Below are 115,343 nucleotides of genomic sequence, written 5' to 3'. Positions count from 1 at the left end.
TACCCCCTGGGAATATCTTAAACCGCTGTACTCAACGGACAGCGCCAATGCTGACGGCAGCTTCAATTTAAGCGGTTATGCTGATGACGATTTCACAGCTATGCTGTCGAAGGCACTCACTGCTGCCACGGCAAGCTCTTCTTCCATCCTTTACCAGAGCGCAGAAGAAACCCTTCTCCAGCAGCTTCCGGGTATCCCCCTGATGTATAAAAATTCTTTCGGTGTGAGTTCGGCCACAACCAGCGGTTTTTCCCTTAACTCAAACGGCGTGCCCATGTATTATCAGATAAGAAGGGACAGCCGGTATCTGCTCTAGGCAAAAGTACCGGACGGTATACGGCAGGTATTGGAAAACAGGAAAGGACAGCATATGGCGATTACAGTTGCAACATCGAATGTTAACGGTATCCGTGCTGCGTATCGGAAAAATATGGAGGCATGGGTAAGCGAGCATAAGCCTGATGTGCTGTGCATGCAGGAAGTCCGCGCCCCGCAGAAAGATACAGATGCGATCCTTGCGAGCTTCGCCCGGCACTATACCGGCGGCAGGCTGCGCGCCGCAGGCAGTGTCGGATGCCTTAATGAGGTATGCAAGATCCCGGGGCGTGCCGGCGTGGCCCTTATCAGCGACCTTGTGATCACTGATAAACGGTATGGGCTTGCGGGGCTGAGTGAAGATGTCGATACAGGGCGATGGATAGAGGCTGATATCACAACGCCTTCAGGGTATGGGTTCACTGTTGTGGATGTCTATATGCATGCTGGCAACGTTGATGACCCCGCTAAGATGAAGCAGAAATTCCGGTTCCTGGACCATATGATGGAACGGGCGCAGGAGCTGGAAAAAGTTGCCGAAAATGGCGGCAGGCAGGCGGTTATGTGCGGCGATTTCAACATTGCGCATACGCCTGCGGATATCAAGAATGCCAAGGCAAATGAAAAGAATTCGGGGTTCCTTCCTGAGGAACGTGCCTATCTGGACAGGCTCCTTGGGGATACCGGTTTTACTGATGTGATGCGGAGCCTTGCCGGGGATATCCAGGGGCCGTACACATGGTGGAGCCAGCGCGGACGGGCCTTCGACAACAATACCGGCTGGCGTCTTGATTACCAGTTCGCTACTCCGGGGCTTGCCAGGAGAGCCCTCAGTTTTACGATCGACCGGGCAGACAGCTATGACACGCGGTGGTCCGACCATGCGCCTCTGACAGTTGCTTATGATATATGATCATGCCTGTAGAGCTATAGGGGTGGAACTATAGTTATGGAGTGTATACGCAGCAGTAGCAGATACTTATAGCGATAGGAATATAATGTTTGGTTTTGGAAAAAAATCGAAAAAAGGGCATGCTTCGCAGCCTGAAACTGAGTCAGAAGAAAGCGCGAAAGATCCTGAAACAGCCCCTGTTCCTGGGGATAGTGGCGAAAAAACAGCCGGGCCATGGGACATTAACGATGAGGATGCGCCTGATTTTGATGCAATGATCGATATCGGCGCTATGTATTTGCCTGCGCTTGACGGCGCCCAGTTACGGCTGAAAGCGCAGAATACAGGGGATACCCAGACCATTATCGGTGCAACCCTTACTGTTGGCGATTCGAGCCTTGAGCTTGAAGCCTTTGCTGCGCCTAAAACGATGGGCCTGTGGGATGATATCCGTTCTGAACTTATTGAATCGAATGCAAAAGCTGAGGAAGTTGACGGCACTTTCGGCGCTGAAGTACTCCTCCCGGTCAAAGTCAAAGACAAGGAATTTGTGTCCCGAATTGTAGGGATAGACGGGCCGCGCTGGATGCTCCGGGGTATTTTTACAGGCCCTGCCGCCCGGGAAGGTAGTGACGAAAAAACTGTCTTCGATGACTTTTTCTCTGAGATAGTTGTTGACCGGGGCAGTGAGCCGCTGGCCCCGCGCGACCTCATCCCTATGACTGTGCCTCATGCGCCGCAGCAGGATGATGACAGCGACGGCCCTCTGGAGGATAAGGCTAAACGCCCTGCACAGCCTGACGGCTATGATGTCCAGACAACTGTACAGACCTCCCTGACACGCGGTCCCCTGTTCTCTGAACTGCGGTAATGGCTGGTATCGTATAAACATGGATAATGGTACATCACGTCGGGGCTGGTATCCCCGAAAAGGCATAAGCTCGCTGGCATCAGATGATTTTTCTGTGATCGCTGCTATTGGGGGCATCCGTGGAATGGTCGAATCGGTCCTTCCCGGGCTTGTTTTTCTTGCCCTTTTTGTAACAACACACTCCTTGCTGTGGACTGTCCTGGTATCTGTTGCTATAGCGGTTGCGGAGCTCGCCGTACGTCTGCTGCAGCGGCAGCCCATAACAGGCGCTCTGTCAGGTATAGGTGCTGTTGCCATATGCCTTGTCTGGGCATGGCTGAGCAGGGATGCACGTAATTATTACCTTCCGGGTTTTATTGTCAATGCAGTACTTATTGTGCTCCTTGTCGTATCCCTTGCAGCCCGCATACCGGGGGTCGGCTGCGTAGTGGAGTTCACGAGGGACGCATCCGTTGATAGGCCTTCGCAGTGGCTGCACAGATGGAATGATGACCCCGGCCTGCACCGTGCATACACCTATATCACGTGGATATGGGTCGCAGTGCTTATATCAAGGCTTGCCGTCCAGGTACCCCTGTATTACACGAACCGGATAGACTTGCTCGGCACAGCACGCCTTCTTATGGGCCTGCCGCTGTATGCCCTTGTTATCTGGGTCTCGTGGCTTATTGCAGCTGACCATATACATCGCAATAAACTTGCCAGGCAGCAGGAAGCTTCTGATAGGCAGGAAGATACTTCTCCTGAAGTGCCCGCAGAAAAGTAGCCGGCTTCTTCATCAGCCTACGGAAATTTTATGGATAATATTGTGACTGCATCAGATACGGCAAGCGCCACCGGGAACGGCGCGGAGGCTTCGGGCAGCCGTATTGAGGCTGAAGCCGAGATAGAGCGTTACGCAGATCAGGGCAGGTGCGTGGCCCATATAGACGGAAGGGTCGTGTTTGTGCGTTTCGCCCTGCCGGGGGAGCGGGTGAGAATCCTTATTGATGAGCCGCATAACCGGAAAGACCGGTTCTGGACAGGCGAAGTCATAGAAGTCATAACAGCCACCCCCGACCGTGTGAAACCCGTATGGCCCTTAGCTGGGCCGCTTGCATGGGGCGGCGGCGTTGGCGGGGCCGACCTGGTCCATGTGTCCCGTCAGGGGCAGCTTGCATGGAAACAGGCGGTTATCAATGAGCAGATGAAGCGTCTGGGGCATATCGATGTCAGCGTTCCTGTGAGTCCGGCGCCTGGAGACGAGGAGGCAGGAGGGCTCCACTGGCGGACCCGTCTGGATCTTATCGCAGATGGGAACGGTCACCTTTCTATGCGCAGGCGCGAGTCGCATACCCGTGTAGCCTTAGACGGGATGCCTCTGGCATCGCAGCAGTTGTGCAGTATCGCGGAGTATCACGGGTTATGGTCCCATCCGTTTGACCCTGATGACCATATCCGCATCAGTGCGCCCGAACCCCGGCCCGGCGACCCCGGCCTCATAGAAAGCGGCAATTATGCTGTCCTTGTTAACGGGAAAGTGCTGTACGGCAGACGTGAGCTGACGGAGAGGGTTATCCTTGATAACAGGGCTGATTTTACTTACCATGTTGATGCAGAGGGCTTCTGGCAGATGCACCGCATGGCCCCTGAAGTACTGGCCGGTACTGCCCTGAAGGAAATAGCTGATGCCGGCGCAGGTGGTGCGCGCGTTATCTGGGACTTATATTCAGGCTCCGGCCTGTTCACCCTTCCGATAGCTGCCCTGTACCCTCATGCGGAAATACTCAGTGTTGAAGGCGCACCCGCCGCTGTCAGGAATGCCCGGAGAAATCTGAAAGAGGCAGGGGCAGATAATGTGACAGTACTTGAGGGCGATGTAGTGAAGGTTCTCCGTTCACTGGGGAACACGGTCCGCTCCCGGCTTACCCATCCCGATATTATCCTCCTTGACCCTCCGCGGTCCGGTGCCGGCCGAAGGGCCTGCGAACAGATCAGTGAGACAGGGGCCCGCAGCATTATTTATATTTCATGCAATCCTGCCAGCCTTGCCCGTGATACCGCGTATCTGCTGGACAGCGGGTATATCCTTAGCTCCATATATGCCCACGATATTTATCCAATGACACATCACGTTGAGACGGTAGCAGTGTTGTCCAAACTCGCTGCCGATAAGTATATAGATATTTGAAATTAAGCTTGATGAACTTGATTCGGCATCTGCTGAAAGCAAAGCGACTTATACGCAAATCAGAGAATAATATTAGAAAAATTTGATTTAAATGTTCTCACACCTATATTACACAGATTAAGAAGAAGTGTGGAGTTATACTAAGGGAGCATTACAGTAAATCAAAAATTGGATTTAGCGAGGATAAAAGTATGCTTCGATTGGAAAAAGTCAATGGAAAAAATGTATGGGACATTATAAGACTTGAAGTATCTGATGATCAGAAAAGCTTTGTTGCAGCCAATGATATAAGTATTATTGAAGCTTACACGGCGCTCACCGGAAATGGCTATGCTTTCCCTTTTGACATATACGAAGATGATGTGCCCGTTGGATTCCTGATGATAGGATTTGATGCCGATGATTACTGGGAAACGCACCTAAGATAGCCAGGGGGAATTATAACCTGTGGCGGCTTATGATAGATAGGAATTATCAGGGTAAGGGGCTTGGCAGGAAAGCAGTCAGCCTTGCCTTGGATTTTATAAATACTTTTCCTTGCGGAGCAGCAGAGTATTGTTGGCTATCGTATGAATCTGAAAATGATGTTGCCCGCCAGCTATACAGTTCGTTCGGCTTTGCTGAAACAGACGAAAAGGACGGGGAAGAACTCATTGCCGTTCTGAAGCTATAACGCAAATCCCAGTTTGTATAATTAATATACTCAATCCAGGCGATAGCAGCACCGTTTTTTTCTATACCCAAATTTAAGAGAGAGGAACAGCTGCCCCTATATCTGTAAGAAGCCTGGCACCGTTTTCTCCATATATTTTTGGCAGTATGCTTTCCCACTTTTTGCTGTGCTCAAGGTCCTGTTTTTTTATCTCAATAATTTTCGCCGGCGAGTGCGGGAAATCTGATCCGTATACAATATGATCATCGTTGGTTATCGAAAGGAGCATATCCAGCTGGTTGGGTTCAGGGTCCCCTGCAATATCGAAATAAAGGGAACGGATATTATCATCAACATTGGTTTCATCCATAAGCCCGTTCCTGGCGAGTATTTTTGAGACGCCTTTCATGCGCTGGTACATAAAGGGCAGGAACGATCCTGTGTGTGGGATAACAAAGCGGATATCGGGGAACCGTACCATAATATTGTGTGCGATCATATTGAGAAGGGCCCTGGTCGTATCCGCGGGATATTCGAAAAGCGCAGCAACCTTGCCTGTGATAACATCTTTCGGAGCCTGGCGCGCCCGGTTGGGGTGGATAATGACCAGCGCCTTGCGTCTGTTGAGCTCTTCCATAACAGGATCAAGCTTCGGATCCCCCGGGTATACGCCATTGGCATTGGTAGGGAATTTGACGCCTAATGCGCCCAGCGTATCCATAGAATACGCAATCTCATCCAAAGACCCTTCGGCATAGGGGAGCGGAAGGCAGGCTGTAAAGCCGAAATGTCCGGGATCATCATGGACTGCTGCTCCCAGTTCTTCGTTGATCTTCCGGGCAGCTGCCGCCGATTTGGCATCATTACCGTTATGGATATGCGGTGAGGGCAGGGAAAAAATAGAATAGTTGATTCCGGCCTCAATTTAAGCTGCCAGGCATACGCTTAGTTACACACGGCAGGATAGACTGTTGATATTGTAGTTAAAAAGCCGTGTAGGATACGGACCCTATGAAGGAGAAAAAATGAATATGGCGCTGCAGATTTTCTGCTGCCTGATAGCAGCCGAATTTGCATATATTTTCTATCTGGAAACTGTGATCCCGGATTCGGGGACAACAGCAAAAGTTTTCGGGATGGACGTCAAAGACTTGAAAATGCCTGCCATGAAAACTGCAATGAAGAATCAGGGGGTCTATAACCTCGGTATTGCCGTCCTCCTTATCCTTGCAGCATTTGTGCTCCACAGCAAGTATGCGGTTGCCGGGCTGCTCGCTTATATTGTCTGTGTTGCCCTTTATGGAAGCTTTACTGTCAGCAAAACTATTATCCTCAAGCAGGGCGGGCTTGCCATTATTGCGCTTATCCTGTGCTTTTTTTAGGGCAGTACTGCAGCTGATGCGCAACAATGCGAGTATATACGGGCATATAGCAGGATATATAGAAGATAAAAGGTAGAATACCTGTATGACCGGAAAGCCACTAGCATACAGGCAGCACAGCAGCACGGTATTTTTGCGTACAGTTGTTTTCTGCATATGTGTGTGCATTATGCTGTCTGCCTGTTCGAAGATTTCGGGAGGGCAATCTTCACGCGCTATCGGGCATTCATATTTTCCCGGTGATCCCGGCTATACACTGGCTGATGGCGTTGATGATACCGATATGCGTATTGGCCTTGTGGGGGCCTGCTGTACCCATGGGGCCGGAGACAATGTGATGCAGGCATTGAGCCGCGAGCTGTCCCAGACATATGCCGTTGCTTCGTACTCGCCTATTGCGTGCACTGAAAGCACATCATCATCGGACAGCGTCAGGGCGCAGGTGGCAGAGATCGATTCATATCTTGAGCGCCATGTCCATGTGATCGTTGTACATCCGCAGGCAGCCACAGATCCGCGGTGTTCCCGGGCCGATAAGGCTGCTTTTGCCCGGGCCCTCGAGAAGGTGCGCACACACAGGACTGCAGCCATACTGGTCAATACTTCTGAGCAGCAGGCAAAAAACATGGGTATAGGGTCTGAATATTATGCAGCATTATGGAATATTTCAGTTGAACAGACGACCCAGTCCGGTAGCTCTCAACCGGGCACAGAACAAAGGCCGGCGCCTGCAATGAGGCCATTGGATGTTATCAGGGCTGTTATTGATGATACCCCTCATGCTACCGTACTGAGAAGTGTGATCAATAAACATAAGACAGAGTAGGAACAGGAATATATGGCACAGGCTTCACAGGTAATTTCACAGGCAGATCAGCAGAAACCGGCTTCCGCCTTGCCTGAAGTCGCGGTGCTTGGGCTGGGCACTGCCGAAGTGCAGCAGAGGATAAGCGCCGGCCAGACTAACGCGCTTAAAGAAAAAACGTCACGCTCAATATGGCAGATCATCCGCGCCAATGTTTTCACCCTTTTCAATGCGATAATCTTTACCGCTATGATACTGGTACTTATCACAGGCCGCTGGCGTGACGCCCTGTTCGGATTCGTGCTCATCATCAATACAGGGATCGGCATTTTCAGCGAAGTCAGGTCAAAACGTACCCTTGACCGGCTGTCCATACTGGTAGAGGCATCATATGCAGTCCGGCGGAATGGGACTAACACGGAGATCACCCGCGATAAGATCGTACTTGACGATCTTCTGTGGATACGCGCAGGTGAACAGGTCCCTGCAGACGGGCAGGTCCTGGCGAGCTATGGCCTGGAGCTTGATGAGTCGATGCTTACCGGGGAATCCCGAACCGTGAAAAAAAGCGAAGGGGATTCCGTGCAGTCGGGGAGTACAGCTACAGCAGGCATGGCGCTTGTAAAGGTGACTGCTGTGGGCGCCAATAGTTACGCGGCAAAGCTTACCTCACAGGTCAAAAAATTTACAAAAACGCATTCCGACTTAAATGATGGCATCAATAAGATACTTAAAGTCATGACGATTATCGGCATCCCTATGGTCGTCCTCCTTGCATGGAGCCAGATACGTGTAGTTGGAGGTTTTGAGGCCGCATTTACTTCTGACCTGTGGAAGGATGCCGATATATCTGCTGTTTCCGGAGTTGTAGGCATGATACCGGAAGGCCTGGTGCTGCTGACATCGCTCAATTTTGCCATAGCAGCCATGCGGCTTGCACGTCAGAATACCCTTGTCCAGGAGCTGGATGCTGTAGAGACCCTGGCACGTGTGGATGCCCTGAACCTTGATAAAACAGGGACTATCACTGATGGCGGGATAGTCTTTGACAGCATTGAAAACCTTGGGGATAGCAATGATGCTGATACCGGCAGCCCCAGATATCCTGATGAGAAAACGGTCAGGCGTGCACTCGCTGATATTTGCAATGAAGAATCCCCGAATGCAACAGCCCGCGCAGTCCTGGAAGGGCTGAAAAGCAAGACAGGTACGCCATCTGACAGCAAACCGGGAAGCATACAGTCGCGCACCCCCTTCTCATCTGCCAGGAAATGGAGCTCTATTACGTATGCAGATGGTTCCCAGTGGTTCTTTGGCGCTCCGGAAGTACTCCTTTCCGGTTCCCAGGCTGCGATCGATGCTGATACCAATGATCCCGGAAGCCTGTACCCTGATGTTTTTAAACGCATAGAAGCCTTTGCCGAGAAGGGGTCCCGCGTCCTCCTCCTGGCATATGCGCCGAAAACAAATGTGCAGGGGAGTGATCCCGCTGAAACGGTAAATCCCGGGATCGTACCTGTATCGCTTATTATCTGTTCCGAGTCTATCCGCAGCGATGCCCGTGAAACTTTAGCGTGGTTCCGTGAACAGGGCGTGAGATGCCGCGTGATTTCCGGGGACAATCCGGGGACAGTGGCGGCGATAGCCGGGAAAGTCGGCCTGACAGGCGATAGCATGCCTCGGTATATGGATGCCCGCAATCTTCCCGATGACGTTGAAGAACTTGCAGAAGTCCTGGAGGATATAGATGTCCTCGGCCGTGTGCTCCCCGAGCAGAAAAAAGCAATAGTGCAGGCCCTGCACAGTAAAGGCCATACCGTAGCTATGACAGGTGATGGCGTTAATGATGCCCTGGCGCTCAAAGAGGCTGACCTTGGCATTGCGATGGGCAACGCGACGCCTGCCACAAAAGCTGTTGCCCAGATAGTGCTTGTGGACTCGAAATTCTCCCATCTGCCCAGTGTGGTCGCACGCGGCCGGCAGGTGATGGCTAACATGGAACGTGTGGCAAGCCTGTTCCTGGTAAAAACCGTATATTCCGTGCTTATCTCGCTTGGCGTAGTGCTGAGCTTCATGCCTTTCCCATATTTGCCAAGGCATATTACATATATCGGTTTCCTTACTATCGGTACTCCGGCATTCATCCTGGCGCTTGCGCCTAATACACGCCGGTATATACCGGGTTTCCTGAAACGGGTAGTTGCTTTTGCTTTCCCCGGAGGCGTGGCTGCAGGGCTGTCCGTCCTGCTGGCAGCATGGATAGTGCCGCCGCTGATGCACTGGAGCTATAGCGGTTCGGATCTTGCACAGCTGCGGACCGTGTGCAGTATTGTGCTTTTTATAGTTGGCATTGCAATCCTTGCAAGGGTTGCACGCCCTCTGAGATCGTGGCGCGGTATTTTAGTCCTGTTTTTCTTCGCAGCAGGGGTCATTGGCGCATTCATACCGTTTATCGCAAGGTTCTTTGAAATACACCTTCCTGTCGGGCAGAGTCTGGTTATCACAGCAGCAGCCGTATGTGCCGCCGTGGTGCTTTTCTTCGTCTGCTACGGTGTACAGGGCATTATTTCGCGGTATACGGACCATTCCGGACGTCGTCCGGTCCGGTCCCGGTAGCGGCCGACCCCTCCTGCCCCCGAGGCTCCTTAAACTCTTCTATTGCAGGGACGGTATCTCTGTTCCTGTGGAGGCGAATATTTTCAAAGGGTATCTGTGACAGGACCGTGCCGCAGAAAATCAGGATACTTCCGAAAATAGCAGGTCCCGTCATAGTCTCATGGAGGATGAAGACCCCGCCTACGGCTGAGAATAATGATTCAAGGGACATCAGGATAGAAGCCTGCGCGGGCTGTACGTACATCTGCCCAACTATCTGGAGCGTATAAGCAACACCAACGGCGACAATACCTGTATAGGCTATGGAGACCCATCCGTGTACGGCTGCCTGCATATTGATGGATCCGTCCCATGCAGCAGCAATCCAGCTGAGGACAGCAACAATAAGGCTTTGGACGAAAGAAAGCATCATAGTGTCAACATGGCGTATGTTGGCATCGATAATAATGATATGCGCACCGAAAAGTGTGGCAGAAGCAAGAAAAATGAGGTCTGAAAAGTCTATTCCGGACAGGCCGCTTTTACCGTAGATGCTGAGGAAATAGAAGCCGATGATTGCAATAATGATCCCTGTTATAGCCGTCACTGAGGTTTTCTTCTTCAGGAAAATGCGGGCAAGTATAGGCACAGCAATAATATAAAGCGCTGCGATGAACCCTGCATGCGCAGCCTGCTTTGAGATTTCGACCCCAAGCTGCTGGACGGTGCTTGCACTGAAGAGGAATACGCCGCAGACACAGTAGATAAGTATCCGGTAGAGGAAGGAACCCGGTTTTTTGATATCCGACAGGGCAATGACCGGTATTCTCAGGGATGCAGTATGCCTGTGCGCCTTTCCTGTTTTACTCAGCCCCCTGTTCCTCCGTACGCCTTTTCCTGATGGTTTTTCTTTTCCTGCAGGACCGTCAGCCTGGTCAAGGGACTGGAGGATCTTTTCTGCCCGCTCATGCCGCCTTGCTATAAGGTTATGGCGTCTGATGAAGCTCCATACCGCGAAAGGCAGAAGGCTCAGTGAAGCCAGCGTGAAACGCGTTGCATTGAAAAACCAGAACGACATAGTGTCTGAGCCTTCAACGGAAAAGACGAATGCAAAACCCCAGCATGCTGCAGCCATGACTAAAGCAAGGGAGCCTTCAATGGTATGGTGCTGCGAAACATTGCGCATGGTATCCCTCCCTGGTGCTGGCCGTGCCGCTGCAGCGGGCTGATAATTATTACATCATATAATTCTAAGGGTATACCACGGTTATAACCATGACACTCTTATGCGCCATATACATGGAGTGCCATATATGTGCCGGGCATGCAGAAAGGGGCCTGAAACCTGTTACGGTACCAGACCCCTGTTTGAATATACTCTTAGGATTACCGGGATGGCCAGGCCATCTGCCGGGTATCTATTACCTATTTGTCTGTTATCATCAGTTCCGGCTGCCGCCTCCGAGGAGGGTCAGCAGGTTGACGAAGAAGTTGATAAAGTCGAGATAAAGGTTCAGGGCGCATACGATTGATACCCGCTTGATCATTTCCGGCTGTCCCTGGTAATGGTTCAGGATAGCCCGTGTAGCCTGGGCATCATACATGGTGAACCCGGCGAAAAGCAGCAGGCTGATGCCGCTGATAATCATAGTGCCACTGGATACGCGGAAAATAAGCAGGAGGACTTCAACAACTATAAGGGTTATCAGCGCCGCAGTAAGGATGGTGCCGAACTTGAGGAGGTTCCGTTTAGTTGTCAGGCCGATCATGGAAAGGACAAAGAAGAAGAGGGATGACATCCCGAGGGCCAGGCCGATAGTCTCCAAGGTGTAGACATAAAAAACGGTAGACAGGGTAAAGCCCATGGACGCAGCATACAGATAAAATATGACACGTGCAACAGCAGGGGGCATTTTCATTACCTGGGAGCTGAGAACAACAACAATAATAAACTGCGCTATAAGCAGGCCCCAGAAACCAAGCCGGCCTGTAGCAGCTGTGTATGCTTCAAGCCATCCTTGGCTCGCTGCAAGCCCTGCAACAGCTGCAGTAACGAGGATCCCCAGGAACATCTCGAAATAGACACGTGTTACCGATGTATGCTGTGCCTGCTCATCCTGCGCATAGGCAGCGGTAGCATCCATATACGGCTGCTGTGTGAAAGCCCTCTGGGCGCCGGCAGCATTCTGGGTGTACTGCGGGTATGGCTGCTGGCCGTAAGGCGCCTGGGCCTGGTCCTGCTGGTAGCCGTTGCCGGCTCCATACTGTGGCTGATCGTTTGTCATGACCCCACTCCTTGATTGATATGATTAGCGCGGCAATCAGGCGGTATCCGGATTATCCGCATATGTGTCTTATTTCTATTCTACAGTATTATTCTAAAACACGTGATTGACCATATGGAGGTATCGGGCTTATGCCTGCACGTTAATGCTGCAGCGGGGAAACAGATACATTAATTATTGATTTTCGGTTAATCTTCGTCACGGATCACAGTGTAGCTGCGCGGTGTCAGATCAATGTCATCATCTTCAGAAACATGGGAATCAATAATGTCACGATGGATGAACTGCATGGTGCCCTCAACCTGGGCCAGGGTAGAAGCACACTCCTGGAGCGTCCCTGAATGGCGCGCAATCTGGTCATCACTGAGATTACCCTTGTAGCGCAGCTTATGTTCAAGGCTTGCCCAGTAGTCCATAGCGATAGTGCGGAACTGCACTTCAACAGGGGTGATGCGCGGGCCGGTAGTAAGGAAGACAGGGACCCGGTAGATCGTATGGAGGCTCCGGTAGCCGCTTTCCTTGGGATGGGATATATAATCCTTGACTTCCATGATCTCAATGTCTGACTGTCCGGAAAGCATGTTCGCCACGGCATAGACATCATCGATATAGTTGCATATCACACGGATACCCGCAATATCGTATATGTTATTCTGCATCGCTTCAATAGTCTGCGGGAGATGGCGCTTCTTAAGTTTGCCGAAAATAGACTTCGCGCTTTTGATGCGGCGCTCCATATGATGGATAGGGTTGTGCTCGTAGCGTACGTGGTATTCATCATCAAGGATTTCAAGCTTCGTGCTGACCTCGTGCATAGCGCCGCGGTAGACTTGCATGGAATCAACGAACTGAGAAACGTAATCACTGAAATCGTCAATGTCAAGGTCCGACAGGTCGATCGGGATATCCTGCTGCCCAAGCGCAAGGTTCTGGAGTTCATTGCGCAGCTCCGCAGTGTTCAGTGTCGGCTGTTCATCTAAAATCATGGTTCCCCCGCATAAAGAAGTCAGCATATATGATACAGGGAACACGCCACCAAGTAAAGGAGTAGTTGGAGTCATTGGGTAATATCACTTATATGAATGAAGATATGATGACGGCTGAAGAACGTTCGGGGGCAGGCAGTACTGCGGCAGACGGGGCCGCTGCGCAGACAGCCCTCCGGCAGGGCAGGGGGAAAGGCGTCTACTATGTCCATACGCTGGGGTGCCAGATGAATGTGCATGATTCTGAACGCATCGCAGGCGTCCTGGAAGCTGACGGGTATGTTAGGGCAGACCAGGAACAGATCGATAATAACGATGTCGACCTGATCGTTATGAATACCTGTGCAGTCAGGGAGAATGCTTCAAACCGCATGTACGGTACGCTGGGGCAATGGGCGGAGCTGAAACGCGAACATCCGCAGCTTCAGATAGCTGTAGGCGGGTGCATGGCCCAGAAAGACAGGCAGCGCATCACACAAAGGGCACCATGGGTCGATGCAGTATTCGGGACGAAAAATATAGGTTCGCTTACCGGGCTTCTGGATAAAGCCCGTATGTACAATACGTCCCAGGTAGAAGTAGCAGCAGACCTGGAATACTTCCCCAGCCAGCTTCCAGCGGCCCGGGCATCGCGGATATCGTCATGGGTCGCGATTTCCGTAGGCTGCAACAATACGTGCACCTTCTGTATAGTCCCGTCGGTACGCGGGCGTGAGCGTGACCGCAGGCCGGGGGATATCCTTGACGAGATACAGCGCTGTGTAGATTCAGGTGCTAAAGAGGTGACCCTGCTCGGGCAGAATGTCAATTCGTACGGATACTCCATGGGGGACCGTTATGCGTTTTCCAGGCTCCTGAGAGCCTGCGGCGATATCAAAGGGCTGGAAAGGGTCCGTTTCACTTCGCCCCATCCCGCAGCCTTCACAGATGATGTTATTGCTGCCATGGCAGAAACGCCTAATGTTATGCATCAGCTCCATATGCCCCTGCAGTCCGGTTCGGACAGGATATTGCGCGCGATGCGAAGGTCGTACCGGACATCAAAATTTATGGGGATAGTGGACCGCGTCCGCGAAGCGATGCCTGATGCCCAGATCACAACGGATATTATTGTAGGTTTCCCCGGCGAGACAGAGGAGGATTTCCAGCAGACACTGGATATCCTTGGGCGTGCACGGTTTGCGGGCGCTTATACTTTTGAATATTCCCCCCGCCCGGGGACCCCTGCCGCGCTTATGGAGCAGATCCCCGCGGATGTTATGCGCGAAAGGTATACGCGGCTTCATGATATGCAGGAATCAATAACCCTTGAAGAAATGGGAAAGTTTGTAGGACGCGATGTTGAAGTGCTCATTTCCGGGACTGGGCGGAAAGATTCTAGTACGCACCGTGTTACAGGCCGCGAACGCACCGGGACACTGGTGCACATTGGCGTCTCGGAGGGGGAGCAGATGCCGCAGGTAGGAGACTTTGTCACCTGTACGGTAACAGGGTCTGCCAGGCATTATATTATTTCTGATCCTGATGTCCGTTCCGGGCACACGTACAGTGTCCGCAGATAAAGCCTCGCAGGGATTGTTTGAGAAATGCAGGAAAATAACGGCAGCGCAGCAGATATGCCATATAAAGTGATTTCGGTCATAGGACCTACAGCTTCGGGGAAAACTGCCCTGGCAATTTCGCTGGTGCATGCCCTGGAAGAAGAAGGGCGTGCCGCCGAGATCATCAACGCTGATGCTTATCAGATGTACCGCGGTATGGATATTGGTACTGCAAAAGCTTCGGTGCGGGAACGGGCAGAAGTAAAACATCATCTTATTGATATCATCAGCCCGCAGGAAACGATGACTGCTGCACGGTTCCAGAAACTTGCAAGATGCTGTATCGCTGATATCCAGGCCCGGGGGGCAACGCCTGTGCTGGTCGGCGGTTCGGGGCTGTATGCAAGGGCAGCGATCGATGATATCTCTTTCCCCGGAACTGACCCTCAGATACGGTCCGATATTGAACAGCGTGGCAGGGATATTGGCGCAGAAGCGCTTTTTGCTGAGCTTGAGCGGAAAGACCCTGACGCTGCTTCCCGTATGGACTGGCACAATATCCGCAGGACCGTCCGTGCGCTGGAAGTCATTGCCCTTACGGGGAAGCCGTATTCGGCTGCGCTGCCCCATTACAGGTATGTTATACCCGCTGTCCAGATAGGCCTTGACCTTACCAGGGAAAACCTTGATGAGCGTATAAACCTGCGGACCCGCAGGATGAGGGAGGCCGGTTTCACCAATGAAGTGCGTCAGTTACGGGACCGTCTCGGTGCTACCGCCATAAAAGCTTTGGGATATCGGCAGATCATAGATTACTGCGACGGGCTGATAGATGAGGATGAAGCCTATGAGCGTATTGCACACGATACCAGGCGCCTGGCCCGTAAACAGATGGGATGGTTTGGCAGGGATCCGCGTATCCACTGGCTGGATGCGACGGCACCTGACCTGCCTGGACTGGCGATGGATATCGTGCACCATGCCGATTCCGGCGATTATGACCGTGATGACAGGGTTGCTGATACTTATGTCCAGCATCATTTAGGCGGACTTGGATAGCAGTCATCTGTGGGCAAAGTGATATCAGGGATTTAAGACTTGATATTTTTGTGGATTTTATGCGCTTGCCTCTCTCTGAACTGAGTTTTACGTTATCCTTAAAACCGTTATGGTACGAGGAAATTCATCATCACGCAGGCCCGGCGATTTACAGAATAACGGAAGCGGCAGGGCTTCGCCACGTTCACAGCAGGAACAGCATGGGCAGCGGGCGGCAGCAGGTGCAGATGCGGCCCGACGGCAGGAGCCATGGTGGAAAAAGGCCCTGCTTTTCTTCCCGCGCGCCCTGGGGAAACTGATACGTTCCGTCACGGGGGCTGGGGTTGATGATAATGAGGCTACGCGCGATGGCCTGTGTTTTGTACTGATTATTTTTGCCATCCTTTTTGTTGCGAGCGAATGGTTCCGTGTACATGGCTTTTTTGCTCAGGGGCTGCATATCCTGGCATCCAGCCTTTTTGGTGTTATGAGTGTGGCACTGCCGGTATTGCTGATAGTTATCGCTTTCAGGCTGCTGCGCAATGTAGGGGAGCGGTCGGATTACGATAATTCGCGTGTAGTGTCAGGATGGTTCCTGCTGATGTGGTCCGTCTGCTCCATTATTGATGCTGTGAGATCCGCTCCGCTGCATAAGTTCATGTGGGATTCTGTACAGTCCGCCGGCGGCCTTTTCGGCTTTGTCCTGGGATCCCCTTTGTCCTGGGGCTTATCGATCCCCTTTGCCATAGCGGTTTTTATTGTTATAGCCCTTTTCTCGCTTCTGCTGATCACGCGCACCCATCTGACTGATATACCGAAGATTTTTGCAGGGCTGGGGCGCAGAGGGAACGGCGACACCGGCTCGGAAGAGTTCCCTAATGAAGTCCGCATAGGTGACGGGACCATGCAGTTCGCTGATGGCGTATCAGCCCATGATGGCAGTGACGAGGTATCTGGCAAGCCTTCGTTCCTGAACAGGTTTATGGGCATGTTCCGGCGCCGGAAGGCCGATACCTCGTTGGATGAGTATGAAGGGGACACGGCATTCGACAAAGCCCATAACCGTGAAGAATTTGGCTCTGACAACCCCACCCGGGCGCTGTCGGTCGATCCGGGCAACCCCGGTGCAACTGTAAGCATGCCGACTGGTATATCTGATGTCCCCCAGCCTCCTGCCCCTTCTGCATATCCAGCTGTGCAGGGCGACAGTGCCACTGTGGCAGTCCCGCAGGGCCGGCAGGCCCAGGATGCTGCAGCTGCTGCAGATCCATCCGGTGACGCTGATGAATTCACGGTTGCTGATGACGGACGTACTGTGCCTGGTGATGAAATGCCGTACCAGCTTCCTGCATTGGATATGCTTGTCCGCGGCAAGCCCCACGCAACTAAAACACCGGAAAATGAACGTGTGATGATGTCGCTTCAGGCAACTTTCAAACAGTTCGGTGTCGATGCGCGGGTGATTGGTTTCCTTCGGGGGCCTTCAGTGACACAGTATGAGGTGGAGCTTGGCCCGGGGGTAAAAGTTGAGAAGGTTACCAATCTCCAGAAAAATATTGCTTATGCAGTGGCCAGTTCTGATGTCCGCATCCTTTCGCCTATCCCGGGAAAATCTGCCATAGGTATCGAGATACCGAATGTTGACCGTGAGATCGTGCATCTGGGGGATGTCCTGCGTTCAGAAGTGGCGCTTAAGGATGCTAATCCGATGGTTGCCGGCCTCGGCAAGGATGTGGAGGGGCATGTTATTACTGCAGACCTTACTAAAATGCCGCATCTGCTTGTTGCCGGCGCTACAGGTTCCGGTAAATCGAGTTTTATCAACTCAATGCTTATGTCAATAGTGATGCGTGCGACCCCTGAACAGGTGCGCCTGATCATGGTTGATCCCAAACGTGTAGAGCTTACTGCTTATGCAGGGATACCTCACCTCCTTACCCCTATTATTACTGATCCCAAACGTGCTGCCCAGGCGCTGGAGTGGGTCGTCAAGGAAATGGACTCCCGGTATGATGACCTGCAGTATTTCGGGTTCAAGCATGTCAAAGATTTCAATAAGGCTGTGCGTGAAGGCAAGGTGCATGCTCCCCAGGGGTCTGGCCGTAAAGTTGCGCCGTATCCCTATCTGCTTGTAGTCGTTGATGAGATGGCTGATATGATGATGGTTGCCAAGAATGACGTGGAAAGCTCTATCCAGCGTATTACACAGCTGGCCCGAGCAGCAGGGATCCACCTTATCCTCGCCACGCAGCGCCCGTCTGTTGATGTTGTCACAGGCCTTATTAAGGCGAATATCCCTTCACGCCTGGCGTTTGCGACGTCCTCGGCTACGGATTCGCGGGTGATCCTTGATTCGACGGGTGCAGAGACCCTTATCGGACAGGGCGATGCACTGTTCCTGCCGATGGGTCAGGCAAAGCCGATCCGTGTGCAGGGCGCGTGGGTCGGCGAGTCGGAGATACATCAGGCTGTCGAGTATGTGAAGACCCAGCGTAAGCCCAAATACCGCCAGGATATCGAACAGATGGCACAGCAGCAGGATGCCAGGAAAGCTGTGGATGAAGAGATCGGCGATGATATGGATGAGCTGCTTCAGGCCGCTGAGCTGGTGGTTACCGCACAGTTTGGTTCCACATCCATGCTCCAGCGCAAGCTCCGTATCGGTTTCGCCAAGGCAGGGCGCCTTATGGACCTGCTTGAATCCCGGGGGGTGGTCGGGCCTTCTGAAGGTTCCAAGGCAAGGGAAGTGCTTGTGCAGCCTGAACAGCTCCCTGAAGTCCTCGCCTTCATCAGAGGGGATGCGCCTGAGATTAGCCGTGAACCCGCTGATGCTGCGCGGCAGCAGCCTTCTTTGCCGGCAGATATGTCGTTGGCGGATGATGGTGCTCAGCCTTCTCAAACGCCTTCCTCGCCTTCGCCGGAGGCGCAGGAAGATGCGGGGAACGGCCCGCATCGGCAGCAGCCGCAATCCTCTGAAGGATATCCGGGATATACCCCTTCCGAAGATTCCGAGGCATACTATCCTTCAGCGGGGGCTATAGCGCATATGGAGCTTAACGATTTCAATGCCCCGCCGCACGTGGATAATAATACGGTCCAGTCGGATAATGACTACGGCAGATATTATTCATAAACCTGCACAGGCGGCAGTATAACAGCATATGCCTCTGGCACCTGTCCCCGTTTGACCCGCTGCCTGTACTGAGGGAATTGCCTTTGTGCGGTATAGGGGATACTCTTGTATGTAAAGAATACGGCTGACTGCACAGGCTGGCGGTATTATAACGGGTGGTAAATTATGGAAGACAGCAGCTCAACACGGAAAATGCCATTGCTCAAGGGCTGGAATGCTGTGCCGAACCTTATAACATATGTGCGCATTGTTATGGTCATAGTATTCATCACCCTTGCTGCCCAGGCAGGACCGCTCGGTGTGTCTGATTATGCCAAACGGTGGACGGCTGCTGTGCTGTTTATTGTTGCTGCCAGTACAGATAAGCTGGATGGCTATTTTGCCCGCAAGTATCATCAGGTCACTGAGCTTGGGAAGCTTATGGACCCGATTGCTGATAAGCTGCTTATCTGTTCTGCCCTCATTACCCTGTCTGCTTTCGGTGAACTGTGGTGGTGGGTAACGGCCCTTTTCCTTATCAGGGAGATCGGCATTACCGTAATGAGGTTTTTTATTATTGACAATGGCGGGAAAGTCATTGCCGCAAACAGGGCAGGCAAGTATAAGACTGTCGCTGAGTGTATTGGCATAGGGATGCTCCTTCTGCCGGTATGGCTTGTGCCGGGCATTCCGTCTGTGGCCGCGAAAGCATACCGCATTGCCGGCCTTGTGATTACGCTTATTGCCCTCGCCCTGTGCCTGTACTCAGGCGTTATGTATGTTATTGGTGTCTTCCGTCCGCGCAGCCGGCAATAGTATGTTTATGGCTGCCCGCGCATACAGGCAGATAGGAGCATAGGCTTTATAATTATGGACAGCGTCGCTCCAGGCAGTATTCTCCCTGTTTTAAGTACTGCACAGGTTACCCGGGATGATAAAGCAGCCCGGGCTCTGGAAATATGCCGCAGCAGAGGCTTTTTTATTGCCTGCGCGGAATCATTGACTGCCGGGCTGCTTGCAGATTCTTTTGTTCGTATCCCCGGTGCATCAGATGTATTCCTTGGGTCGGCAGTCACGTATACGAATGAGGAAAAGCATCATGTCCTGGGCGTCAGCAGCACGCTTCTGAGGACACAGGGGGCTGTTGCTTCCGAAACGGCATGCCAGATGGCTTCCGGTGTAAGGGATCTGTATGCTTCAGCGGACGAAGGCTATTTGCATAACGTTATCGGCCTTTCTACTACAGGGGTCGCCGGTCCCGGTCCGAGTGAGGGGAAACCGGAAGGGCTGGTATATGTTGCCTGCACCGTGCCGGGTAAACCAGTTTTCCCGGGGGTTCCTGTACGCGTGAGGCAGCTGCAGTGCAGCGGCAGCAGGGAAACTGTCAGACGGGAAAGTGTTGAAGGGGCTCTGGACCTGCTGCTGGCAGTATTGGGGGAAAAGCCCTGACATACAGCACCTGGGCGGTGCGGACGTCAAGATGTGTATATGATGTGTGCTGTATGGCGCACCGGGAATAAATCGTGTGCGGCGATGTTGACACTTTCAATAGATCATAACTTGGACACGCGGAAGGATGTGCTATGGCAGAAACGGCTATGCAGCTTACATCAAATCTTGAGACCCATCGGGCGAGGCCTGTGATAATGGAACATACTGAAGCCATGAATAAGAACCTTACTCCGGCACAGCGCAGGGCTGTTGAATTGGCGCGCCAGCAGATCATAAAGGCGAAGCAGGCCAGGGCTGCAATAGATGAAAAACAGAATTCCGGATACAGCCGCTGGGTGCATTCTGAAAGCCGTGAGGATAGCGGTACGAAGCAGGGGAACATCCAGGACCCTGTTGCAGAAGGCGAGATATCCCTGCGCAAAGTGCAGGGAGGCATACTGAGGTCTTTACGTACGCGCGACCATAAAACGCTTCGTGAGATCAGCGAAAAAGCGGGGGTATCCCTGGGCTATCTTTCAGAGGTCGAGCGCGGACAGAAGGAAGCCAGCTCTGAATTGCTTATGTCTATCACTGAAGCACTCGGGGTACGGCTTTCAGATATGCTCGTTATGGTAGCTGACCAGATACGTGTTGCCGAAAATAAGGCAGCAGCCCCCGGCATTACAGATATCCCCGATGAGGCTGCAGCTGTTTAATAACAGTACATATGTCAATGCGTGAACGTGAGTTTTGGGAACTGCTTGAAGAAGTATTTGGAAGGGTCTACGGCCGCAGTATCGCCAGAGACCAGAGGCTGGCGCGGCTGCAGTCGATGACAGTATATGAAGCGCTTGATGCGGGGATTGAACCACGTGTCGTATGGAATGTGCTCTGCGACCAGATGGATGTGCCCGATTCCTCCCGATGGGGGAAGGATCATAACGCGCCTCCTATGCCGGCAGCCTGATTCGCGGCAGTATGTTCGAACACATGTTCGACCATTATTGTAGAATGGGGTAAGCAAAAGTAAAGATGGATATGGGGCGTGTTATCCACATCTGACCACATAAGAGTAAAGATATATACACTTGTGTCCGTACAGGTATAGTGGATAGCACGAACTCATGAACAGGAGAACAGATGCCACGTACAAAAGATACTGCGAACGCCCAGGATGCACGCCGCCAGGCTGCATTGGATACTGCTCTCGCACAAGTTGAGAAGGCCTTCGGCAAAGGTTCCGCAATGCGCCTGGGGGATAAGCCCGTCAACCAGGTAGAAGTTATCCCTACAGGATCCATTGCCCTTGATCTTGCCTTGGGAATAGGCGGTTTGCCGCGTGGCAGGATCATCGAGATATTCGGCCCCGAATCGTCAGGTAAAACGACTATTGCCCTGCATGCAGTCGCCAATGCCCAGAAGAATGGCGGTGTTGCAGCATTCATAGATGCTGAGCATGCGCTTGACCCTGATTATGCGCGCAAGCTGGGCGTTGATACCGATTCCCTGATCATCTCCCAGCCTGATAATGGCGAGCAGGCGCTGGAAATAGCCGATATGCTTATCCGCTCGGGCGCGCTTGACATTATCGTTGTTGATTCGGTAGCAGCCCTGGTGCCGAAAGCGGAAATTGACGGCGAAATGGGAGACAGCCATGTTGGCCTCCAGGCACGCCTGATGAGCCAGGCACTGCGCAAAATGACAGGTGCTCTGTCCCAGTCTAACACCACAGCTATTTTTATTAACCAGCTGCGCGAAAAGATTGGTGTTATGTTCGGCAACCCTGAAACGACAACAGGCGGTAAGGCCCTTAAATTCTATTCTTCAGTCCGTCTTGATATCCGCCGTATACAGACGCTGAAGAATGGTGATGAAGCTGTAGGGAACCGGACACGTATAAAAGTCGTTAAAAATAAAATGGCACCCCCTTTCAAATCAGCAGAATTTGATATCCTTTACGGTGAAGGCGTATCAAGGGAAGGCTCGCTTATCGACATGGCGCTTAGCGCCGGGATCGTGAAGAAATCCGGTTCATGGTTTACATATGAAGGCGACCAGCTCGGACAGGGGCGCGAGAAAGTCCGCCAGTTCCTTAAAGATAATCCTGAACTTGCAGATGAGATTGAAGGCAAGGTAAAAGTTGCATATAATGTGATCCCTGACCCTGCTGCCGATGATGGCAATCCCTCTGCATCTTCTGAGGGCAAAACAGCGGACGGTAATGGCAAGCAGCCTGAAGGCGGCAAGTGACCGGCAGCTTGCCCGGCATCACTGCGGGGGACACGGATCTTAAGCCGGATAAGGATTCTGTATTATACAGATCAGATGAGGAAAATAAATGCCAGGAGGCGGCTCTGCGGCTGCTGGATGCTGCTCCAAGATCCTCCGGTGCCCTGCGGACACGTCTTATTGCAAAAGGCTATGAAGAGGAAACTGTCGGTAAAGTCATAAGGCGGCTTGTATCTTCGCGCCTTATTGATGATGGGCAGTATGCCCGCAGCATGGTGCAGTATTGCCTGTCTCGGTTCCTTGGGGAGTACGGGACAAGGCAGGAGCTGCGTAAAAAAGAGGTTGAAGGGCCTCTTATCACTGCTGTTGTTGAGGAAGCGCGAGAGGCCGGCAAATTTGAAAATTCCGCATACGAGCTTGCCCTCAAAGTATCGAAAAAAACCAGCGGGCTGGATACCAGAACCAGGCTGCGGCGTTTTTGGTCGGCATGTGCGAGGAAAGGGCATGACCCGGACACTATACGCAGGTATACTGATATCCTTTGTGAAGATTCCGAAGGGTTGGAAAACGAAGAATAAAAATACGGATGCTTAAGGGTTAAGTCACTGGGGAACCGGGCACTGGAGTGCTGAAAGTGAGACCTCTTATACCCCGGGTTCTGTCGTTATGCAAAGCATACGTGTGGTTATCCATCTCGACTTAACGTTGCCGCTAAGCTCCAGCAGCCTACCCGAAGACGTGAGCGAGCAGCCCATATGCCTTCTGCTTGGCCTTGCTCCCAATGAGGCTTGCCGTGCGGTCTGCGTTACCGCAGATCCGGTGGTCTCTTACACCGCCGTTTCACCCTTACTCCCATACCGGTGTATGGGGGCGGTCTGCTTTCTGTTGCGCTATCTCTCAGGTCGCCCTGGGCGGACGTTATCCGCCATTGTGCTCTGTGGAGCCCGGAAGTTCCTCAGTACTGTAAAACAGTACCGCAACCACAAAGAGGTCTCAGTCCGTCCAGACTAGCAAAAGCTGTGAACACGTTACAGGGAGCACATATCTTTTTGTGGCTGTGTTATGGTAATCACGACACGGTGCAGAAGATTTTAAGGAAATGCGATATTATAAAAATAACGACGAAGCCGTCGTTATGAACAGCGGTTCACCGCTCAAACCTAGGAGGTTCGCATGGAAATTGTAGTGACCGGACGTCGAATTCAGATAAAGCAGAGGTTCCGCGACGTTATAGACAGCAAAATGAATCGTGTAACTGCAATAGCCCCGGATGCGCAACGTGTGACGATCGTAGTTACGCATGAAGGCAATCCACGCCAGGCAGATACAGCAAAACGTGTGGAAATAACCGTGTACGCCGGACGGACGGTTATACGCGCGGAGGCATCCAGCAGCGATGAATACAGTGCGCTTGATCTGGCCCTTGATAAACTGACACTGAGGCTGCGCCGTTCCCGTGACCGGCGCAAGGACCATCGCCGCGGCTACAGCAGTGAAGTCCCTGTAGACCTTGGCATGGCTGAAGAACCGGCAGTTACCCCGCAGGAGCTGGAGGAGCCGGCATTGGAACCGACGAACAGCACTGATGAGGCAGTGGCGGGGGATCTGGGCCCCGGTGAATCTGTTGAAGTCCAGGTAGGGGATACACCTGTGACGATCCGCCGTAAGCTCCATATTGCCGAGCCAATGACGATCGACGAAGCAATAAACCAGATGGAGCTTATCGGTCATGATTTCTTCCTGTTCGTCAATATTGATACGAAGCGCCCATCTGTGGTATACCACCGTCACGGGTGGAGCTATGGGGTATTTGAAATAGATACTCCGGAAAACGCAGCACGGTAAGCGTGCAGCGCAATAATAAGCTCAAAAATAATATTTATACTGCAGCCACCGATACCCGGTGGCTGCTTTGTACTGCGGCGTAAATATCAGCACGATTGGGTACTATAGTAAAAGTTTGTCTGAACAGGCCTGCTGGTCCATATGGCGGGCTTTGCTTACTATGCACAAGGAGTATGGAGTGTCATTACTTGATAGAGCACTGCGAATGGGCGAGGAGCAGCAGCGTCGTAAGCTAAAAGGCGTTGCTGAGGCTGCGAACGCACTGGAAGATGAGATTTCTGAGCTGACCGACGACGAACTTAAAAGCCAGACAGCGAAATTCAAGGAAAAGCTTGATAACGGTGCAAAACTTGATGATCTCATGCCTGAAGCATTTGCGACAGTACGCGAAGTATCCAAGCGTACCCTTGGGCAGCGCCACTTTGATGTGCAGCTTATGGGCGGTGCGGCACTCCATTGGGGGAATATTGCCGAAATGAAGACCGGTGAAGGGAAAACACTGGTCGCAACTCTCCCAGCATATCTCAACGCCCTGGAGGGTAAAGGCGTCCATGTTGTTACGGTGAATGATTACCTTGCGAGCTACCAGTCTGAGCTTATGGGGCGCATCTACCGTTTCCTGGGGATGGAAACTGGGTGCATCATTACAGACCAGCAGCCGGCAGAGCGCCGCAAGCAGTACAATGCAGACATCACCTACGGTACAAATAATGAGTTCGGTTTTGATTACCTGCGCGATAATATGGCGTGGGAAAAAAATGAACTCGTCCAGCGCGGGCACCATTATGCAATAGTTGATGAAGTCGATTCTATCCTTATCGATGAAGCCCGTACACCGCTGATCATCTCAGGCCCGTCTGAGGGCGATGTTACCCGGTGGTACCGCCAGTTCGCGCGCCTTGCTCCGCGTCTGGAGCGCGAAACCGATTATGAGGTCGACGAAAAGAAAAAGACTGTAGGCATCCTCGACTCAGGGATCACTAAAGTTGAGGATTACCTGGGCATTGATAACCTTTATGAGCCGAGCAACACAGCCCTGATCGGCTATCTCAACAATGCCATCAAAGCCAAGGAACTTTTCCTGCGCGATAAGGATTATGTTGTGCAGGGCGGGGAAGTCCTCATCGTTGACGAGCATACCGGCCGTATGCTTCACGGGCGCCGTTACAACGAAGGCCTCCATCAGGCTATTGAAGCTAAAGAGGGTGTGGAAGTCCAGGCGGAAAACCAGACTTTTGCAACTATTACGCTTCAAAACTATTTCCGTATGTATGACAAGCTTTCGGGCATGACAGGTACTGCTGAGACTGAGGCAGCTGAGTTCATGAACACATACAAGCTTGGCGTTATCCCCATCCCTACGAATAAGGACATGATCCGTAAAGATAAGGATGACCTTATTTTCCGTACCCGCAAGGAAAAGCTTGTGGCTATCGTCAAGGATGTGGCCGACAGGTATGCCAAAGGCCAGCCTGTACTGCTGGGTACGGCATCCGTTGAGGCATCTGAAGTAGTCTCTTCCCTGCTTGATGTGGCAAAAATACCACATAAAGTGCTCAATGCGAAGCATCACGAAGCAGAGGCTGCAGTAGTTGCTGTCGCAGGGCGTAAAGGTGCTGTGACTGTTGCCACGAACATGGCAGGCCGCGGTACTGATATCATGCTGGGCGGGAATGTTGAGTTCCTTGCTGACCAGAAACTGAAATCCCAGGGCTATTCTGCCGAGGATACGCCGGAGGAATATGAACGCCTGTGGCCTTCTACACTTGAAGATATCAGGCAGCAGGTCAAGGATGAACATGAAGAAGTAGTCGAACTTGGCGGATTGTATGTGCTCGGCACAGAACGCCACGAATCCCGGCGGATCGACAATCAGCTGCGGGGCCGTTCCGGGCGTCAGGGCGATCCCGGCGAATCGCGCTTCTATCTGTCCCTGGAAGACAATCTGATGCGCCTGTTCAATACCCAGCTTGTAGCTGCCGTTATGCGCAATAATATGCCGGAAGGCGAGCCGCTGGAGCAGAAGAGCATATCGCGCGGTGTCCGCAATGCCCAGAAATCGGTTGAAGCCCGGAACTACGAAATGCGCAAGAACGTGCTGAAATACGATGATGTTATGAACAAACAGCGTACTGTCGTTTATAAAGAACGTATGGAAGTGCTGAAGGGTGCTGATATTGCTGCAGATGTGCAGGAATTTATCAAGTCCGTCATCAACTCATATATCCACGGCGCCACACGCGGTACCGACAGGGTGGACCGCTGGGATTATGAGGGCCTGTGGAAGGCTTTGAAGAGCATTATCCCGCTTGATTTCGATACTGACGAAATTGAATCTGAAGTTGCCCAGCTGAAAGGCGATAAGGCGCGCAGAAAGCTTGCAGAGCTGATCTACGATAAAGTCCATAGTGAATATGAGGCGCGGGAAGCCCTTATTGGTGCTGACACTATGCGTGATATTGAACGCCGCGTCGTCCTGGCGACGATGGACCGCAAATGGCGTGAACATCTGTATGAGATGGACTACCTTAAAGACGGCATCGGCCTGCGCGGTATGGGGCAGAGGGACCCTCTGGTCGAGTATCAGCGTGAAGGCTATCAGATGTATAATTCTATGGTCGATTCGATCAAGGAAGAGGGAATCCAGCTGCTTTTCAACCTTGATCTTGAGGCTGTTGCCCATGCGGATGAAGAGGACAGCCAGCTGGACGGGCATGATGATGGGGAGCTTGAGTATTCATCCCCTGCAGACCCTGATTCGGATACTGATGACGGGCCTGAAGCTTCCGGAGATGAACCGGATGACGTTAATACAGATGATACGGATGGGAATGGCGCTGGTTCCGCCAAGACAGAATCTGGCCGGCCATCTGACGGCGATGCGTCTTCCGATAAGGAAGGGCACAGCTATGAAGGGTCGGTGACAGGCATGGCGCCGATATCCCATGCTGAGCAGAAAGTCCCCCTGTCCCGGCGCCCTAAGAGCGAGGAGCTGAAAACCCCGTGGGCTGACGGCAGGACGTTCCCCGGTACACCTAAGAATTCCCCCTGCCCGTGCGGCTCAGGGCGCAAGTATAAAATGTGCCATGGGCAGAATGAGAAGGCGGATAAATAAAAGCTGGATCACATAAACAGTACTATAATTAATCTGGTATAGTAAGGTACAGGATTAACATACTGATATACGTCCGGTTACAGATAACGGAATCCGTAACCGGACGTTGTGCAAGGGGGACTGATATGCATACAATGGCTGTTGATATTGGCGGTACCAAGATCGCTGTAGGGATATGTGACGAGGATGATACAATCATCCGTTCATGGACAGTCCCGACACCGAAAGAGGCTGATGCCATAGATAAGCATATTGCCGAGATGTACCGTGAGACGAAAAAGCTGTATGACGATATTGCGGCAATAGGTATATCGGCAGCGGGAAATGTTAAGGAAGACAGGCATACTATAGCATTTTCGGCGAATATCCCGGTGTGGATCAATTATGACCTGTCTTCGCATATCGGGGATCTTATTGGCCATGAGGTGCCCGTAATCGTAGAGAATGATGCCAATTGTGCCGGATGGGGCGAATATGTCCATGGGGCTGGCCAGGGGCATACGAATATGGTTGCGCTGACTGTGGGTACCGGCCTTGGAGGTGCTGTCGTGCTCAACGGGCAGCTGTACCGCGGGTCATTCGGGATGGGGTCTGAATTAGGCCATATACCTATGGTTCCGGACGGTGATTTCTGCGGATGCGGTTTGCGCGGCTGCGCGGAACGCTATACTTCCGGCAATGCACTCGAGCACTTTGCCCGTTCTGCTGTGCGGCGACGGCCCCAAGAGGCTTCCCGCCTGCTTGAACTGTGCAATGGGGATATCGATGAGCTTGAGGGGAAAATGGTTTCCCAGGCTGCTGTCGAAGGCGATGCAATAGGTTTGTACGCCTTCAATAAGATTGGGGAGTGGCTTGGCCGCACAATGGCTTCTATTTCAGCTGTCCTTGATCCGGATATTTATGTGATCGGCGGAGGGGTCGTCGCCGTCGGCGATATCCTCCTGGATCCGGCCCGGAATGCGTATGTCCGTTTCCTCCAGGCAAGTGCGTACCGGCCCCATGCAGAGATAGCCCCGGCTACATCCGGCCAGGATGCAGGACTTATCGGCGCGGCTAATCTGGCGCTGCACTGACCTCCCCGATGCCTGTACCCGTCCGGATGTATAGGTACGCTCACGCCCGGCCGGGGAAAGGGCATAATCAGATCTGTGCCCCATCGGCAAAAGGCGGGTTGCCGCTGCCGGGGCTGTCAGTATGGCGGGTTTTCCGTGACGATCGTATAATACCGGCAAAAATACCCAAGGCAATAAGGAAAAGCACTGCAGCACAGATCGCCAGCAGCTGGGACAGCTGAGGGAAACGTACTGCGCATAATACGGCAATAATACCGAGAAGGATGCAGGCTACACCTGTAAAAATACCCCCTGCAGCCTGTACCGAGAAACTGTCCACTGTTTCCGGCGCTGTAAAACGGTTATCCAGGGAATCAGCATCCAGCCAGGACGTCCTGAAACTGCGCGGTCCCGGCTTCCCGCCTGATACAAAAGCTGAATTTTTGAAATCCGCGTACGAGAACTTCCCCTTCTCATCGTGCTTTTCTTTTGCCTTTCTGGCATGCCGTTCAAAACGCCTGGCATCTTTTGAGCCCGCGATGTCAGACAGCTCCTCTTTATGCTCCCGGGCAAAGGCTTCCCAGGATGCGTCAGACGGATCGGGATCCTGCAGACTGCCATCGTGTTTGTTTCTGGTCATACTTATACTGTAATAGGTGATAACGATAGTACAAGACGGGCAAACGATACAGAGGTCCTATAATGTTATACTGGTTTTTTGTTAAGGTTTTAGGGCCATGGGCCCGTCATCGTTTTTCCCCGAAGGCGTTCGGTGTAGATAACATCCCCCGCCAGGGCGGAGGGATCATTGCTGCGAACCACTTGTCTGTTATAGATGACGGCGTTATCCCGCTGACATCACCGCGGATGGTCCATTATATGGGGAAAAGCGATTATTTTACCGGTAAGGGGATCAAAGGGGCGTTCAAGAAATGGTGGTTTACCTCTGTCGGTGTTTTCCCTGTTGACAGGGCAGGAGGGGCTGCTGCTGAAGGTGCTATGAATACGGCGCGGGACATTATCGAACAGGGGCATTTGTTCGGTATCCATCCCGAGGGCACCCGAAGCCCGGATGGGAGATTATATAAGGCGCATACAGGTGCTGCACGCCTGGCGCTGGAAACCGGATGCCCCGTTATACCTACAGGGCTTTTCGGCACAGACAAAATTATGAAGATCGGACAGACTATCCCCTCTAAAGGCACGTGCACAGTTATCTACGGCGAGCCTGTATATCCTCCGCAGCATCAGGAAGGTACAGGGCTTACCCGTCGGGAAGTCCGCGATTTCGCTGATAAGATCTCGCGTGCAATACAGCAGATCACCGGCCAGGAATATGTCGATGAATATGCGCAGGTGGTGAAGAAGCAGATGGCTGCTGAAGCCGCCCAGAAGGCTGCAGACCAGGCAAAGAAGGATGCCAGTGCTGCTAAGGCTGAAGCATCAGCCGAACCGGAACTGTAGGATACGTGCAGAACTGATTGCGGGCCCGGCTGTCCCATAAGGATATTTCATAAGCCTGTTACCACGAGAAAAGTGATACTGTCAGCACTATTTCCCGGGGTTTCCCGCTGCCGTCCATTATTGTGACTTTGCTGCCGGCTTCTATCGACTGGCTGCTTACTGTTTTCCCAATCCCAAGGGTATTTTTCTGGACAACTGTAAACCCCATATCTTCCAGGACAGACCGGGCACGGGTGAAATCCATCCCGGTAACATCAGGGACAGTTACTCTTTCGGGGCCTTTGGAAACTACAACGGTAACAGTGTCGTTCCAGTGGATCTGGGCGCCTGCCTTCAGCGAGGCTGAGATAACATGGCCTTTGTCAACAGTAGAAGAATATTCCTCTTTCATTGTTATTTTCAGTTTTGCTTCATCAAGCATTGCTTTGGCTTTATTCCATTTCAGGCCTTCTATATCCGGCATGGCTACTGCTTTTTTGCCCAGGGAAAGGGCTATCTCTATCCTGGCATTATGCCTGAGGGTTTTACCGGGAGAGGGGGAGATACTGATGGCAGCACCCTTGGGGATAGTGAGCGAATAGCTGTCTTTTGACCCGTCATGGCTGATATTGGTGAATCCCAGCTTCTTTAAGGCTGCGAGAGGGTTTTTCCCGTTTGAAGTCTTTGGGTCAGTGATATCTGAGGGGATCGTGATCATTTTGACGCCGCGGGATACAACTATGGTGAGATGCCCGCCCCTTTTACTGATATGCGTCCCCGCGGTATCAGGGGAGCTGGAGATGATTTTCCCCTTGGGGACTGTATCGCTGTATGCATAACTGGCTGTATAGGGGATCCCGGAAGACTCAAGGGCTGATCTGTAAGCAGCGAAATCGCTGTTTTTGATAGTACAGGACTGGGTTGATGTGGTGGCGTTCGACGTGCATTGCCCGTCAGCAGCAACAGGGAGTATGTAATAGCTGCCGGGGCCCGCAAAAATCCACCACAAAACTGCGGCAATGGCCGCAGCTGCGAGAAACCCTGCTCCGATAAGTATCCGGCGGAGGCGGGAAGGCATCTTCCTGGACCTGGACAGTACGGTTTCCTGTGCTGCCGAAGTACCGGAGGGTCCGGACGATGGGCCTGCCCCGTCTGCTGCGGGCAGGCGTCCAGCCGAGCTGTTGCGTCTGTCATGCGCTGTGTATGGAGGTACGGGTGCCGGCCAGGTCGTTTCTTTCCGTGTATCCGCTGCATAGTGCGGATCCCCCGAATTACGGGATCCCCGGACTGTACGGGCTGTACTGCTGGATGCTGCTGAAGGGGTATCTGTATGCGAGGGGAGGGCAGTTTGCCTGATCTGATGTCCAAGATTGCCGGTCCCGGAGGGGACGTTCTCGTTCCCCGGGCCCGCTGAATACGGGATTCTAACCGCCAGCTGTGCGGGGGACAGAGAACGGGAGATTACCCGTATCCGGCGCAGTGCTTCAGCAGCATCTTCGGGCCTGTCCTCCGGCTGCCTCGCTGCAAGGGAAGCTATAAATCCACTGAAAGTATGGGGGACGGACGGATCAATACTCTCAAGGGCCGGGACATCATCATGGACATGCCTGAATACCACAGTTACGGGGTTGCCCGATATAAAAGGGACATGGCCGGTGACCATTTCCCATCCCATGATCCCTACGGAATACAGGTCAGTCTGTGTGCTGGAATAATTATTTTCTATAGTCTCCGGTGCGAGATATGACGCTGTCCCCAGAAGCATGCCTGTACTGGAAAGAGTTGCCTGGGAAGTGGCTTTTGCCAGGCCGAAATCTGTAATCTTAATAACACCCTGGGTCGCGATCATAATATTCTCAGGTTTGATATCGCGGTGGATCACATGGGACTGGTGAGCTGCCGCAAGGCCGTCCAGTACCTGCGTAAGGATGCGGATAGTATCATGGATGCTGAAATTTTTGCGGACATTCATTTCCTGGCGCAGGGTTACCCCATGGATAAGTTCCATGACCAGAAAGCTTCTGCCTTCATACATCCCTGTGTCATATACGGGGACAATATGCGGATTCGAGATAGATGCGGCTGACCGTGCCTCCCGATGGAACCGTTCTGTATATTCTTCCGAGTGCTCTGACTGCGCCAGCCCCGCATGCATGATCTTAAGGGCGACTGTCCGCCCTAAACGGTTATCTTCAGCCTCATATACCGAGGCCATGCCGCCATCAGCGATTTTACGGACAACAGTATAGCGGCCGGCGACTGTCCGCCCTGAAGCGCTATCTGTAGTTCCTGTCATATGTGCAATATTACGGTAATGTCGTGAGAATCATCGGGGCAGCAGTTATGCAGGGGCTATACGAACAGCCCCATAACATGTACTACTGCGCTGATGCGGCTGTCCGGGATATGCAGCTCTGAAAGCCCGTCTTCCAAGGCTGAGGAAGCTTCTGTAAAGAGCCGGGATATCCTTTCCCTGGACCGTTCAATAGCCCCGCTTGATTCGAATATCCGGCATACCGCAGGTATATCGTCCCGGCTGCGCCGGTTTTGTGAATAGATATTGATCAGCGTGCGGCGGTCAGATGTATCTGAAAGGCGTAAAGCATCCGACAGGAGAACAGTCCTTTTGCCTTCAAGGATATCCCCGCCGAGGGGTTTGCCCGAGGTGCGGGACGTAACATCAATAAGGTCATCGTTGAGCTGGAAGGCAAGCCCGAGAGGCTTCCCCACAGTATGCGCCATACGGGCTGAAATTTCAGCATCAAACGCGCAGGCCAGGAATGCCAGCTGGATTGGGGCGTAAACCGTATAGCTTGCTGTTTTCCACAGGTATGTTTCTAATGCTCCAGTTTCAATACTGTCCGGATCCGTAAGATCCAGCGATCCCATTGACAGATCCATGATCTGCCCTGTTTCCACGCGGTGGTGCATATCAAGGAACGCAGCAGTTATTTCCTGACTGTTGCTGAAAGCAAGGCCTGACCGGTGTGCTATGGCAATGCTGTCTGTAGCCAGGATGTCCCCCAGCATGATCGCCATGCCTGTCCCGGCTGATGCGCTGTTAATGCCCGGACGGCGGGATTCCAGGGCATAGCTCAGGGCCTTATGTGCTGAAGGGGATCCTCGCCTTGTATCCGAATCATCAATAATATCATCATGGATGAGTGCTGCAGTCTGGAAAACCTCAATTGCACAGGCAAGATCCAATGCCTGCTGCCTGCGGGTATCCGGCAGCCCCAGGCATCCGCACAGGGACAGCATCAGCAGGGCCCGCAGACGTTTTCCGCCATGTGAAGATGCTGCCGCCTGGCTCCCGGCAGCACTGAGGAAGATATCGTGGGCAGCAGCGGGCGCAGACGAAGGGGGGGAGCTGTAAGGGCCGTATTTGTGCTGCTGTGATGAGACTAAGTCTGTAAGCCTGGTATCTATGGATTTTTTCAGTATATCAATAGCGCCATCACTGGATGTATCGAACTGGGCGGCAATATCAGGTGCAGCAGGATTCACTCTGCCAGTGTACGCGATGCATGACACAAATACATAACACAAAGCCTTTCAGCGGGAAAGGGAAAACTGGTGTGAGTTCTCCACATCCGACCACATGCTTGGAATCCCTTTGCAGGTAATGCAGCATACCGCCACACTGGATCATACGGATCCATACATATATGCCAATGGAGGTAACAGTGGCCATAACAATATCAGAGACGGTGCTGAACAGCTTTACGGATATGCTGCATACGGAATGCTCCCATGAGGTGCTTGACAGGTTGCGGACAGGATTGATAAGCGACCGTAAAATGGGCGGGCTTGTATGGGCTGATAAGAAATGGTTTGCCGGTCCCATCAGAAGGATGTCGCAGTTCATGGAAAGCAGCCGTGATGCCGTAGATCCCCTGACCGCTGAAGATTGCGCGCATTTTATTGTTGGCATAGCTGAAACAGCAGCTTTGCGCGATGCTGTGATCTGTTCGGCAGTCATGTGTATGGAACCGGATAAGTATGTGATGATAGCCTGCGAGCCGTATAAGGCTGCCAGTGCCCAGTTCGTCTGCGATGCCCTTGACCCGGCATTCAATGACGCCGGGATACCGCGCAGGACTCGGCAGGGCATGAGGCTTATACAGCTGATGGGGCAGTGGCCCGCCCTGCTGCCTGAAAAATACAGGACAGGGATTCTGGCCGTTCTCGCATATGTTTCATGGTGGCTAGGAGAGCCCGAGATGTCATTGAGATACTCGCAGGAATGCCTGGGTTATGACAGTTCCTATAACCTTGCAGTTATTATGGAGCGGGCTGTCAGGTGGGGAGCAATGCCGGCATGGTACAGGGAAAGCAGGAATAACAAGCCTTCAGGAAAAAACACAAAGGCAGTGAAACGGGAATAATTGTCCGAATGGTATGGTTCATTACTAAGTAGTAGTTGCACTTACCCGAACTATGCCTATTTTACGATGGGCCTATCCAGGAGGAAACGTGGTCACCAGAAAAACAGCCGGCACAACAGTTACCCGAAAGACTGCTTCTCCAACTAAAACTGTATCTGAAAACAAACCGAAAGTAAAGGGTACAGCCAAAGAAAATACAAAAACCGAAAATACAAAAACTAAAAGGAATGCAGTAACAGGGAAAACAGTAAAGAAGGCTGCTGCAAAAAAGGTATCTGCTGCTAAAACAGCAGGTACGGCAAAGGCAAAACCTTCTGCAAAGCCGGCTAAAGCTAAAAATACTGAAGCTGCTGCTAAAAAGGCCAAGGCATCCCAGCCTGGTACAGAAGCGCCTTCGAAAGCTCCATCTGCGGAAGCCAAGGAAACCCGGAAAACTGGAAAAAAGCAGCAGGTATCTGCACGGAAGGCGAAAACATCAGCGAAACAGCCAGAAGCAAAGGCACGAACAGAAAAATCAGAAAAAGAGCATGCCGCAAAACCCGTCAGCAGGAAGAAGGCTGCCGGAAGCACTGCCCATGAGCCTGAACATCATCCTGATGATACGCAGCATGAGGATATCACTGACATTGATCATGAAGATGCCGGTCTTCCCGGTTCACTGGACGAAGATGACCTTAACGAGGGTATAGGCCCGGGGGCAGATAATTCGAATGCCCTGGACCATATTGATGACGCAGTTGAGCTGGATGAGAACGGCGATCCCATCAGTATGGATGATGACAGCATGGAAGAGGGCCTGGAAGACAAAGAGCTTGAAGATGATGATGAAGATGCCGAACTGCAGGAGGAAAAACAGCCTACGGAAGAAGGCGCCATTGTTGTCAGCGAAAAAGACGATGACGAGGATGACAGCCTTACTCCAGCAGGCAACCCCAAACGGCGTGTGCTCACTACAGGTGCAACATCGGATCCTGTCAAGGACTATCTTAAGCAGATAGGGCGCGTCAACCTTTTGAACGCTGAGCAGGAAGTTGACCTTTCCGAGAGGATAGAGGCCGGCCTGTATGCCCAGCACCTCCTCGATACGTCTCCTGCTGAAGACCTGACTTTCCAGCGCAGGCGCGAGCTCAGATGGGCTGCTAACGACGGGAAGAAAGCCAAGGACCATCTGCTTGAAGCTAACCTGCGCCTTGTGGTATCCCTTGCTAAAAGGTACACAGGGCGGGGGATGCTTTTCCTTGACCTGATCCAGGAAGGCAATCTCGGCCTTATCCGTGCAGTTGAAAAATTCGACTGGAAGAAAGGCTTCAAGTTCTCAACTTATGCAACATGGTGGATACGCCAGGCAATCACACGCGCAATGGCTGACCAGGCGCGTACCATCCGTGTGCCGGTCCATATGGTGGAAGTGATCAATAAACTTTCCCGTGTACAGCGCCAGATGCTTCAGGATCTTGGGCGCGAACCCACACCGGATGAGCTGGCCCGTGAACTTGACATGCCTGTTGAAAAGGTGCAGGAGGTTCAGAAGTACGGGCGTGAACCGATCTCACTGCATACGCCGCTGGGTGAAGACGGCGATTCTGAATTCGGCGACCTTATCGAAGATACAGATGCCATAGCCCCCTCCGAGGCCGTCGCCTTCTCGCTGCTTCAGGAGCAGTTCAAGCAGGTACTGGAGACTTTGAGCCCGCGTGAAGCAGGTGTTATCAGGATGCGTTACGGATTGGAAGACGGGCAGCCTAAAACCCTGGACGATATCGGGCACGTTTATGGCGTTACCCGTGAAAGGATACGGCAGATAGAATCCAAAACTATGGCAAAACTGCGCCATCCGGCACGGTCCCAGACGCTGCGCGATTTCCTCGATCAGGAGTAGGCACAGCCTGCCCCGGCCAAGGGTATCTGTGCGATTCAGAATAGGCGGAGATTAACGGTATTTGACTTATGGCTCAGAAGACAACGGAAAAATATAATGCTGACAGCCTCTCAGTCCTGGAGGGACTTGATGCCGTACGCAAGCGTCCCGGCATGTATATCGGCACCACCGACAGCCAGGGGCTTATGCACTGCCTCTGGGAAATAATTGATAATTCGGTAGATGAAGCCCTTGCCGGAGCTTGCAGCCATATCGCAGTCACTCTGCATACAGACGGCTCCATCACAGTTGCCGATAACGGCCGCGGCATCCCGGTAGATATTGAAAAAAAGACCGGGCTGTCCGGTGTGGAAGTAGTGCTGACGAAACTCCATGCAGGCGGCAAATTTGGGAATGCAGCCTATAACGCAGTCGGCGGCCTGCATGGCGTAGGATCGTCTGTTGTCAATGCGCTCAGTTCCAGGCTTGATGTAGAAGTTGACCGCGGCGGCAAAACGTATCGTATGGAATTCCACCAGGGACATCCCGGCGTGTATGCGGATGAAGATCCCGCGAGCCCTTCCCCTGATTCCGCATTCAGCCGTACCCGGAAGAACCAGCCCACTGAACTCCGCGTCATCGGTAAATATTCAGGCAGGCACACGGGTACACGGATCAGGTACTGGGCTGATCCCGAGATCTTTAATGATACTGCGCAGTTCAATTATGACCAGCTTATCGACCGCGTGAGGCAGACCTCCTTCCTTGTGCCGGGGCTGCGGATCGAGGTGATCGATGAAAACGTTGAGGATACTATAGAGGGTGATAACAGGTATCCTGTCTCAGATAGTTCCCCTTCAGCTGTAATAGAAGGCATGGATATAGCTGAGGCTTCTGTCCCCGGCCATCCCAGGGTCCAGGAATTCCTCCATGAAGGCGGGGTCATCGATTTCGTGGATTACCTGTCGCATGGCGAACCGGTAAGCGATATCTGGCATATTGAGGGTGACAGCACATATGAGGAGGAAACCCAGCGGGTAGATGCTGAGGGTGATCTCCATGCTGAAATGATCAGGCGTACCTGCCATGTTGATATCGCCTTGAGATGGGTCAATGATTATGAGACCGTGATGCGCAGTTTTGTCAATGTTGTTGAAACACCGGGCGGCGGCATGCATGCTGACGGTTTCCTGAATTCAGTGACCCGAAATATCCGTAAAACCGTCGAGGCCAATGCCCGTAAACTTAAGGTAAACCTTAAAGACCCGTTAATGAAAGTCGAGCGTGACGATGTCCTGGCAGGGATGGTTGCGGTTGTCACTGTACGCATCGCTGAGCCTCAGTTCCAGGGGCAGACCAAGGATGTCCTCGGGACAGCCCAGGTCAAACCTATTGTTACCAGGATGTGCGATAAGCAGTTCGGCGATATGATAACCGGATCAAAGCGGGGCTTCAAGGACCAGTCCAGCCGTGTACTTGAGAAGATCGTTGGCGAAATGCATGCCCGGGTGCAGGCCCGGAAAACTAAAGAAGTGACACGGCGGAAAAATGCCCTTGAATCGGCATCCATGCCGGCAAAGCTCTCTGACTGCCAGCCCGGCAATGATGATATTGCAGAACTGTTTATAGTTGAAGGGGACTCTGCACTGGGGACTGCCAAAGCTGCCCGTAATTCAATGTTCCAGGCGCTGCTTCCTATCCGGGGGAAAATACTTAATGTCCAGAAGGCTTCTGTTTCGCAGATACTCGCTAATAAGGAATGCTCTGCCATCATCCAGGTCGTGGGGGCAGGGTCGGGCGCTACTTTTGATATTTCGCAGGCTCGGTATGACAAAGTTATTATGATGACTGATGCGGATGTTGACGGAGCCCATATCCGCACACTTCTGCTTACGCTGTTCTACCGGTATATGAGGCCGCTTGTTGAGTCAGGCCACGTTTATGCAGCTGTCCCCCCTCTGCACCGCATTGCTTTGGCCGGTAAGCGTAAAGGGGAGTACTTGTACACGTATTCCGAGGATGAGCTGAGCAGGGTACTGGGCCGGCTTGATTCTGAAGGTACGGCTTATAATGAGGATATACAGCGTTATAAGGGCCTGGGGGAAATGGACGCTGACCAGCTGGCTGATACTACGATGGATCCCAGATCCCGTCTTCTGCGCCGCATACGGCTTGAGGATGCGCGTGAAGCTTCTGAAATATTCGATCTGCTTATGGGTGATGAGGTACCTCCGCGCCGTCAGTTCATCATTGACAACGCCGATGATTTTGACCGCGCGTCGATAGATGCCTGAGGTGGGCCGGCATGCGGTGAGGAGTACTGCGGCGGATTTTTGTATATCCAGTGTCTGAATGTATATTACGACAGATAAGCCACAGAGGCCGGAAGGTCCTGTCCGGATGCATCCCGCCTGTCTGTAGGCTCGGGAAGCGGTATCGGGTTGCCGTTCTGTGCAGAAGCCAGTACGGGGTATTGTCCGGCCCATGATGCAATAAGGGCATTTTCGCCTTTCAGGAAGCGGTGCGAACGCACGCCTCCTGTGTTCCTTCCCTTAGTAGGGTATTTTTCGAGGGGCGTTATCTTTGCGCTCCCGTTATCCGTTCCCGGCAGGGCGTCAGCATCACCGGCTACGGTAACTACAACTGCCCCTGAAGGGGCGGCGTAGGGGTCGTCGCTGCCCGGTACCCATGCGACCTTTCCTGCCGGTATGACATTGAAGGATGTGACGGTGCATCCGGGGGAGAGGCGGATGCCTCCCATCCCTGCAGCATTACGCCCCTGAGGCCGTACATTCCCTGCCGTATATGTCAGGAGGCTGGAATCACTTGAGATAAAGACCAGGCGGTCGGCATCCTCAGCTGCTGCTGCGAATACTACTTCGTCGCCTTCTTTAAGGTCAATTACGGACCATGAATCCATAGTTGAAGGCGCGTCGCCATTCCAGCGCTTTACTGTCCCGTTCCGGGTGCCTATGGCAAGCGGTGCCGGGGCAGGGGCGCCTGCATTGTTCGGATCGCTGGTGCTGCCGGTACTGAGCGGGATAACGGTAACAGCTTTTTCCCCCGCAACGGGGTCGGTGCTGTCCGTCATCCCCAGCAGCTCATCAGCCCGTACCCCGCCCCGGGTGCTGAGGGGGACAGCTGCAGGAAGGTTGGGAAGGTCTGCGCTGTGGGCAGTGACCAGACGGCCTTGTGAGGTAATGATGCCGTATATTGAACGGGTAGTTGAAGGTATAGCCGCAAGGATGGTATCGCTGGCTGCCCGAGGAGGTTGGACAGTCCGGGACCCCCATATGTCCAGCGCACTTGGCGATGTACGGGCTATAAGGCCGTCAGCACTGAATATAATAGCGCAGGGTTTGTCTTCCAGTTCAAGCGTCCCTGCAGAGCGTGCTGAGGCAGGAGCAGCGGAAAGCGCAGATGAAGCTGAAACAGCAGCAGTGATACTGTCCGTTCCGGCAGGGCTGAGTTCCATACGTGAGGCTGCTTCAGGGACCCCGACAAAATCGCCGGATCCATCCATATCAAGCAGGACGGTCCGTCTGGGTGTATCCCACTGGGCAGCAGCATCATCCATTGACCGGATGACAACCATATCGCGGGCTTCGTCTGATGACAGGATCTCTTTCAGGCGTGCTATTTCGCGCTGGAGGTCGTCACGCTCAGCCTCAAGCTCGATCCGGCTCATTTTTGTCAGCCTGCGCAGCCGCAGGTCGAGGATATACTGTGCCTGGATGCCGTCAAGGTCGAAAACTGCCATAAGCCGGGTTTTTGCAGCGTCGGCATTATCGGAGGTCCGGATCACTTCGATTACTTCATCAATATCGATCAGCGCAAGGAGCAGTCCGTCAACAAGATGCAGGCGTTCCTCTGCTTTCCTTTTTCGGTATTCGCTCCTGCGGGTTATAACGCTGCGCCGATGCCCGATCCACACTGACAGCATTTCTTTAAGCCCCATAGTGTGCGGACGGCCGTCCACCAGGGCAACATTATTGATAGTGAATGAATCTTCCAGAGGGGTGTATTTGAACAGCTGGCCCAGGACGGCATGCGGGTCAAAACCTGTTTTGATCTCGATAACGAGCCGTGTACCATTATGCCTGTCTGTCAGATCGATAGCGCCGCTGATACCGTCAAGCTTCTTATTTTTAACACCTTCAGAGATACGTTCAAGGACCTTCTCCGGACCTACCATAAACGGCAGTTCTGTTACTACAATAGCTTTTTTCCGGGCTGTGACATTTTCAATATGGGTCGCCGCACGTGTGCTGAAAGACCCGCGGCCTGTATGGTATGCTTCGCGGATGCCGTCACGCCCCATAATAATGCCGCCACCCGGCATATCCGGCCCGGGGATGTAATGCATAAGGTCTTCGGTGGTTGCATCCGGATGCTGCATCAGATATTTTGCCCCGGCAACGACTTCACCGAGATTGTGTGTCGCCATATTTGTCGCCATACCGACGGCAATGCCGGATGCGCCGTTAACAAGCAGATTGGGGATTGCGGAAGGGAGCACTGCAGGCTCTTCAAGCTTGTTGTCATAGTTCGGGGTGAAATCGACTGTATCTTCGCTGATAGATTCATTCATCCCCGATGCCGAAGGAGCCAGCCTCGCCTCAGTATACCGTGATGCAGCGGGGCCGTCATCCAGGGAGCCAAAATTGCCGTGCCCGTCAACGAGGGGGAGCCTCATGGCAAATGGCTGTGCAAGGCGCACCATAGCTTCGTAGATCGCCGAATCGCCGTGAGGGTGCAGCTTGCCCATGACTTCGCCAACGACCCTTGCGGATTTCATATAAGGCCTGTCGGGGGTCAGATTCATCTGTCCCATCTGATAGATGATACGGCGCTGCACAGGTTTCAGCCCGTCGCGTGCATCGGGGAGTGCGCGGGCATAGATCACAGAGTATGCGTAGGCAAGGAATGAGGTGCTCATTTCCTCATTCAGCGGGGTATCAACAATATTCTGCTTGACAGTCCGAGGGTCATAACTTGCAGCATGCGTCCGGTGCTTCGGCATATATCTCCTTTGCGCTCATTTAGTATTATCCACAACAGCCTCGAAAACATATATCGTGCAGGCGTTACAATAAAGCCGTGGACAGGCAGGGTTTTTCACGGATACCATCCGGGATATCAGGCCGCGGAGGCAGGTACGCCCAGCCGCGGCATTTAAGCGCTGTCCTTCCCGCTGTGAGCGCAGCCATTGGGATACCGGTATCTTCTGCGGTACATACTGACCCCGAACAGGACAGGGAAATACTCGGCATACCGCATGCAGCATCAGTTGTTGTTGTGCTTATTGACGGTCTCGGGTTCCATAACCTGTATGACAGGCGGGGGCACGCCCCTTACCTGCGGTCGCTTATACTGTCGGAAGGCAATGACCGGCCTGTCTCCACGTGTTTCCCCAGTACTACTGCAGTGGCGATGGGGACTTTCGGTACAGGGACATGCCCCGGCCTTACAGGTATTACCGGATATACACAGCTTAATCCGTCAACCGGCAGGATTGCACAGATGCTGTCATTCCTCAACGCACCGGATCCCAGGGAGCTCCAGGTCCAGCCCACGGTTTTTGAGCAGCTGTCCCGCCAATCTGTACGGGTGACGGCAGTAGGGCTGCCGAAGTTCAAAAAGTCGTCCCTTACAGCTGCGGCCCTGAGAGGCAGCGATTACCGTGCGGGCCGTACACCCGGCGAACGTATCCGGGAAGCAGCCTTTGCCGGGCGTACACCCGGCGTTACGTATATATATATCCCCGATGTGGATGCAGCCGGGCATCGCTATGGCCTCGACAGCAGCCGGTGGACAGAGGCGCTTGAAAAGGCTGACCGGCAGCTTGCCGTACTGCGGCAGAATCTCCCCGCGGGCACATGTATTATTATTACAGCCGACCACGGGATGATCAATGCTGATCCCGGGAGCCGCACAGATATTGCAGAGAATCCAGCGCTGTGGCCGCATGTAAGCCATATCGGGGGAGAGCCGCGCAATGTCATGCTGTATGCTGAAGGGCGTAATGATCAGGAACGCCTGGACAATGCCCGTAAAATATACCATGCGTATTCCGGGTTCATGGAAGGCCGCGCAGACGTCTATCTTAAAGAAGAAGCCATTTCACAGGGATTCTACGGTTATGTGAGTACCGAAGCATATGCTGTGATTGGTGATGTTATTGTTGTGCCCCGGGGCAATGCAACCCTGGTTGATTCCCGGTTCCAGGAGGACAGCGCTACGCGCCTGCCGTCAGTGCACGGAGGTGCGACAGGCTTGGAAACTGACATACCTCTGCTGATTGACGTTATCTGAGACAGCATATGATGCTGATATCCCGCATTCCGGAACACCTGCAGCCTGTCCTCCGATAAATTATTCTCCAAAAAGTATTTCATCCCATTGAGGGACAGATGAGCGGCGCCGTGCTTTTTTCTTTGTTTTCTGTCCCTGGCTGCTGTCAGCCTGATCCTGCGGGCTGCCGGAGGATCCGGCCTCAGGCCCGGAGTGTTTCCCCGTATGCTTCTTCTGCAGTCCGGGCATATCCCTATCAGCATTATCAGCAGTGTCTGCGTTGTCTGCAGTGCTGCCGGTGTTTTTCCTGTCCTTTTCTGCAGCCCGGGATGTGCGCCCGAATGAGAACAGGGTACCCATACGGTGCTGCCTCTGTGCCTCAGCTTTCGTGCCGCTGCCGGTATTGTTATCTGTGCTGTCCGGAATCTGTCCGCCCGTATTGGAGGAGGAAGGGACGGCGTCCGTCCGGGAAACTGCGGACCGGCTCTCCTCTGGACGGGGGCCGGCAGTACCGGTATCCGCGTCGGATGGGGTTGCTGCAGACCCCTGGCCGGCATCTGCCCGGGGTTTTTCCCCATCGCCGCTCATCCATTGCGGGGCGAGCGGGCCCCGCGTATTGATATCAGGGCTGCCGAGCCCGTCGTCGCCGGTGTTGCCGAACAGCTCATGATCCACAGGGCTTGTATTGGCTCCAAACACCCCAAAAAGCTTCTGCGCAGTTTTGTTCAGGCATACAATAGTGCTTGTGCGGGTATTATACGACCACTCAGCTGTTGCTGTGCGCCCTGCGGCAGCGAACTGTGCCCTGATGCGCCACGGATCGCGGCCAACCCTGGTGGCCCGCCAGGAGATAGTGTTGTAATCTGCACCGTAATTATGCATGGATTGCATAAGCAGCTGCTCAACAGTAGTATGGGGGGCAAGCTTATCGTCATTCTTGACTGCAGAGTTAAGGAACTGCGCTATGGTGAAGCTTTTCTCCTGCTCGACCTGCTGTGCAAAACGCCGTATCAGGGCGATCTCAACATCATATTCCTGATGTATCTCTTCCGGGGACTTGCCTTCCCGCGTAAGGACCTGTATCTGCCGGATAGGGAGCGTCTTGAGCTGGTGCGGCTGCGCTGGCCCTGAATTGTCTGATACTATTTGCCGCGCCGCCAAAATACCTTTCTCAAGATCATCGCTTATGCTTACAGTGAACCTGTTATGTGTGCGGGTCTCCTCAAAGATCAAGGCGCCGTTATCGTCAACGGCAATAAAAACCGCCTGGTTTACCTGCGGGTCAGCCATAAAAGTACCTCACTTATTAGGTGTTGTATCCCATCTTATCGGAAGATTTTTACATTTTGCACAGAAACACGTCGTGTCGGTGTTGCCAAATCCAGAATTTCGTGTATTCTATGGCGCGTATCCATTTTTTGACGAAAGGCTATGTATGGCACAAGACTACGATACACCTCGGTCCAAAGACGAGGATGAAGAATCGCTGGAAGCGCTGTCCAACAGTACCCGTCAGGATCAGGCCTCTGATTTGGATGACGACGAGAATGCCATTGCGGAAGATTATGAGCTTCCAGGTGCGGATCTCAGCAATGAGGACTCTTCTGTTACCGTTATCCCTCAGCAGGGCGATGAATTTGTGTGCTCTGAGTGTTTCCTTGTATATAACCGCCGGCTCCTTGACCATTATGAAAACGGCAAACCCGTATGCAAGGACTGTGCTGCATAATGGCAGATGACAGAACGTATAACGGGCCTGAAAATGTTGAAGTGCTGATCACGTACAGTGACCCGGATATTGAAGCGGCAGGCCTGGGGTATGCGCATCAAGGTGATGCAGGATGTGACCTGCGCTGTGTGCAGGGGTTCGAACTGAAACCGTTTGAACGCGCCCTGGTGCCTACAGGGATATCTGTTGCGCTGCCTGAAGGCTATGTCGGGCTGGTCCATCCCCGTTCAGGCCTGGCCGTAAAACGTGGAATAACTGTCCTTAATGCGCCGGGGACTATTGACGCAGGATACCGCGGTGAGATCAAAGTCCCGCTTATCAATCTTGATCCGGATGAGACTGTGCATTTTGATGCCGGTGACAGGATCGCCCAGCTCGTTATCCAGAGATATGCAGAGGCACGTTTCATAAAAGCAGAGGTACTGCCCGGGTCTGACCGTGCTCAGAATGGGTTTGGCTCTACGGGTGTCTCAGATTAGGATTTTCGGGGCTGTTGTATAGGATAGCTGTATATCCGAGGAGGCGCTATGAGTGATCCGCATCAGCAGCTGAGCGATGAAGATGCCCTTGCGCGCCAGCTTGGTACCGAGATCAGCACAGATCCCGCCAACCCTCTTCTGCCGATCTGGCAGTCAGTCCGTTACCATTATCCTGACAGTGACCTGTCTATACTCCGGAAAGCATATAAGCGCGCTGTTATCCAGCATTCGCATCAGCAGAGGCGCTCCGGCGAGCCCTATATCATCCATCCCATAGCAGTTGCGCAGATACTTGCAGACTTGGGCATGAGCCCTAAAGTCGTAGCAGCGGGGCTTCTCCATGACACTGTTGAAGATACCGAGTACACCCTCGATGAATGCCGTGCTGAATTTGGCGATACTGTTGCGGGCCTTGTTGATGGGGTAACGAAACTGACGAAAATGGATGTCGGTGACAGTGCGCAGGCTGAGACTATCCGTAAAATGGTCGTGGCAATGAGCCGGGATGTCCGTGTACTGGTCGTCAAACTTGCAGACAGGGTGCATAATGCCCGTACCTGGCGCTATGTCAAAGAATCCAGTGCGCAGAAAAAGGCGCAGGAGACGCTTGACGTGTATGCGCCTCTGGCAAACCGGCTGGGGATGAATGCCATCAAAACTGAGCTCGAAGAGCTGTCATTCAAGTCGCTCCATCCAAAGATATATCACGAGATCGTCCTGCTGGTCCAGAAGCGCGCCGGTCACAGGGACGAGTTCCTGGCCCGGATCCTTGACGACATCAACCATGACCTTGATGCGCAGAATATTAAAGCTTATGTAACGGGCAGGCCAAAAGACTATTTCAGCATTTATCAGAAGATGATCGTCAGAGGCCATGATTTTGAGAATATTTATGACCTTGTAGGCGTCAGGGTCATTGTTGATTCCATACGGGACTGTTACGCTGCGCTCGGCGCTGTGCACGCACGGTGGAAGCCCCTTCCGGGCAGATTCAAAGATTATGTTGCCATGCCTAAACTGAATATGTACCAGTCTTTGCATACAACAGTTGTCGGGCCGGGCGGGAAACCTGTAGAAATACAGATCCGTACGTGGGATATGCACCGCAGGGCAGAATTCGGGATCGCAGCACATTGGAAGTATAAGGCTAACGGGCAGTCCGGGCGGGCATTGTCCAAGCCTGACCAGTCAGATAAGGAACGTGAAAAGGATATCGGCCTGCGGCCGCAGGCCGAAGAGCCTCAGGAGCTTACGGAGGCTGATAACCTCAGGTGGATCCAGCAGCTGGCTGACTGGACAAGTGAGACCCCGGATTCAGATGAGTTCCTCGGATCGCTTAAAAAGGATCTGGGAGCTGCCGAAGTTTATGTGTTTACCCCTAAAGGGAGGATAGTTTCAGTCCCTCAGGGAGGCACACCGGTCGATTTTGCGTATTCAGTCCATACCGAAGTCGGGCATCGGACGATGGGCGCGCGCGTCAATGGGCGGCTTGTCCCGCTGGATACCCTTCTGGAAACTGGGGACACTGTAGAGATCCTTACCTCCAAATCTGATACACAGGGGCCTTCCCGCGACTGGCTGAATTTTGTTAAAAGCCCGCGTGCGCGCAATAAGATCCGCCAGTGGTTCTCGAAAGAACGCCGTTCTGAAATGATTGACGAAGGGCGCAACGAGCTTATGCGTTATATGCGTAAGAGGAACCTTCCTACACAAACCCTTATGGGCATGGAAGCATTGCTTGGCGTGGCGCAGGACCTGAATCTGTCCAATGTCGATACGCTTTTTGCTGCGCTCGGCGACGGGCAGGTTTCAGCCCAGAATGTCGTATCCCATCTTGTTAAAGATGCTGGGGAAGGTGAAGTCGAAGAGGATATCGGGCAGTCCCTCCTGCCGTCCAGGCAGACAAGATCAAAACACAGCAGCACTGCGGATATCGCCGTCAAAGGGGTAAGCGATGTATGGGTCAAGCTTGCCAAATGCTGCACCCCTGTGCCGGGTGATGCCATAACCGGCTTTATTACACGCGGATCAGGTGTTTCGGTGCATCGGGAAGATTGCGTCAACGCCCAGCATCTCAGGAAAACCCATCCTGAACGTATGGTAGCTGTGTCGTGGACAGGGAATTCAGGGACATTCCTTGTCAAAATCCAGGTGGAGGCCCTTGACCGCGGGCATCTGCTTACCGATATTACAAAAGTGCTGGCAGATATGGGGGCTAATATCATTTCCGGAAAAGTTTCCGCCGGTGATGACCGTGTTGCCCTGTGCCAGTTCACTTTTGAAATTGCGGCACCAAGCTACCTGTCAAGGATACTGTCTGAACTCCGCAAAGTTGACGGGGTCTTTGACGTATACCGTATAACAGATAACAAGCTTTCTGCAAACCCGCGGTTCCGCCAGCTTTAGCTAGCTGATAGCCTTGAGCCATGCCTCCTTGGCTGCCTTCTCCGACTCAAGGTCTTTTTTCTTAGCCGGATCAGCCTCAGCAGCTATCTTCCTGTCAAGTTCTGCCAGCTGGGTGTTCAGCTGCACTTCAAAATCGGATTTTCGTGCATCGGTCTCGGGGTCTGACTGGGCCCACTGTGCATCTTCAGCTGCTTTGATCTGTTTTTCAACATCATCAAGGGCACTTTCGATGCGATGGACATCTGTACGCGGCACATGCCCAATACTGTCCCAGTCATCCTGGATACGGGCAAGCGCCTGACGTGCCTGCTTTGCCTGTTCTGCCGTGTTCACCGGTACAAGTGCCTGGGCTTTGACGAGCAGTTCTTCCTTTTTCTTAAGGTTTTCCGCTTCGTCTTCGTTCGTTTTATTGCGGTCAGCCTGGCGTGCGTCGAAGAAGGTATCGGCGGCTTCGCGGAAACGCTTCCATAAAGCGTCATCTTCAGACCTGCGGCCAACCCTGCCGGCAGCTTTCCACTGGTCCATAAGGTTATTGAACTGGCGTGAAGTGCCTGCCCAGTCAGTAGAATTTTTCAGCTCTTCAGCCCTGGCAATGATCTTTTCCTTCTGTTCTTTTGCAGCAGCCCTTACAGTATCTCGCTGCTGCATCCATGACCTCCGTGCAGAGTTGAACGAACTGCGGGCTGCCGAAAAACGCTTCCATAGTGCATCCGCCTGCGAGCGCTCAATATGGATCGAATTCTTCTGATGCTCCTGCCACCGGCTGAACAGCTCCTGGAGCTTGTCTCCCGTCTGTTTCCAGTTGACTGAATCATTCAGGCCTTTAACGAGCTCTTCAGCTTCCGCCACGATATGTTCGCGTTCTTCAGCAGCTTGTGCCACTGCTGCCTTACGCTCCTGGGCAAGTTTTTCCTTGACTGCGACTGATCTGGCCTTCAGCGACTCGAGCTGGTCCCTCAGCGCCGGGATATCCCCCACAACGTCAGGGGATTCAGTATCTTTATCCAGCTGGGACAGGGTATTATCGATCTCGCGGGAGCGGATGCTGCCGGCATCAAGGCGCTGGCCGAAGCGGTCGATTTTAGCCTTGAGGTCAAGATACCTTCGGGCGAAAAAGTGCAGTGCACCCTCAGCGGATTCTTTTGGCAGCTGGCCGACTTCACGCTCGTCATCGCCGTCTTTGACATACACAGTCCCGTCTTCCGCAACACGGCCGAAAGAAGACGCATTCTCCAGATCCGCAGCATTGTACGTATTGACAGTACTTGATTTCTGCGTCCTGCCGGCGAAAGCTTTCGGGGAAGGGATAAACGGTTTAGGTGCCTGTGAAGCTTCAGCTTTTTCAGACGCAACATCGGATGAGGTAGTAGTAACAGACTCATCAGTCATGGCCAACTCCTTGGTGGTAATAGGAAAGTGGAAACCGTGTGCACAGCGATTTCCTCAACATCACCTATTATAAGGGGTTATGGCTAAAAAAGGCGCATCAATTTCGGGATTCCCTGAGTGGCTCCCGCAGGAACGTGTTGTAGAACAGCGTGTTATCGATACTCTTCGCAGGGTTTTCGAGCTTCATGGATTTCTGGGGATCGAAACACGCGCAGTGGAGACGGGCGCCAGCCTGCTGAAAAAGGGGGAGACGAGCAAGGAGATATATCTGCTGTCCCGCCTCCAGGAATTTGGGCAGGATGATGCCCCGGTAGAAAGCCATCTTGGCCTCCATTTTGACCTTACTGTGCCGCTGTCCAGATATGTGGTTGAAAATTCGGGCGGCCTTGTTTTCCCCTTCAAGCGCTGGCAGATACAGAAAGTATGGCGGGGGGAGCGTCCGCAGGAGGGCAGGTACAGGGAATTTACCCAGGCAGATATTGATATAGTGGGTGACGGCACGCTGCCTGAGCATTATGAAGTCGATGCACCGCTGGTCATGGTTGAGGCGCTTGAGGAACTCCGCAGCCTCGGTCTGCCTGCTGCAGTCATCCATGCAAACAGCCGCAAGCTTTCTGAGGGTTTTTACCGGGGTATTGGCATAACAGATGTTGACCCTGTGCTCCGTGAGATCGATAAACTGGATAAAATAACAGCTGATCAGGTTTCACGCCTTCTTCAGCAGGATGCAGGGTGTACTGCCAGCCAGGTTGAAGCATGCCTTCGTCTGGCACAGGTGACTGCTTCAACTGCTGACGGGCTGCGCGGATCGTGTGCGTCGTTATGTGAGGAATATGGGATCGAGCACGGATCAGATCCCTATGCCCTGATGCAGCAGGGCGTTGATACGCTCGCAATGATTATTGACAGGGCGTCAAAGATCCGTCCCGGCGCCGTGGTCGCTGACCTGCGGATTGCACGCGGGCTTGATTACTACACTGGTTCCGTGTATGAAACATTCCTTGACGGTGCTGAGCACCTTGGATCAATATGCTCCGGCGGACGCTATGATAACCTGGCCAGCCAGGGGAACCGCACATATCCGGGAGTCGGCCTGTCTATCGGAGTGTCACGGCTTGTTTCCTATCTTCTCCATACAGTCAGCGCATCGCCGTCACGGATTTCCCCGGCCTGTGTCCTGGTGGCCGTATGGGATGAGGACAGCCGTATGGTATCTGACAGGATCGCCGCAGCGCTCCGCAGCCGGGGTATCTCCTGCGATGTGTCGCCGAACTCTGCAAAAATCGGCAAGCAGATCAAATACGCCGACCGCCTGGGGATACCTTACGTGTGGTTCCCTGCTGAGCCCGGGGGTGCAGGTCCCGTACCCGGCCATGACCAGATAAAGAACATCATCACAGGGGAGCAGGAAGATGCCGATGTCTCTTCATGGGCCCCTGCACCGGATTATGCCCGTCAGGATATAACCGCCGGAAACTAGCAGGGCCTGGCAGGGCAGGATAGCGGAGCAGCGTCCCCTGTGCCTGTACTCAGGATGGGTATCTGTTATTCCTTCTATGCTCTCCCGTCCCGGCAGCTCCTTAAAGGGGAAGGGAAGGCTCCTGCGGGAACCCCTATAGGGGGCATGATGTACTCTTAGTGAGTTGAAAACTGAAGTTTGCTGTGAAAATTTGAGGTAAAAGGAAATGAGTCAGACAGCTTATCGTACACATCATTGCGCAGACATCGCGGAATCGCTTATCGGCCGGACAGTTACTGTCAGCGGGTGGGTAGACCGCCGCCGTGATCACGGCGGAGTGGCGTTCCTTGATGTACGGGATGCGTCCGGGCTGGTGCAGGTAGTCATCTATGATGAAGAGGTTGCACGCCCACTGCGGTCGGAATTCGTTGTAAAGGTAACCGGGGATGTGCGCGAACGCCCCGAAGGCAATGAGAATGACCATATAGCTACAGGAAAGGTCGAGATCGTAGCCCAGGAAGTCGTTATACTGTCGAAATCTGCAGCCCTGCCGTTCCAGGTATCAACAGCGCTGGCAAATGAAGCTGAAGAGCAGCTTCCAGGAGATGATACCCGCCTGCGGTACAGGTATCTTGACCTGCGCCGCCCCCAGATGCAGCGCAATATCAGGCTCCGGTCCGATATGGCGAAAGCTGCCAGAAATGAGCTTGATAAACTCGGATTTACTGAGATCGAAACCCCTACGCTTATTAAATCAACCCCTGAAGGGGCACGTGACTTTGTCGTCCCGGCACGGCTTTCACCCGGTTCATGGTATGCGCTGCCCCAGTCGCCCCAGCTGCTGAAGCAGCTTCTGATGGTTTCCGGTGTGGAACGGTATTATCAGCTGGCACGGTGTTACCGAGACGAGGATTTCCGGGCCGACCGCCAGCCCGAGTTCACCCAGCTTGATATGGAGATGAGCTTCGTCAGCCAGGAAGACGTTATCGCGCTGGCAGAGCAGGTGATTGCAGCTGTATGGAGAAGCGCAGGATATGAGGTTACTCTGCCTTTCCGGCGTATCTCATGGGCAGATGCCATGGATAAATACGGTTCCGACAAGCCCGACCTGCGTTTCGGCAATCAGATCACAGACCTCACACGCTATTTTGAGAATACGCCGTTCCGCGTGTTCCAGGCTGACTATGTGGGTGCTGTAGTCTATAAAGGTGCGGCGGACCTGCCGCGCAGGCAGTTTGATGCATGGCAGGAATGGGCGCGCCAGCGCGGTGCCAAGGGCCTTGCATACGTGCAGTTCTCTGAAGATGGGGAACTCAAGGGGCCTGTTGCCAAGAACCTTTCCGATGAAGAGCGCAGCGGCCTTATGGAAGCTGTCCATGCGGAAGCCGGGGACGCTGTCTTTTTTGCCGCAGGTGCCAGAGAGCCTTCCCAGCTGCTGCTCGGCGCAGCCCGCGTTGAGATCGCAAAACGCCAGGGCCTGCTTAAAAAAGATGAATTTGCCTTCGCATGGGTTGTTGATTTCCCGCTGTTCAAGCGTACAGATGACCCTGATGACGATGATGTGGCTGTAGGCCATTCTGTATGGACCTCTATGCACCATCCTTTCACTATGCCAAGTGCAGACTGGATCGATACATTCGATAAGGATCCCGGGCATGCTATGAGCGATTCCTATGATATCGTGTGCAACGGCAATGAGATCGGCGGCGGATCGGTACGAATCCACCGGGATGATATCCAGGACCGTGTACTTGAAGTCCTGGGAATCGGTGAGGAAGAGGCGCAGGACAAGTTCGGTTTCCTGCTTGAAGCGTTCAAATTTGGTGCACCTCCGCATGCCGGCATTGCTTTTGGATGGGACCGCTGCGCTGCAATACTTGCGGGCGAGGATTCTATCCGCGATGTGATCGCATTCCCCAAATCCGGAGGCGGTACAGACCCTCTTACAGGTGCCCCTGCTCCAATTTCAGACGAGCAGCGCGCTGAAACCGGCGTGGACTATGATCCTGAAGAAGATGAATAGGCTGGCTGTTGCACAATAAATCGGATCTAATATGCGGGGGCGGCATTTCCAGCCGCCCCCGCATATTATTAGACTTATCTCAGGATCCAGGATAACCGGTTATTCCCCCGTGTTGGGACTGTATGAATTGAGCCTGGTATTCAATGCCAGGATTTCCTTTTTCCCGATAAGATATGCGATGCCCCACAGAACTATATAGACTGCAAACCATATTGCTGTATATATAGCCAGCCATGCAGCGTTGAGCGGGAACCAGCCCGCTGCGATGGCAAGCGGTGTGAACAGGGCATAGCACATAAGGCAATGTATGGCAGTTCTCTTGAGTACTGACCAGTCACTCTTGAATCGGATATAAGTTACCCATGTGAACATTATGCCCATAAGTACCCATAACAGGAAGCTCACTGCGACTGCTGAAAGCTGGTTAGGGAACCGCCGCATGAATTGGGGGGAAGACGGGTAGTAGGCTGAGGTCCCGAACCCCATGCTGAAGGCGAGTGAAAATACGCCTCCTATAAGCATGCCCATACCGGCGCCCATGACGGTATCGCGCAGGAAAGCCCCGATAGTCAGGGGACGATCTGTTTCGCCGATTTTCTTAATAGGCTTTTGTGGACTTTCGGATACAGGTGCAGATGCCAATTTATGTGCCATAATAATATTCTCCTTAATATGTGATATCAGCAGTTATAACCCAAGCCTTCGCTTGAATTCGCTTATAAAACGGCGTGATACCTGGATTTTCTGTTTGTTTTTCATAAAAACGGTGATAGTCCCGCTGAAACTCAGGTCCAGGAACTGGATATAGTCCATGTTCAGTGAGGCATTCCGCGAGGTTTCAATAAACTTTTCGGGAAGCAGCTCCCGTATCTGGTAAAGCCTGCCTTTGTATTCATACTGCGCATCTTTTGTTGCCACACAGGTGCGGTCATGGAAAGTATACACAGCATAAATATCATCAGTATTTACCGGTACGAGGGAAGTCCCCATAGTGCACCACACTATGTCAGGACTGCCGGTATCCCCGGTAGGAATCTCCGGATGGTGGTGGTCATGTAATGGCCTTTCGGCAGTGAGCAGGTCAGCGGCAGACTGTATGCTGTCAGTGATTTCAGTGATATAGAAATCTGTGTGCTGTTCATCCGCCATCTGTGGGTCAATATGGAAATTGACTTTCATAAGGCCGACCTCCTTTCCAATGATGTTTGCCTTCCGCTGAATATCCCCGGCGGTAATACCACTATAAAGCACCAGTCCGGCCTGTGGTACGTGATTTGGGTGAACGGCAGGTAAAGCACGGTGAGCGGTTTGTTATGCCGCACTATATGATGGAATAGCCCGGTACAGACTGTTTACGAAACTGATCCCTGACTTATAGGAGCGGATGGTAATGGCACATACTGATATTCCAGGAAGCACGGATCTGTCCGGGCCGTCCGGACCGAAGCATGCGCCTGCTGCACTGGGGTCTTTGATCCCGGAAGGCTCCTTCAGCCCGGGTGCTGCAGAACTGGATGATGATGAGATCCTTGCCCGCTTCGAAAGATGGGTCAGCTCAGTCAGGCATCTCACGCTGTGGCCTCATCAGGAGGAAGCGGTACTCGCGCTGTTATCCGGCAATCATGCCATTGTCAGCACGCCCACGGGGTCAGGGAAATCCCTAATAGCTGTCGCAATGCACTTTATGGCGCTGTGCCGCGGCGGGCGGTCATACTATACCGCCCCTATCAAGGCGCTTGTCAGCGAAAAATTTTTTGAATTAGTTTCTATTTTCGGTGCCGGATATGTCGGTATGATCACAGGCGATACACGTATCAACCCGCAGGCGCCCGTAATCTGCTGCACTGCTGAGATACTTGCGAACCAGGCGCTCAGGGAAGGCAAAAAAGCTGATATCAGTTATGTTGCCATGGACGAATTCCATTTTTACGGGGATCCTGACCGTGGCTGGGCCTGGCAGATACCGCTGCTCGTGCTGCATAATGCCCAGTTCCTGCTCATGAGTGCAACACTGGGAGACACCAGTGATATTGCTGCGCTGATAGAAGACAATACAGGCCGTACGGTGGATACTATTGCTGATGCGCAGCGCCCTGTGCCTCTGGAATATACGTATGCCGCTGAGCCCCTGCAGTCTGTAGTGAACAGGCTTATCAGCAGGGGGCAGGTCCCTGTTTATATAGTCCATTTTTCGCAGGATGCCGCTGTGAATACTGCTGAAGACCTGTCAGGCCTGGGGGTCTCGAGCAAAGGGCAGCGTGATCAGATCCGTAGGGCATTGGCACATACAAAATTCACCACAGCTTTTGGGAAGTCCTTAAAACGCCTGCTGCTCAATGGTGTCGGTGTCCATCATGCGGGTATGCTTCCGCGGTACAGGAGGATGGTGGAACAGCTGGCCCAGGACGGGCTTCTGCCCGTGATCTGCGGGACGGATACATTGGGAGTAGGGATCAATGTCCCGATACATACGGTTGTGCTGACGGCATTGGCTAAATTCGACGGAAGGAGGCAGCGGCGCCTTAAGGCGCGCGAGTTCCATCAGATAGCAGGCCGGGCAGGCCGTTCAGGGTTTGATACAGAAGGGCTGGTGATAGCCCTCGCGCCTGAATATGAGATAGAAAATGCGAAGGCTCTGGCCAAAGCGGGGGATGATCCCAAAAAGCTTAAAAAAATCAAACGTAAAAAAGCCCCTGAAGGTTTTGTGAACTGGAGCGAGGCAACATTGACGAAACTTATTGGCATGCAGCCGGAAACGCTTGTGCCGCATATGAAGGTTTCCCATTCACTCGTCCTTGATGAGATCGCCCAGGGAGGCAATGCATGGAAGCGTATCAGGGAGCTTATAAGCAGCAGTGCCCAGCCTGAGGGGGATAAAAAGGAGCTCCTGGAAACTGCAGCATCTGTTATGCAGACACTTATCAGTTCCGGGATCGCTGAGAAATGGGAACTGGAAGACGGCACCACAGATTACACGCTTGCAGTGGATATGCCTGATGACCTTGCGATGGACCAGCCGTTAGCGCCATTCCTTATAGCTGCACTTGAGCTTCTTGACCCTGATGACCCTGCATATGCGCTGAATATCATTTCTGCTGCTGAAGCTACCCTGGAGGATCCCCGTCCAATACTGCGTGTGCAGGAGCGGCGGGAACGCGATGAAGCCATGGTCCGTATGAAGGATGAAGGGATAGATTATGATGAGCGTATGGACAGGCTGCAGGAGGTTACGTATCCGCAGCCGCTCAAGGATCTGCTCATACCCGCTTTTAACCAGTATCTCCGCGATATGCCGTGGGCGGCGGATTATGATGTAAAACCAAAATCAGTCCTGCGCGACATGATTGAACAGTCAGCTGATTTCTCCCAGTATATTTCAAGTTATGGGGTGTCCCGCAGCGAAGGCACGCTTCTGCGGTATCTCAGCGATGCATACCGCGTACTTTCGCGTACTGTTCCCCCGGATAAGGCGGATGAGCGCCTGCGCGATATCATCCAGTGGCTGGGGTACGTTGTGCGGACTGTGGATTCCTCGCTTGTTGACGAATGGGAAAATTCTTACGGCGAAGCATCCAGGGAGCGTAACGGCCGCGCCGGATCCCAGGAAGCTTTTTCCGCGCCGCCACCTTCAGGTATGGAAGCGGTAGCCGCCGACCGCCGCGCGCTCCGCGTCCTCGTCCGTAACGCGATGTTCCGCCGGGTGCAGCTTATGGCGCTTGAGGACAGCCAGACCTTAGGGGAAATGGATGGCAGTTACGGATATGGGGTCCATGAATGGGATGCTGCCCTCGATGGTTTCTTTGATGCCCATGATGATATCCTTACAGATACCGATGCCCGTTCTGCAGAGTTCTTCATCCTTGACGATTCACAGGAAGCGGCAAGCCATACATGGCATGTCCGCCAGGTGGTATGCGACAGCGACGGCGACAATGACTGGGCCATTGACGGTATTGTCGATATAGTAAAGACACAGGACGAGGGCGATGCGGTATTCAGACGGTACAGGGTGGGCGCTGCTGAGCAGCTGCGCGATGTCGAACCGTAACGCTTAAATAATAGGGATATCCACAAGCTCAACGCATAAGATCTTGCATGCTGTGGCCTTGCTCCCCAGTATGCGGGGAGGCTGTTATGGAACGGTTGCTGGTCCTCGAAGACGGGACGATATACAGGGGCTTCGCCTTCGGATCCGATATTTTCCGTATTGGTGAACTGGTTTTTAATACATCAATGACAGGGTACCAGGAAATCATCACAGATAATTCCTATTGCGGGCAGATCGTTACAATGACCTACCCGCTTATTGGTAATTACGGCATAAACGGTGACGATAACGAAAGCCTGGAACCTGCCCTGTTCGGCCTGGCTGTACGCGATTACTGCCCTGAGCCGAATAACTGGCGGAGCCGGGAGACGCTGGACCAGTATCTGAAGCAGAAGGGCATACCGGGGATATATGGCATTGATACTCGTGCCCTGACCTTGAAGATACGTGAGGCCGGGACGATGAAGGCAGCAATGGCTGCTGCCGATGCTGATACTGATACGCTTGTTTCACAGCTGAGGTCGGCAGATTATCTGCATGACCAGGTGAAGCGTGTATCAACAGCCCGCCCGTTCCCTGTCCCTAACCGCGGGCATAAAGTTGTGCTGATGGATTTCGGCGAGAAACTCGGTATAATCCGCGAACTGTCAAAACGGAACTGCGATCTGATCGTTGTACCGTGGAATACGGATGCGGAACAGATCATGGAGTACCGCCCTGATGGCGTAATGCTGTCCAACGGCCCGGGGGATCCTGCTGATATCCCCGAAGCAATCGACACAGTACGCCGTCTTTTAGGGCAGGTAAGCATATTTGGCATATGCCTGGGGCATCAGCTTATTTCCCTGGCATGCGGGGCACGGACTTTCAAACTGAAGTTCGGCCATCGCGGATCCAACCATCCTGTGAAGAACCTGTCTACAGGGCGTGTAGAAATAACAGCGCAGAACCACGGATATTCTGTAGACATCGGAAGCCTTGCCGGAACGGGGCTTGAGGTCACTCATGAGTCGCTTAATGATAAAACGTGTGAAGGGGTACGGCATCAGGAATTCCCTGTATTCTCAGTGCAGTACCATCCTGAGGCAAGCAGCGGACCGCATGACAGCAATTACTTATTCGATGAGTTTATTGCCCTGATGGACAGGGAATATGCCGGCAATGCGGGATCTGTCCGTCCCGGCCGGCGTGACAACATGGAGGTTCGGAATGCCTAAACGTACAGATATCCATAAAATACTTGTTGTCGGTTCCGGACCTATAGTTATCGGGCAGGCAGCTGAATTTGACTATTCAGGGTCCCAGGCATGCCAGTCACTGCGGGAAGAGGGGTATGAGGTAGTCCTTGTCAATTCAAACCCCGCAACGATTATGACAGATACATCTATCGCAGACAGGGTATATATTGAACCGCTGACTACGGAATTCCTCAAGCGCGTAATATATAAGGAGAGGCCTGATGCCATCCTGGGAACGCTGGGCGGGCAGACCGGCCTGAACCTGGTCGTTGCCCTCCATAATGACGGGGTGCTCGATGAATTTGGCGTAGAAATACTGGGAACAGACCTTGAGGCTATCAATAAGGCTGAAGACCGGGAGCTCTTCCGCTCACTGATGAACGAACTGGGGGAGCCTGTCCCGGAAAGCGATATAGTCCATACTGTAGAAGATGCAGAGAAATATGCCAGTGAACTCGGGTATCCCGTGGTTGTGCGGCCGGCATATACGCTGGGCGGCACTGGCGGCGGTTTTGCGCATAACAGGCAGGAGCTTCGCCGTATAGCTGATGCCGGGCTGAAAATGAGCCCGGTGCACCAGTGCCTCATTGAGCGCAGTATCGCGGGTTTCAAAGAGATCGAATATGAAGTTATGCGTGATGCCCATGATAATGCCATCGTGGTATGCACCATGGAAAACATTGATCCGGTCGGGATCCATACAGGCGACAGTATTGTAACGGCACCTGTGCAGACGCTTACCGACCGGGAGAACCAGATGCTGCGTGACGCTTCATTAAGGATCATCAGGGCTTTGAAGATATGCGGCGGGTGCAATGTCCAGCTGGCGCTGGATCCGGACAGTTTCTCATATTATGTGATCGAAGTCAACCCGCGTGTATCGCGGTCGTCAGCGCTGGCAAGCAAGGCAACAGGATATCCGATCGCCAAGGTCAGTGCGAAGCTTGCTGTCGGGCTGCATCTGGATGAGATCATCAACCCTGTGACAGGGACATCGTATGCCTGTTTTGAGCCGGCTCTGGATTATATCGTGACGAAATTCCCGCGTTTTCCCTTTGACAAATTCCCCGGTGCGGACCGCCAGCTTGGTACGCAGATGAAGGCTACGGGCGAAGTTATGGCTATCGGCCGCACCTTTGAAGAGAGCTTCCTCAAGGCAGTACGCTCGCTTGAAATGAAGCTTGACCATGCGCAATGGCCCGATTATTCAGGGCTTGACAGGCAGGAGCTGATGCACCGTATCCGCAGCCGCGATGACAGCCGTATTTTTGCTGTAATGCAGTGGCTTCGCAACGGGTACAGCGCGCAGGAGGTTCATGATATTACAAAAATAGATGATTTCTTCCTGTCCCACCTTCAGAAAATCATACGCCTGGAAAATATGCTTCGTGAGAACAAAGGCGACAGGGATGTTTTGCGGGATGCAAAGCGGAGCGGTTTTTCCGATCCGTATATCGCACGTGCGTGGGGTATGGATGAGGCCAGCATTTACAGTATGCGCCGGGAGTATGGGATTACCCCTGTCTATAAGATGGTGGATACCTGCGCTGGTGAATTTGCCAGCACAACGCCGTATTTTTATTCCACGTATGAAAACGGTTCGCAGAACGAATCCCTGCGCTCGGACCGCAAAAAAGTGGTAGTCCTGGGTTCGGGGCCTATCCGTATCGGGCAGGGTGTGGAATTCGACTATGCAACGGTGCATTGTGTGGAAACATTGCGCGATGAGGGCTATGAAGCTATCGTTATCAACAATAACCCGGAAACCGTATCAACAGATTTTTCCATCAGCGACAAACTGTATTTTGAGCCCCTTACCGTTGAAGATGTCATGCATGTCATTGACCTTGAGCAGCCGCTTGGCGTCGTTGTCCAGTTTGGCGGGCAGACAGCCATCAATATTGCGGCATCCCTTGAAGAGCGGGGAGCGCGCATTCTGGGGACATCACTGGAGGATATTGACAGGGCTGAAGACCGCCATAAATTTGAGGCTGCTTTGAAGGGGCTGGGGATACCTCAGCCCGAAGGCGACACTGCAGTAACTGTTGATGAAGCACTTGCCATTGCAAACCGTATCGGTTATCCCGTGCTTGTACGGCCCAGCTATGTCCTGGGCGGGCGTGCCATGGAGATCGTCCATAATGATGGTGAGCTCAGGGTCTATATGGCTACTGCGGTGAAGGAGATCAGCCACGATGCGCCGATCCTTGTCGACCGCTACATCATGGGCAGGGAGCTGGAAACGGATGCTGTTGCTGACGGCGAAAATGTTTATATCCCGGGTGTTATGGAGCATATTGAACGTGCAGGCATCCATTCCGGGGATTCGATCTCCGTGTATCCTGCGCAGATGGTCCCGCAGGATGTTAAGGATACTATCATTGATTATACTGCACGTATCGGCAGAGGCTTCCATTTTATAGGGCTGTATAATATCCAGTTTATCGTTGATAAGGAGAACCGGGTGTACGTCCTTGAGGTCAATCCCCGCAGCTCGCGTACCGTACCTTTCCTGAGCAAGATCACTGGCGTTGCTATGGGCAATATAGCTGCACGGGCGATCCTCGGGCAGTCTGTCAGGGACCAGGGCCTTACCCCCGGGTACAGGCAGGAGCCCCAAAATGCTGTATTCGTGAAGGCCCCTGTGTTCTCTTTTGCCAAACTGCGCAGTGTGGATACGGTGCTTGGCCCTGAGATGAAATCAACAGGCGAGGCACTGGGAGGCGACGGCACCCTTGACAAGGCGCTGTATAAGGCCCTGGTCGCAAGCGGAGTGCAGATACCGGAGCATGGGAATGTACTGATCACCGTTGCAGATAATGACAAGGCAGAGGCTTTGGACCTGGCCAGGCGTTTTTCAGCGATCGGATATGGCATTTATGCAACGGGCGGTACAGCCGCATATCTGAAAAGGCATGACAGCTCACTGTTTGTCCGTAATGCTGCAAAAGTAAGCGAGGCCGCTGAGGGGCATGATTCAGTAACGGACCTGATCCAGAAAGGCCATGTGAATTTTGTGATCAATACTATCTCCAGTTCAAACAGGGATCTGCAGAACGACGGGTTCCTGATCCGCCGTGTGAGCGCCGAGAATGCCATCCCGTGCATGACAAGCTTTGATACAGCACGGGCGCTGCTGAGCGTTATGGAATCGCGTACATTCAGGCTGGAAAGCATGGGCGGGCAATGCAGCAGATCGGCGGCTGAGTAAAAATGGCTGGAGATAACCTTTTTGATGCTGCTGAAGTACCGGATGGTGTGGCAACACGGCCGCTTGCTGTACGGATGCGCCCTGCATCGCTAGATGAAGTCATAGGGCAGGAGCATGCGCTCACACAGGGGTCGCCGCTGCGCCGTGTTGCGGCTGAGCCTTCGCATTCGCGGACAGCGCCTACGTCGATTATCCTTTTCGGCCCTCCGGGAGTAGGGAAGACTACTCTGGCATATATCACAGCGCAGCAGTCGGGGCGTGCTTTTGAAGAGCTTTCAGCAGTTACTTCCGGTGTTAAAGATGTGCGCGAGGTACTTGCCCGTGCCCATGAACGTCTGGTATCGCAGGGACGGGAAACTGTCCTGTTCATTGATGAAGTCCACCGCTTCTCCAAATCCCAGCAGGATGCCCTGCTCCCAAGCGTAGAGAACAGGGATGTGACCTTTATAGGCGCTACTACGGAGAACCCGAGTTTTTCCGTTATCCCGCCTCTCCTTTCACGATCAGTAGTGGTGAAGCTTGAGGGGCTGTCCAACGACAATATACGCGAAATCGTTGAGCGTGCTGTCCGCAGCAGGAAAGGGCTCCACAATGAGGTCCGCATCAGCGATACTGCCGTTGATGATATAGTGCGCATGGCCGGAGGGGACGCTCGCAAGTCCCTGACTATCCTTGAGGCTGCTGCCGGTGCTGTTACCGGCGATAGGGAGAGGGCTAAAGGCAAACGCCGTGCCGTTATCACTTCTGATACTATTTCCCGCGTTATGGATACCGCACAGGTCCGGTACGACCGTGATGGTGACGGCCATTACGATGTTGCCAGTGCATTTATCAAATCCATGCGGGGATCCGATGTGGATGCCTCCCTGCATTATCTGGCCCGTATGATCCGTGCGGGGGAGGATCCCCGGTTCATAGCACGCCGCATTATGATAGCTGCGTCAGAAGAGGTAGGGATGGCAGCCCCGCAGGTACTGGGTATTACGGTTGCCGCTGCACAGGCTGTATCGATGATAGGTATGCCGGAAGCGCGGATCATACTCTCGCAGGCTGTAATCGCAGTAGCAACTGCACCTAAGTCAAACGCAAGCTATATGGCGATCGATGCAGCGCTGGCTGATGTGGATGCGGGGGATATAGGGCAGGTCCCGCTGCATCTGCGCAATGCCCCCACTGCTTTGATGAAGGAGTGGGGGAACCATGACGGCTACATTTATGCCCATGATGCACCGCATGATATTGCCCGGCAGGAATATATGCCGGAGGAACTGCGCGGACGTGAATACTACCACCCGAAGCCTAACGGTTATGAGCGTGAATTGAAGCCGCGGCTTGATACTATCCGTGAGATACTTCATGGCGGCGGCCGGCCGCAGGATCCCGGCCATGCTGGTGAGCAGGATAACAGCAGCAACAGCAATAAGTGATACTGTACCACAGCCGGATCCTGGACGGCAGTAAAAATAATAAAATGGGCTTGGAGCTGTGGCCCCAAGCCCGCTATCATAATCCAGATGGCAATAAATAGTATTTTTCTGCTAATCAATGAGAATCGCCGGACGATCCTGAATCAGCTCCATTAGTCCCTGAGGACACCCCCGGTGCCGTATTCTGATTCGCCGACGAATTACCACCTCCATTGCTGCCGGGGCCAGCCGGGGCTGACCCGCTTTGACTGTTTCCTGAGTTCAAACCCGGTGCCCCATTGGGAGCTGAATTCCCCTGTGAGCCTGAGTTTGAACTGCCCGGTGTACCTGTGCCGTTCTGGGTATTCCCCTGTGGACCGTTGCTACCCGGGCCGCTGTTAGATCCTGTGCTTCCCGGCCCCTGCCCCATGCCGCCCCGGGAACCTCCCGACCCGCCGCCCGGCATCCCATTGCTTGAAGCTGAAGCTGCCCCCGCAGCTGCTGTATAGATCGCCCCTCCGGCTGCGCCTCCTGCGAGGCCGCATGCCAGGGCCACTCCTGCTGCCAGAAGCACTACCTTATTGCTTCGCTTTTGTGTGCCCTGCACTGCAGCTGCTGACGGCACTGCACCCGATGCGAAGCTTTCCGGTTGGGCAGCGTACTGCATATTTGCGGGGTCATTAGCATAATCAGTCTTAGGAAGGGCGGCAGTTTCTGCTGCATACGTATCTGCAGAAGCCTTCTTAGCAGAAGCTTCATCATTATAGTCTGGTGTACTCATTGTTTTCCTTTCAGCATGAGTGCCGTATCTTTAATTATGGGTACCAGATGTCCTGGCAGTATCTATTACAATGTTCTTTTCTCAAAATAATCTTCATTGAAGCTGATATGGATTTAATAATTAACTTTTAAGAATCATAGTTAAAGCTGAATGTAAACTGATAAAAGTAAGGCTGTTCGGAGTACTCAGCCGCATAACGGGTAGAGGAATCTTGCACAGGTATTAGTATAACGGTATGGAAACAAGTGGAGAGCTTACTTTTGCTTTGGCCCAGATCAATACGTGTGTTGGCGACCTTGACGGGAATGCCGCTAAGATCCTGGGTTACTCGCGTACCGCTGCGGAGAAAAACGCGGATATTGTCCTTTTTCCTGAGATGGCCGTAACGGGGTATCCTATTGAGGACCTTGCCTTTCGCAATACCTTCCGCAAAGCGGCAGATGCAGCAGTCGGGAATATAGCCCGGTCCCTTAAAGAAGAAGGATTGGGGCAGCTATACGTCGTCCTGGGCACAGTAGGTACAGACAGCAGCGGGAAGCCGCGCAACAGGCTGCTGGTTATCCATAGCGGTACAGCCGAAGCCCAGTATGATAAGCATTTTTTGCCTAATTACGGCGTATTCGATGAATTCAGGATTTTTGCACCTGGGCAGGACGACCTTATCCTCACAGTAAAAGGCAGGCGGATAGGTTTCGCTATCTGCGAGGATATATGGCAGGACGGGGGGACTGTTGAAAAACTGGCGCACAAAGGTATTGATATCCTGGCAACTATCAACGGTTCGCCTTATGAGGAAGGCAAATTCCATACCCGTGTTGACCTGTGCAGGCGGCGTGCCCGGCAGGTCAATGCCCCCGTTATCTACCTTAACCAGGTAGGGGGGCAGGACGACCTTGTCTTTGACGGGGCCAGCTTTATTGTCAGCAGGGACGGATCAGTCATTGAACGGTCCAGACAGTTTGCTGAAGATCTGGTTCTCTGGACGTATACTGTGCCTGAAAGTGTTTCCGGCCCCGGATCCGGTGCTGATAACGGGGTGCAGACAGCACCCGTGATGGACTCTGATGAAGAAGTCTATACGGCATGCGTTACCGGATTGCGCGATTATATGGAAAAGAACCGCTTCACCGGTGTGGTCCTGGGGCTGTCCGGCGGTATAGATTCAGCTCTTGTTGCGGCCATGGCAGCTGATGCCTGCGGCGGGGAAAATGTATGGGGGCTTTCCATGCCCAGCATGTATTCATCTGATGGGTCTAAAGATGACGCCGCTGATCTGGCCTCACGTATCCATGCACATTATGAGATACAGCCTATTGAGCCTTTATTCAAAGTTTTTGAGGGACAGACAGGCGTTGACGGCGTAGCTGCCGAAAACCTCCAGGCACGTATACGCGGTGTACTGGTGATGGCCTATTCCAATTCAAAAGGCCTCCTTGCCCTTGCTACAGGGAATAAATCTGAGCTTGCCTGCGGATATTCTACGATCTATGGCGATGCTGTCGGCGGTTATGCGCCTATCAAAGATATATTGAAAACCAAAGTATGGAAGCTTGCCCGGTGGCGTAATAATGCGGCACGCCGCAGGGGAGAAGTACCTCCCATCCCGGAGAATTCCATCACGAAAGCCCCGAGTGCTGAATTGAGGCCGGGGCAGAAGGATTCTGATTCGCTGCCAGAGTATGCGCTGCTTGATAAAGTTTTAGAAGCATATATTGAAAAGGTCCATGGGCGCGAAGACCTCCTTAATGACGGTTTTGATGCGCAAACAGTCAATACAGTCATGCGCCTTGTAGACCAGGCAGAGTGGAAACGGCGCCAGTATCCGCTGGGACCTAAAGTCACAGCCCTAGCTTTTGGCCGTGACCGCCGCCTCCCTGTGACCAGCGCATTTCGGGAGGACCGGCCGCAGGGGTGATGCCGGGCTGCGGCAGACCAGAAGGCGTAAAAGCACCTATCGCAGCTGTGTTGAGATGATCAGAATGCAGAAAACCAGGAAATATATGTTCCCGGAGTATAGGAAAATGCGTTCAAAAAGGCCGAAATATTTTTTCATAACCGGCAGGACCATTCCCAAAATAAGGGTACTCAGCCCTATCCTGACGAAATATTCGATCGCCTTAAGGACAACAAAAAATCCCATACTTACCGGCTTAAGATAATCCGTCATATTGAGTATGAGGATAGCTAATGCAGTGAACTGGAGTACTGCAAACAGAAGATGCAGCCTCCCTTGTGCAGTTTTTGGCGCCCCTTCAATATCAGTAGGGAACACAGCTACCCCTATGAAACCGACCAGCGTAAAAATGAGCATAATAATTGCGATACTTTTGAAAGTAAATACGTACTTCCATGCGACAAGGGCGATCGCTATAAAGATATTCCGTATAATGCCCGAATATCCGGCAAGAAGGAAATATTTCCTGCTCTGCCCTACGCCGTAATCACTGACTGCATGATGTATCGGACTGTAAATGTGCTTATTGGCTATGTGAAGATAGGCCATTATCCCCAGGTAGAAAACTATGCAGAGAATGGAAATGGAAGCGCTGAAAATTGCCATAAGCATCCCTTTTGATATAAGCTATACACAGATTTATATTATATATACCTGAAAAACCTCTGTAAACCTGTTATAGCCAATATACAGCCCTGTCGGAAAGGAACCATGGTTATGGACAAAGATACAGCTGGCACTGTGAAAGGCAGCGGCAACAGCGAAAATCCTGGGGAAAAGGTCCGCATTGATATTGAGGCGCTAAGGAAAGAACTGCCGCCGGTCAGCAATGATGAATTGCCTGATCTGTCCGACGGGAAGAAGTGGTATTACAATACCCGTACCGGTGACGTAGAACACGGCAAACTGTCCTCATTTACCCATCGCATGGGTCCGTATGATACGCGCGAGGATGCAGAACGTGCTTTGAAGATAGCCCGTGCGCGCAACGATATATGGGAAGCTGAAGATAAGGAATGGGCAGGGGATGACTCCCAAGATACTGACAGCCCTAAAGAGGCCTCACGAACTGGAGGTAGCAGCACAGACCATGACCCTGCCCGGAACTCCGGCAGCGATAATCCTTCATGGATCTGACCGTACGGACAGTTCCACGCAGCACAGCATCAGCCGTAATTGGTAATGATCCAGTCTGCAGCGTTTTCCGTTCCATGTTCCTGTTTGAGTACAGCCCCTATCTTTTCCGATTGCCCGCGGATACCAGCTTCTTTAAGCATATGAAAGTGCTGTTTTAATTTCTCCGCTGTAAGCGCCTGCTCGGAGATCGGTTTTAATGCATACCCTTTACGGTACAGGTACTGTGCCCAGAAAGGCTGATCGCCTGAACACGGCATTATCAGCTGCGGTATACCTGCCCTTAATGCCGCTGCTGATGTCCCTGCCCCGCCATGGTGGAAAACTGCACAGCATCTGTTGAACAGAAGGTCATGCGGCGCCTGCTCTGCCGCAAAAATCAGGTCATTGCCGCTGAAGTCAATAGAGCTGTTGCCTGTCAGGAGGACGATACGCTGCCCTGTTGCCTGCGCAGCGCTTTCCAGCATATCCATGAAACGGTGCGGATTTTTTAATACGATACTGCTGAAAGTAACGGCTACAGGTTCGGGCCCGGAGTATATGAACTGTTCAAGTTTTTTGTCCAGTGCATCCTGTGTGTTGAGGAAGAAGAACCCCGGCAGCCGGACATGGCCTTCCCAATCGGTAACATCTGAGAAGAGGCTTGGGCTTATCGGGTAGATAATCGGTATTTCCTGGCCTTCCCGATAATATGTATACGCTCCGGTTTTACGCGCAGGAAGGCCCAGGGTATCATGCCGGAACTGGTTGATCAGGGATATCTGCGCTGATTCGCTTCTGCGGTTCACCAAATAGGTTTTGCGGTTAAGGAACGGTCCAAAATTATGATAAGACGAGACCGCAGGGCAGGGGAAGCTGCTTATCGGGTAAAGAACCGGGGCAGGAGGCATGCTGACACAGGGTATGCCGAGTTTAACAGCCACATCAACAGCACCCAGGGCTTTAGGGTGGTAGACAATGAGATCGGCTCCCTGGGCAGCAGTATAGTAATCGTCCATCGTTGCACGGTAACCGGGGTTGATAACTTCCCTGACAAGTTTCAGTGTAGTCTTCATATGGCGGATGGGTTCCTGCGAAACCGCCTTTCCTTCAGGGGTCCGGATAATTTGCATCAGATCGAGGGAAGCCGGATAAAAGCTGACGCCTTCTTTTTCGATGGCTTCCCTGAAGCTGCTGCCGGCGGCAATAACGCTATGGTGCCCGCGGCGGTCCAATTCTTTTGCCAGTGCCAGGAATGGCTGGACATCACCTCTGGTGCCAGCTGTCAGGAAACATATCTTCATAAGGACCTATCCAGGATAGTTTTACAGTATATACAATAATCTTACTGTACTATACTATCGTGACGCGATACTGCGGGCTACAGCTGATGTGAGCAACGTCACGCATTCTTTCATTTCTGGGCTTAATACTGGCGGTTTTTTGGAACTGCCTACCGGGTACAATAGGAGTATCCGGTGCATAGCTGCATCGTAAAACGACACACATTAAGGAGTGCGTATGACAGCAACAGAAAAAGCAGTTGCTTCTGAAGAGGATCTCCGCGCTGAAGCGTGGAACGGCTTCGTTGGAGGAAACTGGCAGAATGATATTGATGTGCGTGACTTTATTCAGAAGAATTACACGCCATATGAGGGTGATGAGTCATTCCTGGAACCTGCCACGGAAAAGACCCGCCATCTGTGGAAGAAGCTTGATGACGAATACCTGGCAGTAGAGCGCAGGCAGCGTGTGTACGATGTAGATACACACACGCCGGCGGATATTGATGCTTTCCCTGCCGGATACATTGATGATCAGGATGATGTTATTGTTGGCCTTCAGACAGATGTCCCCTGCAAACGCGCTATGATGCCTAATGGCGGCTGGCGTATGGTAGAACAGGCTATTATTGAAGCAGGCAAGGAGCCTGATCCTGAGATCAAGAAGATCTTTACCCGGTACCGTAAAACCCACAATGACGGTGTTTTTGGCGTATATACTGCACGTATCAAGCGTGCGCGCCACAACAAGATCCTTACCGGCCTTCCGGATGCCTATGGGCGTGGCCGCATTATTGGCGATTACCGCCGTGTGGCGCTGTATGGTGTCAATACCCTGATCGCTTTCAAAAAGCGCGATAAGGATTCCATACCGTACCGCAATGATTTCACAGAGCCGGAGATCGAACACTGGATCCGTTTCCGCGAAGAGCATGACGAGCAGATCAAAGCCCTGAAAAAGCTTGTCGTCTTGGGGAATGAGTACGGGCTTGACCTGAGCCGCCCGGCACGTACTGCCAGGGAAGCTGTGCAGTGGACATATATGGGTTATCTGGCCTCTGTAAAGAGCCAGGACGGTGCGGCAATGTCTATTGGCCGTCTGAGCGCTTTCTTCGACTGCTATTTCGAGCGCGACCTGAAAAATGGCGTTATCAATGAGCAGGATGGACAGGAGATCATCGACAATATCGTTATGAAGCTCCGTATTGTCCGCTTCCTGCGCACTAAGGATTACGACAACATCTTCTCCGGGGATCCGTACTGGGCAACATGGTCAGATGCGGGCTTTGCCGATGACGGGCGTACCTTGGTTACCAAAACCTCTTTCCGTTTGCTTAATACCCTGACTCTCGACCATCTTGGGCCCGGGCCTGAGCCGAATATCACCATTTTCTGGGATCCTAAGCTTCCCGAAGGGTATAAGCGGTTCTGCGCCAAGATCTCTATTGATACTTCTGCTATCCAGTATGAGTCCGATAAGGATATCCGCAGCCACTGGGGCGATGACGCAGCTATTGCCTGCTGTGTTTCCCCGATGCGCGTGGGTAAGCAGATGCAGTTCTTTGCTGCGCGTGTGAACACGGCTAAAGCATTCCTTTATGCCCTTAATGACGGGCGTGATGAGATGACAGGCCTGCGTGTTATTGATGAAGGCGTCCTGTCTCCGCTGCAGTTCAATGAAGATGGGTCCCTCAGCTTCGAGTCTGTTGTAGCCAACTATGAGAAGGCTCTTGAATGGCTGTCGGAGACTTATGTTGAGGCTCTGAACATCATCCATTACATGCATGATAAGTATGCTTACGAGGCTATTGAAATGGCGCTCCACGACAAAGAGGTATACCGTACCCTTGGCTGCGGTATGTCTGGCCTGTCGATCGCTGCCGACTCCCTGTCCGCTGTCAAGTACGCCAAGGTCTATCCCATCTACAACAAGGATGCGAAGGGTACCCCTGAGTATGTTGAGGGTGCGGACGATGACCTGATCGTCAACTTCAGGACTGACGGCGAGTTCCCGGTCTACGGCAATGACGATGACCGCGCCGACGACCTTGCCAAGTGGGTAGTATCCACTGTTATGGGCCAGGTCCGCCGCCTTCCTGTGTACCGTGACGCAGTGCCGACCCAGTCTATCCTTACTATCACTTCCAATGTTGAGTATGGTAAGAATACGGGATCCTTCCCGTCAGGGCATAAGAAGGGCACTCCGTTTGCCCCGGGCGCAAACCCGGAGAACGGCATGGATTCGCACGGCATGCTTCCTTCCATGTACTCAGTCGGCAAGCTTGATTATGATGATGCCCTTGACGGCATTTCGCTGACGAATACGATCACCCCTGACGGCCTTGGCCGCGATGAGGATGACCGCATCACCAACCTTGTAGGTATCCTGGATTCCGGCAACGGGCATGGGCTGTACCATGCGAATATCAACGTCCTGCGCAAGGAACAGCTTGAGGATGCTGTCGAGAACCCGGAGAAGTATCCGCACCTGACAGTGCGTGTATCCGGATATGCTGTGAACTTTGTCAAGCTGACGAAGGAACAGCAGCTGGATGTTATCTCACGTACCTTCCATCAGGGAGCTGTAACTGATTAATCTTAGCTGCTGCGATGCTGCGGCCATTTAGGCTGCGCACAGGGCAGGCCAAAGCAGGATGCAGCTTTTACGGGGAGGGGGCCGTTTTGGCCTCCTCCCCTCTATCGCCAGGGGAATAAGGATGTCAGAATTTCGTGTGACCAAGCCTCATATGCTCAGGGAGTCGAAGGCTTACGCAAGCCAGACCCTTATGGGAGGCCTCTCCGGGTTTGAATCCCCGATAGGGCTGGACAGGAGGGACAGGCTTGATGCTTTGAAAACCGGTGATATCGGTTTCGTGCACTCATGGGATATCAATACTTCCGTGGACGGCCCCGGAACCCGTATGACTGTTTTTATGAGCGGATGCCCGCTGCGCTGCCAGTACTGCCAGAATCCTGACACCTGGAAAATGAGGGACGGGCAGCCTGTCTACCTGGATGCGATGATAAAAAAGGTCGAGCGGTATAAAGACCTTTTCCAACTTACAGGCGGCGGGATCACATTCTCCGGCGGGGAATCCATGCAGCAGCCTAGATTTGTGACCCGGATTTTCCGCGCCGCAAAGGAGATGGGTGTCCATACCTGCCTTGATACATCAGGCTTCCTTGGCAAGAACTATACGGATGAAGATATCAGGGATATTGACCTTTGCCTTCTTGATGTTAAATCCGGCGATGAGGAAACGTATCGCCGTGTTACAGGCGGGACCCTTCAGCCAACAATAGATTTTGGGAAACGCCTTTCTGCGCAGGGTGTAAAGATCTGGATCCGTTTCGTGCTCGTCCCCGGGCTCACTGATTCTGAAGAAAATGTTGAAAATGTTGCCCGGATATGCGAGCAGTTCGGCGATTCCGTTGAACATATAGATGTCCTCGGTTTCCATCAGCTGGGGCGCCCCAAGTGGCATGAGCTGCGCATCCTGTATCCCCTTGAAGATGCGAAAGGCCCGTCAGCAAGCCTTAAAGGGCGTGTAGCGGGGCAGTTCAAGGCACATGGCTTTGTAGTGTACTAGAATGCTGAAAAGTATGTTAAAACCGGCACGATAGAAATCTATGGTCAAAGAACAGCGTGATATACATCTGCTCGCCCAGCCTTCAGGAGGCGTACCTGATGTTATTGATACCAGGGAAGGCTTCGATGATTTCGTAGACGCTTTTGCGAATGCGTCAGGTGCTGTTGCGGCAGATGCTGAAAGGGCTTCAGGGTACCGGTATTCGCAGCGGGACTGGCTGGTCCAGCTTAAAAGGGAAGGGGCTGGGATAGCGTTAGTTGACCCTGTCGCATTAAGCAGGCAGGGTGTTTCCTGGGCGGTTTTCAATGAAGCTGTCGGCGAAGCAGAGTGGATTATCCATGACAGCCTTCAGGATCTGCCGGGATTCAATGAATTGGGGATAAAACCCTATAAGCTGTTCGATACCGAAAGGGCTGCACGTCTCCTTGGACAGGCACATTTCGGGCTTGCAGCGGTGACTGAACGGTATCTTGGGGTCACCCTTGCCAAAGAACATTCTGCAGCAGACTGGTCCTACCGTCCTCTGGGCAGGGATATGAGGAACTATGCTGCTTTAGACGTTGAAGTCCTTATTGAGCTTAAAAAGCTGATGGCCGCTGACCTTAGAAAGGCCGGGAAATCTGAATGGGCCAGGGAGGAATTCGGCTACCTGCTGGACAAAGGGATGCAGCCGAGGGAACCGCACCCTGAACCATGGAGGAGGATATCGCGGATCACTGCTATTGACCACGACCTTCGCGGCCTGGCGGTTGCACGTGAGCTGTGGACTGTACGCGACCGGTACGCGCGCGAATTCGATATAGCTCCGAACCTGCTCCTGTCGGATGCTGCAATCATTGATGCTGCCCAGCGCAAACCCCATAATTCAAAGGAATTTATGCGGATACGGTCCCTTAACGAACGGGTACGCATGGTTAAAGGGGATGAGCGGGACAAAATGTTTGAACGGTATGCGCCGATCCAGAGGAAAGTGCGGTCGGCAATATGGAAGCAGGCAATAGCCAGGGCGCTGGACCTTCCTGAAGACCAGCTTCCCCAGCGTAAAAAAGGCAATCCTGACAGTGCATCGAATGCCCCGAAATCCATGAAGTTCTGGAAGGTGCATCATCCTGAACGGTTTGCGAGGCTGCAGAATGCTAAGAAGCTTATAACACAGGTCAGCGAAGATACTCATACCCCATCAGATATACTGCTGAAGCCTAAGATCCTGAGGAACCTGTGCTGGCAGGAGAATGTCAGGCTTTCGGCACAGGAAGTCTATGATTTCCTTATAAGCCAGTCCGCGCGGAGATGGCAGGCTGAGCTGCTTTCTGAGTCGTTAAGTAGCGTTATTATATAAAGGTTGTCTTCACGCAGACAGCTGAAGGATGCTGCTGCACAGCGTGGAGCGAAATACGAATAGACGACGAATTGGAGCCCAGCGTGAAAATCAGCGTTAGGAATGTAGAACCTACTAAGAAGGTCCTTACAGTAACTATTGACCCTGAAGAACTTGAACCGCATATGGATAAAGCCAGGAAGGATATTGCCGGCCAGGTCAATATCCCGGGATTCAGGAAGGGGCATATCCCGGGGAAACTTATTGAGCAGCGTTTCGGATACAGTGCAGTCGTAGGGGAGGCCATCAATAATGGTGTCCCTGAGTTTTACAACACAGCTATTGAGCAGAAAAAGCTCCGCCCTATGGACCAGCCCAAGATCGATGTCAAAGATGTTCCGGAATCCAGGGAAGACAGTAAAAAACTAAAGTTCACTGCTGAAGTGGAAGTGCGGCCTGAAATTGAGCTTCCCAAGCTTGAAGGTATGGAAATTGAGGTCCCTGCCCCTGCTGTGACCGATGAAGATGTGGACAGGCGCCTTGATTCCCTGCGCCAGCGTTTCAGCACACTGATTTCTGCTGACCGGCCGGCGAAAAAAGGCGATTTCGCTAATATTGACCTGAACGCCGAGATTGACGGCGACACTGTGGATTCGCAGGAAGGCATCAGCTATGAGATCGGTTCGGGGACTATGCTCAACGGGCTTGATGAGGCTTTAGACGGCTTGTCTGCCGGCGAGCAGACGACGTTTGAAAGCACGCTTGAGGGCGGTGACCATGAAGGCGAAAAAGCCCAGATCCACCTGACCCTGAATTCTGTTAAGGAAGAGCAGCTTCCGGATCTGGATGATGAGTTTGCTAAAGATGCTTCCGAATTCGATACCCTTGATGAGCTGAAGGCAGATATCCGCAAACAGTGCGAAACTGATGCCCAGGCACGTCAGGCAACTGAGGCGCGCGATGCTTTCATGGCTAGGCTCAAAGAAGGCGAAGATATCCCGGTTCCTAAAGGTGTTCTTGAGAATACGGTGAACGATCATCTGCGTTCGATGGGTGTGCAGGATGCTTCCAAGGCAACAAAAGAGCAGAAAAAAGAAGCCGAGGAATCTGCTGAGAAAGAACTGCGCGACCAGATAGTGCTGGATACGCTTGCTGAGGCACAGAATGTGCAGGTAACACAGGCTGATGTTACTAATTTCCTCGCCTCGATTGCCCAGCAGTACGGAATGGATCCGTCTAACTTCATTACGTCTATTGTCCAGAACGGGCAGCTGAATTCTGCTGTCCAGGAAGTTGCGCGGTCCAAAGGCATGATTGAAGCAATGCGTCAGGTCACGTTTAAGGATACTGACGGCAATGCAGTAGATCTTGGCCGTTTCCTCGGCTCGGATGATGCTGAAGAAGAGGAAAGCGTCGCAGCAGCATCTGAGGCTGCAGCCGTAGCAGATGAGATCGCCAACTCAGATAAATAATTTTCTCCTGAGCCACAGGCAGCGGTGCCCGCGTCCTGCATGCCGGAACAGCAGTACAGGATATTTTCGTTGCCGGCTCAGGAAGTATAAATGAAAAGCCCGATCCGCCGGGCTTTTCATTTAATATGGATGCCTTTATTATGAGCAACTCTGATACTTCGGATCCCGCTGGGGACTCTGTCCCTGTATCTATTTTTACGCCGAAAAAGTGGCGGTTCCTGGTTTTCGTCATTTTCGGCTTGGGAAGTATTATCGGCCTGTGCTCTGCGGGCCTGTCTTTCCTTCTGGAATTTGTCCAGCAATATATCCTTGGGGCTGCTGAAAGCCTTCATGACCCTACGCCTTTTGGCTCCCCCTGGTGGAGGCGCCTTGCCAGCGCAGCATGTATATCTATCTTTGCAGCGGTGATTTGGTGGCTTATCCGCAGGCGCTCACGCATACCTTCAGTTTCAGGCGCTGTCCACGGGGCTGCCATGCCGGCGGGCCGGACCTTTATCCATGTTCTTACACAGATCGTCATCGTAGGGGCGGGGATGTCTGTAGGGCGGGAAACTGCACCGCGGGAGCTTGGCGCCATGCTTGGGCAGAAATTATCTCAAAGGTTTCGCCTCAGCAGGAATGACATGGCTGTTATTATTGCGGTAGGCGCCGGAGCCGGTTTTGCTGGCGTTTATAATGCCCCTTTGACCGGAATGTTCTTTGCAGTTGAAGTGCTTCTGGCAGATACAGATATTATAGTTGCTGCGGCTGCGCTTGGGACAAGTGCTGTCGCGGCATTCATCGGAGGGCTTCTTAAAGGAACTTCAGTATTCTACAGCGTAACCGGGCTTACTGTATCATGGCAGATCATTCTGTTCGCCGTTGTGATGGGCCCTGTAGCAGGTATATGCGGATATGTTTTCCGGCTTCTGACGCAATGGGCAAATACCAACAGTGAACGTACCTCACGGGTATTATGGATGCTCCCGCTCGCAGGCCTGCTGACAGGGGTTGCCGCTGTCTGGCTCCCTCAGGTCATGGGGAACGGGCGGGCTATGGCGCAGACGGCATATAATTCAGTTTCCGTTGCTGCCATACCTCTGCTCCTGATCCTTATAGCTGTGAAGACATCCCTCACTGTACTTACGATACGGTCAGGCGCATCCGGCGGCGTGCTCACCCCTGCGATTGCCGTTGGTGGTGCTATCGGCGCTATCGCCGGCATGGGATGGGCTTATCTGTTCCCTAATGTAACGGCAGGAGCGTGTGCATTTATTGTGAGCGCAGCATTCCTTGCAGCTTCGCAGAAGGCTCCTCTGATGGCTTCTGTTTTCATGCTTGAAATAACGCATGCCAGCATATCCTTTATTATCCCGGTAGGTATCGCTGTGGCCTTGTCTATGCTGGTGTCATCATGGCTGCCATCATCCCGCTTACATAGGTTGTGCAGAGCAGAGGCAGCAGGAAAAGAAGGCCTCTTACCCGACTCCGGCTCAGCAGCGGAGGCGCCTGCTGCGATACGGGATCAGCAGGCCTGAGCAGGCATGGTTTCCCGTGCCATATCCCACATGATGTTTCAAAGTTGATATGGGCGGGCTCAATTTTATGCTTATTGCACAAAACAGTTATGCAGTCTGTCAGCAAAGGTATTCTTAAAACTGCAGAATTTATTGGTATAAAGGAGATCAAGTGACGACTAATCTGCCGGTTTCCCCCCGTATGGAAGAGGGGGATATCCCCGTTGCGGGGGATCCCATTTTTAACAGGCTTCTTAAAGACCGTATCATCTGGCTTGGGTCTGAAGTCAAAGATGAGAATGCGAATGTGATCTGCGCGCAGATGCTTATGCTTGCCGCCGAAGACCCTAAAAAAGATATCTGGCTGTATATCAATTCGCCGGGCGGTTCCATCACTGCCGGGATGGCGATCTATGATACGATGCAGCTGATCGAACCTGACGTAGCAACTATAGCTGTCGGTATGGCCGCATCTATGGGGCAGTTCCTGCTTTCCAGCGGGACAAAGGGGAAGCGTTTCATCACTTCCCATGCACGTGTGCTTATGCATCAGCCGTCGGGCGGCGTTGGCGGTACCGCAACAGATGTACGCATCAATGCGGAACTGATCATGGATATGAAAAAAACAATGTCTGAGCTTACTGCAGAGCAGACCGGGCATACCGTGGAAGAGATCTACCGCGACAACGAGTATGACCACTGGTTCACAGCCCAGCAGGCTCTGGAGTATGGATTCGTAGACAAGATCGTTACGACTCCTGGATCCATCACTGCAGAAAGGCAGGGTGAGTAGATATGGCATCTGAAGAAGCACAGTTTATCGCCCGTGCACAGCGGCTTGCGGGGCCGTCCGGCACAACAACGGCAGGCATGCCTCAGGCGCGGTACGTGATGCCGCAGTTTGAGGAGAAAACATCGTTTGGATACAAACGTTCCGACCCCTATACAAAGCTGTTTGAGGACCGGATCATTTTTATGGGGGTACAGGTCGATGACACATCGGCAGATGATATTATGGCCCAGCTCCTCGTGCTTGAAAGCCAGGACCCTGACCGCGATGTTATCCTGTACATCAATTCGCCGGGCGGTTCCATGACTGCCATGACTGCCATCTATGACACCATGCAATACATCAAGCCGGATGTGCAGACCGTATGCCTCGGGCAGGCGGCCTCTGCTGCGGCTATCCTCCTTGCTGCAGGCACTAAGAGCAAGCGCCTGATGCTCCCTAATGCACGCGTGCTTATCCACCAGCCGGCAATGGGGCAGGATTACGGTAAGGCGACTGAGATCGAGATACAGGCAAAGGAACTCCTGCGGATGCGTGAATGGCTTGAGGAGACCCTCGCCAGGCACACCGGGCAGGATGTCGAGCGTATCCGTCGGGATATTGAAACGGATACGATCCTGACTGCTGAGCAGGCTAAGGAATACGGCATGGTTGATGCTGTCCTTGAACACCGCAAATAAGCTGGCTTGGCCTGGCTGGCCTTAAAGCCCCTCTCCTAAAGGGAGGGGCTTTTTTATCGCCGTATTGATGAATACCATATCACTGCGGATGCGTGGGAAGGGCTTACGGTGTTAAGGGGTACGGTAAAATCGGGAGAATGGATATTGCTTCCGCAGAAGAAAGACCTGGTGCTGTATGGGGCAGGTAATTGATTACAACGACGATATGCCCCGCTGCAGTTTTTGCGGGAAAACTGAGCTCCAGGTCAACAAGCTGGTCACAGGGGACGGCGTAGCCATCTGTGATGAATGCATTGAGCTTTGTGTCGAGATAGTTTCCGATGAGCGCCATGCCGATGCGCAGCAGCACGCCTTGGACCTTATCTCCCCAGGCAGGATAGCCGGGCATCTTGATAAATATGTGATTGGGCAGAAGGATGCGAAACATGCCCTGTCTGTTGCTGTTTATAACCATTATAAACGGATCAATATGGAGCTGGAAGATTCGGCGGAAAAACTGCAGCGGACATTGTCCAAAAAGCATTCTGACCTGGAAAATGTTGAAGTTTCCAAATCTAACGTCCTCCTCCTCGGGCCTACGGGGACTGGAAAAACGTATCTGGCGCAGACTTTGGCCCGTATTATGGACGTTCCTTTCTCTATTGCTGATGCAACGACCCTCACAGAGGCCGGCTATGTCGGCGATGATGTGGAGACTGTGCTCCAGCGTCTGATCCAGGCTGCAGATGGCGATATACAGCGTGCCCAGCGGGGGATCATCTATATTGATGAGATCGACAAGATCGCCCGCAAATCGGGGGAGAATACATCAATTACACGTGATGTGTCCGGTGAAGGCGTGCAGCAGGCTTTGCTGAAGATCATTGAGGGGACTGTTTCTGCGGTCCCTGTTAAAGGCACGCGTAAGCATGAAGACCAGGAGATGGTCCACATCGATACGCGCGATATCCTGTTTATCTGCGGCGGCGCTTTCGTCGGATTGGAAGATATCATCCGGCAGCGGCTCGGGAAACGTGAAACCGGTTTTGGCACTGACTGGAGCATGCAGGATAAAAGCGATGATGAAATACTTACTTTCGTTACGCCGGATGACCTTGCTGAATATGGGCTTTTACCCGAATTCATAGGCCGTATGCCGGTGGTGAGCACACTGAGCCCCTTGAGCATAGATGATCTGGTCGCTATCCTGACAGAACCGGCCAACGCGCTGACTAAACAGTTCCGGAAAATGTTTGCTGTTGAAGGTATTGAGCTGACGTTTACTGACGACGGGCTGCGGGCCATAGCACAGGAATCCCTTGAGCTGGGCACGGGAGCGAGGGGGCTGCGCTCCATTATGGAAAAGACACTTCAGGAAACTATGTTCCTTCTGCCTGACCGTGACGATGTTTCACGGGTCATCGTGGATAAAGATTCCGTATCAGGCGATTCCCAGCCGCAGCTGGTACTCAGATAGGGGATACGCCATTCCGGTGGGGCTCCGGCACAGGTGCTGTCCCCACCAGGCTCGTCCATAACAGCGGTCATCCTCCATCCACAGGTTTCAGGACGACTGTTTTCCTACTTACCAGGATTTCAGGGTCAAGATAGGACTTTTCCCCTGTTTTGATGCCCCACTGTACGCATATATCCCGGCAGTGGTCGCTTCCGCCTTCGACCCAGCCTATTTCCTGCCCTTTTTTAACATGCGTCTTAACTGCAAGGCCGGTCTGTGCAGGTTCAAAAGTACTGATACGGCCTTTGCTGTGGGTGATGCTTACCACATTCTTCCCGGCCACAATTCCTGCAAAGGAAATAATCCCATCCGAAGGCGCATATAGCCGTGTTCCCGGTTCAGCCCTGATATCGACTCCGCGATGTCCGCTGAGCCACGGCTTCGGCGGCGCCTTGAATCTCTGGATGATCTCTGGGCTGGATCCGCTGTACCCCTTTACAGGCCATCCGTACCCTGCAGTGCAGGACGGCGCAGCACACGCAGCGGGAGGAAGCATACAGCCTGGCAGGCTGATAATGCTGATGAGTGCAGCCAGTACAGGTGCAGCGGCAGCGGCGAGCTTCGATTTTTTTACATACGTCATAATCCCATTGTTAAAGTATGCAGATAGATACGCAAAATAGGATGGGGATGTGCATAAATGAATGACACGCCAAAAGTTATCCACGCGCTTTTTCTCCATACCCGCTCATATAATTAGTATCTCGTGCGGTGCAATACGCACGCTATTCCCGCATAGCTCAGTTGGCAGAGCGTCTGACTGTTAATCAGAATGTCGCTGGTTCAAGCCCAGCTGCGGGAGCGCTTAAAGCCGGGATGATATCCCGGCTTTTTCTATGTGCTCGCTGCATTTGTTGCGTACCAGCGTGTAGAATAAAGGGGTACTTGCACAGTTGCCTGGTGCAATAACTCAAATCGGGAGAAATATATGCTTAAGGAATATACACGTCCATTGACTGCTGCTGTTGACGACAATAAAAATATCTTTTCACTGCTCGACGGCAGGGCGTCCAGCCATCCTGAAGATGACCTTATAGGATATAAGGGCGATAACGGTGAATGGCAGTATTTCACAGCAGAGGAATTCCGAACAAAAGTGATTTCGGTCGCCAAAGGGCTGCTGGCCAGGGGGTTCAGGAAGGGGGAGGCTATAGCCATACTTGCCCGCACCCGGTGGGAATGGACCTGCCTTGATGCGGCGATCACCAGTATTGGCGGTGTAGTTGTCCCCATTTACGAGACGGATTCACCGGCCCAGATCAAATATATCGTGAATGATTCACATGTCAGGTATGTTATAGCCGAGAATGACGAGCAGCTTCATAAGGCCAGTACCGTGGCCGATGAATGCCCGTCCCTGGAGGCGATATTCGTTATAGATACTGACGGCGACTCAGTCATCGATATCCTTGAAGAGTTTGGGAAAGGCAAAACTGATGAAGATTTCTGGGCCGCTGAAAATAATGTATCCGGATCCGATCTTGCAACGATCGTATATACATCAGGGTCTACGGGGACACCTAAAGGTATCGAGCTGACCCATTCCAATTTCGTCTTTGTCGCACAGTCAGGCGACCAGTCGGTCAAGGAGATCGGCCATGCGGAAGGAGGGTCACGCCTGCTGCTGTTCCTGCCGCTTGCGCATGTATTTGCGCGGTTTATGCAGTATTTCAGCTTCTGCAACACTATTACGCTGGGCCTTTCCAATGATTTCAAAACGGTCATCACAGATTTCCGGGATTTTAAGCCTACGTTTATCCTTTCCGTACCCCGTATTTTTGAAAAAGTGTATAACGCAGCATCGCAGAAAGCAGGGACCGGGCTCAGGGGCAAACTGTTCAGCAACTCCGCAAAGCTCGCCCGGGAATGGTCCCGTGCACAGCAGCAGGGGGAGCATCTCCCTCTGCCCAAACGGGTGATGCATGCATTTTACAATAAAGCCGTATACTCCCAGATCATGGATGTATTCGGCGGGCGTGTCCGGTATGCTATATCGGGCGGGGCCCCTCTGGATACTGATATAACGCATTTCTTCAACGGCATAGGCCTGCCCATCCTTGAGGGTTACGGTATGACCGAAACCTGTGCGCCGGCCACTGTAAACCCGGCGGAAGGCTATAAAATAGGTACGGTCGGGCTTCCTCTGGAGGATATTTCCATAGGCATCACTGATGATGGTGAAATATGCATAAAGGGCCGTGATATCTGCAGGGGCTACCATAATAACCCTGAGCTTACGAAGCGGCAGATATCAGACGGCTGGCTCCACACCGGTGACCTCGGCACTATTGACGATGACGGGTTCCTTACGATTACCGGCCGCAAGAAAGATATGATCATCACAGCCGGCGGCAAGAATGTTTCCCCAGAAATGCTTGAAGCTTCTGTCATGTCTTCACCAGTTGTCGCCCACTGTGTTGCAGTAGGGGACAGGAAGCCCTTCATCGCTGCGATTATTACGCTTGATCTGTCTGATGCCAATGACTGGCTCAGAGGGCAGGGCGCGGCAGAAGTACCGGATCTCGATGAAGCCGCAAAGAACCCTATTATCCGCGCTGAAGTCAAACGCGCAGTCGATAAGGCTAATACGCAGGTATCGCGCGCAGAATCCATCCGCAAATTTGAGATTATACCGGATACGATCTCACAGGATAACGGGATGCTTACCGCGAGCCTGAAAATAAAGCGGGCTGTTATAACAGACCATTACCGCAAGCTTATTGACACGGTGATTTATGCGCCGCGTCCTCTGCGGAAAGACAGGCACAGGCCATAAGGCTACCTGGCAGGGTAGGGGGCAGGCAGCAGGGAGCGTAAAGCCCGTGAGCGGCGCAGCAAACAGTTACAGATCAGCATCCGTAGCTTTTATATACCCTTTATCGATAAGTATTGTTTTCATATTTGAAGCGCTTATGGTAAGAAGCGGTTCATCCAGGGTAACAGATTTCGTGGTGCCGGACGGCCTACTGCCTGCAGACACATTTTTCATTGCTGATGCAATGTATCCCAGGGATTTATCCTGCGCAATGAATGCGCATATCTGGGCGAGATCACGCGCATAAGCCTTGCGGTCAATAAAAGTTGTTGACCACTGTTTCCCGTTGACGATATCCGGAAGGCTGGAAAGATACGCTCCAAAGCCTGTGACAATAGGCCACTGGGGATAATCTGCTGTCTCCCGTGCATTGCGGCTGTCGTCTGCCGGGCTGTCCGCTCCGTTATCATCCCTGACAAGCGGTTCAGGGACGGGCCGGCGTTTTACCGTCGTACCGCCCGTAAGGTTCCTGACAACGCCTCCCACTGATATCTGAGGGTTGATATCAGCGCTTGAACCTGTGTATCCCATGCGGCCGAGGGCTTTAATGACAGCTGCAGCAGTATTGTCGTTGACGGCAAGTATCCCGTTTATCCTTCTGTGGCGGCGGCTATCATGTGTTGCCAGCCGTGCCGTAACTGCATCCGCTATGGAACTTTGGTCTGAACCATCAACAGTTACATTCTTCCAGTCTTCCGCAGAGCTGTTTTTAGTAAGCAGGCCTGAAGGGCTGTAAACACTTCCGGATGCATAATAAGGGCCGAGGATATCCCATACCCCCTGGAAGGTTTCTTTAGTGAAGCCATTATCTTTCACCAGGGGCAGCAGTATTTCTATACTGGCGGGATGCTTCGCAGAGGCTTCAGAAAGCTTAAGCTTGCTGACAAGCTGCTTTGCCTGGACCCTGCCTACGTCGCGGCCTGTAAGCATGGGGACCTGTATATCTGCGGTGAAGCCCTTGACCGTGTTCCCGAACAGGACAGTCCTGATACCTGCTGACCTCGCTTTATCAAGCGCGCGGCGCAAAACGGCCGTACCAGTATTACCTTCCTGCTGCGCAGCATACGGCGAATACTCTTTTGTCAGAGGGCTTTCTGCCTGCGCAGGTGCTATGAATATGATCTTTTTCTTATGCGAACCGTCCTGTGCCTTCACGTATGAGGACAGTTCACGGGACTGCTCCTCTATATCGGAAGAAGAGGTATGGCTGATTGCCGATTCGCTGAACCCCTGCTGCATGAGTTCCTGCCGGATGTCACTGTACAGCGCATCCCATGAATTCGGCGAGTGCCTGTTCCCAATATTTATAGGGTCACGGGGCGTAAAAATACCAACAGCTGTATCGCCGAAAGCCTGGCGTGCAGGCTCCGTCCCATGAGAGCATGAGGCACACCATATGCCAAGTATGGTGACGATAAGAACAGCGCATAGCTGTCGAGCCTTTTTGCCCAGCATGGCCATATAACAAACCTCCGCATAGACCCTTTAGTCCTAGGATATACGGGGTCATGCCTAAACTGCCCGAAAGAACAGGCCATGCTCCGCTTCCCCTGCCATATCGGATCCGGATAAATCGTCTTAAGGAATCCTTAATCTTAGAAGTATGACGCAGGAAATTGAGGTAGGCATAGGCAAAACTGCGCGTCTGTGCTATTCACTGGATGATATATCAGTAGTCCCCTCCAGGAGGACCCGCGACCCCGAAGATGTGGATACATCATGGCAGATAGACGCTTATAGTTTTGACATACCGGTTATCGGAGCTCCAATGGACTCTATAATGAGCCCCGGCACCGTTATCGAGATAGGGAAGCTGGGCGGCCTGGGAGTCCTTGACCTGGAGGGGCTCTGGACACGGTATGATGACCCGGCCCCGCTGCTGGACAGGATCCCTGACATCCCTCAGGATGAGATAACACCGTATCTGCAGAAAATATATTCAGAACCGGTCAAAGCTGAACTGATAACCCGGCGGCTGCATGATATCCGCGATGCAGGCGTTACCGTTGCAGGTTCCCTCACCCCCCAGCGGATACTGGAATTTTACTCAACTGTCCTTGATGCCGGTGTTGACCTGTTTGTTATACGCGGTTCTGCGGTTTCTGCCGAGCATGTGTCGGCAAGCCATAAGCCCCTGAATCTGAAACAGCTCATTTACGAACTTGATGTCCCCGTCATCGTGGGCGGCGCCGGTTCCTACCATGCAGCTATCCATCTTATGCGGACTGGTGCTGCAGGCGTGCTTGTCGGGCTCGGCGGGACGGCCGTGTCGTCATCGCGTTCTGTGACCGGCATGCATGTGCCTATGGCAACAGTTATTGCTGATGCTGCTGCTGCACGGAAGGATTATATGGAGGAATCTGACGGCAGGTATGTCCACGTTATAGCTGATGGGGGGCTTGGCAACTCAGGGAATTTCGTCAAAACGTTTGCCCTTGGTGCGGATGCTGTCATGATGGGGGACCCCCTGGCCAGGGCTGTTGCCGCGCCTGCGCATGGGTCGCACTGGGGGCATGAAGCCACCCATTCCCAGCTTCCCCGCGGGCGCCGCACGCAGTTCCGGCCATCCTGCACGCTGGAGGAGATATTGTACGGCCCAAGCAGTACTGCTGACGGGACTATGAATTATATCGGCGCACTGAAACGTGCTATGGCATCGTCAGGGTATGTGGGCCTCCGTGAATTCCAGAAGTGTTCGATTATTGCTGCACCGTATGAGACGAACTGAGAAGTCCTGAAATGCTGTAAACGTAACGCATATATACCGTATATTGTGGATAAGTGTGGATAGCTCCGGGAGTTATTCACACTTTTCTTTTATTAATTTGACTTTGCAGGGCGAATCTGAAAGAGTACGAATATAAAGCTGGATATTAGCATACAGGGAATAGGGAGGAGTCCGGTAAACCACTGTGCTTGTTTGGGATAAAGAAAGGTAAGGTAATGGCTGACAGTAGTGGTGATGCACATGGTTTAAAGCGGCAGCCTGGGAGCATTACAGCATATGGGGCTGCGGAAAACGTCGAAAAGGAGCCCCGTTCATTCGAGTTCATAAAAACAGCAGGTGCTACAAAGACGAATATAAAATTCCACATCGCACGATGCGTCCCGGAAGATATATCCCGGGCCGAATGCGGGAAAATCGCGATAAATGCCTGTAATATCGCATGCCTGAGCATTGATGTCCTGCGCGGGCGGCTCAGCCCGAAACTGCTGACCCGGCTGATGTCCCCTGAAATTATAGAGAAAATGCTTATCACCGAAGCCTTTGCACAAAAATATTCCGATCCCGGGCATTTTGATGCCATTGATTCCGCTGAAACCAGGCATATGCCTGTTATCGCACGTTTCGTATACGTTATGGCAACCAGCCCCGTAACATGTGAGGCAACCATCCTGCTTGGGATAGGGCCTAACCTATGCTGGTGCAACCTGGTAATTTCCAAACAGCGCGGGAAATGGATATGCACTATGTGTGACGTAGGCTGACCATAATTCATACCCTCCATAGCGTAAACTGAAAATATGCTACGAGAGTTTACGTATCCCGATATCACGGTCGTTACTGACAGAGATACCATTTATTCTTTCCTCTCTGCCCGCGCACAGAAAAACCCGGATGAGCCCCTGGCTGCATACCTGAAGGGGAAAAACAGGGACTGGGAGTATGTCACTGCAGCACAGATGCTTGACGCAGTGCAGAAAACGGCTAGAGGCCTTATTGCTTTGGGCGTTAAGAAGGCGGATACTGTCCTCATATATGCGCCGACATCATACCAGTGGGGCGTTGTTGATTTCGCCTGCGCTGCCGTGGGCGCTGTTTCTGTACCGGTCTATGATACAGATTCTTCCGGGCAGGTAGAGAATATTGTTTCTGAAACACATCCGGCCATAGCTTTTACCGCAGGTGAAGAACGCGCCCAGATACTTGAGCGTCTTCGCGCGAACTCCGCCAATTCGGTCCAGTACGTATTCAACCTGGAAACAGATGGCCTGGATGCGATTGAAGACTGGGGGACAGGCGTATCGCAGGATAGGCTTGATGAAGCGGTCAATGCAGTCACCGGATCAGATATAGCTACCATTGTGTACACTTCAGGATCTACCGGGAAGCCTAAAGGTGCGATGCTGAGCAATACGAACTTTGCCCATATCGTTGTTAACGGGCCGAATATCCTGCCGCATATGCTTAATGGTGATCCGACACGCCTTCTGCTTTTCCTGCCCCTGGCCCACTGTTTCGCACGATACATACAGTATTCAACTATTTTCAGTGACAGGGGCGTTGTCGCGTATCTGTCTGATGTCAAGCACCTGCTGAGCGATATGCGTACATTCAAACCGTCCTATCTGCTTGGCGTCCCCCGGGTGTTTGAAAAAGTCTACAATGCTGCATCCCAGAAGGCGGGTGCCGGGGTAAAGGGAAGAATATTCGCCAACGCAGTCAAACATTTTACCCAGTGGTCCAGGGACGAGGAAGCCGGGAAGAAGCACACCCTGCATGAGCGGAGCAGGCATGTTTTCTATGAACGTGCGGTAGGGGATTCCATCCGTTCCGCTATGGGAGGCAAACTGCATTTCCTCGCCTGCGGGGGAGCGCCCGTCAATATTGACCTCGCGCATTTCTTCCACGGGATCGACGGCATCACATTTATCCAAGGCTACGGCATGACAGAAACTGCAGCCCCGTGTGTTATCAACTCAGAGATACATAACCGTGTCGGCTCTGCGGGTATGGTAGCCCCCGGGTTCTCCTGCAGGCTTGCCGATGATGATGAGCTTGAGATCAAAGGCCCCAGTGTTTTTGTCGGTTATCTCAATGACCCTGAACGTACTGATGAGGTTTTCGACGGTGCCGGCCACAAGTGGCTGAGGACAGGGGATCTTGCTGAGATCGATGATGACGGGTTTATTTATATAGTTGGCCGCAAGAAAGATGTTATTATCACTGCAGGCGGCAAGAACGTTTCCCCTGCGCCTATGGAAGATATCATCAAAACATGCCCGATAGTTTCCCAGGCTGTGGTCATTGGAGACGGCCGCCCATTCATATCGGCCCTAGTCACGCTTGACCCGGACATGCTGGAGACATGGCTTACCGGTCAGGGGCGCAACGGCCAGGTGACTGTGGAAACTGCAGGCTCAGATGATGCTGTCCGGTCATATATCCAGGAGTATATCGACCGGGCCAACTCTACTGTTTCCCGTGCCGAATCGGTACGCAAGTTCATCGTCATTCCTAATGATTTCTCTCAGGATGATAAGACGCTGACACCAAGCATGAAGGTGGTCCGCGGCGAAGTTATGAAAAAATACCAGGACATTATAGATAACGATATTTATGCGCCAAAACCGAGCTCTATGCCCAAGGCTCCGACGGCCAGGATCATGGAAGCTGCAGATACCGTTTCCGAGTCTACCCAGCGCTCCTTCAAGCAGGTCCAGGAAAAAATAGACCCGATCTGGAATAAAGCAAGGGATACTTTGACGGAAACTGTGCCGAAGTATGTGAAGCTTACCAGAGATAGTGCAAAAGATGCTTCTGCCAGTGGCACATCCGCTGCTGATGGAGATGCGGCAGAGGTTTCTGACAGCGCTCCGCAGGACGTATCGAAAACAGGCAAATGAGGTACCGTGGCTATCAGAGAAATCAGAGTCGTCCCTGATCCTGTCCTGCGCACAGCATGTGATCCGATCACACAGATAACCCCCTCAGTGGAACGCCTGATCCAGGATCTCCTTGATACTGTTGACGACCCGGGCCGCGCGGGGCTGTCGGCAAACCAGATAGGGGTAAGCCTTCGCGCCTTCTCTTATAATATCGATGGGAAAATCGGCTATATCCTTAACCCCGTGATCAAGGAAACATCAGGCGAGCAGTACGGTGATGAAGGGTGCCTGTCGGTTCCGGGGCTCTGGTATAAAACGCGCAGGGCTGAGTATGCAAAAGCCGAGGGCACCGACCTTAAGGGCAATAAAGTAGTGCTTGAGGGGCACGGTATCATGGCACGGATGATCCAGCATGAATGCGACCATCTCGATGGGCATGTTTATCTGGACAGGCTTGAGAGCGATGAGCGCAGGCAGGCCCTCCGCTATATGCGCAACCACCGCGGCTCATAGTTTTGCCCTTATACCTATATGCCTGTATACTGTTTTGTGGCGTGCCACCACTTCCGGCTGAAGTATAGTCGCACATGCAAAGGCCATCCGTATTGTCTACGGCACGCAAATTCGCGCTATGCAGGCGACGGTCTGTGTCGGTCGATTCGTGAGAATTGCACTCAGATACGCATAGCCAGGCAATAACCGACAATGAAAGGTATATCATGGCACAAATTACCATGAGCCAGATGCTTGATGCTGGCGTTCACTTTGGTCATCAGACTCGCCGTTGGAACCCTAAGATGAAACAATACATCCTTATGGAACGCAACGGTATCCATATTATTGATCTGTTCAAATCACTGGGCATGATTGATGCTGCGTATTCCTTCATCAAGGAAACTGTTGCCCATAACGGTACGGTACTTTTTGTAGGCACCAAGAAGCAGGCGTCCGAGGCGATTGCTGCGCAGGCTGCCCGCGTAGGGATGCCTTATGTCTCTGAACGCTGGCTGGGCGGCATGCTTACTAATTTCCAGACAGTCTCCAAGCGCGTAAGCCGCATGAAAGAGCTCGAGGAAATGGATTTCTCCGATGTCCATGCCAGCGGGCTGACAAAGAAGGAACTCCTTCTCCTTGAACGCGAAAAAGATAAACTTGTCCGCCAGCTTGGCGGTATCCGCAATATGAACCGTACACCTTCAGCAATGTTCGTTGTTGATATCAATAAAGAAGCCCTTGCCGTGGAAGAAGCCCATAAGCTGGGCATCCCGGTAGTTGCGCTTGTTGATACGAACTGTGATCCGGATGCTGTAGAGTATGTTATCCCTGCCAATGACGACGCCATCCGCGGCGTGGAACTGCTGACTTCCCTTATGGCCGATGCTGTTGCAAAAGGCCTGCTGGCCCGCTCCGGTAAAGGCGGCAAGGGCGGTTCTGCCACTGGGGAGGCGTCATCTTCACAGCCAATGGCTGAGTGGGAGACAGAACTCCTTACCCATGAGACCGCAGCACAGGAAGCTCCCGAGGCTGAAGCCAAGGCCGAGGAAGACAGCCCGGACAGCGGATCTGAGGATACAGCTGAAGAAGCTGAATAAAACCATTGTTGTAAGTGAACGCAAGGAGTAAAAATGGCACAGATTACTGCCGCTCTTATTAAGGAACTGCGCGACGCTACAGGCGCCGGCATGATGGATGTCAAGAAAGCGCTTACTGAAGCCGAAGGCGATATTGAGCGTGCGAAGGAGATCATCCGCGCTCGCGGCATCAAAGCTGCCGGCGCCCGTGAAGGCCGCAAAGCCCAGGAAGGGCTTGTAGCTTCCCGCATAGCTGACACCGCTTCCGGCCAGGCCGGCTACGCAGCTGAGCTTAATTCTGAAACCGATTTCGTTGCTAAAACACCTCAATTTGTTGAGTTTGGCGATGAGGTCATTGAAGATGTCGTCAAGGCTGGTGCTTCCAATGAAGCTGAAGCCCTTGCAGCACCTTCGCAGTCCGGTACGATCAAGGATACTGTTGAAGAAGCAGGCGCACTGTTCCATGAGCACGTAAAACTGGGGCAGGTAGCCAAAGTTGAGGGGCCGCATGTAGAGATTTATGCACATCGCAAATCCGCCGAGCTGCCTCCATCAATCGTAGCGATGATCGCAACTGACGAGGCCGGTGCAGAGGTAGCACATGAAGCTGCTCTGCAGATCTCTGCCATGGCTCCCCAGTGGCTGTCGCGCGAGGATGTCCCTGCCGATGTCGTAGAGTCGGAGCGCCGTGTTGCTACGGAGAAATCGCTGGCAGAGGGCAAGCCTGAAAAGATCGTCCCCAAGATCGTTGAAGGGCGCCTGCAGGCGTTCTATAAGGAAGTCTGCCTCCTTGACCAGGCGTATGTCAAAGACCCCTCCAGGACGATTGCGGATCTGTTCAGGAGCGTAAACGGGACTGCGCTCGCTTTCGCCCGCGTAGAAGTGGGCAAAGGACCGCAGGCTGAAGAGGCTGCTGAGTGATCCCTGTCAGTTTATGATCGGATGGGGCTGGGGCTGGAAGGCTTCAGCCCCATTTCTTATATATACCAGGCACGTGCTGCTGTCGCGAATTTCAGGTAGCATGGTAGGGAAATATTTTGGAGGTACGCATGGCACAAGGCAAGGATGCTCACCCTGCACGACGGGTCCTTCTAAAGCTCTCAGGAGAAGCTTTTGGCGGAGGATCTGTGGGTATAGATACCGCTGTTATCCGCCGTATAGCCGGAGAGATCAGGCAGGCTTGTGCAGACGGCAATCAGGTAGCAGTTGTTGTTGGGGGAGGCAACTTCTTCCGTGGGGCAGAGCTCAGCCAGGCAGGGCTTGAGCGCGCCCGTGCTGATTACATGGGGATGCTTGGTACAGTCATGAACTGCCTTGCATTGCAGGATTTCCTTGAGCAGGAAGGCCAGGCAACGCGCGTCCAGACTGCAATAACAATGGGACAGGTCGCTGAAGCCTATATACCGCTGCGTGCTATACGCCACCTTGAAAAGGGGAGGGTCGTTATTTTTGGTGCCGGTGCAGGGTTACCATATTTTTCAACAGATACGGTATCGATCCAGCGTGCCCTGGAGATTGGATGCAATGAAGTCCTTATGGGCAAAAACGGTGTGGATGGTGTATATTCGGCAGACCCCAAAAAAGATCCGTCAGCTACATTATTCCACACGCTAAGCTACAAAAAGGCCCTTGTAGATAACCTTGCTGTTATGGATGCCGCTGCACTGTCCATGGCGAGGGACAACAATATGCCTATACGTGTGTTTGGACTGGAAACTGCGGGCAATATTACCCGCGTCATCAATGGGGAGGCATTAGGCACCCTGGTTACGCACGATAGCCAGCCGTAGCCTGCTGACAGCCCGCACAGGACATATAACAGAAGTTTTATAAACTATAACCTATTTTAAGGAGATACTATGGCAACAGTTGTTGAAGATGCACAGTCGCAAATGGAAAAAACTATCGAATCTACAAAAGAGAATTTCGTCGGGATCCGTACCGGGCGTGCAAACCCGGCTCTGTTCAACGGCCTGGCAGTCGATTATTACGGTGCGCCGACCCCGCTGAAAGCCCTGGCCTCTGTCGGCGTATCAGATAACCGTACCCTGGCAGTCACACCATTCGATGTATCGCAGTGCGCGGCTATTGAAAAAGCTATCCGCGACTCTGACCTCGGAGTGAACCCCCGCCGTGACGGCAACGTTATACATGTCACACTTCCTGAGCTTACTGAAGAACGCCGCAGGGACTATGTCAAACTCGCCAGGGAATTTGCAGAAAAAGGCAAGATCGCTATCCGCAACATCCGCCGCAGGACCAAGGAAGGTATCGATACTTCCACCAAAAGCGGCGAATACGGCGAGGATGAAGGCAAGCGCCTGCAGAATGAGCTTGAGAAAGTAACAAAGAAAGCTTCCGATGAGATCGACAGCCTCCTCGAAACAAAGGAAAAAGAGATCCTGTCCGTATGACCCCTGCAGCATGCGCGCTGCAGCCCTGTAAAACGAACCTGAATGAGTACTGATAATCATGACAAAGGATGACCACTCTGCCGTTACGGACCTGGATGAGGCCGTAAACGCAATAAACAGGAAGACAGGCAGGAATATGCCTCAGGCGATAGCTACGGGGGCTATTCTTATTACGGTCATAACACTCAGTTTCCTTTTCAACCCTCAGCCATTCATATGGCTGATCGTTATATTCATGGTGATCGGGCTGTGGGAGCTGCGGATCGATTTCGCTGTGGCAGGTCTGCGGATACCGGTAGCCGCTTTATGGGTATGTTCTGCGGCGGTACTTTTAGGGTGCTATTATGCGCCGGCGGGGTACCATTTCGCCGCGGCTGTGACCGGCATCATCATCACGCTTTTTATTGTCCTGCTATTTGCAAGTTTCAACCGGCAGCATTCAGAGCGGGCGGCGCGCGCAATACTTGCCAAAATCAATACAGGGATGGCGAACGATGCTACTGTTGACGACCTGCACGCTGCCAGGCCTCAGCGGTACCTCCACATTGCCGCTTCAATACTCACTGTATTCTATATACCTTTCCTTGCAAGTTTCATAGTGCTTCCCATAACAATGAAACACTATGTTGCGCATGCTGTCCTGCTTGTTTTTATCCCGGCGCTGGGGGATACCGGGGGGCTCCTTTTTGGTGCTGTGCTGGGCAGGCATAAATTGTCTGAACGCATCTCTCCCAATAAAACAGTCGAAGGGATGATCGGGTCTGTCCTGTTTACTGTTGTGGGGACATTGGCTGTAGGGCTGTGCACATATACTATCGATGAGCTGAGATCCAAATGGTGGATCCTTCTTATCCTGGGGATACTGCTTGGCATAGCAGGGATGTTCGGCGACCTATGCGCATCCATGCTTAAACGTGACTTGGGGATCAAAGATATGGGACATCTTCTTAAGGGGCACGGGGGAGTGCTTGACAGGGTCGATTCCATCCTTATGTGTGCACCTGTGACTTTCTTCACTGTATTCTTCTTCGGGTTATAGGGAGAAATGCATATGCCTTCTTTACTATCGGACGATATCAGCGAGTCTGCCGAAACAGGTATAACACCCGGCGGCACCACAGGGGCTTTCAGGGATGTCCTGTCTAAGCATCATGCGCACAGACGGAAACCGCCAGTACATTTCACGGATATGTCTGATGGGGAACGCGATGAAGCGGTCAAAGAGCTGGGGTACCCGAAATTCAGGGCAGGCCAGCTGGCGAGACATTATTTTTCCCATTACACTACTGATGTTGCAGGCTACAGTGATTTCCCTCAGGACCAGGCCGGCACCGTGAAGCAGCGCTTCTTTCCCGATCTCATAACCCCTTTGCTTGAGCAGACTGCAGATAACGGGGCAACTATCAAAACCCTATGGCAGCTTTTCGACGGTTCCCGTATTGAATCAGTCCTGATGAAATACCCGAGGCGAACAACATTATGCATCTCCAGCCAGGTCGGCTGCGGTATGGGCTGCCCGTTCTGCGCTACAGGACAGCTTGGGCTGACACGCAATATGTCTGCCGGAGAGATACTTGAGCAGGTACGGTATGCAGCGGCACAGGCAAGGGATGGGGCGCTCGGGGAACCTGTGCGTTTGAGCAATATCGTTTTTATGGGCATGGGTGAAGCCCTGGGGAATTATAATGCCATGCTGAAAACTATCAGGCAGATAAGCGCCTTGCCTCCGCATGGTTTCGGGATATCAGCACGCAATATCACGGTATCGACAGTGGGGATCGTCCCCGGCATTAAAAAGCTTATGAATGAACATATACCCGTACGGCTGGCTGTTTCCCTCCATGCACCGAGTGATAAGCTCCGTGACGAACTCGTGCCCATGAATAAACGTTTCAATACGACGCAGGTCCTTGATGCTGCCCACGACTATTATATGGCTACGAAACGCCGCGTAAGCATTGAATATGCCCTCATGAAAGGCATCAATGACCAGGCCGGGCATGCACGGCTCCTTGCCAAACGGCTCAACCATTATGGGGACGACTGGGTGCATGTTAACCCTATCCCGCTCAACCCTATTGAAGGGTCCAGATGGACTGCTTCAAAACCTGAAGATGAAGCCCGCTTTCTGGAGATCCTGCATAATGCCGGTATTGCCGCTACACTGCGTGATACACGCGGGTCAGATATTGACGGCGCATGCGGGCAGCTGGCGGCCAGGGTAAAAGATCCTGGTGTACTCCATACGGTACAGTAGTGACAAAAGAGTATTTGATTAAAGAGGAAACCTATGACGTTATCGACGATCCCATCACCGCCTATTCTCAGCTTTTCACTAGGCCCCCTGACTATACGGTTCTATGCCATTTTTATGCTTATCGCTATTGTGGCAGCAGTATGGGTCACGACTGTCAGATGGAAAAAGCTGGGCGGTACTTTTGACCAGATCTTTGATACCGCTATCGTAGCGGTGCCGTGCGGCATCATTGGGGCGCGCCTCTATCATGTGATAACAACTCCGCAGCTGTATTTTGGTTCCGGGGGGCATTTTGCAGATATCTTCAAAATATGGAACGGCGGGCTCGGCATATGGGGGGCTGTGGTATTGGGCGGCCTTGGGGCCTGGGCATGGTGCAGGCACAGGCATTATCCCATGGCTATCCTTGCAGACTCTATTGCCCCGGCGCTGCTCATTGCCCAGGCGATCGGGCGTTTAGGGAATTACTTCAACCAGGAACTTTACGGATCATGCACAGACCTTCCATGGGGCCTGACTGTAACCAGTTCATCCTATGATAATCTTGGTTCCTGCGGCATCCACGGCCCGTTCCATCCGACTTTCCTTTATGAAATGATCTGGAACCTGATGGGGGCAGCGATCCTCATCGGTATGACCCGGCACATACAGAAACGCTTCAGGGCAGGGAGTACTTTCGCCCTCTATGTTATGTGGTATACGCTCGGGCGCACATGGATTGAGGCCCTGCGCATCGATTATGCGGTAAAGGTGCTTGGCCTGCGGGTCAATATCTGGGTATCCATCTGCGTTTTCGTCGCTGCGGCAGTAGCATTCGTCCTTATCCAGCGGTACTCAGCAAAGACTTCCGCCCTTGCCGAAAAACTCAAAAGTGTTACAGAGCTTGAAGGGGAAGTGCAAAGCGGCTCTATGACGCCTTCAGACCTCAGGAACCGGTATAAAGAGGAAAATGCAGCTGCCCACAGCGAGAACAAGGCTAAACGGGAGCAGAAACGCAAAGAGTACGCTGCCAGGAGGGCTGAATACGAGCATGCCAAAGAGCGGGTACTGGCACGTAAAAAAGCTGAAAAAGAGGCTGAGGATAAAGATGCTGCCACGGATACAGAAACAGCTGACCATGAAGGCGCGGAAACCCAAAAATAACATATAGCCGTGTCGGTCATAGTAATTAGAATTAGCTGTATGACTATTCAAATTGCGCCGAGTATACTTTCAGCAGATTTTGTGAACCTGGAAAGCGAACTGAACGCCATCAGGAGCGCAGACCTGGTCCATGTTGATGTGATGGATCATCATTTCGTCCCCAACCTTACCCTGGGCGAACCGATAGTCAAAAGGATCTGCGAAGTATCACCCATACCAGTTGACGTCCATCTTATGATAGAGGACCCTGACCGCTGGGCACCGGAGTTTGCCCGGTGCGGTGCAAAGTCAGTAACGTTCCATATGGGGGCAACACATGCGCCGGTCCGGCTGGCCCGGCAGCTTCACGATATGGGGGTAAAAGCATGTTTTGCCGTCCGTCCTGCGGAACCGGTGGAACCTATTTTTGACATACTTGAAGAATTCGATATGGTCCTTATTATGACTGTGGAGCCGGGGTTCGGCGGCCAGAAATTCCTTGCTAACCAGATGGGCAAAGTACGCCGTCTGCGCGATGAAATATCATCACGCCATCTTGGCACCGATATCCAGGTAGACGGGGGAGTGAGCCCTTCAACAGCCCATATAGTTGCAGAAGCAGGTGCAAATGTGCTTGTTGCAGGGTCAGCGGTGTATGGCGCTGACAGCCCTGCAGATGCTATCGCCTCCATCCGGCACAAAGCGCAGGAAGCATTCCGAGGTTAGGACAGAAAGAAAGATCTGAAATCAGTTGAGAATTATTGGGGAGCAGCGACTGCAGATGAAATGGTCACATGATACGGATAAGAGCGGGCTCAATACTGCCGATGAACAGCAGCTCAGGCCGCGGGACATTATTTTCACTATACCAAATTTCATCAGCCTGCTGCGCCTTATATCGATACCTCTGATTGCTTATATGCTCTATACTGACCATAAGTGGGCAGCCCTTATCATCCTTGCATTATCGGCGTTATCTGACTGGCTTGACGGTTTCCTCGCACGCAGGATGCACCAGATCAGCAAAATAGGGCAGCTGCTTGACCCTCTGGCTGACCGGCTCCTTATATTCTGCTCAGTGCTCGTTTTCGGTATGGCCGGGCTTTTACCGTGGTGGCTGCTTATTGCGATAGGGCTCAGGGATCTGGTCATGCTTATTGAAGTACTCGTTATCGCACAGTTTGGATACGGCCCGCTGCCGGTGCATTTTGCGGGAAAGACCGGTACGGCGCTGCTGATGATTGCCATCCCCGCACTGATAGTAGCAGATCTGGGGCAGGGTTACATTTTCACGTCCCTCCATCTCGCAGCGGTAGCCTGCAGTATCTGGGGTGTCGTACTCTACTGGGTCGCCGGGCTTATCTATTTAAAGCAGGGGTATGACATCCTTCATATCCAGCGCGTCCGGGAGCAGTCCTGACTATGGCTGCACAGAAACCGCAAAAGCCCCGGCATCCTGACGGATTTCCGGCTAACAGGCTTAAAAGGAGGAAACCCGGCGAAGGGCTTTTTGACGATCCCTGGGAGCCCGATACTGCGTTATTCATACAGCCGGCCGAGCCACGGGACGATTCAATATACCTTGATGCTGCTGCAGAGGACATCGACAGTCTCCAAACATTCCTTCCTGTTTCACAGGCAGTCCGGAGAAGGTCAGCCTTTTCTGCGTCAGCCGCAGGCCTTCTCCGCTATGAAATCAGCGAGAATACGATGGGGGCAGGGCATACTGGCGGACGCCATTCTTCTTCGCAGCTTCTTGATGATCTCATCAACCACCCCATGGACCAGATGTATGATGATTCGATGCTTACCGCAAGACGTACGGGGAAAGCCGGGACTTGGGTGATGCGGGCACTCAGCTTTATTTTATGTGTTGTTATTGGCGTTGTCGGCACGCAGGCAGTAAAACTGCTGCAGAGGAACACTCGCGCGAAAGTCCGGGGTGCCCTCAGCGCGCAGGTCAGCAATGCGAACGAACACCAGAAAAAACTTTTAGCTGAGGTGACTGCTGCGCAGCAGCGGTTAAACAAGCTTACCGAATCTGTAGATAATTTTGAGCTGTCACAGAGGCAGAAAGAAGATAACTTCTCAGCCGCACTGACCAAGATTGAGGGGCCGGGATTACGGATAGTTATCACCAACCCTTCCTCTGATACTTCAGCGGATGACCAGGGCGGCAACCGCACTTCAGCAGGGCAGGCTAAACAGTCCCTCACTGATGAGCAGATGCAGATCATCATCTCCAGGCTGTGGGCATATAAGGCTGATGGTATTGCGGTCAACGGTATCCGGCTTGGGCTGCAGAGCTCCATACGGCTGGCGGGCAATAATATCCTCATCGGGACAACACCCATTACAAGCCCCTATACTATTGAGGCAATAGGGAATGCGCATGAACTGTCTGCGGCTGTTGACGCTGAGCATAATCCGAGGTTCAATGAAATGCTGAGAAAATATGGCATATCGGTTACTATTTCCAGTCAGCGGAGTTTAACGCTGCCGGCTGCAGGAATGGTCAAGATCAATTACGCAAAGGAGAAATGATATGGCAGCGATTCTGGGTCTTATAGCTGGTGTTGTGGCCGGGATTTTCTTCCAGCCTAATATCCCTATCTGGCTGCAGCCGTACCTGCCAATAATGGTCGTTGCAGCACTTGATGCCCTCCTGGGGGCGGCCCGGTCATATTTTGAGCGTAATTTCAGCGACCGGGTCTTTATCATTTCTTTTATTGCTAATGTTATAACCGCAGTGCTTCTGGTATTTTTAGGTTCCCAGCTTGGTGTCGGTTCCCAGCTCACTACAGCAGTAATCGTCGTACTCGGTATCCGTATATTCTCCAATGTATCTGCTATCCGCCGGTACATTTTCAGGGCATAGGGGAGAGAGGCTTTATGGCATCACAGGGTACAGGGCGGCAGGGCGCTCCGGAAGAAGACCCCAAAGGTATCAAGGGGATAACGGGCAGCAGCAAAGCAACGAATAGCCCGGAAGGCAGCACTGACGAAGCGGAAGCAACCACAGGCGCTTTTTCAGTGGTACCCAGAAGGCGCCTTATCCGGATCCCCAGGATATCAAAAACAACCCGGAATAAGGTTGTGGCATCATTCATAATCTTTGCCCTTGGGGCTGCCCTTGGCTTCGGCTACATGTGGCAGAGGCGCAATACGGATACTACATATACCAATTTGAGTGAAGACGAACTGGTCAGGCTGCTTGATGAAACGAATACCCAGATCAGCAGGCTGGAAGCACAGAAATCCGCCCTCGCAGCACAGCTGGCTGCTATTCAGAAGGCTGCCAACAAACAGGAAGAGATCAACCGTATTGCCAAGGAAAATGAGCAGACTAACGGGATACTCTCGGGCAGGCTTCCCGCCCAGGGGCAGGGGATAACCATCACGATCACGCAGGGGCAGACGAAACTTTCTTCCGCTATCCTGTTCAGCGTTATTGAAGAGCTCCGCAATGCAGGGGCCGAGGTGATCGAATTCGACGGTGTGCGGATAGTCACGTCATCTTACGTGGTAGATACCGAGAACGGGCTTGAATGCGACGGCGTTATTATTGGCAGCCCATTTGTCATCAAAGCTATCGGAAGCTCCACGACACTTCAGAATGCGATCGATATTGCGGGCGGGGTTGGCTCCAGGCTCAAGGTCCAGTACGGTGCAACAGTTAAAGTAGAACAGTCGGACCAGGTCGTGATCAATGCAACAGCACGGCCGCAACAGAATAAGTACGCGAAAACGGTAGAATAGAAGTATGACTGATCCAATACCATCTGCAGGCGAAACAACAAGCATAGGGATGCCGGCAATCAACATGTCGCCGGTTACAACTGCCGGACAGCGCCCCCTTACGAAAGAAGATATTGAAACCATTGCCAAACTTGATGCGGCTTCTGCGCTTCTTATCTCTACGCGGGGACCGCTCACCGGATCCCGGTACCTGCTGGATGAGGAGACAGTGCGTGTGGGGCGTGACCCGCATGAGGATATTATGCTTGATGACGGTACAGTTTCCCGCTCGCATGCTGTATTTACCCGCGTTGATGGGCGATACCACATCACTGACAGCGGAAGCCTGAACGGTACATACGTGAACCGGGAACGTGTTGACGATGCCGTATTGCGCAATGGCGATGAAATTATGATAGGGAAGTACCGTTTCGTATTCTTCACAAGGTCTGCTGTTATTGCCCAATAGTCCTTCACAATTAAGAGGATAAACTACAAGTAGGTAATTTAGTTACGTATACAGGATGCCTGCATAAGGCGTCAGAATAGAGGTTTGTATGGCTGAGCATAATAAGCCGCAGCTGTCCCTGCACATCAGGCTTGAGGACCGCAAAGACCTTTCAGGGAAAGATGCTGTCCAGGGGGAACTGTTTGAATCAGCTGACCGGCAGGAAGACCTTAAAGGGTATAAAGGGCCTGTAGCTGCAGAAGTTGCGGGCATCACATACAGGCAACTGGATTACTGGGCCCGCAAGAAAATAGTAGAACCGTCCATCACGCCGTCGCACGGTTCAGGGTCACGGCGCCTGTATTCGTTCCGCGATGTTGTGATCCTTTCGGTTTCAAAACGTCTCCTTGACGCAGGAGTCAACCTGCAGAATGTTAATAAGGCTATTACCTTTTTGATGGCGTACAGCCTTACGGATCTGGAGCATATGATGATAGTATGCGATGGTGAGAGTGTTATGCAGTGCACGGATAACCACCAGATGCTGGATGTGATGAGCTCAGGACAGGCAGTTTTTGGCGTATCTGTTGCGGCAATCTGGCATAAGGTAGAAAATGACCTTAGCGCGCAGGATTATGTGGATATGAGGAACACCGGTGTCCGGGTACATTCCCAAAGCGTTATTGATGAGCTTGCGGAGCTCAGGCAGCGCAAACGTATTGAAGCACAGCGCGCACAGCGTGAATATCAGCATGCACAGGGTTTATAACTGTAAAATTTTAAAGTACTAAAAATGGGCTGGCTGCCAAAGGCAAGCCCATTTTTTGTGTTCTATGTGCTGGTCTGCTTAGAGCACTGTGCGTTAAACGTTGCAGGAAATCAGGGAAGTACAGGAGACTTTTACGTGTCGATCTATTTTCCAGGGAGCCATGCGAACTTATCTAATCTGACATAACGTACATTATCGGCTTACTCATCGAAATTACTAAATCAATAAATTATGGCCTTTATCTGTTTACTCGTAATCCGGTATCCAGCCTTCATTATGCATAGCTAGACGCTTATCCAGTAGATCCGAAAGCTCTTCAATACTGCGGCGCTCCAGAAGCATATCCCAATGGGTACGCTGAGGTTTCGCAGATTCATCAGATTCAGTTTCTTCAGTATTCTCACGATGTGCAATCTGTCCGCAGCGGCATTCCCATGTTTCCGGCTCTTCAACGCCAACAGCTAGAGGAAGGATCGTACGATGTCCCTGAGGGCATACATAAGCGACTTCATGGCGTGCAGCGAAATCCACGTTATCGTCCGACTCCAGCGATTTTGCACCTATACTCATACCTCGTAATGAACGCTCTGCCATAAGGCCTCCTTGTTACGTAACACAACAACTTTACTAAAACAGCGCGACTCACACAATATTCCCTAATCCCCGTCAACTCCGCTGTAAGCAACGATCCCTTTATTGACGAGGTCAGCAGCCTTCTGCGCAACCGTTGCGGTATAAGGGTTATCCAGATATTCTCCGACTTTGGACAGCTGGATAAGGATATCCACCGTGCGTTTGCAGCTGCGGACAAAATCGCCTCCGGTAAGCTCTGTGCCTGCCAGTATCTCAGCAAGTGATTTACCGGATGTCCAATCAAATATCGCTTCGCAGAGGCCAAAATCAAGCTCTCCGGCATCGTCAAGGCCGGCATCTTCACATTGCCACCGTATCTCTTCATCAATCTCAGCGATACCGGCAGCTGCCTTCGCAATACGGCCGCCAGAGCCCCCGGGGAAATGCCGCGGAAAACCTGATCCTCCCCGTGTGCGCGATTCATATACGAATCCGGATGCAACAGCAGCCATTTCTTCCGGTGAAAGCCCGTCGAGAACTCCTGAAATCAGGACCTGCGCAATAGTGATGTCATTCTCACTGTAGATCCGCCGCAGGAGCTGGCCCCGGCAGCATACCGCATACTCCCCTCCATGCGATTTTTCAATATATCCCAGGCCGGCAAGGACGGAACATATCCTGTCGAACTGTCTGGACACAGTGCCTGTCCGTGAATTGTAGCGGTCTTCAAGCCTGTCCAGCTCCTGGGAAAGCTTGGCCCATTTATATCCTATACGAAGATGGTTTTTGATATCAGGGCATTGCCGGCACGGATGCGAATGCTCCTCTTCCCGGAGCCTGATAATTTTTGAATCCAGGTCGCGCCATGCGCGGTCCTTTGCTTTTTTGTTCTTAAAAGATGTGTGCTTAAGCCTGCGCCGTTCAGAACGTTCCGCATTAGTGAGCTCCATACGCAAACGCATAAAGGAAGCAAAATCGCCGTATTCACAGGCGAAAGCCTTTTCATACCCCTGTATGGACTCACGGCCGGCCCGGATCTGGGAAATGAGCTTTTCAGCTGCCTTTGCTGCTTCCCATTGTGCAAAAGAATGATCCAATGTTGAACGCACTGTATCAGCATCATATAAGTTAAGAAGGTTTACGGCCATGTTGAACGTCGGCCGGAAGCTCGAATGCAGCGGGTACACCCGTTTTGACGACAGCGCCGCTGCTGTTGACGGTTCAAAATCGCGATGGTCAACAACTATGGCATAACCGACAGAATCAATCCCGCGCCTCCCCGCACGCCCGGTAAGCTGCGTGAATTCGCCGGGCGACAGCGTTTCATGCGATACGCCATTGAATTTCTCGAGCTTTTCAACGACTACACAGCGAGCCGGCATATTGATCCCCAGGGCAAGTGTTTCCGTTGCGAAAACGATTTTTAGCAGCCCCTGCTCAAACAGTTTCTCGACTATTTCCCTGTATAAAGCTACCATCCCTGCATGGTGCGGGGCTATCCCCTGTTCAAGCGCATTCCTGAAATTTGCAAAGCCTAAAGCCCTGGCATCATCCCTGCTGATACGCCCCTCTGCCATAGAATCAACAATACGCCGGATCCTGCGGGCCTCAGAACCGCCTGTCAGCTGCAGCCCTGCACGCATACACTGTTCAACAGCCTTATCGCAGCCGTTGCGTGAAAATATAAAATAGATACCGGGCAGCATATCCAGAAAATCAAGCTCATCAACGACTGCCCACCGTTTGGGTGTGTATCGGGCTGCAGGCCTGTTACGGGTATCTTTCAGGCTGCCCTGCCAGGATGTGCCGGCCCCGCCTCCCCTGCCGCGGCGATAGGGCTTCCCGCCTGCGCCGGCACTGCTGCGTACCGCTTCATGGTCCCATTGCTTTATAAGGGCTGTCAGCTCGGGATTGACTGCGGACGTATCACCGTTGAGATAAAGGCTGACAAGCCTGGGCTCTTTTTTCTGATCGTGCTGAAGCAGGACTTCCTGGATAAGGGGTACCGGACGTTTTTCCGAAACGACCAGGGAGGTCTCTCCCCTGACAGATTCTATCCATCTGGCAAAATCCTCAACATTGGACACCGTAGCCGATAATCCTACTATTTTCACCGTTCTGGGAAGATGGATAATGACTTCTTCCCAGACCTGCCCTCTCATCCGGTCTGCCAGATAGTGTATCTCGTCAAGGATAACGTAACGCAGCGCTGTTAATGTGGCTGAATCTTCATACAGCATATTGCGCAGGACTTCCGTTGTCATCACGATGATATCGGCCTGGGAATTTATTGATATATCGCCTGTAAGGAGGCCGACTTTGTCAGGACCGTACCTGTTTGCCAGCTCATGGTATTTCTGGTTGCTGAGCGCCTTTATAGGGGTTGTATAAAAAGCTTTTACATTATCCTGCTGGGCCAGATGGATAGCAAAATCAGCAATAACAGTTTTCCCCGCACCCGTCGGCGCTGCAACAAGAAGGTTATTCCCGGATTCAAGATCATCCAGGGCGCGCCGCTGGAATTTATCAAGCCCGAACGGAAGCGACTGTGCAAATTGTGCCGCGCTTGTGCCTTCCTGTCTGCGGCGCTCCCGGAAAGCCTGGTATTTTTGCGCGGGACTGGGCCCGGCATTGCAGGAAGATGTATCCGTTGCTGTATGGCGTGCGTTTTTATAGTGTTTATGATGCGTCACTGCTGGAACGACCTCGCAATCCTTGGCGGAAGAAGCATCCTGGCAGCGCTGGGGGCGCATTCGGCCTTTACGGGGAGTTCGCCGACAACTTCCCCATCACCCATAAGTACAGGCGGGTACGCAGAACTGCCTGAGTACCGTAGCTCAGCACTTCTGATCTGCTGCCATCCAATGATCCGCTCGCTCAGATGTGCGCCGCTGTATGCCCGGAACAGAACGCGCATCCCTTCAACGGGTGTGGGCATCCATTTTGCCCAGACCATATCAAGTGTGCTGTCCGTCACTGACGAATACGGGGATATCTTGATGCCGCTGCCCATGTATGGCGCATTAGAGATAACGAAGAGAGGGGTTTCCAGGTCCAGGTGCTGCCGGTTTTCGGACAGGTCGGTGAAACTGACAGAAAAGCCGTATGCCTGCGGATGGCTTATCTCAGCGATCCCGGCATATCCATACCGCAATTTACCGACAGGGATGCCTGATGCATTGGCCCGCAGGTTGATTGCAGCATCAATAGAACAGTTAAGGGAACCGGCAATGTATGTATCGACCCTTTTGCGTACATCACCCTCATAGCCATCGGGAATAGCATCATCTGCAGAAGTAACATGGATGAGGTCCACGCGGGCGAACGAACACATCATGATACTTGCAAACACGGCTTCAATGCTGGTATCTATACGGTGGACAGGAAGGCCCGTACTCCGTGCAAAATCATTTCCGGAGCCGCAGGCTATAATACCCAGGGCAACACGTGTATGGGCAACAGCGTTCATCCCGAGATTGACCATCCCGTCTCCCCCTGCAACAATCAAGATGTCCAGATCCTGCAGGGAACCGCCGATTTTAAGAGCCGACTCCTCCCGGGAATGGCCTGTCAGGTCAATAACTGTGCATCCCAGCTCGTAAGCCCTGTGTGAGACTTTTCTGATGATAGCGGGGCCAATTTTCTTCCCTCTGCCGTTATCAGCTGCGGGGTTCGTAACTATGCCTATCCGGGGAGGATGGTTCCATTTGCATGCAGCAGCCCTCGTATCCGGCATATACGTCCTCCCCTTGCAGGCTTTCTGGTGCCTCTTTAATTTCTTTAGTCGTTATCAGATATATTGAGCTGCTGTGCCAGCCTATCAGTATCTTCACGGGTAGAATCCGCCCAGGCTGTCCACTGATCCTGGTGACGCTGGGAACGCCTCCGCCTGCGCTCAATAATACCTGCATGTGCCTGAGAGTAAGCGTCAGCATTCTCACGGATGGTCTTTGTGAATGACGGGACCATATCCCGCTGTTCCAGTCCTTTATTCTCCATCATCCTGGAAATCCGCGACTGCACCTGCCCGGCAGTCCCGGAAACCTTGCCCAGCGCATCCTTCAGGTGCAGCAGGGCGTATACAACGCCAAGTATGAAAACTGTCAGCGCTGCAATAACAAGTATTGCCCATCCCCAGCCTGGCATCAGTTTCTCCTTCTGTGATGTTCATGCCGTTTAGCATCAGCTTCTTCCTGCTGCTCAATATGGGTCAGCTCCCTGTCAGCGCGCGCAGTGATCATAGAACGGAGGGTCTTCGGCCCAACTGCCTTGATATGGCGTGCATGCGCGATACAGAATGCGACGAACCACGAGTCGGAAGAAATGATAAGATGGACTTTCTGCCCGTCCTCAGTATCTTCAACCGTCGCCCCCGGCAGGTTTTTGATAAACGGCATCCCTTTCTGATTGGTAATGAATACCGCCTGGGTACCGTTCTCAAAATTCCATTCCCGCAGCTCCGACAGCGGGACTTCGGGGATCTCAACATGATGGCTTGGCTCTACCGCCTCAACAGTGCCTATGCGCGAAAGGCGCAGGGTCTGCCAGTTCTGGGACTGCGAATTACGGCGCTTGCGGGCGGAAACCTGTGTCTCCTTCGTAGGCGGGTTCTGAGGGGGGTCCTTACGGTCTTTATCTGTAACACCGGTCCACGCCGCCAGATAATACACGCCCTCATCCACAAAGACTTTGGCAGGAGCCACGAGACGTCTGCGGGTACGCCCTGAACCGTCAGTGTACTCCATATCAAGCAGCTGGTCATGTTCTATAGCGTGCTTGATAACGGGGAAACTCGCCGGAGCAAGCTCAAAACCCGTCAGGCTGAGCCATGGCGTCTGTCCGGGCCGTGAATATTCATGCAGCCGGTTATACAGATCCATTGCCTGCCTGCGGTCGATATCAGGCATAAGAGGCGAATGCGCCAGATAGCTTACCGATGCGGTCAGCATACTCATATATTGAGGCGAGACCCCTGCAAGGCGTTCGAGTCCGAGGGAATTAGTAGCGCTGACGATGCCTTCCTCCTCCAGAAGGGGCCAGTCGATCTCGAAGAACTGGCTGCCGGCCACTTCCCCATCGTCCGAAACCGTTGTCAGAGTACCGATATCTTTACGGATCGTATTGACAAAACGCCTCTGCTCTTCAGAGGTCCGCGGCGCGCCAATGAAACGCTCCGCAAGTTCAGAAACAGAGTATTCTTCCCCCCGATGCGCAGACAGGAAAAGCATAAGATGCAGACGCCGGTCAACTTCTGTGCCTGTCTGTACAGTCGGCTGCTTCTTGGGAAGCTCATCATCGTCTATCTGCAGTTCATCAACAGGCATGACTTCGATCTGCGACGCAGGTACCGCATCTTTGGATTCTGACAGGTCTGCCAGCTCAAATCCCTTCGCTGCCGACAAGCGGCGCTTATAAGCTTCACGCGCCTCTATAGGCTCAATGATAAGGGAACCAGGGTGGTCAAGCATATACGAAGCGAGATCATCGGAATCAGTATATGCTACATTGATATTTTCACCCTCAAATTCAACTGTTGCAGCGAACCGGCGTGAATCAACTATATTAGTGAGGACTTCCGGTATTTTCTGAGTCCCCAGGCCAGGTGCGATCGAGTCAAGGCCCAGCCCAGGCGTAGGGGTCTGCGCCAGGCGCGGCGTGCTGCGGCTCTTGTGCTGGATTTCCTTTGCCCTTTGAGCATTTTCCTGTTCATTCGCAAAGACCGACCTTGCCAGATAATTTGCAGCAGCCAGAAGAGGCAGGTCTTCAGGCTTGAACTGGGTCATGATGCGCGGCTCATCACCCAGCTGGAGCCGGTAAGAAGCAAAATCCTGCCCTTCAGATTTTGACGAATATTCGGGCTGGCGCGATTCAATAGCTATACCCATCGCCGTCAGCTTGGCACGGTCACGCTGGAACTGCTTTGCAAATGCAGCTTTTGCAGCCTGATCTGCCAGTTCCCCATAAGAATCAGCATAAGCTTTAACGCGCTGCGCAATCTGACGCGATGTCAGCCACTGGGGAAAAGCCGATGATAACACGGCGAGTACATCAAGCTCATGTTTCCCCCATTTATCGGAAAACCGGCGCCTGCCGTTCGTTGGTCCTTCAGCCATATGTCCTCGAGTTGTACTTTCTTTCACTGTCAATTTATAATTCTCCGGCCGAAGTATACGCATACATATTTTTCCATTGCATTACGCACACTCCTACTCTATTTTAGTATGTTTTTTCACAAAACACACATTGGATTTTAAATTCTTTTATGCTTATAGCATCCCTGCCCTACTGCCATGAATCTGACTCGATCCCCTGAGGTCCTACGAAGCTTCCATTGGGCACATATGACGGCCTCCCCAGATCGGACAGATGCGCGTCTGCGAAGCAGTGGACATCCTTGCCGAAAGTCCAGTCACCTTCAACGGTGAAGGAATTCGCTGCAGCAAGAGACGGCACGGAATAAGGGAAACGCTCATCGAAGTCTTCGATATTCTTATAATACCGTGTATCTAAATTAATATCAGGGAAGATATAATTCCCGTCTTCCATTTCAAAAGCATCAGTCAGATGGAAACGGTCAGACCGCAGGATAACAAGGTCATTTGTCGTTTTGACGGGAAGGAAACGGGAACGGCTCACCTCTACGCATACTGCATCCTCGAAAAGCGATACTGCCGCCCCCATAGCTGTTTCCAGCTGGATCACATTCTGGGTAGACGGATCAGTAGGGTCAACAGTTTTGAGGTTGCGGATCACGGGGAGCGGCAATATGCCTTTATGCTCTTTCAGCAGCTTCTTCAGCGCACTGATGCGGACCCAGATATTATTGGTATTGAAGAACGGATGGATATTGACATCCGTTGCAGCTTCCTTATCATCCGGATGCACCTGCGTCATCTCGCGCAGCATAAGGCAGCCGGTCTGCCTGCTGCGGACGATCTGGCCGCCTTTCCGGTCGGCATCAGTTTTCCGCGCGACCTCGACCATAAACGATGCGCCTGACTGGGCGAATGCCCCTGAAACTGTGCTTGAAGGCCGGGCACCAAGGTTATCGGAATTGGAAATGAACAGATATTCCATCCCTTCATTCTGCAGGACATCCAGCAGCCCTGATTCCCACAGCGACGTAAAAACATCCCCATGCCCGGGAGGGCACCATTCAAGGTCAGGGTCGCTGGGGAACGATACGGGTGCGCCCGTTGCACCTACAATCTTGGGTTCACGGTTCTGAAGGAATTCAATAGGGATCTCGTCCTGATGGAAATTACGGTTACGGCGTATCCGCGCAATAGATTCCTTCGACGTATGGTACGAATTCATAAATGTAAGCGGCAGCTTGACCCCCTGCTGCTGGCGCACAGTAGTCACCTGCCCCAGGATGATATCCAAGAAATTCATCTGGCGTGCTTTATGGCGCCGCACGGGAAGAAGGGATTTCGGCCCCTGGAGCCCCATTGATGTGCCAAGCCCTCCGTTGAGCTTGAGCATAGCCGTCTTCGCGAGGGCTTTGCCTGTTACCTTGTGGCTTATAGTATCATGGATATCGCCGATATGGCGGATGTTGTCCATCGGTTCTATCTCTGACTCACGGATCCATTCCTGTTCATCGTTTTGCCACACATCATACAGCCTTTTGAACTGTTCAACGGCAACTTCGCTCATTTCACTGTCGCGCATCTTCTGCGCACATGCTTCAAAGGACTTACCAGTCATAGATACCTCTCATCAGGATTAACCTCACCAATTTTAACGGATAATCCTCAGATAAGCAAAAAAGCAGCCAGAATTGTCGCGGCGCAGCTGTTTTACCAGTTTTCCTGTTACTCCCCGCTTAATATATGGTATGCAGCCACCCTGTCTGCATTGCCAAGGGCCGCGACCGCACTGGAGATAGCTTTCCTGTCCTGCACCCGGGCGTCAGCGAATGAAGACATGGCATGCGAAACAGTATCTGCCATATTATCGTGGTCTGACGCTGCCTTGACAGAGACGGAGGCCTCCGCCAGCCCTTTCAGGCGGAATGAGCCATACTCTTCAGCATTGCCAAGGGCCTGGAGTGCGCCTGCGCCGTTATCAGCCGATACTGTTATTGTTTCACTCGGCATGGTATGAATCCCTCTTTCTTATATAATCATCGTAAATATCACTACGAAGTTTTTTCAGATACTGGAGACTGCTGTCAAACTGTGTTTCAGTTTCACGCACCTCTGCTTCAAAACTGTCAATACAGGACTGGATCTGAGAAGAAAACCGGCGAGGCAGCTTATCCAGCTCCTCGTTCAGAGCAATACGGACTTCCTGGAAGTAGTCCTCAGTTTCCTGCTGTTCACGGATAAGGCGTTTGCGCTCCTGATCGATCCCGTCCTGCTGCATGTCAAGTTCATGTGACAGTTTCTGCATATATTCGTAACGCCTGTCTTCGCTGCTCATTTTGCGAACCTCGTTCCAGGCGAAGGATAATTAATATACTGCCAATTGTTCTTGCTATAAGATTCCGGGACCTCATCCCCTGCTTTATAAATATCCCCTATGTCCACAGTGTATATGAGTTTAGCAGGTTGGGCCAGCCATGACAGGAACCTTTTTACACTGGCCGGAGGTCTGGTTTTAGGGGTTCCTGAAGAATAATCATAAGGGGCAAAAACATAAGCAGGATGGCCCACACTATCCTCAATCTTCCTGATAGTAGGTATATCTTTACCCTGAACCTCTTTAGCATACTGCTCTAATGCCGCCTTGAGGAAAGGCCTAACCTTCGCAGTAAATGAGAAACCTGTACACGTATAAGAACCTCCGCACTTGTACACAAATTCCTTAAACTCAGCATCAGGATTACTCCCCGGCGGATCATCCGGTTCAAAAGCCCCACCTTTATATTTATTAAGGTAAATCCAGGTACTACCCGACTGGACCTCCAAAGACCTCTGCACCCGCTGATGGTATTCCTGAGCCTCATGCCGCCTATACTGTAAAACAGCAGCAGAACCAACAGTACCTATACCAAAAACAAACAGCACAACAACCAGAAGACCCGTCAAAACAGTCCTTCTACGCCTCACAACCCACGACACCCCACTCACTTCACAAACCTCGTGTTATCGTATGGCGCTCTAAGATAATCCCAATTGCAGCCAAACCTGCCTTCCGGAACCGCATCGCCTGCTTTGTGCTTGCCGCTGGCGCTATCAGTAGTATATATGAGTTTAGCAGGTTGGGCCAGCCATTGAAGAAAACGTCTGATAATAAGAGGCGGTTCAATATCTGACACCTCAATTTCAGTAAAACGTTTATAAATATATGAAGGAGTTTTTAAACTTTCTTCTATTTGCTGTACTGTAAAAGTATGTTTTATACCTGTTTCATTATAATACTGTCCTAATGCACTATTCAAAACAGTTTTTGCGCGATCAGTGAAAATAAAACCTGTACATGTATAGTACTTCCCGCATTTATACGTATATTTCTTATATTCGGTGCCCACACCCTCCCCATACCTATATTTAGTTACGAAAGCCCTTCCCTCCTGCCCTAAAAGAATATTGTTCTCCATAAATAAAGCTTGGCTTTGCAATGAAGACTGTATTTGCCTACGATATTCCTGTTCCTGCTTCTGCTTATCCTGCAAAACGGTAGCTATTACAATACTAATTACGCCGACTGCAACTATAAAAATTAACAATCCCAATAAGACTGCATGCTTATACCGCATATTTCTTAGTAAACTACTATTCATTTTGCAAACCTCGCATCATCGAAAGGATCTTTAATATAAGACCAGTTCCTCTTTGTCTTTGAAAGAGGAACAAATTGACCAGATTTGTCGCCTTGCGTGTATTTGAGCTTAGCAGGCTGCTTCAGCCATTGAAGAAAACGTCCTAGGGAAGTTTGAGGGTGTTTGGGCTTTGTAGTCTCAGCAAAATTCGTATCTCCCTGTGCACTGTCTTTAACAACAGCCGTGAAGTTATTCCTTAGGCCTTTTGAAACTTCCTGTTCTGATACTTTATTATCTGGATTCTCAGTATTATATTGGCGGATAGCCTCCTCCAGCCATAGCCTGTCAACCTTCAATACAGGTCTCTCATAGCTGAGAGCATCTTTGCCATCGCTGCTGTAGCTCAAATCGCTGCCTATGCTCATGGAACAGTCCTCAAAGAAGGGGTTTTTACTTAGAGCATTAGATATAGATATATTTTTAACAAGTTTATCCCATAAAGCCTGCCGGTCAGATTCATCATTCTTCTCCTCGACATAATCAATAGCAATGTCCAGCAAACTAAGCACTGCCCCGATATACGGAGTGATATTCTTGCCGTGAACGAAGGCTTTTTCAATAAACTTGTTCATACCTTCTTCAACTAACCATTTTTGAGTACTCCCTAAAGCATCCAATTCTGCAGTACTTTTTTTATTATAATTCCCGACTAAGAAACCCAATAACTGGTAAACTCCGGAAGGACGCCCGACAATAGACATGGAAACATTCTCCCAAACACTGTCGGTATTGCCCCCGCTTATACGTGGATAGGAGTCATCTCCAACAAGGCCATTAACACTGACAGTGACATAATCTGCATCAATATTTTCGATACCCCCGCTTTGCACGGTAAAATCAAAAGTTAAGGGGTCCCCCCGACGTGTCCAGACCCCTCTGGATGCCATCGCATTGATTTGAGTCACAATGGATGCCACACGTTCCTGGATGCGACGGTATATGGACCACAGGCCGGAATCTGGCTTATAGACATTATCCTGCTGCCCGCTGCGCGACAGATACGCAGCAAAATCACCAAGAAAAGCAGAACTTTTCCATCTGCTTCCAGCTGCTGGCGTAGCCACTGTATTCCTCTGCCCATTTACTGTGGATGTTGAGATATCGAATGCCCGGGCAAACTTATCATAATCATGATGCATCTGGATATCAAGGAAATACTGAAGATCTTTTATCCCCTGAGGCACGTACTTCTTGTCTACCTCCTTATGCTTCGCATAATCGGCAGCGGCATCATCATACATCGCATAAAGGGCGTGGCTTATATGCCCCATATCTTCATCATTGAAGAAGCCTTTCGGCATATAGGAAAACCATAGCGCGGCATCCCTGTCAAGTTTGCCGTTATGATAGATCTCTTCAGCAGCGATATTGCCATCCGCTAATACACGATGTGCCGTATATTTAAGGCGCTGCCGCTCGCCCGGATCTTTCACGTTGTTATCAATAGCTTCATCAGACTGCTTTATACGGGTATCATTATATGCTTTGCTGACTTCGTATCGTAAAGCTGAAAGGCCGGGACTATTCCAGCTGCCTGTCATGGCTGCAGCATCTGCAACTTTTGTAATGCGTGAAATCAGTCCGTTATCAGCACACATACTGACGACAGGATCATAGATATTATTTGTCGAATACAGGTATTCTTCTAAGATATCTTTTACTTCTGCTGCTGACATGAGAACAGCGCGCAACATTTTACCTATCGACAAAGCAGCAAATGGATTGGGCGGATTGATTACACGTCCTCCGAAGGTAGGGTTTGCCCCGGTCCTATTAGATCGTAACGAATCTGATTGCAGGGAATTCAGGTTCTGTATCCTTCTGTCAAGGTCTTCCCTGTCTACGACATTCAGCTGTATATCTGACGGAATAAGCTTATCTGAGGCCTGCAGGTTCTTCCTGTCTGCTGAGAGCAGCTCTATTAAAAAAATATAGTGGGCTTTTGCTACGAGACATTCACTGTCTAAACGTTCCTGGATAGCCGTGAAAGCTTTCCCCCTCAGACCATGCTGGGACAGAGACATAGAAAGGCTGTTGATCTGCTGCTGGGCAAGCGTTATCTCATTTTCAACAGCAGATATTTCACTGTTCAGCCTGTCTGTAAGTTTTCCTATCGCAATTCGGACCATACTGTCCCCTTTGGTTTCTCACTTATCTTCACTTCGCTATACCAGTCGGGCCAGCGGGATTTGAACCCGCGACCCCTTGACCCCCAGTCAAGTGCGCTACCAAGCTGCGCTATGGCCCGAACTAAGTACTTTCAATCATCCCGCAGAATAAACGGAATACTTGCAAGCACGGTTAACAGACTATCACAACCGTTAACTTTCGTGTCGCATGAATGCCATATGTCATTATGAACGCCGTTTCTTTTCTTTGATCCTGACAGATATCTGTATAGGGCTTCCCTCAAAACCGAATTCTTCCCGCAAAGACCGCTCAATATAGCGGCGGTACCCATGCTCGAGAAAGCCTGTAGCAAAAATAACGAAACGGGGCGGTCGCGTAGCCGCTTGTGTGGCAAAAAGTATCCGGGGCTGCTTCCCTCCCCGCAGCGGGTGGGGATGAGCCGATTGCAGCTGTCCCAGGAAAGAATTGAGCTTGCCTGTAGGGATACGCTGATCCCAAGAGGACAGTGCTGTATTCATCGCATTAAGAAGGCGGTTGGTATGCCATCCGGTCTTTGCCGATAAATTCACACGCTGAGCCCACAAAACCCTGGTAAATTCGGTTTCCCACAAACGCTCAAGACGCTGGCGGCCAAAATCATCAAGCTTATCCCACTTATTGAATACGAGGACGATGGCGCGCCCGGCATCCACAGCCTGGCTCATGATCTTCAGATCCTGGTCCGATATGGGCTCGGATGCATCAAACAGCACCAGGGCCAGCTCAGAACGTTCTATAGCCGCCTGCGTCCTCAGGCTTGAATAGTAATCAGCGCCTGTCTGTTTGTGCAGGCGCCTTTTGATCCCTGCAGTATCGATGAAAAGCCAGTCATCATTGCCGATAGTGACGATCTCATCAACAGGGTCGCGTGTAGTCCCCGCCTCATCATGGACTACGGATCGTGCCTCATGGGCCAGCTCATTAAGCAGTGAAGATTTACCGACATTGGGCTTCCCGATGAGGGCAACCCTCCGCAAAGTTTCCGGGACCAGATACCCGGACCTGTTTTCAGCCCTTTCCAGCATAGCTAAAGCAGTGTCAAGCAGATCCCCTACTGCCCTCCCATGCATGGCGGAAATCGGCTGGGGTTCCCCTAAACCAAGCTTCCAGAACTCCGCAGCCTCATATTCAGCCTCAAGGGTATCAACCTTATTCACAGCAACTGTGACAGGCTTACCTGAAGCCCTGAGCATGGCGGCTATCCTGGAATCAGTATTTGTAAGCCCCACAGTGCCATCAACAACAAGGATCACTGCATCAGCCAGGCCGATAGCGACCTGTGCCTGGGAAGCAATAGCTGACTCTATGCCCTCAACATCGCTTTCCCAGCCTCCCGTATCAACGACCTTAAAGTCAGTGCCGGCCCATTCAGCATCATAAGAGACCCTGTCGCGGGTAACACCCGGGGTATCTTCAACAATTGCCGCGCGGTGCCCGAGTATCCTGTTGACAAGCGTGGATTTCCCCACGTTCGGGCGTCCCACAACCGCAATCACGCCGACCGCGGCATCATCCTGCCCGGAAGCTTCCCCATCGTTGGACAGCCCATCAGTAATAAGGGCCTTATCATCTTCTTCTAGTTCGTACCCGTCAAGCTGGGAGATATAATCGTCGTACAGTTTGCTGTCTATTGCTTCATTAACCAGCCCTATAAGCTTTTCAAGGGTCTGCTCGAAAGTCAGATCAGAATTATCAACAGTAGTGACCCCCGTAGCGGCATGCATAAACGCTGTGACTTTTGAGTCTTTAGCATCCCGCGCAGCAATATCATCTTTGTCGGCATTGCCGCCATAAATATCAAAATTACTGCCCGTGCCGAAGCCTGCGGAGCCGGCGCTGCGCTGAAGGTCACGCCGTGCCTGGCGTACTTCTTCACGTGCAGTCAGAAGGACACGCACGTCAGCATCAGGGGCAACAACAGTGGTAATATCGCGCCCTTCAGCAACGATCCCGGCACCGTGAGAAAAAGACCCCTCCGCTTTTTCCGCATCAATATAAGCACGCTGCGCTGCAATCAGAAGATGCCGTACCGGGATTATAGAGGATACTGCCGAGACCTGCGAAGATATCCTGGCAGAACGGATATCAGTATCTATACTTTTACCGTCGCTGAAAATATCACAATGCGAAGGGTCAAGCGAGATTGAAAAATGGCCTTCGGTAAAGAACTGTGAAACCAGTTCAGTGATATGCTGCTCATCACACTCAGTAAGGTTATTCAAGTCAGCACCCTGCTCAAGGCACCACCATGCCGCTGCACGGTACATCGCCCCCGTATCCAAATATGCGTACCCGAAATGCCGGGCAAGTGCCTGGGAAGTACTGGACTTCCCGACCCCGGAAGGCCCATCGATCGCAACCGTTATCATAACCCTACCGCCTTATGCAATGCATTGACTTCTGCAGCGGAAAGCACCCTGTAGGACCCTGATTTCAGGTCACCAAGCCGGATTGGGCCAATCTGTGTACGGAGCAGCTGTGTAACCGGGAATCCGGCAGCCCCAAAAATACGCCTGACAATGCGGTTCTTCCCTGAATGGATAACTGCCTTGACGACCGAGCGCTCCCTGTTCTGGGTGACAATCGAACAATGGTCAAGTTTTATCCATCCATCATCAAGCTGTATGCCTGTACGCACCAGACGACGGCACACATTCCCCCCAATATGCCCTTCAAGGGTAGCAATATATGTTTTTTCAACTTCATACCTGGGATGCATGGTATGCTGGGCCAGCTCACCGTCATCCGTCATAAGGATAAGGCCTTCGGAATCATAATCCAGCCTTCCCATATGGAAAATCCGTTCATATTTATCGCCGACGATATCGCGCAGAGTCCACCGCCCTTTAGGGTCATCCATCGTTGACAGCACCTTACGCGGCTTATTCAGCGCCAGCGTTATATGCTTATCGGAAATATGTATACGCGACCCGTCGACCCTGATCTCCTGATGCTGCGGATCAACACGCACCCCGAGCTCAGTAACAAGATCGCCGTCAACCTCAACACGGCCGTCAGTTATCATTACCTCACATTTCCTGCGTGAGCCGAAACCGGCCTGGGCTAATACTTTCTGAAGGCGGATACCTTCCTGAGATTCCTGATGCGCCTTTTGCGCGCGGCTGTAGTGATGTGGCATCGTTCTCCCAACGTGACCGTTACCTTGATTTATCGAACACTATAATTTTACACGGGATACCGTCATTCCGCATTTCAGTTTTTGGGCTGCGCAGCTGCTATGATGTTTCCAGTCATAACGGTTTGTAATTTTCGGCCTGCCCCGTGCTGAATATCAGCAGAGGCTGCCGGATCACCTTTCGAGAAAACTGAGGAAATATATGACTGATACAACTGAAACCCTGGTATATTCTTCTGACAGACCCAAGCATGCCCCGGCATCGCTGCCTGTGAGGGTTGGCGCAGAATTCGCAGGATCTTTCTTCGTTATATTCATAACGCTTATTGTTACCGGGCTGTTAGGCCCTGCAAACAATCAGATCCCTGGACTCATGGCTATAGTAGCAGCTCTCACCCTCGCTGCAGCATACGGCACAACCGCTATTGTTTTCGGGAAAGTTTCAGGCGGACAGATAAACCCTGCAGTCACTTTTGCTGCTGCTCTGACAGCACGTATCAGCTGGCTTGATGCCTTGCTGTATATCATCGCTCAGCTGCTTGGAGGGGCTGCAGCCGCAGCTATAGCGGTATTCATGGCGCCCACACCGATAACAAACACCGGCTTCCCAAGTGTAGGATTCATTGCGCATATGGCTAACCTGTATGACCAGGGGACGCAGCAATTCCTTTCTTTGCCTACCGTTTACTCGAATCTGACAACTTTCGATATGCGCTGGACTATCGTGCTTGAAGTCATCGCTGTCCTTGTGATCGTGGCAGCTTACCTGGCAACATCAAACCATAACGGCCTTGCTACACGTAAATACGGTATGGCTATGGCAATGGTTTATGGCCTTGGGGCTCTGGTTACATACCCGTTCGACCATGCTGGCCTTAACCCTGCCCGTTCTACAGGCATCGCTATTTTTGCCCAGATAAAGGGGCTTACTGATCCGTCCCCGCTTAAACAGTTATGGGTGTTCTGGGTTACTGCCCTTCTGGCTTCAGCGGTAGCGGCCCTTGTCGTGATCATCCACGATTCCGTCCACGCCAATGACGACGCAATCTACCGGGAGATCCAGTTCGAAGAGCAGAATGCCCCGGCTTCTGAGACTGATAAAAGCTCTGATAACACTGCGGAGCAGGATAGCTCAGACAGTACCGGCGGGACAACGATCATCGTAGAACAGGCCGATACCGGGGACAGCTCCGAAAACGGCAATACGGATGATGCCGCTGACGGGGATGCTGAGGGAAAACCTGATTCCGAGAGCTGATCTTCGCAGTAATATTCCATAACTCTTTATGTGGG

96 protein-coding genes, 2 tRNA genes and 1 other RNA gene (1 of these 99 only partly in view) are annotated in these 115,343 nt (G+C 52.3%); 67 read left to right on the top strand and 32 right to left on the bottom strand.

Going from position 1 to position 115,343, the window contains the following annotated elements; all coding sequences use genetic code 11:
* The 7 genes from ABKA16_RS03650 to ABKA16_RS03620 all read left to right on the top strand — a co-directional run.
* Positions 1 to 316: the 3' portion of a peptide ABC transporter substrate-binding protein gene (locus tag ABKA16_RS03650; RefSeq protein ID WP_380998615.1), read on the top strand. Its footprint begins 1,391 nt before the window's first position; the window shows 316 of its 1,707 coding nt (coding positions 1,392-1,707); its start codon lies off the left edge, out of view; its stop codon occupies positions 314 to 316.
* Between the two features lie 54 nt (positions 317 to 370).
* On the top strand, positions 371 to 1,228 hold the full coding sequence (locus ABKA16_RS03645; RefSeq protein ID WP_380998618.1) for an exodeoxyribonuclease III: 858 nt from the start codon (positions 371 to 373) through the stop codon (positions 1,226 to 1,228).
* An 85-nt stretch (positions 1,229 to 1,313) separates the two neighbouring features.
* Entirely contained in the window at positions 1,314 to 2,078 is a 765-nt protein-coding gene (locus ABKA16_RS03640; protein WP_380998620.1) for a DUF3710 domain-containing protein, read from the top strand.
* Between the two features lie 19 nt (positions 2,079 to 2,097).
* Positions 2,098 to 2,844, top strand: coding sequence for a DUF3159 domain-containing protein (locus ABKA16_RS03635; protein WP_380998623.1), 747 nt, complete (start codon positions 2,098 to 2,100; stop codon positions 2,842 to 2,844).
* A gap of 102 nt (positions 2,845 to 2,946) precedes the next feature.
* Positions 2,947 to 4,248, top strand: a complete 1,302-nt coding sequence (locus ABKA16_RS03630) for a class I SAM-dependent RNA methyltransferase (RefSeq protein ID WP_381000116.1) — start codon at positions 2,947 to 2,949, stop codon at positions 4,246 to 4,248.
* 191 nt (positions 4,249 to 4,439) lie between these two features.
* Positions 4,440 to 4,676, top strand: a complete 237-nt coding sequence (locus ABKA16_RS03625; RefSeq protein WP_380998625.1) for a hypothetical protein — start codon at positions 4,440 to 4,442, stop codon at positions 4,674 to 4,676.
* A gap of 29 nt (positions 4,677 to 4,705) precedes the next feature.
* Positions 4,706 to 4,921 carry a GNAT family N-acetyltransferase gene (locus ABKA16_RS03620; RefSeq protein ID WP_380998628.1) on the top strand — a complete coding sequence of 72 codons (216 nt, stop codon included), beginning with the start codon at positions 4,706 to 4,708 and terminating at the stop codon, positions 4,919 to 4,921.
* A gap of 73 nt (positions 4,922 to 4,994) precedes the next feature.
* On the opposite strand, the gene ABKA16_RS03615 is transcribed toward ABKA16_RS03620, so the two are convergent.
* Positions 4,995 to 5,720: an amidohydrolase family protein gene (locus ABKA16_RS03615; protein WP_434156715.1), complete on the bottom strand. Its 726-nt coding sequence runs from the start codon at positions 5,718 to 5,720 to the stop codon at positions 4,995 to 4,997.
* A 211-nt stretch (positions 5,721 to 5,931) separates the two neighbouring features.
* On the opposite strand from ABKA16_RS03615, the gene ABKA16_RS03610 reads away from it, so the two are divergent.
* The 3 genes from ABKA16_RS03610 (at position 5,932) to ABKA16_RS03600 (ending at position 9,703) form a co-directional block, all read left to right on the top strand.
* Positions 5,932 to 6,282, top strand: a complete 351-nt coding sequence (locus ABKA16_RS03610) for a DUF1304 domain-containing protein (protein ID WP_380998630.1) — start codon at positions 5,932 to 5,934, stop codon at positions 6,280 to 6,282.
* 85 nt (positions 6,283 to 6,367) lie between these two features.
* Positions 6,368 to 7,108 (top strand): hypothetical protein, encoded by a 741-nt coding sequence (locus ABKA16_RS03605; protein ID WP_380998633.1) that lies wholly within the window; start codon positions 6,368 to 6,370, stop codon positions 7,106 to 7,108.
* 12 nt (positions 7,109 to 7,120) lie between these two features.
* Entirely contained in the window at positions 7,121 to 9,703 is a 2,583-nt protein-coding gene (locus ABKA16_RS03600; RefSeq protein WP_380998635.1) for an HAD-IC family P-type ATPase, read from the top strand.
* On the opposite strand, the gene ABKA16_RS03595 is transcribed toward ABKA16_RS03600, so the two are convergent.
* The 3 genes from ABKA16_RS03595 to ABKA16_RS03585 all read right to left on the bottom strand — a co-directional run bounded on the left by ABKA16_RS03595 (position 9,651) and on the right by ABKA16_RS03585 (position 12,953).
* On the bottom strand, positions 9,651 to 10,868 hold the full coding sequence (locus ABKA16_RS03595; RefSeq protein WP_380998637.1) for a DMT family transporter: 1,218 nt from the start codon (positions 10,866 to 10,868) through the stop codon (positions 9,651 to 9,653). The genes ABKA16_RS03600 and ABKA16_RS03595 overlap by 53 nt on opposite strands.
* Before the next feature lie 256 nt (positions 10,869 to 11,124).
* Positions 11,125 to 11,967, bottom strand: coding sequence for a Bax inhibitor-1/YccA family protein (locus tag ABKA16_RS03590; RefSeq protein WP_380998640.1), 843 nt, complete (start codon positions 11,965 to 11,967; stop codon positions 11,125 to 11,127).
* A gap of 188 nt (positions 11,968 to 12,155) precedes the next feature.
* Positions 12,156 to 12,953, bottom strand: coding sequence for a GTP pyrophosphokinase (locus ABKA16_RS03585; protein WP_380998643.1), 798 nt, complete (start codon positions 12,951 to 12,953; stop codon positions 12,156 to 12,158).
* Positions 12,954 to 13,045: 92 nt separating this feature from the next.
* On the opposite strand from ABKA16_RS03585, the gene miaB reads away from it, so the two are divergent.
* The 9 genes from miaB to ABKA16_RS03540 all read left to right on the top strand — a co-directional run bounded on the left by miaB (position 13,046) and on the right by ABKA16_RS03540 (position 22,882).
* Positions 13,046 to 14,515 (top strand): tRNA (N6-isopentenyl adenosine(37)-C2)-methylthiotransferase MiaB, encoded by a 1,470-nt coding sequence (gene miaB, locus ABKA16_RS03580; protein WP_380998645.1) that lies wholly within the window; start codon positions 13,046 to 13,048, stop codon positions 14,513 to 14,515.
* A 24-nt stretch (positions 14,516 to 14,539) separates the two neighbouring features.
* The gene (miaA, locus tag ABKA16_RS03575) at positions 14,540 to 15,553 is read left to right on the top strand and encodes a tRNA (adenosine(37)-N6)-dimethylallyltransferase MiaA (RefSeq protein ID WP_380998648.1); all 1,014 of its coding nucleotides are present in this window, start codon (positions 14,540 to 14,542) and stop codon (positions 15,551 to 15,553) included.
* 109 nt (positions 15,554 to 15,662) lie between these two features.
* Positions 15,663 to 18,665, top strand: a complete 3,003-nt coding sequence (locus tag ABKA16_RS03570) for an FtsK/SpoIIIE family DNA translocase (RefSeq protein WP_380998651.1) — start codon at positions 15,663 to 15,665, stop codon at positions 18,663 to 18,665.
* A gap of 165 nt (positions 18,666 to 18,830) precedes the next feature.
* The gene (gene pgsA / locus ABKA16_RS03565; RefSeq protein WP_380998653.1) at positions 18,831 to 19,460 is read left to right on the top strand and encodes a CDP-diacylglycerol--glycerol-3-phosphate 3-phosphatidyltransferase; all 630 of its coding nucleotides are present in this window, start codon (positions 18,831 to 18,833) and stop codon (positions 19,458 to 19,460) included.
* Positions 19,461 to 19,514: 54 nt separating this feature from the next.
* A complete protein-coding gene (locus tag ABKA16_RS03560) occupies positions 19,515 to 20,093 on the top strand; it encodes a CinA family protein (RefSeq protein ID WP_380998656.1) in 579 nt (192 codons plus the stop codon).
* Positions 20,094 to 20,227: 134 nt separating this feature from the next.
* Complete coding sequence (locus tag ABKA16_RS03555) at positions 20,228 to 20,791, top strand: helix-turn-helix domain-containing protein (protein WP_380998659.1); 564 nt, start codon at positions 20,228 to 20,230, stop codon at positions 20,789 to 20,791.
* 17 nt (positions 20,792 to 20,808) lie between these two features.
* Positions 20,809 to 21,042, top strand: a complete 234-nt coding sequence (locus tag ABKA16_RS03550) for a DUF3046 domain-containing protein (protein ID WP_381000120.1) — start codon at positions 20,809 to 20,811, stop codon at positions 21,040 to 21,042.
* 173 nt (positions 21,043 to 21,215) lie between these two features.
* Complete coding sequence (gene recA, locus ABKA16_RS03545) at positions 21,216 to 22,325, top strand: recombinase RecA (RefSeq protein ID WP_380998661.1); 1,110 nt, start codon at positions 21,216 to 21,218, stop codon at positions 22,323 to 22,325.
* On the top strand, positions 22,322 to 22,882 hold the full coding sequence (locus ABKA16_RS03540) for a regulatory protein RecX (protein ID WP_380998664.1): 561 nt from the start codon (positions 22,322 to 22,324) through the stop codon (positions 22,880 to 22,882). Before recA ends, ABKA16_RS03540 begins: the two co-directional genes overlap by 4 nt.
* 53 nt (positions 22,883 to 22,935) lie before the next feature.
* On the opposite strand, the gene rnpB is transcribed toward ABKA16_RS03540, so the two are convergent.
* Positions 22,936 to 23,300, bottom strand: an RNA gene (gene rnpB / locus ABKA16_RS03535) — RNase P RNA component class A.
* Positions 23,301 to 23,477: 177 nt separating this feature from the next.
* On the opposite strand from rnpB, the gene hpf reads away from it, so the two are divergent.
* The 3 genes from hpf (at position 23,478) to ABKA16_RS03520 (ending at position 28,337) form a co-directional block, all read left to right on the top strand.
* Positions 23,478 to 24,149: a ribosome hibernation-promoting factor, HPF/YfiA family gene (hpf, locus tag ABKA16_RS03530; protein ID WP_380998667.1), complete on the top strand. Its 672-nt coding sequence runs from the start codon at positions 23,478 to 23,480 to the stop codon at positions 24,147 to 24,149.
* 205 nt (positions 24,150 to 24,354) lie between these two features.
* The gene (gene secA, locus ABKA16_RS03525) at positions 24,355 to 27,264 is read left to right on the top strand and encodes a preprotein translocase subunit SecA (RefSeq protein ID WP_380998670.1); all 2,910 of its coding nucleotides are present in this window, start codon (positions 24,355 to 24,357) and stop codon (positions 27,262 to 27,264) included.
* 125 nt (positions 27,265 to 27,389) lie between these two features.
* Positions 27,390 to 28,337 carry an ROK family glucokinase gene (locus ABKA16_RS03520; RefSeq protein ID WP_380998673.1) on the top strand — a complete coding sequence of 316 codons (948 nt, stop codon included), beginning with the start codon at positions 27,390 to 27,392 and terminating at the stop codon, positions 28,335 to 28,337.
* A gap of 67 nt (positions 28,338 to 28,404) precedes the next feature.
* On the opposite strand, the gene ABKA16_RS03515 is transcribed toward ABKA16_RS03520, so the two are convergent.
* Positions 28,405 to 28,956, bottom strand: a complete 552-nt coding sequence (locus tag ABKA16_RS03515; RefSeq protein ID WP_380998675.1) for a hypothetical protein — start codon at positions 28,954 to 28,956, stop codon at positions 28,405 to 28,407.
* Between the two features lie 62 nt (positions 28,957 to 29,018).
* On the opposite strand from ABKA16_RS03515, the gene ABKA16_RS03510 reads away from it, so the two are divergent.
* Positions 29,019 to 29,780: a lysophospholipid acyltransferase family protein gene (locus tag ABKA16_RS03510; protein WP_380998677.1), complete on the top strand. Its 762-nt coding sequence runs from the start codon at positions 29,019 to 29,021 to the stop codon at positions 29,778 to 29,780.
* Between the two features lie 58 nt (positions 29,781 to 29,838).
* Here ABKA16_RS03510 and ABKA16_RS03505 read toward each other — a convergent pair whose 3' ends face one another.
* Both ABKA16_RS03505 and ABKA16_RS03500 read right to left on the bottom strand, forming a co-directional pair.
* Entirely contained in the window at positions 29,839 to 32,055 is a 2,217-nt protein-coding gene (locus ABKA16_RS03505; protein WP_380998680.1) for a protein kinase domain-containing protein, read from the bottom strand.
* A 56-nt stretch (positions 32,056 to 32,111) separates the two neighbouring features.
* The gene (locus tag ABKA16_RS03500; protein ID WP_380998683.1) at positions 32,112 to 33,266 is read right to left on the bottom strand and encodes a polyprenyl synthetase family protein; all 1,155 of its coding nucleotides are present in this window, start codon (positions 33,264 to 33,266) and stop codon (positions 32,112 to 32,114) included.
* A 167-nt stretch (positions 33,267 to 33,433) separates the two neighbouring features.
* Between ABKA16_RS03500 and ABKA16_RS03495 the strand changes: the two genes are divergently transcribed.
* The 3 genes from ABKA16_RS03495 to ABKA16_RS03485 all read left to right on the top strand — a co-directional run bounded on the left by ABKA16_RS03495 (position 33,434) and on the right by ABKA16_RS03485 (position 38,299).
* The gene (locus tag ABKA16_RS03495) at positions 33,434 to 34,147 is read left to right on the top strand and encodes a DUF4192 domain-containing protein (RefSeq protein WP_380998685.1); all 714 of its coding nucleotides are present in this window, start codon (positions 33,434 to 33,436) and stop codon (positions 34,145 to 34,147) included.
* Positions 34,148 to 34,235: 88 nt separating this feature from the next.
* A complete protein-coding gene (locus ABKA16_RS03490) occupies positions 34,236 to 36,026 on the top strand; it encodes an RNA polymerase sigma factor (RefSeq protein ID WP_434156639.1) in 1,791 nt (596 codons plus the stop codon).
* A gap of 68 nt (positions 36,027 to 36,094) precedes the next feature.
* Entirely contained in the window at positions 36,095 to 38,299 is a 2,205-nt protein-coding gene (locus ABKA16_RS03485) for a DNA gyrase/topoisomerase IV subunit B (RefSeq protein WP_380998691.1), read from the top strand.
* A 65-nt stretch (positions 38,300 to 38,364) separates the two neighbouring features.
* Here ABKA16_RS03485 and ABKA16_RS03480 read toward each other — a convergent pair whose 3' ends face one another.
* Complete coding sequence (locus tag ABKA16_RS03480) at positions 38,365 to 41,028, bottom strand: DNA gyrase/topoisomerase IV subunit A (protein ID WP_380998694.1); 2,664 nt, start codon at positions 41,026 to 41,028, stop codon at positions 38,365 to 38,367.
* 77 nt (positions 41,029 to 41,105) lie between these two features.
* Between ABKA16_RS03480 and ABKA16_RS03475 the strand changes: the two genes are divergently transcribed.
* Positions 41,106 to 42,320 carry an alkaline phosphatase family protein gene (locus tag ABKA16_RS03475; RefSeq protein WP_380998696.1) on the top strand — a complete coding sequence of 405 codons (1,215 nt, stop codon included), beginning with the start codon at positions 41,106 to 41,108 and terminating at the stop codon, positions 42,318 to 42,320.
* Positions 42,321 to 42,380: 60 nt separating this feature from the next.
* Here ABKA16_RS03475 and sepH read toward each other — a convergent pair whose 3' ends face one another.
* Complete coding sequence (gene sepH, locus ABKA16_RS03470) at positions 42,381 to 43,589, bottom strand: septation protein SepH (protein WP_380998699.1); 1,209 nt, start codon at positions 43,587 to 43,589, stop codon at positions 42,381 to 42,383.
* 145 nt (positions 43,590 to 43,734) lie between these two features.
* On the opposite strand from sepH, the gene ABKA16_RS03465 reads away from it, so the two are divergent.
* The 3 genes from ABKA16_RS03465 to ABKA16_RS03455 are packed head-to-tail and all read left to right on the top strand — an operon-like array spanning position 43,735 to position 46,913.
* Positions 43,735 to 44,028: a DUF4193 domain-containing protein gene (locus tag ABKA16_RS03465; protein WP_007147200.1), complete on the top strand. Its 294-nt coding sequence runs from the start codon at positions 43,735 to 43,737 to the stop codon at positions 44,026 to 44,028.
* Positions 44,028 to 44,507, top strand: a complete 480-nt coding sequence (dut, locus tag ABKA16_RS03460; RefSeq protein ID WP_007147201.1) for a dUTP diphosphatase — start codon at positions 44,028 to 44,030, stop codon at positions 44,505 to 44,507. The genes ABKA16_RS03465 and dut overlap by 1 nt, the downstream gene beginning before the upstream one ends.
* Positions 44,508 to 44,555: 48 nt before the next feature.
* The gene (locus ABKA16_RS03455; RefSeq protein WP_380998704.1) at positions 44,556 to 46,913 is read left to right on the top strand and encodes a RelA/SpoT family protein; all 2,358 of its coding nucleotides are present in this window, start codon (positions 44,556 to 44,558) and stop codon (positions 46,911 to 46,913) included.
* Here the strand turns inward: ABKA16_RS03455 and ABKA16_RS03450 are convergent, their stop codons facing one another.
* Positions 46,914 to 48,302 carry a DUF349 domain-containing protein gene (locus ABKA16_RS03450; RefSeq protein ID WP_380998707.1) on the bottom strand — a complete coding sequence of 463 codons (1,389 nt, stop codon included), beginning with the start codon at positions 48,300 to 48,302 and terminating at the stop codon, positions 46,914 to 46,916.
* Between the two features lie 79 nt (positions 48,303 to 48,381).
* On the opposite strand from ABKA16_RS03450, the gene hisS reads away from it, so the two are divergent.
* A complete protein-coding gene (gene hisS, locus ABKA16_RS03445; RefSeq protein WP_380998710.1) occupies positions 48,382 to 49,782 on the top strand; it encodes a histidine--tRNA ligase in 1,401 nt (466 codons plus the stop codon).
* 205 nt (positions 49,783 to 49,987) lie between these two features.
* Entirely contained in the window at positions 49,988 to 51,784 is a 1,797-nt protein-coding gene (aspS, locus tag ABKA16_RS03440) for an aspartate--tRNA ligase (protein WP_380998713.1), read from the top strand.
* Between the two features lie 99 nt (positions 51,785 to 51,883).
* Here the strand turns inward: aspS and ABKA16_RS03435 are convergent, their stop codons facing one another.
* Both ABKA16_RS03435 and ABKA16_RS03430 read right to left on the bottom strand, forming a co-directional pair.
* Complete coding sequence (locus ABKA16_RS03435; RefSeq protein WP_380998716.1) at positions 51,884 to 52,438, bottom strand: DUF3021 domain-containing protein; 555 nt, start codon at positions 52,436 to 52,438, stop codon at positions 51,884 to 51,886.
* 33 nt (positions 52,439 to 52,471) lie between these two features.
* Entirely contained in the window at positions 52,472 to 52,963 is a 492-nt protein-coding gene (locus ABKA16_RS03430) for a LytTR family DNA-binding domain-containing protein (protein ID WP_380998719.1), read from the bottom strand.
* 211 nt (positions 52,964 to 53,174) lie between these two features.
* On the opposite strand from ABKA16_RS03430, the gene ABKA16_RS03425 reads away from it, so the two are divergent.
* The 4 genes from ABKA16_RS03425 to ABKA16_RS03410 all read left to right on the top strand — a co-directional run bounded on the left by ABKA16_RS03425 (position 53,175) and on the right by ABKA16_RS03410 (position 61,708).
* The gene (locus ABKA16_RS03425) at positions 53,175 to 55,832 is read left to right on the top strand and encodes a DEAD/DEAH box helicase (protein WP_380998725.1); all 2,658 of its coding nucleotides are present in this window, start codon (positions 53,175 to 53,177) and stop codon (positions 55,830 to 55,832) included.
* 86 nt (positions 55,833 to 55,918) lie between these two features.
* On the top strand, positions 55,919 to 57,049 hold the full coding sequence (carA, locus tag ABKA16_RS03420; RefSeq protein WP_380998728.1) for a glutamine-hydrolyzing carbamoyl-phosphate synthase small subunit: 1,131 nt from the start codon (positions 55,919 to 55,921) through the stop codon (positions 57,047 to 57,049).
* Positions 57,042 to 60,281, top strand: a complete 3,240-nt coding sequence (carB, locus tag ABKA16_RS03415; RefSeq protein WP_380998731.1) for a carbamoyl-phosphate synthase large subunit — start codon at positions 57,042 to 57,044, stop codon at positions 60,279 to 60,281. The genes carA and carB overlap by 8 nt, the downstream gene beginning before the upstream one ends.
* Before the next feature lie 2 nt (positions 60,282 to 60,283).
* Positions 60,284 to 61,708, top strand: coding sequence for a replication-associated recombination protein A (locus ABKA16_RS03410; protein ID WP_007147211.1), 1,425 nt, complete (start codon positions 60,284 to 60,286; stop codon positions 61,706 to 61,708).
* A 115-nt stretch (positions 61,709 to 61,823) separates the two neighbouring features.
* Here ABKA16_RS03410 and ABKA16_RS03405 read toward each other — a convergent pair whose 3' ends face one another.
* Positions 61,824 to 62,468: a hypothetical protein gene (locus tag ABKA16_RS03405; RefSeq protein ID WP_380998734.1), complete on the bottom strand. Its 645-nt coding sequence runs from the start codon at positions 62,466 to 62,468 to the stop codon at positions 61,824 to 61,826.
* A gap of 235 nt (positions 62,469 to 62,703) precedes the next feature.
* Here ABKA16_RS03405 and ABKA16_RS03400 point away from each other — a divergent pair, with 235 nt between their 5' ends.
* Positions 62,704 to 64,383 (top strand): NAD+ synthase, encoded by a 1,680-nt coding sequence (locus ABKA16_RS03400; RefSeq protein ID WP_380998737.1) that lies wholly within the window; start codon positions 62,704 to 62,706, stop codon positions 64,381 to 64,383.
* A 36-nt stretch (positions 64,384 to 64,419) separates the two neighbouring features.
* Here ABKA16_RS03400 and ABKA16_RS03395 read toward each other — a convergent pair whose 3' ends face one another.
* The gene (locus ABKA16_RS03395; RefSeq protein ID WP_380998740.1) at positions 64,420 to 65,028 is read right to left on the bottom strand and encodes a DUF998 domain-containing protein; all 609 of its coding nucleotides are present in this window, start codon (positions 65,026 to 65,028) and stop codon (positions 64,420 to 64,422) included.
* Between the two features lie 111 nt (positions 65,029 to 65,139).
* Here ABKA16_RS03395 and ABKA16_RS03390 point away from each other — a divergent pair, with 111 nt between their 5' ends.
* Entirely contained in the window at positions 65,140 to 65,559 is a 420-nt protein-coding gene (locus tag ABKA16_RS03390; protein ID WP_380998743.1) for a hypothetical protein, read from the top strand.
* A 29-nt stretch (positions 65,560 to 65,588) separates the two neighbouring features.
* On the opposite strand, the gene ABKA16_RS03385 is transcribed toward ABKA16_RS03390, so the two are convergent.
* Positions 65,589 to 66,839: a glycosyltransferase gene (locus ABKA16_RS03385; RefSeq protein WP_007147216.1), complete on the bottom strand. Its 1,251-nt coding sequence runs from the start codon at positions 66,837 to 66,839 to the stop codon at positions 65,589 to 65,591.
* Positions 66,840 to 67,056: 217 nt separating this feature from the next.
* On the opposite strand from ABKA16_RS03385, the gene pflB reads away from it, so the two are divergent.
* The 8 genes from pflB (at position 67,057) to clpX (ending at position 77,620) form a co-directional block, all read left to right on the top strand.
* Entirely contained in the window at positions 67,057 to 69,414 is a 2,358-nt protein-coding gene (pflB, locus tag ABKA16_RS03380) for a formate C-acetyltransferase (RefSeq protein ID WP_380998746.1), read from the top strand.
* Positions 69,415 to 69,535: 121 nt separating this feature from the next.
* On the top strand, positions 69,536 to 70,408 hold the full coding sequence (gene pflA / locus ABKA16_RS03375) for a pyruvate formate-lyase-activating protein (RefSeq protein ID WP_380998749.1): 873 nt from the start codon (positions 69,536 to 69,538) through the stop codon (positions 70,406 to 70,408).
* Between the two features lie 40 nt (positions 70,409 to 70,448).
* Positions 70,449 to 71,747 carry an HRDC domain-containing protein gene (locus ABKA16_RS03370; protein WP_380998752.1) on the top strand — a complete coding sequence of 433 codons (1,299 nt, stop codon included), beginning with the start codon at positions 70,449 to 70,451 and terminating at the stop codon, positions 71,745 to 71,747.
* 83 nt (positions 71,748 to 71,830) lie between these two features.
* Entirely contained in the window at positions 71,831 to 73,198 is a 1,368-nt protein-coding gene (tig, locus tag ABKA16_RS03365) for a trigger factor (protein WP_380998754.1), read from the top strand.
* 140 nt (positions 73,199 to 73,338) lie between these two features.
* The gene (locus ABKA16_RS03360) at positions 73,339 to 74,715 is read left to right on the top strand and encodes a chloride channel protein (RefSeq protein ID WP_380998757.1); all 1,377 of its coding nucleotides are present in this window, start codon (positions 73,339 to 73,341) and stop codon (positions 74,713 to 74,715) included.
* Between the two features lie 181 nt (positions 74,716 to 74,896).
* Positions 74,897 to 75,487 carry an ATP-dependent Clp protease proteolytic subunit gene (locus ABKA16_RS03355; RefSeq protein ID WP_100214497.1) on the top strand — a complete coding sequence of 197 codons (591 nt, stop codon included), beginning with the start codon at positions 74,897 to 74,899 and terminating at the stop codon, positions 75,485 to 75,487.
* A 2-nt stretch (positions 75,488 to 75,489) separates the two neighbouring features.
* Entirely contained in the window at positions 75,490 to 76,164 is a 675-nt protein-coding gene (locus tag ABKA16_RS03350; protein ID WP_380998760.1) for an ATP-dependent Clp protease proteolytic subunit, read from the top strand.
* 175 nt (positions 76,165 to 76,339) lie between these two features.
* A complete protein-coding gene (clpX, locus tag ABKA16_RS03345; protein WP_380998763.1) occupies positions 76,340 to 77,620 on the top strand; it encodes an ATP-dependent Clp protease ATP-binding subunit ClpX in 1,281 nt (426 codons plus the stop codon).
* A gap of 67 nt (positions 77,621 to 77,687) precedes the next feature.
* Here clpX and ABKA16_RS03340 read toward each other — a convergent pair whose 3' ends face one another.
* The gene (locus ABKA16_RS03340; protein ID WP_380998767.1) at positions 77,688 to 78,242 is read right to left on the bottom strand and encodes a M23 family metallopeptidase; all 555 of its coding nucleotides are present in this window, start codon (positions 78,240 to 78,242) and stop codon (positions 77,688 to 77,690) included.
* 146 nt (positions 78,243 to 78,388) lie between these two features.
* Here ABKA16_RS03340 and ABKA16_RS03335 point away from each other — a divergent pair.
* Both ABKA16_RS03335 and ABKA16_RS03330 read left to right on the top strand, forming a co-directional pair.
* A tRNA-Asn gene (locus ABKA16_RS03335) sits at positions 78,389 to 78,461 on the top strand.
* A gap of 126 nt (positions 78,462 to 78,587) precedes the next feature.
* Entirely contained in the window at positions 78,588 to 80,435 is a 1,848-nt protein-coding gene (locus ABKA16_RS03330; protein WP_380998769.1) for an AMP-dependent synthetase/ligase, read from the top strand.
* Between the two features lie 66 nt (positions 80,436 to 80,501).
* On the opposite strand, the gene ABKA16_RS03325 is transcribed toward ABKA16_RS03330, so the two are convergent.
* Complete coding sequence (locus tag ABKA16_RS03325) at positions 80,502 to 81,935, bottom strand: hypothetical protein (RefSeq protein WP_380998771.1); 1,434 nt, start codon at positions 81,933 to 81,935, stop codon at positions 80,502 to 80,504.
* Positions 81,936 to 82,077: 142 nt separating this feature from the next.
* Here ABKA16_RS03325 and ABKA16_RS03320 point away from each other — a divergent pair, with 142 nt between their 5' ends.
* From ABKA16_RS03320 to ABKA16_RS03235, 18 genes are all read left to right on the top strand, one after another.
* The gene (locus ABKA16_RS03320; RefSeq protein ID WP_380998772.1) at positions 82,078 to 83,202 is read left to right on the top strand and encodes a GuaB3 family IMP dehydrogenase-related protein; all 1,125 of its coding nucleotides are present in this window, start codon (positions 82,078 to 82,080) and stop codon (positions 83,200 to 83,202) included.
* 215 nt (positions 83,203 to 83,417) lie between these two features.
* Entirely contained in the window at positions 83,418 to 83,963 is a 546-nt protein-coding gene (locus tag ABKA16_RS03315) for an Rv3235 family protein (protein ID WP_007147230.1), read from the top strand.
* Positions 83,964 to 83,999: 36 nt separating this feature from the next.
* Positions 84,000 to 86,102, top strand: a complete 2,103-nt coding sequence (locus ABKA16_RS03310; protein WP_380998776.1) for an AMP-dependent synthetase/ligase — start codon at positions 84,000 to 84,002, stop codon at positions 86,100 to 86,102.
* Between the two features lie 6 nt (positions 86,103 to 86,108).
* Positions 86,109 to 86,597: a peptide deformylase gene (locus ABKA16_RS03305; protein WP_007147232.1), complete on the top strand. Its 489-nt coding sequence runs from the start codon at positions 86,109 to 86,111 to the stop codon at positions 86,595 to 86,597.
* Between the two features lie 206 nt (positions 86,598 to 86,803).
* Entirely contained in the window at positions 86,804 to 87,676 is an 873-nt protein-coding gene (gene rpsB, locus ABKA16_RS03300) for a 30S ribosomal protein S2 (protein WP_380998779.1), read from the top strand.
* A 33-nt stretch (positions 87,677 to 87,709) separates the two neighbouring features.
* Positions 87,710 to 88,576: a translation elongation factor Ts gene (gene tsf, locus ABKA16_RS03295; protein WP_380998782.1), complete on the top strand. Its 867-nt coding sequence runs from the start codon at positions 87,710 to 87,712 to the stop codon at positions 88,574 to 88,576.
* A 128-nt stretch (positions 88,577 to 88,704) separates the two neighbouring features.
* Positions 88,705 to 89,445 (top strand): UMP kinase, encoded by a 741-nt coding sequence (pyrH, locus tag ABKA16_RS03290; RefSeq protein WP_007147235.1) that lies wholly within the window; start codon positions 88,705 to 88,707, stop codon positions 89,443 to 89,445.
* 69 nt (positions 89,446 to 89,514) lie between these two features.
* The gene (gene frr / locus ABKA16_RS03285) at positions 89,515 to 90,069 is read left to right on the top strand and encodes a ribosome recycling factor (protein ID WP_380998784.1); all 555 of its coding nucleotides are present in this window, start codon (positions 89,515 to 89,517) and stop codon (positions 90,067 to 90,069) included.
* Positions 90,070 to 90,127: 58 nt separating this feature from the next.
* Entirely contained in the window at positions 90,128 to 91,108 is a 981-nt protein-coding gene (locus tag ABKA16_RS03280; RefSeq protein WP_380998786.1) for a phosphatidate cytidylyltransferase, read from the top strand.
* 12 nt (positions 91,109 to 91,120) lie between these two features.
* Positions 91,121 to 92,326 (top strand): 23S rRNA (adenine(2503)-C(2))-methyltransferase RlmN, encoded by a 1,206-nt coding sequence (gene rlmN, locus ABKA16_RS03275; RefSeq protein ID WP_380998788.1) that lies wholly within the window; start codon positions 91,121 to 91,123, stop codon positions 92,324 to 92,326.
* A gap of 33 nt (positions 92,327 to 92,359) precedes the next feature.
* The gene (gene lgt / locus ABKA16_RS03270; protein WP_380998791.1) at positions 92,360 to 93,469 is read left to right on the top strand and encodes a prolipoprotein diacylglyceryl transferase; all 1,110 of its coding nucleotides are present in this window, start codon (positions 92,360 to 92,362) and stop codon (positions 93,467 to 93,469) included.
* Between the two features lie 39 nt (positions 93,470 to 93,508).
* A complete protein-coding gene (gene rpe / locus ABKA16_RS03265) occupies positions 93,509 to 94,174 on the top strand; it encodes a ribulose-phosphate 3-epimerase (protein ID WP_380998795.1) in 666 nt (221 codons plus the stop codon).
* Positions 94,175 to 94,229: 55 nt separating this feature from the next.
* The gene (locus ABKA16_RS03260) at positions 94,230 to 94,868 is read left to right on the top strand and encodes a CDP-alcohol phosphatidyltransferase family protein (RefSeq protein ID WP_380998798.1); all 639 of its coding nucleotides are present in this window, start codon (positions 94,230 to 94,232) and stop codon (positions 94,866 to 94,868) included.
* A 2-nt stretch (positions 94,869 to 94,870) separates the two neighbouring features.
* Positions 94,871 to 95,992 (top strand): DUF881 domain-containing protein, encoded by a 1,122-nt coding sequence (locus ABKA16_RS03255; RefSeq protein WP_380998800.1) that lies wholly within the window; start codon positions 94,871 to 94,873, stop codon positions 95,990 to 95,992.
* Between the two features lies 1 nt (position 95,993).
* A complete protein-coding gene (locus ABKA16_RS03250) occupies positions 95,994 to 96,326 on the top strand; it encodes a small basic family protein (RefSeq protein ID WP_007147243.1) in 333 nt (110 codons plus the stop codon).
* 14 nt (positions 96,327 to 96,340) lie between these two features.
* Positions 96,341 to 97,207, top strand: a complete 867-nt coding sequence (locus ABKA16_RS03245; RefSeq protein ID WP_380998803.1) for a DUF881 domain-containing protein — start codon at positions 96,341 to 96,343, stop codon at positions 97,205 to 97,207.
* Positions 97,208 to 97,211: 4 nt separating this feature from the next.
* Positions 97,212 to 97,655 carry an FHA domain-containing protein gene (locus ABKA16_RS03240; RefSeq protein ID WP_380998806.1) on the top strand — a complete coding sequence of 148 codons (444 nt, stop codon included), beginning with the start codon at positions 97,212 to 97,214 and terminating at the stop codon, positions 97,653 to 97,655.
* An 88-nt stretch (positions 97,656 to 97,743) separates the two neighbouring features.
* Positions 97,744 to 98,403, top strand: coding sequence for a MerR family transcriptional regulator (locus tag ABKA16_RS03235; RefSeq protein ID WP_380998808.1), 660 nt, complete (start codon positions 97,744 to 97,746; stop codon positions 98,401 to 98,403).
* Positions 98,404 to 98,649: 246 nt separating this feature from the next.
* On the opposite strand, the gene ABKA16_RS03230 is transcribed toward ABKA16_RS03235, so the two are convergent.
* The 14 genes from ABKA16_RS03230 to ABKA16_RS03165 form a co-directional block, all read right to left on the bottom strand.
* On the bottom strand, positions 98,650 to 98,997 hold the full coding sequence (locus ABKA16_RS03230) for an RNA polymerase-binding protein RbpA (protein WP_380998811.1): 348 nt from the start codon (positions 98,995 to 98,997) through the stop codon (positions 98,650 to 98,652).
* Positions 98,998 to 99,059: 62 nt separating this feature from the next.
* The gene (locus ABKA16_RS03225; RefSeq protein WP_381000122.1) at positions 99,060 to 101,669 is read right to left on the bottom strand and encodes a DEAD/DEAH box helicase; all 2,610 of its coding nucleotides are present in this window, start codon (positions 101,667 to 101,669) and stop codon (positions 99,060 to 99,062) included.
* Positions 101,666 to 102,712, bottom strand: a complete 1,047-nt coding sequence (locus ABKA16_RS03220) for a diacylglycerol/lipid kinase family protein (RefSeq protein ID WP_380998813.1) — start codon at positions 102,710 to 102,712, stop codon at positions 101,666 to 101,668. The genes ABKA16_RS03225 and ABKA16_RS03220 overlap by 4 nt, the downstream gene beginning before the upstream one ends.
* Before the next feature lie 44 nt (positions 102,713 to 102,756).
* Entirely contained in the window at positions 102,757 to 103,122 is a 366-nt protein-coding gene (locus ABKA16_RS03215) for a transporter (protein ID WP_380998816.1), read from the bottom strand.
* A complete protein-coding gene (locus ABKA16_RS03210; protein WP_380998819.1) occupies positions 103,122 to 105,089 on the bottom strand; it encodes a helix-turn-helix transcriptional regulator in 1,968 nt (655 codons plus the stop codon). The genes ABKA16_RS03215 and ABKA16_RS03210 overlap by 1 nt, the downstream gene beginning before the upstream one ends.
* Positions 105,090 to 105,258: 169 nt before the next feature.
* Positions 105,259 to 106,686 (bottom strand): UTP--glucose-1-phosphate uridylyltransferase, encoded by a 1,428-nt coding sequence (locus ABKA16_RS03205; protein ID WP_380998822.1) that lies wholly within the window; start codon positions 106,684 to 106,686, stop codon positions 105,259 to 105,261.
* A gap of 107 nt (positions 106,687 to 106,793) precedes the next feature.
* Positions 106,794 to 107,078, bottom strand: a complete 285-nt coding sequence (locus tag ABKA16_RS03200; protein ID WP_380998825.1) for a hypothetical protein — start codon at positions 107,076 to 107,078, stop codon at positions 106,794 to 106,796.
* Positions 107,068 to 107,403: a hypothetical protein gene (locus ABKA16_RS03195; RefSeq protein ID WP_380998828.1), complete on the bottom strand. Its 336-nt coding sequence runs from the start codon at positions 107,401 to 107,403 to the stop codon at positions 107,068 to 107,070. The genes ABKA16_RS03200 and ABKA16_RS03195 overlap by 11 nt, the downstream gene beginning before the upstream one ends.
* The gene (locus ABKA16_RS03190) at positions 107,400 to 108,011 is read right to left on the bottom strand and encodes a hypothetical protein (protein WP_380998831.1); all 612 of its coding nucleotides are present in this window, start codon (positions 108,009 to 108,011) and stop codon (positions 107,400 to 107,402) included. The genes ABKA16_RS03195 and ABKA16_RS03190 overlap by 4 nt, the downstream gene beginning before the upstream one ends.
* Before the next feature lie 38 nt (positions 108,012 to 108,049).
* A complete protein-coding gene (locus tag ABKA16_RS03185; RefSeq protein WP_421671955.1) occupies positions 108,050 to 108,682 on the bottom strand; it encodes a hypothetical protein in 633 nt (210 codons plus the stop codon).
* A 20-nt stretch (positions 108,683 to 108,702) separates the two neighbouring features.
* Positions 108,703 to 110,874, bottom strand: a complete 2,172-nt coding sequence (locus ABKA16_RS03180; protein ID WP_380998836.1) for a hypothetical protein — start codon at positions 110,872 to 110,874, stop codon at positions 108,703 to 108,705.
* 45 nt (positions 110,875 to 110,919) lie between these two features.
* Positions 110,920 to 110,993: transfer RNA gene (locus ABKA16_RS03175), tRNA-Pro, on the bottom strand.
* 106 nt (positions 110,994 to 111,099) lie between these two features.
* Complete coding sequence (gene der, locus ABKA16_RS03170) at positions 111,100 to 113,283, bottom strand: bifunctional cytidylate kinase/GTPase Der (RefSeq protein ID WP_380998838.1); 2,184 nt, start codon at positions 113,281 to 113,283, stop codon at positions 111,100 to 111,102.
* Positions 113,280 to 114,053 (bottom strand): pseudouridine synthase, encoded by a 774-nt coding sequence (locus ABKA16_RS03165; RefSeq protein ID WP_380998840.1) that lies wholly within the window; start codon positions 114,051 to 114,053, stop codon positions 113,280 to 113,282. The genes der and ABKA16_RS03165 overlap by 4 nt, the downstream gene beginning before the upstream one ends.
* 199 nt (positions 114,054 to 114,252) lie before the next feature.
* Here ABKA16_RS03165 and ABKA16_RS03160 point away from each other — a divergent pair, with 199 nt between their 5' ends.
* Positions 114,253 to 115,308, top strand: a complete 1,056-nt coding sequence (locus ABKA16_RS03160; protein ID WP_380998843.1) for an MIP/aquaporin family protein — start codon at positions 114,253 to 114,255, stop codon at positions 115,306 to 115,308.
* The last annotated feature ends 35 nt before the right edge of the window (positions 115,309 to 115,343 follow it).

The sequence above is a fragment of the Scardovia wiggsiae genome (assembly GCF_051045985.1).
GTDB classification, from domain to species: domain Bacteria; phylum Actinomycetota; class Actinomycetes; order Actinomycetales; family Bifidobacteriaceae; genus Scardovia; species Scardovia wiggsiae.
Note: the sequence above shows the minus strand (reverse complement) of the source record. Positions and strands in the feature narration are given on the sequence as shown.

What these genes read in the sequence shown, in the direction of transcription:
- lgt (WP_380998791.1), top strand. Translation starts at nt 92,360, where the DNA reads ATGACGTTATCGACGATCCCATCACCGCCTATTCTCAGCTTTTCACTA.
- ABKA16_RS03330 (WP_380998769.1), top strand. Translation starts at nt 78,588, where the DNA reads ATGCTTAAGGAATATACACGTCCATTGACTGCTGCTGTTGACGACAAT.
- ABKA16_RS03260 (WP_380998798.1), top strand. Translation starts at nt 94,230, where the DNA reads ATGAAATGGTCACATGATACGGATAAGAGCGGGCTCAATACTGCCGAT.
- ABKA16_RS03165 (WP_380998840.1), bottom strand. Translation starts at nt 114,053, where the DNA reads ATGCCACATCACTACAGCCGCGCGCAAAAGGCGCATCAGGAATCTCAG.
- ABKA16_RS03555 (WP_380998659.1), top strand. Translation starts at nt 20,228, where the DNA reads ATGGCAGAAACGGCTATGCAGCTTACATCAAATCTTGAGACCCATCGG.
- pgsA (WP_380998653.1), top strand. Translation starts at nt 18,831, where the DNA reads ATGGAAGACAGCAGCTCAACACGGAAAATGCCATTGCTCAAGGGCTGG.
- ABKA16_RS03520 (WP_380998673.1), top strand. Translation starts at nt 27,390, where the DNA reads ATGCATACAATGGCTGTTGATATTGGCGGTACCAAGATCGCTGTAGGG.
- ABKA16_RS03465 (WP_007147200.1), top strand. Translation starts at nt 43,735, where the DNA reads ATGGCACAAGACTACGATACACCTCGGTCCAAAGACGAGGATGAAGAA.
- ABKA16_RS03430 (WP_380998719.1), bottom strand. Translation starts at nt 52,963, where the DNA reads ATGAAAGTCAATTTCCATATTGACCCACAGATGGCGGATGAACAGCAC.
- ABKA16_RS03360 (WP_380998757.1), top strand. Translation starts at nt 73,339, where the DNA reads ATGAGCAACTCTGATACTTCGGATCCCGCTGGGGACTCTGTCCCTGTA.
- aspS (WP_380998713.1), top strand. Translation starts at nt 49,988, where the DNA reads ATGAGTCAGACAGCTTATCGTACACATCATTGCGCAGACATCGCGGAA.
- ABKA16_RS03550 (WP_381000120.1), top strand. Translation starts at nt 20,809, where the DNA reads ATGCGTGAACGTGAGTTTTGGGAACTGCTTGAAGAAGTATTTGGAAGG.
- pflB (WP_380998746.1), top strand. Translation starts at nt 67,057, where the DNA reads ATGACAGCAACAGAAAAAGCAGTTGCTTCTGAAGAGGATCTCCGCGCT.
- hisS (WP_380998710.1), top strand. Translation starts at nt 48,382, where the DNA reads ATGGCTAAAAAAGGCGCATCAATTTCGGGATTCCCTGAGTGGCTCCCG.
- ABKA16_RS03210 (WP_380998819.1), bottom strand. Translation starts at nt 105,089, where the DNA reads ATGGCTGAAGGACCAACGAACGGCAGGCGCCGGTTTTCCGATAAATGG.
- sepH (WP_380998699.1), bottom strand. Translation starts at nt 43,589, where the DNA reads ATGGCTGACCCGCAGGTAAACCAGGCGGTTTTTATTGCCGTTGACGAT.
- ABKA16_RS03180 (WP_380998836.1), bottom strand. Translation starts at nt 110,874, where the DNA reads ATGGTCCGAATTGCGATAGGAAAACTTACAGACAGGCTGAACAGTGAA.
- ABKA16_RS03405 (WP_380998734.1), bottom strand. Translation starts at nt 62,468, where the DNA reads ATGAGTACACCAGACTATAATGATGAAGCTTCTGCTAAGAAGGCTTCT.
- ABKA16_RS03515 (WP_380998675.1), bottom strand. Translation starts at nt 28,956, where the DNA reads ATGACCAGAAACAAACACGATGGCAGTCTGCAGGATCCCGATCCGTCT.
- ABKA16_RS03625 (WP_380998625.1), top strand. Translation starts at nt 4,440, where the DNA reads ATGCTTCGATTGGAAAAAGTCAATGGAAAAAATGTATGGGACATTATA.
- ABKA16_RS03185 (WP_421671955.1), bottom strand. Translation starts at nt 108,682, where the DNA reads ATGCGGTATAAGCATGCAGTCTTATTGGGATTGTTAATTTTTATAGTT.
- ABKA16_RS03370 (WP_380998752.1), top strand. Translation starts at nt 70,449, where the DNA reads ATGGTCAAAGAACAGCGTGATATACATCTGCTCGCCCAGCCTTCAGGA.
- ABKA16_RS03595 (WP_380998637.1), bottom strand. Translation starts at nt 10,868, where the DNA reads ATGCGCAATGTTTCGCAGCACCATACCATTGAAGGCTCCCTTGCTTTA.
- ABKA16_RS03160 (WP_380998843.1), top strand. Translation starts at nt 114,253, where the DNA reads ATGACTGATACAACTGAAACCCTGGTATATTCTTCTGACAGACCCAAG.
- ABKA16_RS03395 (WP_380998740.1), bottom strand. Translation starts at nt 65,028, where the DNA reads ATGGCAATTTTCAGCGCTTCCATTTCCATTCTCTGCATAGTTTTCTAC.
- hpf (WP_380998667.1), top strand. Translation starts at nt 23,478, where the DNA reads ATGGAAATTGTAGTGACCGGACGTCGAATTCAGATAAAGCAGAGGTTC.
- miaA (WP_380998648.1), top strand. Translation starts at nt 14,540, where the DNA reads ATGCAGGAAAATAACGGCAGCGCAGCAGATATGCCATATAAAGTGATT.
- ABKA16_RS03645 (WP_380998618.1), top strand. Translation starts at nt 371, where the DNA reads ATGGCGATTACAGTTGCAACATCGAATGTTAACGGTATCCGTGCTGCG.
- ABKA16_RS03390 (WP_380998743.1), top strand. Translation starts at nt 65,140, where the DNA reads ATGGACAAAGATACAGCTGGCACTGTGAAAGGCAGCGGCAACAGCGAA.
- ABKA16_RS03480 (WP_380998694.1), bottom strand. Translation starts at nt 41,028, where the DNA reads ATGCCGAAGCACCGGACGCATGCTGCAAGTTATGACCCTCGGACTGTC.
- ABKA16_RS03450 (WP_380998707.1), bottom strand. Translation starts at nt 48,302, where the DNA reads ATGACTGATGAGTCTGTTACTACTACCTCATCCGATGTTGCGTCTGAA.
- ABKA16_RS03585 (WP_380998643.1), bottom strand. Translation starts at nt 12,953, where the DNA reads ATGATTTTAGATGAACAGCCGACACTGAACACTGCGGAGCTGCGCAAT.
- ABKA16_RS03245 (WP_380998803.1), top strand. Translation starts at nt 96,341, where the DNA reads ATGGCATCACAGGGTACAGGGCGGCAGGGCGCTCCGGAAGAAGACCCC.
- ABKA16_RS03620 (WP_380998628.1), top strand. Translation starts at nt 4,706, where the DNA reads ATGATAGATAGGAATTATCAGGGTAAGGGGCTTGGCAGGAAAGCAGTC.
- ABKA16_RS03350 (WP_380998760.1), top strand. Translation starts at nt 75,490, where the DNA reads ATGGCATCTGAAGAAGCACAGTTTATCGCCCGTGCACAGCGGCTTGCG.
- ABKA16_RS03435 (WP_380998716.1), bottom strand. Translation starts at nt 52,438, where the DNA reads ATGGCACATAAATTGGCATCTGCACCTGTATCCGAAAGTCCACAAAAG.
- ABKA16_RS03195 (WP_380998828.1), bottom strand. Translation starts at nt 107,403, where the DNA reads ATGAGCAGCGAAGACAGGCGTTACGAATATATGCAGAAACTGTCACAT.
- miaB (WP_380998645.1), top strand. Translation starts at nt 13,046, where the DNA reads ATGAATGAAGATATGATGACGGCTGAAGAACGTTCGGGGGCAGGCAGT.
- ABKA16_RS03570 (WP_380998651.1), top strand. Translation starts at nt 15,663, where the DNA reads ATGGTACGAGGAAATTCATCATCACGCAGGCCCGGCGATTTACAGAAT.
- ABKA16_RS03320 (WP_380998772.1), top strand. Translation starts at nt 82,078, where the DNA reads ATGACGCAGGAAATTGAGGTAGGCATAGGCAAAACTGCGCGTCTGTGC.
- clpX (WP_380998763.1), top strand. Translation starts at nt 76,340, where the DNA reads ATGGGGCAGGTAATTGATTACAACGACGATATGCCCCGCTGCAGTTTT.
- frr (WP_380998784.1), top strand. Translation starts at nt 89,515, where the DNA reads ATGGCAACAGTTGTTGAAGATGCACAGTCGCAAATGGAAAAAACTATC.
- ABKA16_RS03640 (WP_380998620.1), top strand. Translation starts at nt 1,314, where the DNA reads ATGTTTGGTTTTGGAAAAAAATCGAAAAAAGGGCATGCTTCGCAGCCT.
- ABKA16_RS03250 (WP_007147243.1), top strand. Translation starts at nt 95,994, where the DNA reads ATGGCAGCGATTCTGGGTCTTATAGCTGGTGTTGTGGCCGGGATTTTC.
- pflA (WP_380998749.1), top strand. Translation starts at nt 69,536, where the DNA reads ATGTCAGAATTTCGTGTGACCAAGCCTCATATGCTCAGGGAGTCGAAG.
- ABKA16_RS03485 (WP_380998691.1), top strand. Translation starts at nt 36,095, where the DNA reads ATGGCTCAGAAGACAACGGAAAAATATAATGCTGACAGCCTCTCAGTC.
- ABKA16_RS03200 (WP_380998825.1), bottom strand. Translation starts at nt 107,078, where the DNA reads ATGCCGAGTGAAACAATAACAGTATCGGCTGATAACGGCGCAGGCGCA.
- ABKA16_RS03205 (WP_380998822.1), bottom strand. Translation starts at nt 106,686, where the DNA reads ATGACTGGTAAGTCCTTTGAAGCATGTGCGCAGAAGATGCGCGACAGT.
- ABKA16_RS03425 (WP_380998725.1), top strand. Translation starts at nt 53,175, where the DNA reads ATGGCACATACTGATATTCCAGGAAGCACGGATCTGTCCGGGCCGTCC.
- ABKA16_RS03235 (WP_380998808.1), top strand. Translation starts at nt 97,744, where the DNA reads ATGGCTGAGCATAATAAGCCGCAGCTGTCCCTGCACATCAGGCTTGAG.
- ABKA16_RS03325 (WP_380998771.1), bottom strand. Translation starts at nt 81,935, where the DNA reads ATGGCCATGCTGGGCAAAAAGGCTCGACAGCTATGCGCTGTTCTTATC.
- ABKA16_RS03280 (WP_380998786.1), top strand. Translation starts at nt 90,128, where the DNA reads ATGACAAAGGATGACCACTCTGCCGTTACGGACCTGGATGAGGCCGTA.
- carB (WP_380998731.1), top strand. Translation starts at nt 57,042, where the DNA reads ATGCCTAAACGTACAGATATCCATAAAATACTTGTTGTCGGTTCCGGA.
- ABKA16_RS03385 (WP_007147216.1), bottom strand. Translation starts at nt 66,839, where the DNA reads ATGAAGATATGTTTCCTGACAGCTGGCACCAGAGGTGATGTCCAGCCA.
- rpe (WP_380998795.1), top strand. Translation starts at nt 93,509, where the DNA reads ATGACTATTCAAATTGCGCCGAGTATACTTTCAGCAGATTTTGTGAAC.
- recA (WP_380998661.1), top strand. Translation starts at nt 21,216, where the DNA reads ATGCCACGTACAAAAGATACTGCGAACGCCCAGGATGCACGCCGCCAG.
- ABKA16_RS03560 (WP_380998656.1), top strand. Translation starts at nt 19,515, where the DNA reads ATGGACAGCGTCGCTCCAGGCAGTATTCTCCCTGTTTTAAGTACTGCA.
- ABKA16_RS03455 (WP_380998704.1), top strand. Translation starts at nt 44,556, where the DNA reads ATGAGTGATCCGCATCAGCAGCTGAGCGATGAAGATGCCCTTGCGCGC.
- ABKA16_RS03355 (WP_100214497.1), top strand. Translation starts at nt 74,897, where the DNA reads ATGGAAGAGGGGGATATCCCCGTTGCGGGGGATCCCATTTTTAACAGG.
- ABKA16_RS03410 (WP_007147211.1), top strand. Translation starts at nt 60,284, where the DNA reads ATGGCTGGAGATAACCTTTTTGATGCTGCTGAAGTACCGGATGGTGTG.
- ABKA16_RS03340 (WP_380998767.1), bottom strand. Translation starts at nt 78,242, where the DNA reads ATGACGTATGTAAAAAAATCGAAGCTCGCCGCTGCCGCTGCACCTGTA.
- rlmN (WP_380998788.1), top strand. Translation starts at nt 91,121, where the DNA reads ATGCCTTCTTTACTATCGGACGATATCAGCGAGTCTGCCGAAACAGGT.
- tsf (WP_380998782.1), top strand. Translation starts at nt 87,710, where the DNA reads ATGGCACAGATTACTGCCGCTCTTATTAAGGAACTGCGCGACGCTACA.
- ABKA16_RS03230 (WP_380998811.1), bottom strand. Translation starts at nt 98,997, where the DNA reads ATGGCAGAGCGTTCATTACGAGGTATGAGTATAGGTGCAAAATCGCTG.
- ABKA16_RS03495 (WP_380998685.1), top strand. Translation starts at nt 33,434, where the DNA reads ATGGAGGTAACAGTGGCCATAACAATATCAGAGACGGTGCTGAACAGC.
- ABKA16_RS03610 (WP_380998630.1), top strand. Translation starts at nt 5,932, where the DNA reads ATGGCGCTGCAGATTTTCTGCTGCCTGATAGCAGCCGAATTTGCATAT.
- ABKA16_RS03255 (WP_380998800.1), top strand. Translation starts at nt 94,871, where the DNA reads ATGGCTGCACAGAAACCGCAAAAGCCCCGGCATCCTGACGGATTTCCG.
- ABKA16_RS03315 (WP_007147230.1), top strand. Translation starts at nt 83,418, where the DNA reads ATGGCTGACAGTAGTGGTGATGCACATGGTTTAAAGCGGCAGCCTGGG.
- ABKA16_RS03220 (WP_380998813.1), bottom strand. Translation starts at nt 102,712, where the DNA reads ATGCCGGATACGAGGGCTGCTGCATGCAAATGGAACCATCCTCCCCGG.
- ABKA16_RS03505 (WP_380998680.1), bottom strand. Translation starts at nt 32,055, where the DNA reads ATGACAGGAACTACAGATAGCGCTTCAGGGCGGACAGTCGCCGGCCGC.
- ABKA16_RS03400 (WP_380998737.1), top strand. Translation starts at nt 62,704, where the DNA reads ATGGAAACAAGTGGAGAGCTTACTTTTGCTTTGGCCCAGATCAATACG.
- ABKA16_RS03635 (WP_380998623.1), top strand. Translation starts at nt 2,098, where the DNA reads ATGGATAATGGTACATCACGTCGGGGCTGGTATCCCCGAAAAGGCATA.
- ABKA16_RS03240 (WP_380998806.1), top strand. Translation starts at nt 97,212, where the DNA reads ATGACTGATCCAATACCATCTGCAGGCGAAACAACAAGCATAGGGATG.
- der (WP_380998838.1), bottom strand. Translation starts at nt 113,283, where the DNA reads ATGATAACGGTTGCGATCGATGGGCCTTCCGGGGTCGGGAAGTCCAGT.
- carA (WP_380998728.1), top strand. Translation starts at nt 55,919, where the DNA reads ATGGAACGGTTGCTGGTCCTCGAAGACGGGACGATATACAGGGGCTTC.
- rpsB (WP_380998779.1), top strand. Translation starts at nt 86,804, where the DNA reads ATGGCACAAATTACCATGAGCCAGATGCTTGATGCTGGCGTTCACTTT.
- ABKA16_RS03605 (WP_380998633.1), top strand. Translation starts at nt 6,368, where the DNA reads ATGACCGGAAAGCCACTAGCATACAGGCAGCACAGCAGCACGGTATTT.
- ABKA16_RS03215 (WP_380998816.1), bottom strand. Translation starts at nt 103,122, where the DNA reads ATGCCAGGCTGGGGATGGGCAATACTTGTTATTGCAGCGCTGACAGTT.
- ABKA16_RS03590 (WP_380998640.1), bottom strand. Translation starts at nt 11,967, where the DNA reads ATGACAAACGATCAGCCACAGTATGGAGCCGGCAACGGCTACCAGCAG.
- pyrH (WP_007147235.1), top strand. Translation starts at nt 88,705, where the DNA reads ATGGCACAAGGCAAGGATGCTCACCCTGCACGACGGGTCCTTCTAAAG.
- ABKA16_RS03510 (WP_380998677.1), top strand. Translation starts at nt 29,019, where the DNA reads ATGTTATACTGGTTTTTTGTTAAGGTTTTAGGGCCATGGGCCCGTCAT.
- dut (WP_007147201.1), top strand. Translation starts at nt 44,028, where the DNA reads ATGGCAGATGACAGAACGTATAACGGGCCTGAAAATGTTGAAGTGCTG.
- ABKA16_RS03600 (WP_380998635.1), top strand. Translation starts at nt 7,121, where the DNA reads ATGGCACAGGCTTCACAGGTAATTTCACAGGCAGATCAGCAGAAACCG.
- secA (WP_380998670.1), top strand. Translation starts at nt 24,355, where the DNA reads ATGGGCGAGGAGCAGCAGCGTCGTAAGCTAAAAGGCGTTGCTGAGGCT.
- ABKA16_RS03310 (WP_380998776.1), top strand. Translation starts at nt 84,000, where the DNA reads ATGCTACGAGAGTTTACGTATCCCGATATCACGGTCGTTACTGACAGA.